The sequence below is a fragment of the Streptomyces sp. NBC_01176 genome, from assembly GCF_045039825.1.
Lineage (GTDB): Bacteria > Actinomycetota > Actinomycetes > Streptomycetales > Streptomycetaceae > Streptomyces.
In genome coordinates this window covers 631,046-743,662 of record NZ_CP108600.1, presented here as the reverse complement: position 1 = coordinate 743,662, position 112,617 = coordinate 631,046, and the positions used below count along the sequence as shown (strand labels likewise).

106 protein-coding genes and 1 pseudogene (2 of these 107 only partly in view) are annotated in these 112,617 nt (G+C 71.6%); 56 read left to right on the top strand and 51 right to left on the bottom strand.

Translation table 11 applies throughout. The features are described 5' to 3' along the window. The 8 genes from OG199_RS02910 to OG199_RS02875 all read left to right on the top strand — a co-directional run. Window positions 1-1,694 carry the 3' portion of a cytochrome c biogenesis protein CcdA gene (locus OG199_RS02910; protein ID WP_405827728.1) on the top strand. It extends 121 nt beyond the left edge of the window, so 1,694 of the gene's 1,815 nt are visible here — the last part of the coding sequence; its start codon lies beyond the left edge, outside the window; its stop codon occupies window positions 1,692-1,694. Between the two features lie 111 nt (window positions 1,695-1,805). Beyond that, window positions 1,806-2,495, top strand: a complete 690-nt coding sequence (locus OG199_RS02905; RefSeq protein ID WP_405827726.1) for a M24 family metallopeptidase — start codon at window positions 1,806-1,808, stop codon at window positions 2,493-2,495. A gap of 260 nt (window positions 2,496-2,755) precedes the next feature. Further along, complete coding sequence (locus OG199_RS02900; RefSeq protein ID WP_405827725.1) at window positions 2,756-3,496, top strand: DUF1684 domain-containing protein; 741 nt, start codon at window positions 2,756-2,758, stop codon at window positions 3,494-3,496. A 46-nt stretch (window positions 3,497-3,542) separates the two neighbouring features. Further along, window positions 3,543-5,063, top strand: coding sequence for an ABC transporter substrate-binding protein (locus tag OG199_RS02895; protein WP_405827723.1), 1,521 nt, complete (start codon window positions 3,543-3,545; stop codon window positions 5,061-5,063). After that, complete coding sequence (locus OG199_RS02890) at window positions 5,063-6,028, top strand: ABC transporter permease (RefSeq protein WP_405827721.1); 966 nt, start codon at window positions 5,063-5,065, stop codon at window positions 6,026-6,028. Before OG199_RS02895 ends, OG199_RS02890 begins: the two co-directional genes overlap by 1 nt. After that, window positions 6,025-6,903 (top strand): ABC transporter permease, encoded by an 879-nt coding sequence (locus tag OG199_RS02885; protein WP_405827719.1) that lies wholly within the window; start codon window positions 6,025-6,027, stop codon window positions 6,901-6,903. The genes OG199_RS02890 and OG199_RS02885 overlap by 4 nt, the downstream gene beginning before the upstream one ends. After that, entirely contained in the window at window positions 6,900-7,700 is an 801-nt protein-coding gene (locus OG199_RS02880; protein ID WP_356807130.1) for an ABC transporter ATP-binding protein, read from the top strand. The genes OG199_RS02885 and OG199_RS02880 overlap by 4 nt, the downstream gene beginning before the upstream one ends. Beyond that, window positions 7,697-8,461 carry an ABC transporter ATP-binding protein gene (locus tag OG199_RS02875; protein WP_405827717.1) on the top strand — a complete coding sequence of 255 codons (765 nt, stop codon included), beginning with the start codon at window positions 7,697-7,699 and terminating at the stop codon, window positions 8,459-8,461. The genes OG199_RS02880 and OG199_RS02875 overlap by 4 nt, the downstream gene beginning before the upstream one ends. Window positions 8,462-8,492: 31 nt before the next feature. Here OG199_RS02875 and OG199_RS02870 read toward each other — a convergent pair whose 3' ends face one another. Then, entirely contained in the window at window positions 8,493-9,440 is a 948-nt protein-coding gene (locus OG199_RS02870) for a helix-turn-helix domain-containing protein (protein WP_405827715.1), read from the bottom strand. Between the two features lie 144 nt (window positions 9,441-9,584). Here OG199_RS02870 and OG199_RS02865 point away from each other — a divergent pair, with 144 nt between their 5' ends. Continuing rightward, window positions 9,585-10,310, top strand: coding sequence for an alpha/beta fold hydrolase (locus tag OG199_RS02865; protein ID WP_405827713.1), 726 nt, complete (start codon window positions 9,585-9,587; stop codon window positions 10,308-10,310). Between the two features lie 60 nt (window positions 10,311-10,370). Here OG199_RS02865 and OG199_RS02860 read toward each other — a convergent pair whose 3' ends face one another. Then, window positions 10,371-10,910: an AAA family ATPase gene (locus OG199_RS02860; protein ID WP_356807855.1), complete on the bottom strand. Its 540-nt coding sequence runs from the start codon at window positions 10,908-10,910 to the stop codon at window positions 10,371-10,373. Between the two features lie 232 nt (window positions 10,911-11,142). Here OG199_RS02860 and OG199_RS02855 point away from each other — a divergent pair, with 232 nt between their 5' ends. Further along, window positions 11,143-11,328: a CsbD family protein gene (locus OG199_RS02855; protein ID WP_187285469.1), complete on the top strand. Its 186-nt coding sequence runs from the start codon at window positions 11,143-11,145 to the stop codon at window positions 11,326-11,328. 675 nt (window positions 11,329-12,003) lie between these two features. Next, the gene (locus OG199_RS02850; protein WP_405827711.1) at window positions 12,004-13,557 is read left to right on the top strand and encodes a carboxylesterase/lipase family protein; all 1,554 of its coding nucleotides are present in this window, start codon (window positions 12,004-12,006) and stop codon (window positions 13,555-13,557) included. Window positions 13,558-13,797: 240 nt separating this feature from the next. Here the strand turns inward: OG199_RS02850 and OG199_RS02845 are convergent, their stop codons facing one another. Then, entirely contained in the window at window positions 13,798-14,568 is a 771-nt protein-coding gene (locus OG199_RS02845) for an SDR family oxidoreductase (RefSeq protein ID WP_356807851.1), read from the bottom strand. 195 nt (window positions 14,569-14,763) lie between these two features. Continuing rightward, on the bottom strand, window positions 14,764-15,312 hold the full coding sequence (locus OG199_RS02840) for a hypothetical protein (RefSeq protein ID WP_356807849.1): 549 nt from the start codon (window positions 15,310-15,312) through the stop codon (window positions 14,764-14,766). A gap of 455 nt (window positions 15,313-15,767) precedes the next feature. Between OG199_RS02840 and OG199_RS02835 the strand changes: the two genes are divergently transcribed. Next, window positions 15,768-16,418 carry a DUF4360 domain-containing protein gene (locus OG199_RS02835; protein WP_401804493.1) on the top strand — a complete coding sequence of 217 codons (651 nt, stop codon included), beginning with the start codon at window positions 15,768-15,770 and terminating at the stop codon, window positions 16,416-16,418. A 100-nt stretch (window positions 16,419-16,518) separates the two neighbouring features. On the opposite strand, the gene OG199_RS02830 is transcribed toward OG199_RS02835, so the two are convergent. Then, window positions 16,519-16,725 (bottom strand): hypothetical protein, encoded by a 207-nt coding sequence (locus OG199_RS02830; RefSeq protein WP_266707412.1) that lies wholly within the window; start codon window positions 16,723-16,725, stop codon window positions 16,519-16,521. A gap of 236 nt (window positions 16,726-16,961) precedes the next feature. Here OG199_RS02830 and OG199_RS02825 point away from each other — a divergent pair, with 236 nt between their 5' ends. From OG199_RS02825 to OG199_RS02810, 4 genes are all read left to right on the top strand, one after another. After that, entirely contained in the window at window positions 16,962-17,198 is a 237-nt protein-coding gene (locus OG199_RS02825) for a chaplin (RefSeq protein ID WP_356807846.1), read from the top strand. A gap of 1,306 nt (window positions 17,199-18,504) precedes the next feature. Next, on the top strand, window positions 18,505-19,383 hold the full coding sequence (locus OG199_RS02820; protein WP_405827708.1) for a hypothetical protein: 879 nt from the start codon (window positions 18,505-18,507) through the stop codon (window positions 19,381-19,383). 104 nt (window positions 19,384-19,487) lie between these two features. Then, window positions 19,488-19,739: a hypothetical protein gene (locus OG199_RS02815; protein ID WP_351724305.1), complete on the top strand. Its 252-nt coding sequence runs from the start codon at window positions 19,488-19,490 to the stop codon at window positions 19,737-19,739. Between the two features lie 11 nt (window positions 19,740-19,750). After that, window positions 19,751-20,950, top strand: coding sequence for an SPFH domain-containing protein (locus OG199_RS02810; RefSeq protein WP_356805312.1), 1,200 nt, complete (start codon window positions 19,751-19,753; stop codon window positions 20,948-20,950). A 216-nt stretch (window positions 20,951-21,166) separates the two neighbouring features. On the opposite strand, the gene OG199_RS02805 is transcribed toward OG199_RS02810, so the two are convergent. From OG199_RS02805 to OG199_RS02745, 13 genes are all read right to left on the bottom strand, one after another. Then, a complete protein-coding gene (locus OG199_RS02805; RefSeq protein ID WP_266707404.1) occupies window positions 21,167-21,406 on the bottom strand; it encodes a hypothetical protein in 240 nt (79 codons plus the stop codon). 197 nt (window positions 21,407-21,603) lie between these two features. Then, window positions 21,604-23,211, bottom strand: a complete 1,608-nt coding sequence (locus OG199_RS02800; protein ID WP_405827705.1) for an NADase-type glycan-binding domain-containing protein — start codon at window positions 23,209-23,211, stop codon at window positions 21,604-21,606. Then, window positions 23,208-23,765: a phage tail protein gene (locus OG199_RS02795; RefSeq protein ID WP_405827703.1), complete on the bottom strand. Its 558-nt coding sequence runs from the start codon at window positions 23,763-23,765 to the stop codon at window positions 23,208-23,210. The genes OG199_RS02800 and OG199_RS02795 overlap by 4 nt, the downstream gene beginning before the upstream one ends. After that, entirely contained in the window at window positions 23,762-25,720 is a 1,959-nt protein-coding gene (locus OG199_RS02790) for a putative baseplate assembly protein (protein WP_356805318.1), read from the bottom strand. Before OG199_RS02790 ends, OG199_RS02795 begins: the two co-directional genes overlap by 4 nt. After that, window positions 25,720-26,160: a GPW/gp25 family protein gene (locus OG199_RS02785; RefSeq protein WP_266707396.1), complete on the bottom strand. Its 441-nt coding sequence runs from the start codon at window positions 26,158-26,160 to the stop codon at window positions 25,720-25,722. Before OG199_RS02785 ends, OG199_RS02790 begins: the two co-directional genes overlap by 1 nt. A 40-nt stretch (window positions 26,161-26,200) precedes the next feature. Further along, window positions 26,201-28,108, bottom strand: coding sequence for a VgrG-related protein (locus tag OG199_RS02780; protein ID WP_405827700.1), 1,908 nt, complete (start codon window positions 28,106-28,108; stop codon window positions 26,201-26,203). Continuing rightward, on the bottom strand, window positions 28,108-28,845 hold the full coding sequence (locus tag OG199_RS02775) for a LysM peptidoglycan-binding domain-containing protein (protein ID WP_266707392.1): 738 nt from the start codon (window positions 28,843-28,845) through the stop codon (window positions 28,108-28,110). Before OG199_RS02775 ends, OG199_RS02780 begins: the two co-directional genes overlap by 1 nt. Window positions 28,846-28,905: 60 nt before the next feature. Next, window positions 28,906-29,331 (bottom strand): phage tail protein, encoded by a 426-nt coding sequence (locus tag OG199_RS02770; RefSeq protein WP_153286961.1) that lies wholly within the window; start codon window positions 29,329-29,331, stop codon window positions 28,906-28,908. A 44-nt stretch (window positions 29,332-29,375) separates the two neighbouring features. Next, window positions 29,376-29,555 (bottom strand): hypothetical protein, encoded by a 180-nt coding sequence (locus OG199_RS02765; protein ID WP_356805321.1) that lies wholly within the window; start codon window positions 29,553-29,555, stop codon window positions 29,376-29,378. 3,486 nt (window positions 29,556-33,041) lie between these two features. Next, window positions 33,042-33,200: a DUF6760 family protein gene (locus OG199_RS02760; RefSeq protein ID WP_194280490.1), complete on the bottom strand. Its 159-nt coding sequence runs from the start codon at window positions 33,198-33,200 to the stop codon at window positions 33,042-33,044. Then, window positions 33,197-33,694 (bottom strand): hypothetical protein, encoded by a 498-nt coding sequence (locus OG199_RS02755; RefSeq protein WP_405827697.1) that lies wholly within the window; start codon window positions 33,692-33,694, stop codon window positions 33,197-33,199. Before OG199_RS02755 ends, OG199_RS02760 begins: the two co-directional genes overlap by 4 nt. Next, complete coding sequence (locus tag OG199_RS02750; RefSeq protein ID WP_153286958.1) at window positions 33,694-34,137, bottom strand: phage tail protein; 444 nt, start codon at window positions 34,135-34,137, stop codon at window positions 33,694-33,696. The genes OG199_RS02755 and OG199_RS02750 overlap by 1 nt, the downstream gene beginning before the upstream one ends. Before the next feature lie 93 nt (window positions 34,138-34,230). After that, window positions 34,231-35,811: a phage tail sheath subtilisin-like domain-containing protein gene (locus OG199_RS02745; protein WP_356805327.1), complete on the bottom strand. Its 1,581-nt coding sequence runs from the start codon at window positions 35,809-35,811 to the stop codon at window positions 34,231-34,233. A gap of 230 nt (window positions 35,812-36,041) precedes the next feature. On the opposite strand from OG199_RS02745, the gene OG199_RS02740 reads away from it, so the two are divergent. The 3 genes from OG199_RS02740 to OG199_RS02730 all read left to right on the top strand — a co-directional run bounded on the left by OG199_RS02740 (window position 36,042) and on the right by OG199_RS02730 (window position 40,761). Beyond that, entirely contained in the window at window positions 36,042-37,688 is a 1,647-nt protein-coding gene (locus OG199_RS02740) for a DUF4157 domain-containing protein (protein ID WP_405827694.1), read from the top strand. A 113-nt stretch (window positions 37,689-37,801) separates the two neighbouring features. Then, the gene (locus OG199_RS02735; RefSeq protein ID WP_405827693.1) at window positions 37,802-39,223 is read left to right on the top strand and encodes an RICIN domain-containing protein; all 1,422 of its coding nucleotides are present in this window, start codon (window positions 37,802-37,804) and stop codon (window positions 39,221-39,223) included. Window positions 39,224-39,360: 137 nt separating this feature from the next. After that, entirely contained in the window at window positions 39,361-40,761 is a 1,401-nt protein-coding gene (locus tag OG199_RS02730; RefSeq protein ID WP_401804525.1) for a hydrolase, read from the top strand. Window positions 40,762-40,872: 111 nt separating this feature from the next. Here OG199_RS02730 and OG199_RS02725 read toward each other — a convergent pair whose 3' ends face one another. The 3 genes from OG199_RS02725 to OG199_RS02715 form a co-directional block, all read right to left on the bottom strand. Further along, window positions 40,873-43,011, bottom strand: a complete 2,139-nt coding sequence (locus tag OG199_RS02725; RefSeq protein WP_405827691.1) for an ATP-binding protein — start codon at window positions 43,009-43,011, stop codon at window positions 40,873-40,875. After that, window positions 43,008-43,775 carry a DUF4255 domain-containing protein gene (locus OG199_RS02720; RefSeq protein ID WP_405827689.1) on the bottom strand — a complete coding sequence of 256 codons (768 nt, stop codon included), beginning with the start codon at window positions 43,773-43,775 and terminating at the stop codon, window positions 43,008-43,010. Before OG199_RS02720 ends, OG199_RS02725 begins: the two co-directional genes overlap by 4 nt. A gap of 112 nt (window positions 43,776-43,887) precedes the next feature. After that, the gene (locus tag OG199_RS02715; RefSeq protein WP_405827688.1) at window positions 43,888-44,550 is read right to left on the bottom strand and encodes a LuxR C-terminal-related transcriptional regulator; all 663 of its coding nucleotides are present in this window, start codon (window positions 44,548-44,550) and stop codon (window positions 43,888-43,890) included. A gap of 189 nt (window positions 44,551-44,739) precedes the next feature. Here OG199_RS02715 and OG199_RS02710 point away from each other — a divergent pair, with 189 nt between their 5' ends. Continuing rightward, window positions 44,740-47,568 (top strand): AAA family ATPase, encoded by a 2,829-nt coding sequence (locus OG199_RS02710; protein WP_405827686.1) that lies wholly within the window; start codon window positions 44,740-44,742, stop codon window positions 47,566-47,568. A 59-nt stretch (window positions 47,569-47,627) separates the two neighbouring features. On the opposite strand, the gene OG199_RS02705 is transcribed toward OG199_RS02710, so the two are convergent. Continuing rightward, the gene (locus OG199_RS02705; RefSeq protein WP_405827684.1) at window positions 47,628-47,867 is read right to left on the bottom strand and encodes a hypothetical protein; all 240 of its coding nucleotides are present in this window, start codon (window positions 47,865-47,867) and stop codon (window positions 47,628-47,630) included. A gap of 475 nt (window positions 47,868-48,342) precedes the next feature. Here OG199_RS02705 and OG199_RS02700 point away from each other — a divergent pair, with 475 nt between their 5' ends. Together OG199_RS02700 and OG199_RS02695 are read left to right on the top strand one after the other, a co-directional pair. Beyond that, a complete protein-coding gene (locus OG199_RS02700) occupies window positions 48,343-48,684 on the top strand; it encodes an SH3 domain-containing protein (protein WP_405827682.1) in 342 nt (113 codons plus the stop codon). Window positions 48,685-48,698: 14 nt separating this feature from the next. Further along, window positions 48,699-49,121, top strand: a complete 423-nt coding sequence (locus tag OG199_RS02695; protein ID WP_405827680.1) for a hypothetical protein — start codon at window positions 48,699-48,701, stop codon at window positions 49,119-49,121. A 56-nt stretch (window positions 49,122-49,177) separates the two neighbouring features. Here OG199_RS02695 and OG199_RS02690 read toward each other — a convergent pair whose 3' ends face one another. The 3 genes from OG199_RS02690 to OG199_RS02680 all read right to left on the bottom strand — a co-directional run bounded on the left by OG199_RS02690 (window position 49,178) and on the right by OG199_RS02680 (window position 50,794). Continuing rightward, a complete protein-coding gene (locus OG199_RS02690; protein ID WP_405827678.1) occupies window positions 49,178-49,645 on the bottom strand; it encodes a peroxiredoxin in 468 nt (155 codons plus the stop codon). Further along, entirely contained in the window at window positions 49,642-50,022 is a 381-nt protein-coding gene (locus OG199_RS02685; protein ID WP_405827676.1) for a DoxX family protein, read from the bottom strand. The genes OG199_RS02690 and OG199_RS02685 overlap by 4 nt, the downstream gene beginning before the upstream one ends. Window positions 50,023-50,215: 193 nt before the next feature. Next, window positions 50,216-50,794 (bottom strand): TetR/AcrR family transcriptional regulator, encoded by a 579-nt coding sequence (locus OG199_RS02680; protein WP_405827675.1) that lies wholly within the window; start codon window positions 50,792-50,794, stop codon window positions 50,216-50,218. Between the two features lie 303 nt (window positions 50,795-51,097). Between OG199_RS02680 and OG199_RS02675 the strand changes: the two genes are divergently transcribed. Next, complete coding sequence (locus OG199_RS02675; protein WP_405827673.1) at window positions 51,098-52,546, top strand: MFS transporter; 1,449 nt, start codon at window positions 51,098-51,100, stop codon at window positions 52,544-52,546. Window positions 52,547-52,829: 283 nt separating this feature from the next. Continuing rightward, window positions 52,830-53,291, top strand: coding sequence for a hypothetical protein (locus OG199_RS02670; protein WP_405827671.1), 462 nt, complete (start codon window positions 52,830-52,832; stop codon window positions 53,289-53,291). 22 nt (window positions 53,292-53,313) lie between these two features. Here the strand turns inward: OG199_RS02670 and OG199_RS02665 are convergent, their stop codons facing one another. Next, window positions 53,314-53,781 carry a hypothetical protein gene (locus tag OG199_RS02665; protein ID WP_351725930.1) on the bottom strand — a complete coding sequence of 156 codons (468 nt, stop codon included), beginning with the start codon at window positions 53,779-53,781 and terminating at the stop codon, window positions 53,314-53,316. Between the two features lie 319 nt (window positions 53,782-54,100). After that, window positions 54,101-55,015 carry an EamA family transporter gene (locus OG199_RS02660; RefSeq protein ID WP_405827668.1) on the bottom strand — a complete coding sequence of 305 codons (915 nt, stop codon included), beginning with the start codon at window positions 55,013-55,015 and terminating at the stop codon, window positions 54,101-54,103. 68 nt (window positions 55,016-55,083) lie between these two features. On the opposite strand from OG199_RS02660, the gene OG199_RS02655 reads away from it, so the two are divergent. The 8 genes from OG199_RS02655 (at window position 55,084) to OG199_RS02620 (ending at window position 61,132) form a co-directional block, all read left to right on the top strand. Beyond that, a complete protein-coding gene (locus tag OG199_RS02655) occupies window positions 55,084-55,938 on the top strand; it encodes a LysR family transcriptional regulator (protein ID WP_356808949.1) in 855 nt (284 codons plus the stop codon). Between the two features lie 113 nt (window positions 55,939-56,051). After that, window positions 56,052-57,371: a hypothetical protein gene (locus OG199_RS02650; protein WP_405827666.1), complete on the top strand. Its 1,320-nt coding sequence runs from the start codon at window positions 56,052-56,054 to the stop codon at window positions 57,369-57,371. A gap of 122 nt (window positions 57,372-57,493) precedes the next feature. Then, the gene (rpmG, locus tag OG199_RS02645) at window positions 57,494-57,658 is read left to right on the top strand and encodes a 50S ribosomal protein L33 (protein ID WP_153286939.1); all 165 of its coding nucleotides are present in this window, start codon (window positions 57,494-57,496) and stop codon (window positions 57,656-57,658) included. A 47-nt stretch (window positions 57,659-57,705) separates the two neighbouring features. Then, a complete protein-coding gene (locus OG199_RS02640) occupies window positions 57,706-57,966 on the top strand; it encodes a type B 50S ribosomal protein L31 (protein ID WP_266707348.1) in 261 nt (86 codons plus the stop codon). A gap of 38 nt (window positions 57,967-58,004) precedes the next feature. After that, window positions 58,005-58,127: a type B 50S ribosomal protein L36 gene (gene ykgO / locus OG199_RS02635; RefSeq protein WP_148014371.1), complete on the top strand. Its 123-nt coding sequence runs from the start codon at window positions 58,005-58,007 to the stop codon at window positions 58,125-58,127. 494 nt (window positions 58,128-58,621) lie between these two features. After that, window positions 58,622-60,187 carry a hypothetical protein gene (locus tag OG199_RS02630; RefSeq protein ID WP_405827663.1) on the top strand — a complete coding sequence of 522 codons (1,566 nt, stop codon included), beginning with the start codon at window positions 58,622-58,624 and terminating at the stop codon, window positions 60,185-60,187. 52 nt (window positions 60,188-60,239) lie between these two features. Continuing rightward, entirely contained in the window at window positions 60,240-60,605 is a 366-nt protein-coding gene (locus tag OG199_RS02625) for a winged helix-turn-helix domain-containing protein (RefSeq protein WP_405827661.1), read from the top strand. Then, window positions 60,602-61,132: a transposase gene (locus OG199_RS02620; RefSeq protein WP_405827659.1), complete on the top strand. Its 531-nt coding sequence runs from the start codon at window positions 60,602-60,604 to the stop codon at window positions 61,130-61,132. The genes OG199_RS02625 and OG199_RS02620 overlap by 4 nt, the downstream gene beginning before the upstream one ends. A gap of 24 nt (window positions 61,133-61,156) precedes the next feature. On the opposite strand, the gene OG199_RS02615 is transcribed toward OG199_RS02620, so the two are convergent. Both OG199_RS02615 and OG199_RS02610 read right to left on the bottom strand, forming a co-directional pair. After that, the gene (locus tag OG199_RS02615; RefSeq protein ID WP_405834404.1) at window positions 61,157-61,600 is read right to left on the bottom strand and encodes a DUF4279 domain-containing protein; all 444 of its coding nucleotides are present in this window, start codon (window positions 61,598-61,600) and stop codon (window positions 61,157-61,159) included. A gap of 224 nt (window positions 61,601-61,824) precedes the next feature. Then, entirely contained in the window at window positions 61,825-62,694 is an 870-nt protein-coding gene (locus tag OG199_RS02610) for a bacteriocin fulvocin C-related protein (RefSeq protein WP_405827657.1), read from the bottom strand. A gap of 264 nt (window positions 62,695-62,958) precedes the next feature. Here OG199_RS02610 and OG199_RS02605 point away from each other — a divergent pair, with 264 nt between their 5' ends. After that, the gene (locus tag OG199_RS02605; RefSeq protein WP_356808930.1) at window positions 62,959-63,111 is read left to right on the top strand and encodes a hypothetical protein; all 153 of its coding nucleotides are present in this window, start codon (window positions 62,959-62,961) and stop codon (window positions 63,109-63,111) included. A gap of 15 nt (window positions 63,112-63,126) precedes the next feature. Here OG199_RS02605 and OG199_RS02600 read toward each other — a convergent pair whose 3' ends face one another. The 4 genes from OG199_RS02600 to OG199_RS02585 all read right to left on the bottom strand — a co-directional run bounded on the left by OG199_RS02600 (window position 63,127) and on the right by OG199_RS02585 (window position 66,375). Next, window positions 63,127-63,348: a helix-turn-helix transcriptional regulator gene (locus OG199_RS02600; protein ID WP_356808931.1), complete on the bottom strand. Its 222-nt coding sequence runs from the start codon at window positions 63,346-63,348 to the stop codon at window positions 63,127-63,129. Next, on the bottom strand, window positions 63,348-63,839 hold the full coding sequence (locus OG199_RS02595) for a DUF2975 domain-containing protein (protein WP_356808932.1): 492 nt from the start codon (window positions 63,837-63,839) through the stop codon (window positions 63,348-63,350). The genes OG199_RS02600 and OG199_RS02595 overlap by 1 nt, the downstream gene beginning before the upstream one ends. A gap of 160 nt (window positions 63,840-63,999) precedes the next feature. Next, window positions 64,000-65,646: a peptidoglycan-binding protein gene (locus OG199_RS02590; protein WP_405827654.1), complete on the bottom strand. Its 1,647-nt coding sequence runs from the start codon at window positions 65,644-65,646 to the stop codon at window positions 64,000-64,002. 282 nt (window positions 65,647-65,928) lie between these two features. Further along, window positions 65,929-66,375, bottom strand: coding sequence for a peptidoglycan-binding domain-containing protein (locus tag OG199_RS02585; protein WP_356808934.1), 447 nt, complete (start codon window positions 66,373-66,375; stop codon window positions 65,929-65,931). Window positions 66,376-66,637: 262 nt separating this feature from the next. On the opposite strand from OG199_RS02585, the gene OG199_RS02580 reads away from it, so the two are divergent. From OG199_RS02580 to OG199_RS02545, 8 genes are all read left to right on the top strand, one after another. After that, window positions 66,638-67,522: a peptidoglycan-binding protein gene (locus OG199_RS02580; protein WP_401804559.1), complete on the top strand. Its 885-nt coding sequence runs from the start codon at window positions 66,638-66,640 to the stop codon at window positions 67,520-67,522. Next, on the top strand, window positions 67,519-68,556 hold the full coding sequence (locus OG199_RS02575) for a helix-turn-helix domain-containing protein (RefSeq protein WP_405827652.1): 1,038 nt from the start codon (window positions 67,519-67,521) through the stop codon (window positions 68,554-68,556). Before OG199_RS02580 ends, OG199_RS02575 begins: the two co-directional genes overlap by 4 nt. Before the next feature lie 192 nt (window positions 68,557-68,748). Continuing rightward, on the top strand, window positions 68,749-69,228 hold the full coding sequence (locus OG199_RS02570; protein ID WP_405827650.1) for a DUF5707 domain-containing protein: 480 nt from the start codon (window positions 68,749-68,751) through the stop codon (window positions 69,226-69,228). A 444-nt stretch (window positions 69,229-69,672) separates the two neighbouring features. Further along, window positions 69,673-70,323, top strand: coding sequence for a GntR family transcriptional regulator (locus OG199_RS02565; protein WP_356805647.1), 651 nt, complete (start codon window positions 69,673-69,675; stop codon window positions 70,321-70,323). A 48-nt stretch (window positions 70,324-70,371) separates the two neighbouring features. Further along, complete coding sequence (locus OG199_RS02560) at window positions 70,372-71,121, top strand: PIG-L deacetylase family protein (protein WP_356805646.1); 750 nt, start codon at window positions 70,372-70,374, stop codon at window positions 71,119-71,121. Beyond that, window positions 71,118-71,837 (top strand): 4-carboxy-4-hydroxy-2-oxoadipate aldolase/oxaloacetate decarboxylase, encoded by a 720-nt coding sequence (locus OG199_RS02555; protein ID WP_405827648.1) that lies wholly within the window; start codon window positions 71,118-71,120, stop codon window positions 71,835-71,837. The genes OG199_RS02560 and OG199_RS02555 overlap by 4 nt, the downstream gene beginning before the upstream one ends. After that, complete coding sequence (locus OG199_RS02550; RefSeq protein WP_405827646.1) at window positions 71,834-72,919, top strand: 4-oxalomesaconate tautomerase; 1,086 nt, start codon at window positions 71,834-71,836, stop codon at window positions 72,917-72,919. The genes OG199_RS02555 and OG199_RS02550 overlap by 4 nt, the downstream gene beginning before the upstream one ends. Before the next feature lie 10 nt (window positions 72,920-72,929). After that, window positions 72,930-73,895 (top strand): catechol 2,3-dioxygenase, encoded by a 966-nt coding sequence (locus OG199_RS02545; protein WP_356805641.1) that lies wholly within the window; start codon window positions 72,930-72,932, stop codon window positions 73,893-73,895. Between the two features lie 86 nt (window positions 73,896-73,981). On the opposite strand, the gene sthA is transcribed toward OG199_RS02545, so the two are convergent. The 3 genes from sthA to OG199_RS02530 form a co-directional block, all read right to left on the bottom strand. Further along, window positions 73,982-75,385 (bottom strand): Si-specific NAD(P)(+) transhydrogenase, encoded by a 1,404-nt coding sequence (gene sthA, locus OG199_RS02540; protein ID WP_351725137.1) that lies wholly within the window; start codon window positions 75,383-75,385, stop codon window positions 73,982-73,984. Between the two features lie 170 nt (window positions 75,386-75,555). Then, a complete protein-coding gene (locus tag OG199_RS02535; RefSeq protein ID WP_405834402.1) occupies window positions 75,556-76,884 on the bottom strand; it encodes an enolase C-terminal domain-like protein in 1,329 nt (442 codons plus the stop codon). Between the two features lie 77 nt (window positions 76,885-76,961). Further along, on the bottom strand, window positions 76,962-77,921 hold the full coding sequence (locus tag OG199_RS02530; RefSeq protein WP_401805042.1) for a 5-dehydro-4-deoxyglucarate dehydratase: 960 nt from the start codon (window positions 77,919-77,921) through the stop codon (window positions 76,962-76,964). 106 nt (window positions 77,922-78,027) lie between these two features. Between OG199_RS02530 and OG199_RS02525 the strand changes: the two genes are divergently transcribed. Then, window positions 78,028-78,816, top strand: a complete 789-nt coding sequence (locus OG199_RS02525) for an IclR family transcriptional regulator (protein WP_356805639.1) — start codon at window positions 78,028-78,030, stop codon at window positions 78,814-78,816. Window positions 78,817-78,848: 32 nt separating this feature from the next. Here OG199_RS02525 and OG199_RS02520 read toward each other — a convergent pair whose 3' ends face one another. The 7 genes from OG199_RS02520 to dnaK are packed head-to-tail and all read right to left on the bottom strand — an operon-like array spanning window position 78,849 to window position 86,040. Further along, complete coding sequence (locus OG199_RS02520; protein ID WP_356805637.1) at window positions 78,849-79,115, bottom strand: UBP-type zinc finger domain-containing protein; 267 nt, start codon at window positions 79,113-79,115, stop codon at window positions 78,849-78,851. Window positions 79,116-79,152: 37 nt separating this feature from the next. Further along, window positions 79,153-79,596: a thioredoxin gene (trxA, locus tag OG199_RS02515; RefSeq protein WP_356805636.1), complete on the bottom strand. Its 444-nt coding sequence runs from the start codon at window positions 79,594-79,596 to the stop codon at window positions 79,153-79,155. Window positions 79,597-79,601: 5 nt separating this feature from the next. After that, entirely contained in the window at window positions 79,602-82,244 is a 2,643-nt protein-coding gene (gene clpB, locus OG199_RS02510; RefSeq protein ID WP_405827643.1) for an ATP-dependent chaperone ClpB, read from the bottom strand. Further along, complete coding sequence (locus OG199_RS02505) at window positions 82,235-82,630, bottom strand: chaperone modulator CbpM (RefSeq protein WP_356805633.1); 396 nt, start codon at window positions 82,628-82,630, stop codon at window positions 82,235-82,237. Before OG199_RS02505 ends, clpB begins: the two co-directional genes overlap by 10 nt. Then, window positions 82,627-83,586, bottom strand: a complete 960-nt coding sequence (locus OG199_RS02500; protein WP_356805631.1) for a DnaJ C-terminal domain-containing protein — start codon at window positions 83,584-83,586, stop codon at window positions 82,627-82,629. The genes OG199_RS02505 and OG199_RS02500 overlap by 4 nt, the downstream gene beginning before the upstream one ends. Before the next feature lie 6 nt (window positions 83,587-83,592). Then, a complete protein-coding gene (locus OG199_RS02495) occupies window positions 83,593-84,135 on the bottom strand; it encodes a nucleotide exchange factor GrpE (RefSeq protein WP_356805629.1) in 543 nt (180 codons plus the stop codon). Between the two features lie 9 nt (window positions 84,136-84,144). After that, window positions 84,145-86,040, bottom strand: coding sequence for a molecular chaperone DnaK (dnaK, locus tag OG199_RS02490; RefSeq protein WP_401804576.1), 1,896 nt, complete (start codon window positions 86,038-86,040; stop codon window positions 84,145-84,147). Window positions 86,041-86,309: 269 nt separating this feature from the next. On the opposite strand from dnaK, the gene OG199_RS02485 reads away from it, so the two are divergent. Further along, window positions 86,310-88,136, top strand: coding sequence for a PucR family transcriptional regulator (locus tag OG199_RS02485; protein ID WP_405827640.1), 1,827 nt, complete (start codon window positions 86,310-86,312; stop codon window positions 88,134-88,136). 113 nt (window positions 88,137-88,249) lie between these two features. Here the strand turns inward: OG199_RS02485 and OG199_RS02480 are convergent, their stop codons facing one another. Together OG199_RS02480 and OG199_RS02475 are read right to left on the bottom strand one after the other, a co-directional pair. After that, a complete protein-coding gene (locus OG199_RS02480) occupies window positions 88,250-88,870 on the bottom strand; it encodes an L-threonylcarbamoyladenylate synthase (protein WP_356805693.1) in 621 nt (206 codons plus the stop codon). Window positions 88,871-89,071: 201 nt separating this feature from the next. After that, window positions 89,072-89,974, bottom strand: a complete 903-nt coding sequence (locus tag OG199_RS02475; protein ID WP_405827638.1) for an endonuclease/exonuclease/phosphatase family protein — start codon at window positions 89,972-89,974, stop codon at window positions 89,072-89,074. Window positions 89,975-90,448: 474 nt separating this feature from the next. On the opposite strand from OG199_RS02475, the gene OG199_RS02470 reads away from it, so the two are divergent. After that, complete coding sequence (locus OG199_RS02470) at window positions 90,449-92,719, top strand: M4 family metallopeptidase (protein WP_405827636.1); 2,271 nt, start codon at window positions 90,449-90,451, stop codon at window positions 92,717-92,719. 102 nt (window positions 92,720-92,821) lie between these two features. On the opposite strand, the gene OG199_RS02465 is transcribed toward OG199_RS02470, so the two are convergent. Next, complete coding sequence (locus OG199_RS02465; RefSeq protein ID WP_356805689.1) at window positions 92,822-93,928, bottom strand: PP2C family protein-serine/threonine phosphatase; 1,107 nt, start codon at window positions 93,926-93,928, stop codon at window positions 92,822-92,824. Between the two features lie 291 nt (window positions 93,929-94,219). Between OG199_RS02465 and OG199_RS02460 the strand changes: the two genes are divergently transcribed. Further along, window positions 94,220-94,567: a PRC-barrel domain containing protein gene (locus tag OG199_RS02460; RefSeq protein WP_168532607.1), complete on the top strand. Its 348-nt coding sequence runs from the start codon at window positions 94,220-94,222 to the stop codon at window positions 94,565-94,567. 237 nt (window positions 94,568-94,804) lie between these two features. Then, window positions 94,805-96,046, top strand: a complete 1,242-nt coding sequence (locus tag OG199_RS02455; protein WP_401804584.1) for an NAD(P)/FAD-dependent oxidoreductase — start codon at window positions 94,805-94,807, stop codon at window positions 96,044-96,046. A 283-nt stretch (window positions 96,047-96,329) separates the two neighbouring features. On the opposite strand, the gene ligA is transcribed toward OG199_RS02455, so the two are convergent. After that, window positions 96,330-98,444 carry an NAD-dependent DNA ligase LigA gene (gene ligA / locus OG199_RS02450; RefSeq protein ID WP_356805697.1) on the bottom strand — a complete coding sequence of 705 codons (2,115 nt, stop codon included), beginning with the start codon at window positions 98,442-98,444 and terminating at the stop codon, window positions 96,330-96,332. A 317-nt stretch (window positions 98,445-98,761) separates the two neighbouring features. Between ligA and OG199_RS02445 the strand changes: the two genes are divergently transcribed. Continuing rightward, complete coding sequence (locus OG199_RS02445) at window positions 98,762-99,502, top strand: alpha/beta hydrolase (protein ID WP_405827633.1); 741 nt, start codon at window positions 98,762-98,764, stop codon at window positions 99,500-99,502. Window positions 99,503-100,084: 582 nt separating this feature from the next. Continuing rightward, the gene (gene fusA, locus OG199_RS02440; RefSeq protein WP_405834399.1) at window positions 100,085-102,196 is read left to right on the top strand and encodes an elongation factor G; all 2,112 of its coding nucleotides are present in this window, start codon (window positions 100,085-100,087) and stop codon (window positions 102,194-102,196) included. Between the two features lie 421 nt (window positions 102,197-102,617). Here fusA and OG199_RS02435 read toward each other — a convergent pair whose 3' ends face one another. The 3 genes and pseudogenes from OG199_RS02435 to OG199_RS02425 all read right to left on the bottom strand — a co-directional run bounded on the left by OG199_RS02435 (window position 102,618) and on the right by OG199_RS02425 (window position 104,827). Continuing rightward, window positions 102,618-103,499: an RNA polymerase sigma factor SigF gene (locus OG199_RS02435; protein WP_401804592.1), complete on the bottom strand. Its 882-nt coding sequence runs from the start codon at window positions 103,497-103,499 to the stop codon at window positions 102,618-102,620. Window positions 103,500-104,014: 515 nt separating this feature from the next. Beyond that, the gene (locus tag OG199_RS02430) at window positions 104,015-104,590 is read right to left on the bottom strand and encodes a DNA starvation/stationary phase protection protein (RefSeq protein WP_356807457.1); all 576 of its coding nucleotides are present in this window, start codon (window positions 104,588-104,590) and stop codon (window positions 104,015-104,017) included. A 67-nt stretch (window positions 104,591-104,657) separates the two neighbouring features. Continuing rightward, a pseudogene (locus OG199_RS02425) lies at window positions 104,658-104,827 on the bottom strand (hydrophobic protein). 471 nt (window positions 104,828-105,298) lie between these two features. Here OG199_RS02425 and OG199_RS02420 point away from each other — a divergent pair. The 8 genes from OG199_RS02420 to OG199_RS02385 all read left to right on the top strand — a co-directional run bounded on the left by OG199_RS02420 (window position 105,299) and on the right by OG199_RS02385 (window position 111,628). Continuing rightward, entirely contained in the window at window positions 105,299-105,871 is a 573-nt protein-coding gene (locus OG199_RS02420; protein ID WP_356807458.1) for a hypothetical protein, read from the top strand. A 212-nt stretch (window positions 105,872-106,083) separates the two neighbouring features. Further along, window positions 106,084-106,260, top strand: coding sequence for a hypothetical protein (locus OG199_RS02415; RefSeq protein ID WP_148014566.1), 177 nt, complete (start codon window positions 106,084-106,086; stop codon window positions 106,258-106,260). A gap of 168 nt (window positions 106,261-106,428) precedes the next feature. Beyond that, a complete protein-coding gene (locus OG199_RS02410) occupies window positions 106,429-108,105 on the top strand; it encodes a PP2C family protein-serine/threonine phosphatase (RefSeq protein ID WP_405827631.1) in 1,677 nt (558 codons plus the stop codon). 195 nt (window positions 108,106-108,300) lie between these two features. Further along, window positions 108,301-108,477, top strand: a complete 177-nt coding sequence (locus OG199_RS02405) for a hypothetical protein (RefSeq protein ID WP_356807461.1) — start codon at window positions 108,301-108,303, stop codon at window positions 108,475-108,477. Between the two features lie 208 nt (window positions 108,478-108,685). Continuing rightward, window positions 108,686-109,051, top strand: a complete 366-nt coding sequence (locus tag OG199_RS02400; RefSeq protein ID WP_405827629.1) for a PRC-barrel domain containing protein — start codon at window positions 108,686-108,688, stop codon at window positions 109,049-109,051. A gap of 210 nt (window positions 109,052-109,261) precedes the next feature. Beyond that, window positions 109,262-109,633: an STAS domain-containing protein gene (locus tag OG199_RS02395; protein ID WP_405827627.1), complete on the top strand. Its 372-nt coding sequence runs from the start codon at window positions 109,262-109,264 to the stop codon at window positions 109,631-109,633. 49 nt (window positions 109,634-109,682) lie between these two features. Further along, a complete protein-coding gene (locus tag OG199_RS02390) occupies window positions 109,683-110,201 on the top strand; it encodes an ATP-binding protein (protein WP_356807466.1) in 519 nt (172 codons plus the stop codon). A gap of 221 nt (window positions 110,202-110,422) precedes the next feature. Beyond that, entirely contained in the window at window positions 110,423-111,628 is a 1,206-nt protein-coding gene (locus OG199_RS02385) for a cysteine desulfurase-like protein (protein WP_405827625.1), read from the top strand. 102 nt (window positions 111,629-111,730) lie between these two features. On the opposite strand, the gene OG199_RS02380 is transcribed toward OG199_RS02385, so the two are convergent. After that, window positions 111,731-112,617, bottom strand: the 3' portion of a protein-coding gene (locus OG199_RS02380; RefSeq protein ID WP_405827623.1) for a MerR family transcriptional regulator. The gene runs 145 nt beyond the window's last position; 887 of the gene's 1,032 nt are visible here — the last part of the coding sequence; its start codon lies off the right edge, out of view; it ends in the stop codon at window positions 111,731-111,733.

Sequence of the window (112,617 nt, the reverse complement as noted above, 5' to 3'; positions counted from 1 at the left end):
CGCGGCCGGGCAGAGCCGCTTCGGCCGATGCGGCCGCGTCGGCGGAAGGCGGCGCCGAAGCCGCCACCCTCGGCACCTCCGAGGACGGCGACGTCCTCCTGCAGACGCGGCCCGCACCCCGGTCCTCGCGCAACCGCAGGCCCTACGCCGTGGTCGCCGGCCTGGTGCTGAGCTTCAGCTTCTTCACGCTGCTGGGCGTCACCATCATCTCCGCGCTGGGCCTGCCGGAGGACATCCTGCGCTACGTCGGTCTGGTCCTTCTGGTGCTCATCGGTCTCGGTCTGGTCTTCCCGGCCGTGGAGCGTGTCCTGGAGAAGCCGTTCGCGCGGATCCCGCAACGACAGGTCAACAAGGACGGCAGCGCCTTCGTCCTGGGCCTGGGCCTGGGGCTGCTGTACGTGCCGTGCGCCGGTCCCGTGCTCGCGGCCATCACCGTGGCCGGCGCGCGCGGCCGACTCAGCCTCGACGTCGTCGCGTTGACGGTCTCCTTCGCTCTCGGTACGGCCCTTCCGCTGTTGGTGTTCGCGCTGGCCGGGCGCCGGGTCGCCGAACGGGTCGGTGCCTTCCGCAAGCGGGCCCGCGCCCTGCGGTTCGGCGCGGGGTGCCTGATGATCGTGCTCGCGTTCGGCCTGGCCTTCAACGTCACCGACGCCATCCAGCGGGCGCTGCCCGACTACACCTCCGCCGCACAGAAGAAGATCGAGGACAGTGACACCGCCCGTCAGAAGCTGTCCGGCCTGTACGACAACTCCAACAAGGAGCTCTCACGCTGCGAGGACGGTGTCGACGAACTGCGTTCCTGCGGACAGGCGCCGCCCATCGGGGGCATCACGAAGTGGCTCAACACACCCGGTGGCAAGCCGGTCGACCTCAGGGCGGAGCGCGGCAAGGTCGTCCTGATCGACTTCTGGACCTATTCGTGCATCAACTGCCAGCGCAGCCTGCCCCACATCAAGGCCTGGGAACGCGCCTACGCCTCCTCGGGACTTCAGGTGATCGGGGTCCACTCTCCCGAGTTCGCCTTCGAGAAGAAGCCGGGCAACGTCGCCGACCAGGCCAGGAAGCTGGGCGTGACCTATCCGGTCGCCCTCGACAACAAGCTGACGACCTGGAACAACTACCGCAACCGGTACTGGCCCGCCAAGTACCTGATCGACTCGCACGGCACCGTGCGCTACTTCAAGTTCGGTGAGGGGCAGTACGCGCAGACCGAGGACCTGATCCGTACCCTCCTCGAGCAGGCGAACCCCTCCGTCCGGCTGCCCGCGAAGACCGGTCAGCAGGATGCCGCGCCGACCCGCGACCGTACTCCCGAGACGTACCTCAGCAACCTGCGCATCAGCGGATACGTGGGCGACCCGCTCCTCGACGACCGGCCCAAGACCTACCATTTCCCGGCAGCACTCCCGCTCGGCAGGCTCTCCCTCGACGGCACCTGGACCGCGGGGTACGACCACTTCACCGCCGGCGCCGACGCGCGCCTCGCCTTCACCTACAGGGCCAGGAACGTCAACCTGGTCCTCGCGGGCAACGGACCCGTCACCGTCCTCGTCGACGGCAAGGCCGTCAGGACCCTCCACATCGACGGCACCCCCACCCTGCACCGGCTCGTCGACGAGGACACCCCGCGCCAGGCCCGGCTCGAACTCCGCCTCGCGCCCGGGATCCAGGCCTACGCGTTCACCTTCGGATAGACCTGCCGCGCCCGCTCGGCCGACATCGCGCGGCCGGCGCCGGGTACGGTCAAGATCGGTCCCGGCGGTGACCGGGGCCACGCACGCGGGACACACGACGATGGGGGACATGTGACCGACGAGACCACCCGTGCCGCACGACTGCTGGACGCCCAGGACAAGGCCGCCCAGCTCTTCGCCGAGATCGAGGCGAGGGGGCTGGTCGCACCCGGAGAGGGCGAGCGAGCGGTCAGCGACCGGATCCGCGACCTGGCGAACGACCTGTTCGGTCCGACGCGCCACTGGCACAAGCGCATCGTCCGCTCCGGACCGAACACCCTCCACCCGTACCGGGAGAATCCCCCGGACCGGGTCATCGGCCGGGACGACATCGCCTTCGCGGACTTCGGACCGATCTTCGAGGAGTGGGAGGCCGACTTCGGCCGCACCTTCGTGCTCGGCGACGACCCCGTCAAGCACCGGCTGCGCGACGACCTGCCCGAGATCTTCGCCGCGGGCCGCCGCGCCTTCGAGGCGGACCCGGACATCACCGGCGCCCGCCTGCACGCCGAGATCGGGCGGCTGGCCACCGAACGCGGCTGGGAACTGGGCGGCTGGCACGCCGGACATCCGGTGGGCGAGTTCCCGCACGAGAAGATCGACGGCGCCGACATCGAGTCGTACATCGCCCCGGGGAACGACACCCCGCTCCGGCGTCCCGACCGGGCCGGACGCGTCTGCCACTGGATCCTGGAGATCCACCTCGTCGACCGCGAGCGCGGCTTCGGCGGCTTCTACGAGGAACTCCTCGACCTGGGCTGAGCTGGGCCCGGCCAGGGCCGAAGCGGTCGCGGGGGCGTGCCGGCCGCGTGTCGGCGCCGGCCGGCGAGCACGCCCCCGCGGTGCGTCGCGGGGGCGGCGCCGCGCCGTCAGCCCCACGGGAACCACCGCACCGGGTCGTCTCAACATGTGACTCAGGCATTTGACATTAGATCCTCTTATGGATGATAAAGAAGTTGCTTTGGCCATTCATATGCGCGGCGGGACCCTCGCGGCGTGAGGCCGGCGCCCCGTCCAAGTGAATGAGTCCCTCCGTGTCCCACTCCATCGCTGACCAGCCCGTCTCCGACGCCGTCGGGCAGTGGCACGCGTGGCGCGCCGAGCGTCACCGGGCCCTCACCTCCCCGGCCGGGAACCTCGCCCTCGTCGAGACCCGCTGGCTCCCCGCCGGCGCGGACCCGGACCCCGAGAAGGCCCGGGCCGGTCAGCCGGAGACCATGACGGTCACCGCGCTGCGGCGCACCGACCTCGTCACCGGCGGGTCCGAGGACGGCCTGCGCTTCTGGGACGCGGACGCGCCCGCCATCCGCCACTTCGACCGGGTCGACGCCTTCCCCTACGACCCCGCCTGGGTGCTTCACGCGACCTACACCCCGGTGTCCGACGCCCGGCGTGTGTCCTTCGAGCACCTCAGGGACAACGGTGGCACCCGCGACCTGGTCGTCCCCGGCGACATCACCCTCACCGTCGACGGCCGCGACTACACGCTCAGCGCCTTCGACGACGACGGCACCCTCCTGCTCGTCTTCGGCGATCCCACCAACGGGGACACCACGTACGGCGCCGGCCGCTTCCTCTTCGTACAGCGCACGGAGGACGACCACCGCGTCCTCCTCGACTTCAACCGCGCCTTCGTACCGCCCTGCGGGTTCTCGGATCAGTACAACTGTCCGATGCCGCCGCGGCAGAACCGCTTCCACCTGCCCGTCGAGGCGGGCGAGAAGCTCCCCGTCTTCCGCGCCGGCTTCGACGCACAGCACTGACCGTCCCGCAGCCTCCCGCACCGCAGCACGAAAGCGCCCCTTCACCATGAGCATCAAGAAGACCTCCCTGTACGGCACCACGACGGCGGCCACCCTCGCCCTGGCCCTGACCGCCTGTGGCGGCTCCGGCTCGGGCGGCGGTGCCACGGGCGGCTCCTACGACAAGAACGCCACCGTCAACATCGGCTCCCTGTACGAGCCGCAGAACCTCGACAACACCGCGGGCGGCGGCCAGGGCGTCACCGAGGCCCTCAACGGCAACGTCTACGAAGGACTGTTCAAGCTCACCGACGACGGCAAGGTGGAGAAGCTCCTCGCCCAGGACTACAAGGTCAGCGGCGACGGACTCACGTACACCTTCACCCTGCGCGACGGCGTGAAGTTCCACAGCGGCAAGGCACTCACCAGCCAGGACGTCAAGTACAGCCTGCAGAAGGTTCTCGCGGACGACTCCCAGTCCGCCCGCAAGAGCAACCTCGAGGTCGTCAAGGACATCGCCACCCCCGACCAGCGGACCGTCAAGGTCACGCTGTCGAAGAAGTCGATCTCCTTCGTCTACAACCTCTCCTACGTCTGGATCATCAACTCCCAGGCCAAGAACCTGAAGACGACCGAGGACGGCACCGGCCCGTACAAGCTGGACAAGTGGACGCGCGGCTCCGCCCTCGGCCTGGACCGGTACGCCGGCTACTGGGGCCGCGCCGCCGGCAACCAGAAGGTCGTCTTCCACTACTACAAGGACGCCACGGCACTCAACAACGCCCTGCTGACCAACGCCGTCGACGTGGTCACCAGCGAGCAGTCGCCCGACGCCCTGGATCAGTTCAAGAGCAACCAGAACTACAAGGTCAACGACGGCGACTCCACCACCAAGCTGCTGCTCGCCTTCAACGACAAGGCCAAGCCCTTCACGAACGTCAAGGTGCGCCAGGCCGTGTCGTCCGCCATCGACGACAAGAAGCTCCTGGAGTCGGTCTGGGCGGGCTACGGCAAGCTCATCGGCTCGATGGTGCCGCCCACCGACCCCTGGTACGAGGACCTCACCAAGGTCAACGCCTACGACCCGACGCACGCCAAGCAGCTGCTCGCCGAGGCCGGGTACGCCAAGGGCTTCACCTTCACCCTCGACACCCCGAACTACGACCCGCACCCCACCGCCGCGACCTTCATCAAGTCCCAGCTCGCCAAGGTCGGCATCACCGTCAAGATCAACACGATCACGCCCGACGAGTGGTACACGAAGGTCTACAAGAACCACGACTTCACGGCCACGCTCCAGGAGCACGTCAACGACCGTGACCTCGTCTGGTACGGCAACCCCGACTTCTACTGGGGCTACGACAACAAGCAGGTCACGCAGTGGGTCGAGCAGGCCGAAGAGGCCTCCACCACCGCCGAGCAGACCGCACTGCTGAAGAAGGTCAACGAGAAGACCGCCGAGGACGCGGCCAGCGACTGGCTCTACCTCTACCCGCAGATCGTCGTCGCGAGCAGCAAGCTCTCGGGCTACCCGCTCAACGGCCTCAACTCGCAGTTCTACGCCTACGACATCAAGAAGAAGGGCTGATGGCGCGCTACCTCCTGCGCCGACTGGCCTTCCTCGTGGTGTCGCTGGCCCTGGCGAGCGTCGTGCTGTTCGTCCTGCTGCGCATGCTCCCGGGCGACCCGGCCAACGCACTCACCTCGGTGGGCGCCAGCCCGGAACAGATCGCCGCGGCACGGCACTCCATCGGGTCCGACAGGCCACTGCCCGAACAGTTCACGCACTGGCTCGGGCAGCTGGCGCACGGCGACCTCGGCACCTCCTTCGTCAGCTCACTGCCCGTCGGCCCCGAGGTCACCTCCCGGCTGGACGTCACCGTCCCGCTGACCCTCGCCGCCTTCGTCCTCGCCGTTCTCATCGCGGTGCCGGCCGGGTTCGTCGCCGCCTACAAGCGGCGCACCTGGTACGGGGCGTTGCTCAGTGGCGTGTCCCAACTGGGCATCGCCATCCCGGTGTTCTGGCTCGGCATGATCCTCGTCGCCGTCTTCGCGCTGAACGCGGGCTGGCTCCCGGCAGGCGGCTTCCCCCCGGACGGCTGGTCCGAGCCCGCCGAAGCGATCCGTTCCCTCGTGCTGCCCGTCGTCACCATCGCCCTGGTGATGAGCGCGTCCATGATCCGCTACGTCCGCTCCGCCACCCTCGACGTCCTCGGCAGCGACTACCTGCGTACCGCCCGCGCCCTGGGTTCGTCCTTCGGGCGGGCCATGTGGCGGCACGGCCTGCGCAACAGCTCCGTGCCGGTGATCTCCGTCCTCGCCATCGAGCTCGCCTCCACCCTGCTCGGCGCGGTCGTCGTGGAGTCCGTGTACGCGCTGCCGGGCCTCGGCTCGATGCTCGCCACCGGCATCGCCCAGCACGACTACCCCGTCATCCAGGCCGTCCTGTTCGTCTCCACCCTCGCCGTCCTGCTCATCGGCTTCGTCGCCGACCTCGTCCAGCGATTCGTCGACCCACGGCTGCGCGGACGACTCTCCGGAGGTGCCCGATGACCGCGCCCGAGGCGCTCGTACCGGTGCTGTCCGAGAAGGCACCGCCGGGCGGCCGGCGAATCGGCCGTTCCGCCACGCTCGTCGTCGGCTGTGTCCTCGCCGGACTCATCGCTCTGCTCGCCCTGGTCTCCCTGTTCTGGCTGCCCTACTCCGCGGACGACACCTCCGGCGGACGGCTCGCCGGACCCGGCGGGGGACATCTGCTGGGCACCGACAAACTCGGGCGCGACCTGTTCACCCAGGTCATGACCGGCTCGCGGATCGCCGTCGAGGCCGGGCTCGGATCGGTGCTCCTCGCCGCCGCCATCGGCGTCACCCTGGGGGTGCTCGCGGCGTTCGCGCAGGGCTGGCTCGACGACACGCTGTCCGCGTTCCTCGACATCCTGATCGCCTTTCCCACGCTGCTGCTCGCGATGCTCATCGTCGCCGCGCGCTCGGCGACCCTCGGCTCCGCGATCCTCGCGATCGGACTGGCGCAGAGCGCCGTCGTCGCCAGACTGGTGCGCATCCTGGTCAAGCGGGTCCTGGCGCAGGACTACATCACCGCCGCCCGCACGTCCGGCACCTCCTGGCCGCGTACGGTGCTCGGCCACGTCCTGCCCAACATCTGGCCCACCCTTGTGGTCAACCTCGCGCTGCAGTTCGGGCTCGCCGTGCTGGCCGAGGCCGGCCTGTCCTACCTGGGCCTGGGTGCGCCGCCGCCCAACGCCTCGTGGGGCCGCATGCTCCAGGAGGCGCAGGCCACCTTCACCACGGCTCCCGCCGGGGCGCTCGCCCCGGGCATCCTGCTCGTCCTGCTCGTGATCGGCGTCAACCTCATCGCCGACGGCGTGCGGGAGGCCCTCGACCCGGCGACCCGCCGGAGGCGCACATGACCCTCCTCGACGTACGGGGCCTGACCGTCGCCACCTCGGACGGCCGGACACTGGTCGACGACCTCTCCTTCACCGTCGCGAGCGGCGAACGGCTGGGACTCATCGGCGAGTCCGGTTCCGGCAAGTCGCTCACCACCCTCGCCGTGCTCGGCCTGCTGCCCGACGGCATGACCGCCACCGGCAGCATCGACCTCGGTGGCACCCAGATCGTCGGCGCCACCGAGAAGAGACTCACCTCCGTCCGCGGCCGGGACGCCGCCGTCGTCTTCCAGGAGCCGCTCACCGCGCTCGACCCGCTGATGCGCGTGGGCCGGCAGATCGCCGAACCCCTCCGCAGACACACCGGTCTGAAGGGAGCCGGCCTGCGCGACGCCGTACGCGACGCGCTGGCACAGGTACGGCTGCCGGAACCCGAACGGATCGCCCGCGCCTTTCCGCACGAGATCTCCGGCGGACAGCGACAGCGCGTCGCCCTGGCCATGGCTCTGGCGTGCGCACCCAGACTGCTGATCGCCGACGAACCGACCACCGCGCTGGACGTGTCCGTGCAGGCGGAGATGCTCGACCTCCTCGACACCCTCGTCCGGGAACGGGAGATGGCGGTGCTCTTCGTCAGCCACGACCTCGCCGTCGTGGCCAGGGTGACCGACCGCGCCCTGGTGATGAAGGAAGGCCGGGCCGTCGAGGAAGGTCCCGTCCACACCCTCATCCGCTCGCCGCGCGAGGAGTACACGGAAGCGCTCGTGGCCAGCGCCCGCAGACTGCAGTCGGCCCTGGACCTGAGGAGCGCGCGGTGACGCCCGTACTGGAACTGAAGGACGTGGCGCTGCGCCATCGGGGCAGCGCGGCCAACGTGGTCGAGGACGTCTCGCTCACCGTCGAGGCCGGACACAGCCTCGCCCTTGTCGGCGAGTCCGGGGCCGGCAAGACGACGCTGCTGCGCCTGCTGCTGGGCCTGACCCGCCCCACCGCGGGCAGTGTCCGCTTCGACGGAGCCGACCTGTCGCTGCGCGACCGGCGGCAGCTGCGCCGCTTCCGGAGCAGCGTGCAGTGCGTCTTCCAGGATCCCTACTCCTCACTCGACCCCCGCCGTCGCGTGGGCGCCATCGTGGCGGAGCCGCTTCGCTCCCTCGGCATCGACACCAGGGCCGGCGCGGCCCCGAAGGCGGCGGCGGCACTTGAGCGGGTCGGCCTGCCCGCCGACGCGGCGGACCGCTACCCGCACGAGTTCTCCGGGGGACAGCGGCAGCGGATCGCCATCGCCCGCGCCACGGTGTGCCATCCGCGGGTGCTGCTGGCCGACGAACCCGTCAGCGCACTCGACGTCACCACCCGGGTCAAGGTCGTCGACCTGCTCGCCGACCTCAAGCAGGAGCAGGGACTCACGATCGTGATGGTCTCCCACGACCTGTCGGTCGTCGCGTCCCTGTGCGAGCGCACCGCCGTGCTGGAACACGGCCACGTCGTCGAGCAGGGCGACACCGACCAGGTGCTGGGCGACCCTGCGCACCCCTACACCCGCCGTCTGCTCGACAGCGTGCCGCGACTGCCCGTCTGAACCACCCCCGGATCAGGCCGGATTCGCTGGATCAGGCCGAACCCGTACACCATTGGTCGTCGGCCGCCGGGCGGCGGCCGGCCCGGTCCGCGGCGCGCGCGCCGCGTTCGGTGCCCGCCCGCCCCTGCTCGTCGGCGGTGGTGTCCCGAGGGGCGGCCGGCGCCTGCGCGGCGGAGGCGAGAAGGGCGAGCCGGTCGGCGCTGTCGGTGCCGGGATCGGGGTGGTAGACGACCAGCGTCTGCCCGCCCGTGCCGCCGATGCCGAGCCGCTCCCTGTTCAGCCACAGGCCACCGACCTGGGGATGGTCGATGTGCTTGGACGCGCCTTCGCACGCCGCCACGTCGTGGCGCGCCCACAGCCGGCTGAAGCGGGGGCTGGCGAGGCAGAGCTCGCCGACGAGCTCGATGAACCGGGGGTCGTCGATGTCGGTGCCGACGGACTCGCGGAAGCCCGCCACCATGCCCACGGTGGCGCTCTCCCAGTCCGCGTACAGAGCCCGTTCGGCGGGGTCGAGGAACACGTCTCGCAGCCGGTTGGCTCCCGTCACGAGTCGCGGTGAGAGAGCGGTCGCCAGGGCGTTGGCGGCGAGCACGTCGAAGTAGCGGCCCTCGACCAGTGCGGGCAGCGGGAGTGTGGCGACGAGCTTGGCGATGCCCGGAGGAACGGTCTCCCTCCGGCGCCGGTGCCTGTGCCGCCGGGGTCTTCCGGCGCCCAGACGCAACAGGTAGGCCGTAGCGTCGTCGTCGAGTCGCAGCACGCGGGCGAGCGACTCGAGGATCTGTACGGATGGGTTGCGGTCGCGGCCCTGCTCCAGGCGCAGGTAGTAGTCGGCACTGATGCCGGCGAGCATCGCGACCTCCTCCCGGCGCAGACCCGGAACGCGCCGTTTCCCCACGACCGGGATCCCCACCTGTTCGGGAGTGACGAGCTCACGGCGGGCGCGCACGTAATCGCCCAGCAGGTTCGTTTCGTCGCGCATCGCCCCACTGTAATTCGCCCCCCTGCGCGGGTGCCTGGCCCTGTCACCCCCAGGATCGAGGGGGCCCTGGCCCGGCCCGAGGGCGGGCGGCAGCATGATCAGCGACCCGCCGAGCGGGGACGGACACAGCGAGGAGCGGAACCCATGTCGACCTATCTGTTGGTACACGGCGCGTGGCACAGCGGAGAGTGCTGGGAACGGGTGGTGCCGTTGCTCGAGTCGGCCGGACACCGGGCGCTCACACCGTCACTGACCGGCCACGGCGACAAGGCGCGTCTGCTCGGCCCCGAAGTAGGGCTCGACACGCATGTCGACGACATCGTCGAGCTGATCACCGAGGAGGACCTCACCGAGGTGGTCCTGGTGGGCCACAGCTACGCCGGGCTGGTCATCTCGGCGGCGGCCGACCGGCTCCCGGACCGGATCGCCCATCTGGTCTACCTCGACGCGATGGTCCCCGAGGACGGCGAGAGCGCGGCCGACATCATGCCCGTGACCCAGGCACTGATCGACCTCGCCCTGAAGTCCGACAACGGCTGGCGGGTCCCGCCGCTCCCCGGGCTGCCGCCGCCCTCAGGTCTGTTCGGGGTCACCGACCCGGCGGACGTCGCCTGGCTGCGCACGACGCTGTCGGACCTTTCGGTGCGCTGCCTGCAACAGCCGGTCCGACTCGACAATCCGGCGGCGAACTCCATCCCGCGGACGCACATCCACTGCACCGAGGGCAGGCCCGAGGGCTTTGACCGGCGCCCCGTCCCCGCGACACAGCCCAACGGCAGCCCGGCACGGGTGCGGGAACTGGCGACCGGCCACGACTGCATGGTGACCATGCCGGCCGAACTCACCGACCTGCTGCTCGAGCTCGGCTGATCCGCCGACCCTCGTCACGCTGCCCGGCAAGGACACGGCATCGTGCGTGCCGTCACCCGGTCAGGCTTCGGAACCGGCCTCACGCAGGGTTCGCAGCCATTGGTCCGCTCGTCGCGGTGAGCGGAAACGGATGACGTGGAGCGGCGCGAAGCGGGGATCCTGGGTGCGTCGGGCGATCTCCGACCGCCGGGCGCCGTGCTGGGACCAGGCCCACCATGCCGGGTGGTCACTGCTGAACCAGCCCGAAAGGGTCTCCACGTTGCCGCCGAATATCCGCTCGCGCAGCAGCGTCCGGCGCAACGACCTGCGCAGGATGCGGGGCATGATCACGGACTTCGGGTAGTCGAGCCAGACCACCGTGTCGGCATGCGTCCACAGCAGATCCCGGACTTCCGGGTAGCCGAAGGAGTCGAAGATCCACCCCGGGGTGGCCGCGATCGTGGCCACCTGCTCGCGCAGATCGGGGTTGGACGCCCATCGCGGGCCGGTGAACTTCAGGGCGTCCATCTCGTGGAAAGGCAGCTCGAGCCGTACGGCGAGGGCCTGCGCCATGGTGGTCTTTCCGGCCCCGGTGATGCCGGCGACGAGGATGCGTTTCACCGGGGCAGGCTACTCGCCGCGTCGCCGTGCGGTCGGAGAGGGAGGTCCCCCGCGAGACACGCGACGGACCGAGCGCCCTGGAAGGCAACGGGGTTCTCCGCTCCTGCCGGTCGGCACGGACCCGGGGCGCGGTGAGTGCACGGGGCCGGTGAGGGCGGCCACGCGCTCCGGATGCGGGAGCCGCCGACCGCCCCTAGCGTGGCAGGCGTATCCCCCCAACCAAGGAGTGATCATGGGCAAGAGTTCCATGGACAAGGCCAAGGGCAAGGCCAAGGAGATGGCCGGCAAGGCCACCGGCAACGAGCGTATGGAAGCCGAGGGCAAGACCGACCAGGCCAAGGCCAACGTCCGCGAAGCCGCGGAGAAGGCCCGTGGCAAGGCCGCAGGTGCTCGCGACTCACTCCGCGACAAGCACTGACCGCTTCACCCCGCACGAAGGACGCCCCTCGACCCCGGTCGAGGGGCGTCCCTCTGCCGTCAGGAGCCACCACCCGTACGCGGCTCAGACGTCCCCGGGACGCCGGTCACGCGGTTCGGGCCGAGCGTCGCCGTGCCGCGGCGGCTCCAGCGTTCACCTGAACGGCCGTGCCCGGGGCTGGGTGAGGGGCGAGTGACGCTGTCCGGAGCCCGTGCACCGGGTGTCGGCCGGGTCATGCGCGACAGGCCTCGCCGCGGAGCCGCCGGCGAAGCCGATCGGTGACGACCGCGTGCGGTGCACGAAGTCCCCCGGATGGCGGCAACAGCGGCCAGGAAACCCGGAACAGGAGATTCCTGACCGCCGACGACGCACACGGTCTCCCACGGCCCCGGACCGGTCAACCATGTCGTTCCGTACGGTGAGTTGCTCGCCCCAGGCTCGTAAACTGGCCGCCGCGAGCGGTGACCGGCTCAGTGCTCGCCCGCGTCCACGGCACCACCGTCGGCTCCTCGACGCCGCCGCCCGCGATGCCGCCGCCCGCCTCGTCGGGGACGCACGGGGACGCACGGCCGAGACCCGGTGACCGTGGACGGGTGCGGCTGCCCGCCGGTGTGCCGAGGTCACGGCGCGGGGCCGCTCGCAGAACCGGTCCCGACGGCACGACAAGAGGACGGCATGACGGGGACGCCACGGGCCGGCGCGGGCGCCACGGCGTACGTCGTGGACACCGCCGCCGGCAGGGTGCGCGGCGCCGAGATCCGCGAGGGAGTCCTCGGCTGGCGCGGCATTCCCTACGCGGCCCCTCCCGTGGGTTCGCTGCGCCTGCGCCCGCCGAGGCGACCCGAGGCCTGGAGCGGTGTGCGCGAGGCCACGGAATACGGGGCCCCCGCCCCGCAGCCGCCCATGTTCCTGCCCGCCGTGACGGCGGACCCCCTGTCGGCCGACGCGCCCGCGCTGCCCGAACCGTCGGAGGACTGTCTCTACCTCAACGTGACGGCACCGGCGGGTGCCGAGGGCCGTCCCGTGCTGCTGTGGATCCACGGTGGCGGCTACCAGGTCGGTACCGGCACCGACATCGCCGGGGACGGCGCGGTCTTCGCACGCGCCCACGGTGTGGTCGTGGTGACGTTCAACTACCGTTTGGGCGCGCTGGGGTTCCTCGCGCTGGACGGGGAGGAGCACACCGGTTCCTACGGTCTGCACGACCAAGTCGCCGCGCTGCGCTGGGTCCGCGAGAACATCGCCGGCTTCGGCGGCGACCCGGACCGGATCACGCTCTACGGTCTGTCCGCCGGCGCCAAGTCCGTCGCCAACCTGCTCGCCTCGCCCCTCACCCGAGGCATGATCCACCGGGCGGTCTCGTCGAGCGGCGGAGCCGACCACGTCGCCGCCCGGTCCCAGGACGCCGCCCTGACGCGGCGGTTCCTGCGCGTGCTGGGAGCCGGGGCCGCGGACGGCATCCGCAGCGTGCCCGCGGAGGAGATCCTCGGCGCGCAGAACGCGGTCGGCGAGGGAGTGCGGGCCTCCTGGCTGTGGCGCCCCTCCATCGACGGACTCGCCCTGACCCGCAGGCCCCTGGACGCCCTCGCGGCGGGCGTCGCCGCGGGTGTCCCACTGCTGGCCCAGACGTGCGTCAACGAATGCGCGCTCTACCAACTCCTCGCTCCCGACGCGGCCGAGCGGGCGGACCGCGTCCTGGAGGAGTACTTCGGCGCCGCCGCGCGCGACCGCATCCTCGCCGTCTACGCGGAACACCCGTCCGAACCGGCCCGCGATCCGCTCCGGTTGCGGATCGACCTGATGACCGACGAGCGGTACGGAATCCCCACGACGCGCCTCGCCGACGCCCAGTGCGCCCACGCGCCCGTCTGGCGTTCCCGGTACGACATGCCGTTGACCGGGCTCCCGCCGGAAGTCGCGCCCGACGGGAAGTTGCCCGCGATCCACGGTACGGACGGCACCGCCATGTGGCTCGGCGGTCCGGGCGTCAACGGGCTGCTCCACGAGGCCTTCGGGGCCTTCGTCACCGCTGGCGTCCCCACCGCCGAGGGGCTGCCGGACTGGCCCGAGTACACCACAGGCCGACGCGCCACCATGGTCTTCGGTCCCACCGGGCCCCGCTCGGTCGACGACCCTCGCGGTGCCCGCCGTGCCGCCTGGCACGGCCGCGAGTGGCAGTCGGGGACCTGGTGGTCCCTCGACGACCTCGCGACCGGGCCGCACGGCTGACCGTCGGCCCGCCGCGCCCGCGCCGACGTGTGACGGCGAGCGAGTGGCGGCGCGTCACCGCTGGACCGACCGTGGAGCCGAGCGGCCTTCTCGTACGAGGGCCCCGGCCTCCCGGGGAGGTTCCCTCGTGGTGCCCGGCAGCACGGCCGGTACGGGGGCGAGCGACGGCCGGCGCGGTGCGTGCCGGGCGGGGAGACCGGTTCCACCGCACCCGCGGACAGTGCCGGGGGCCGGCCGGTGCTACACGCTGTAGCCGCCGTCGACCCCCAGCGCCTGCCCCGTGATGAAACCGGCGCGGTCCGAGGCGAGGAACGCCACCGCCTCCGCGATGTCCGCCGCCTCGCCGAAACGGCGCAGCGGGATGTTGCGGCGGGCGGTCCGCAGGGCCGTCTCGTCGAGTTCACCGGAGGTGATCAGCCGGGCGGCGATGCCGTCGGTCAGCATGCCCGGGGCGACGCAGTTCACCCGGACCCCGTACCGGCCCTCCTCGGCCGCCAGAGCCCGGGCGACCGCCTCGACCGCCCCCTTCGTGCCCGAGGAGAGCCCGTCGCGGACCGGGAACCTGCGGGTGGCCACGGTGGTGACGGCGACGATGCTGCCCCGGCTCTCCCGCAGCCTCGGCAGCGCGGGATGGACGAGATGGAAGAACGCCAGCGCGTCCGCGTCGAGCTGAGCCCGGAACTGACGTGGCGTCACCTGGCTGAGGTGCACCATCGGTACGTGCGGGCCGGCCGCGTACACCACCGTGTGGAGGCCGCCGAAGGTGTCGGTGGCCTCGGAGACCGCTTCCGCCGTGGCCACCTCGTCGGTCAGATCGAGCCGCAGCGCGAGGACCTGACGCCCGTGCTCGCGCACCTCGGCGGCGAGCGCGTCGGCCCCGGCCCGGCTGGTGCGGTACGTGAACGCCACGTCACTGCCGCGCTCGGCCAGCGTACGGACGACGGCCGCGCCGATACCACCGGTGCCGCCCGCGACGAACGCGGCACCCGACCTGCTGGAGAAGTCCGCCATGGTCCTCACGTTTCCAGGGAGTTGGCGACGATGAAGTACCTGACCTCGCTGGTCCCACGGTGCGACCCGCGCCGTACGGCACCCCGCCGCGTTGTCGGTTCACCTGAGTACACCCCGTAGGGCGGGATGTTCCCCGTCGTGCCAAGCGCCGCACCGGTCACGGCCGTTGATCCGAGCGCGGGGGCCGGGCGTGACCTAGCGGTCCGCGGCCGGGTTGCCCTCGACCCACTGGATCAGCAGATTCCGTACGTAGGGATTGCCCTCCTGCGCCGCGTGCGCCAGCCGCTCCGCGCTCGCGCGTGCGGCCCGCCAGGCCACCGGGGTGTCCTCGGCGTGTGCGGCGTCGGCCGCGGCCAGCGCGTCGGCCGCCAGGCGCCGGAGTTCCTCGGAGAGATCGTCGTGTGCCGCGGCCCGATAGGCCTCCAGGCGCAGTGCCGCCAGATCGGGGGCCTCGGGGGAGGGGGACGCGTGCGCCGGGGGCTGGGCGTAGCCACTGACCGCTATGACCACGCAGAAGGTCGCCACGTCCCGGCGGCTCTCCCGCTGCCCCCGTTCCACGGCGGGCCCGAGCCACGAGGCGGCCTTCCAGTGCGAGACCGAGGTGGCCGCGGTGAGCGCCACGATCAGTGCCGCCAGGGGAATCCAGCCGCCGAGCGCGTAACCGACCGGGCCGAGCACGAGGAAGCAGGCTCCGCTGAGCATCCATATGCGACGGCGGCCGATTCGCAGGTGTCGGGACTCCATGACGTTCAGTGTCGCAGGAGCGGGTGCGGAGCCGTGCGGCGGCGGGGGGATTCGAGGAGAGTCCCAGGACGGGTACTCCGGGGCGGCGGTCCGCGGGCGTCCGGTCGAGCCGGAAGGAGCGACCCGGTCGGGCCGGCCGAGGCGCCCGGCGTCCTCGTCGGCCGCGGCAGGCGTGCTCCGTGAACGGGCGTACGCGGTGAATGGCCGGAGATCGCCCTGACCCCCGGGCGCCGGGGTACATACGATGCGGTCGGTCCCGGACTTCACGGCTTCTTCACATTCCCGGGTCACCCATGCGCATGACCTTGTCATGTACATGGTTCAACAGTTCACGCTTGATCCAACGCACTGGTCTGCGACGGCCCCTCCCGTACGCGGGAGGAGCCGCACCCCCCAATTCGCGGCGGCACACGATTCGTGCCGCCGGAAACGCCAACGCAATGGATGGGAGCACCATGGCTGGTGGGCTTCTTCTGGGTGGCGCGATAGCCGCCCTGTTCGCCACCGCACTACCCGGACCGGACCCGTCCTCCGGGATCGTCGACCCGCCTCCGGACAAGATCGTCATCAAGGTCGCCACGGTGAACGGTTCCGGCTGCCCGCAGGGCACCGCCGCGGTCGCGGTGTCGCCGGACAACACGGCCTTCACCGTCACCTACAGTGAATACCTCGCCCAGGTGGGCGGCACCTCGGGGCCCACCGCGTTCCGCAAGAACTGCCAGCTCAACCTGATCGTCCACGTGCCGCAGGGCTTCACGTACGCCATCGCCAGCGCCGACTACCGCGGCTTCGCGTCGCTGCAGCCCGGTGCCAGCAGCACCGAGAAGGCCTCGTACTACTTCCAGGGCTCCTCGAGCACGGCGGCCATCACGCACCCCTTCGGTGGCCCGTACAACGACAACTGGCAGGCCACCGACGTCACGGACTGGGCCCAACTGGTCTGGGCCCCCTGTGGTGTTCAGCGGAACTTCAACATCAACACCGAGCTGCGCGTCAACGCGGGCACGTCCGCGCCGGGCAGCACCAGCTTCATGACCATGGACTCGACGGACGGCGACATCAGCACCGTCTACCACCTGGCCTGGAAGGAGTGCCCCGGATCATGACCCGGGATCGCTGACCCGGCGACCCCGGCCCCTCGGGCCCTTGACCGGCTCCGCCGCATCGGAGCCGGTCAAGGGCCGCGGCACCGGGGCGGCGACTTGACTAGGGCAGCAACTTGTCGAGGGCGGCGGGCCCCTCCTGCGCCAGCTTGCGTTCGGCCCAGGCGAGGTTCTCCGGGGTGATGTCGCGACCTGCGGCGAGCACCAGGTCCTCGGCGGTGACCTCGCCGCCGGCGCCGGTGTGCAGCAGCGCGTCGGGGGTCGCCCTCTCGTCGGACGGCACGGGCGAATCCGATTGGCTCGTTGACATGATCTCTCCCTGTTCCACCAGACCTGTTCTCACGCTACGGGCAATCCGGGCACCCCGCGCGACGCGTCCCGGGCGCGTCCGGGACGCCCCGCCCGTGACCGGACACGGGTCGGGAGCCGGAGCAGGAGGCGGTCCTCGGGGTCCGGGCGACCCGTTCGGACGTACAACGATGTCGGGCCGCGGTCCCGCAGGTGAAGGTGGAGGCACCGCACTCCTGCGAATGATCGGAGCATGTAATGCGTATTCGTCTGATGGCTGCCGCCGGGCTGGCGAGCGTGGCCCTCGTGGCCACCGCCGGGACCGCCTCCGCCGCCGACCCCGACCCGGTCGGCGTCGCCGTGGGCAGCCCCGGTCTCCTGTCCGGCAACGTCATTCAGATCCCCGTCGACCTCGGCCTGAACCTCTGTGGCGACTCGGTCGACGTGGTGGGCCTGCTGAACCCGGCGAGCGGGAACACCTGCGCGAACAGCTGACCCGCCAGGGCTGCCGGGCAGGGTTGCCTGCCCGGCGGTGCGCGGCCGGGCACGGGATTCCGGCCGGCCGCGCTCCTGGTCGTCCCGTCCGCCGAGCGCGTCGTTCGACCACGGCGATCCGGCCGGTACGGACACTTCCGACCCGCAGGACTACCTCGGCCCCTGCGTCACGCTCCCTCGCCGGACCGCATGCATGCACGTTCCCCGTCGTGGCCAGTGGTCCGGCGTGCCGGTCGTCCACCTCCGCACCGGCCGTGACCGTGACGCCCGTGCCGACCGCCCGCGCCGATGCCCGCGCGCGGACGCCCGCGCTTTCGCGCCGACGATAGTGGCCGGTTCCCGCCCCGAGGTGTGGAGGCCGGCCGGACCCGGCGTCGTCGCCAACTCCGCACGGGCGAGGACCCGTTCCAGCCGTCACGTGACCTTTCCGACCCCGCCCGCCGTCGGACGGTCGCCGGTGACGCCCTAGTACGGGTGGGACCCGAAGGACGCGACGAGCGTCCCGTCGGCGCACTCGTCCGGTGAACCGGTGGGAGCGACGCGGGCGACATCGCGCCGCGCCTCCCAGAACCTTCGGGTCGGGCATTTCGGCCCCCTCGGCCTGCTCGGCCCCCTCGGCCCCCTTGGCTTGCTCGGCCCCCTCGGGCACGCGGCCTGCTCGGCGTCCACGTACCCCGGTACCCTCCGCGACGGCGGACTCGCGAGCCCCGCTGACGCCGACCACGGCGCGGTGGCGCGGCTCGTCCGCCATGGCGTACCCGACCCGGATCGCTGCGTTGCGGTCATCCCGTCGCTCGCCCCGACACCGCCGACCGTCGCGCGTGGCTCCCGCGCGCGGGCTCCACACGCGTGGCGGTCCGTCCACCGGCCGGCGGCACCGGCGCCGGCATCCACGCCTGCACCTGATGAGACGCGCCGTCGGTGAGCAGGGCCCACCGGGGGCCGCTCCGTCCGCTCCGGCGCCTCCCTGTGGCCTGCGCGCGGAGCCGTCGGGCCGCGAGTGAGATCGCCCGGCCTGCTCGAACCGTCGATTCCGGCCGCGCTCCCCGTCGGGCCGCCCGTCGGCGGGCGTCAGGTCCGGGGTGTCCGGGCCCCGCTCGGGAGTACGGGCGTGACGACCGGTGTCGCGTCACGGGCGCGCGTACGGAACCCGGCGTGGCCCCCGGTGCAGGGGGATGCGGGGGCAACTGCCGTGGTCCGGAAGGTGAGTGGACGGCCAATGATTCTCCATTGGCCTGTACATGCCCAATTACACCGGCCAGACTGTGCGCCGAAACCAGCACCCCCCACCCGAGGAGCACCCCTCATGCGCATGCCCGCCCGGCAACGTTGTCACGCCGTTCTGGCCGGTCTTGTCACCCTCGCCACGGCCGCCGCCCTCTCGGTCGCCGCCACCGCTCCCGCCGCGGCCGCGGACACCTGGAACGAGGTCGGTTCCGACCGCGCCGATCCGCTGACCGAGAGCCAGGGACTCGCCTCGGTCGAGGTCCCGGCCGGCAGCCCCAACCGGTACACGGGGATCGGCACGGTCCCGTTCGACCTCACCGTCCGCGGCTGGAACCACGTGGGCGACCCCGACGCCTCGTACAACGGCTACTACGTGGAGCCGTACCAGGCGGACTCCGGCAGCGCCAAGATGTTCCGCGTGCAGGCACCGGGCGGTGCCTGGTCGGAGTACGTCCACGCCCTGAGTCCCGGGGAGGCGCTGAACAACTCCTTCGACACCATCTCGCCGAACGGCTCCTGGATGGTGTCCGGCGAGTGGGGCACGATGAACCGCCTGCTGGTCTTCCCGACCCCCGGCGTGAACCCCGCCACCTCCTCCTCCGCGAACCTCCCGCAGGCCTCCACCATCAACCTCGACCACGCCGTACGCGACGTACAGGGCTGCGACTTCGCCACGTCGACGCAGCTGTTGTGCTCCTCCGACGACCCGGAGGGAGCGCTCTTCGGCATCACCAAGCCGCTGCTGCAGATCGACCTGTCGGCCGAGCCCGGCTCCGCCGACGTGACCGGTCATGTCACGGCCCTGCGCCAGCTCCCGCTGCGCAGCTCCTGCTCGGGCAGCTTCGAGTCGGAGGGCATCGACTACGACCGGCGCACCGGCACCCTGCGCGTGATCGTCGTGTCGCCGGGCTTCTGCGTACTCACCGACAGCAAGACCTACAGGTTCACCAGGAGCTGAGCGCACCCCGGGCCACGACACGGGGGACCGGCCGAAGCGTATGCGTCCGACGCGGGGAGGTCTAAGGTCGGAAGCAGAACGACAATGATTGGGGGCGGCCGGTAGTGGTGCAGGACGAGGCCGTGGTCGGCTGTATCGGGGAGCTCCTCGTCGGCACGCGGGGAGCCGCCGGTCCCGGCGAGATCCTGGTGCGGGTGAGAGGCGGATCGGAGACCTTCCTCGCCTGGTCGCAGGAGCCCCTCCCGATCGGGGCCATCGTGCTTGTGATCGAATCCCGTGGATGCCGTGAGGTCGACGTCATCGAGTGGGCCGATCCGTTGGACGCGTTGGGCGGGGATCCCGCCGACGCCGGTTAAGGAGTAGAGCGATGTTCGGTTACCGCGTTCCCGCACCCGACGAGGCGATGTTGATCTCGGGCGGCAGGCGGGGACTGGGGGGCGCGCCGTTCCGCGTGGTGACGGGTCACGGCAAGTTCGTGCTCCCGGTTTTTCGCAAGACCCGTTTCCTCACCCTCTCGATGTGTGAGGCGGAGGTCACCGAGACCTGTGTGACCAAGCAGGGAATCGCGCTGCACGTCCGCGCCGTGATCGCGTTCAAGGTCGGCAACGACCACGAGAGCATCATCAACGCGGGTCAGCGGTTCCTGTCCGACCAGGACCAGATGTCGGTGCTGACCGGCCGGATCTTCGCCGGTCATCTGCGCGCCATCATCGGCTCGATGACGGTCGAGGAGATCGTCACCGAACGGCAGAAGCTCGCCGCGGAGGTCCTGGACACGTCGAAGATCGAGATGGCCAAGATCGGTCTGATCGTGGACTCGCTGCAGATCCAGTCGATCGACGACGGCGACACCGGATACATCGAGGCCATGTCCGCACCGCACAAGGCCGCCATCCAGCGCCAGGCGCAGATCGCGCAGGCCCAGGCCACCCAGGCCTCGGTCGAGGCCGAGCAGGTGGCCGCGCGCAACCAGGCCGAGTACGCCCGGCAGACCGCGATAGTGAGGGCGGAGTACTCGGCCGAGGTGGACCGCGCGCAGGCCCAGGCGGCCCAGGCCGGACCGCTGGCGCAGGCCCACGCGCAGCAGGAGGTGCTCGCGGCACAGACCGAACTGGCCCAGAAGGCGGCCCAGTTGCGTCAGCAGCAGCTGGTGGCCGAGATCGTGAAGCCCGCCGAGGCGGAGGCCGAGCGGATCAAGGTGCTCGCCATCGCCGACGCGGAGCGCATGAAGATCCAGGCCGAGGCGGCGGCTTCGCACGACCGGGTGGCGCTGGACCGGATGCTGATCGACCAGCTGCCGCTGATCGTGAAGGAGGCCGCGGGCGGTCTCGCGGGTGCCAACGTCAACGTGCTGAACGGTGCGGACGGCCTCGGTGAGATCGCCGCCGGCCTGGTCGCCCAGGGCCTGACGATCCTGGACTCGGTCCGTCAGAACCTGAACGGCAACAACTCCGACGGCCGCTCGGAGAAGACGGAGGCACTGCTGGAGCTGCCGGGGTACCTGCGGACGCCGGAGAAGGGCGCCGACGGGAACGAGTCGCAGGACGGCTCGTCTTCGAAGGGCTGACCGCGAAGTACCGCCCCGGGAACGTGACTTGGGCTGCGTGACGTTGACGAGCCGAGGCATCGTCGGCGTCACGCGTCGAGTGCCGTCACTGTGGCACGGCTCCCGGGGCGCCGACCCCCGAATCCTTCGACGCGGCCGCCGCCACGGATGTCCGCGCCGGGGGAGCGCCGGGCGCCGAGGGCGTCGGCGCGCGCTTCCGCGTGATGCGGCGGAGCGTCAGCTGAGCCAGCCGGTCGCGCTGTTGCCCGGGGGAAGCGAAGGCGGAAGGGACGGAGGCAGCGGGCGCGCGTTCGGGACCGAAGCGCCGGGAGGCCTCGGGAGGAGACCGCCCGACGAGGGATCCGTGTTGAGGATCCATTCGAGTTCGCGTTGGATCCTGCGGGCCTCGTTGCGGACCTGAAGCGGTATGTCGCCGCGTTCGGAGATCAGTTGGGCGTAGATCGGTGCTTCGTGCACGGGTGGCGCTTCTCCTCGTGTCTGGTGCCGTGCCTCTACGGTAAGGCCGCGGCGACTTCACGGGAGTCATCCTCCCAGTTCGGCCAGAACCGGAAGAACTCGACCACGGAGTGGCACGTTCAGGGGGACGGTCCCCGGCTTGAAGGCCGGGGACCGTCCCCCTCGTACTTGGTCCGGAGGCCCCTTTCGGGGCGCCCCTAGGAGCCGTTGGAGCTCGACGGGCCGAAGAACTCGATCTCGGCTATGGAGACCTGCTTGGAGGCGGCGGCGCCGTAGGCCGAGCGGATGATGAAGCGGACCGCGGTGACATCACCCGCGCGGAACTTGCGGCTCTGGCCGCCCGCGCCCTGGTCGAGGGTGAGGAAGCGGGTGCTGGTCCTGCCGTTCGCGGTGGTGACGCGCGCTTCGATGCGGTGCGGCAGCGCCGACTGGGAGAGCTGGTCCGCGCGGGTGGAGACGCCCGGTGTGATGACCAGGTCCAGGAGCCTGGTCGGCTGCGCGAAGCGGGCCTCCAGCCACTCGCCGTCCCCGGACTGCGAGACACCCGGTCCCCACCAGGTGTTGTTGAGTTTGTCGAAGGCGAGCCCGGCGCCGTGACCGGGGAAGGAACGGGACGCCTTGTAGCTGTCGGGGCCGATCGGGGCCCGCTTGGCGAAGTGGTCCTTCACCGCCTGCACCGCCGTACCGGTGTTCATCGCGGCGACCACCACCAGAGTGAGCACGACCGCGCCGACCACCCAGTTCATGACGCGTCCGAAGCCGCGCCGCAGCCGCGGCCGGTCGCCGGCCCACGGCGTCTGCCCGTTACGGGAGTTGAGCAGCCGCCGCCACCAGGGCAGCCGCCCCGGGGCCTGCCGCTCGCCGGCCATGGGCAGGGCACACCGGCCGCAGAAGTGCCGGTCCGGACGGTTGGGAGTGGCACACCAGGGACAGGGCACACCCCCTTCCGCTCCGTGCTCGCCACCCGGGGCGCGGACCTGCGGGCGGTTCGCGACGGGGAGGCCCGGGAGCACGGGCGCCACCGAAGGCGCCGCGGGGCGCTCCTCCGGATCCGCCACCGGCACCAGCAGCGACCTGGCCCGCTCGGCCGCGGAGTCCCGGGTGACCGCGGGGGCGGCGGACGGCAGTGGCTCGGTGTCCGCGGCGTCCTCGTGCTCTGCCACGGCCGCCGTCGGGGACGCCTCGGGAAGCGTGGGGTGGGCGCGCGGGACGTCGTCGTCCGTCCCACCCGGGCCGCCGTGGACCGAGGTCGCCGCGGCCCGCGCTCCGACCGTCGCGTCCGAGGCCCCGTCGCCGCGGTTCACGTTCTCGCTGTTGCTGTTGCTGTTGCTGTTGCTGTTGCTGTTGCCGGCGTCGGCCTTGTCCGCGTCCACGGCGTCCGGGCCGCCCGTGCCCGCCTGCCGCCCGCCGGTTCTGGCGTCCGTGTCATGGGAGGTACGCGCCGTCCCCGTACCGGCGCCCGGGACGGGGAACGCGTCCCACCCCGGCTCGTCCTGGGCGGCCCTGGCACCGCCTGCCGCCGTCCCGGAGGCTCCGGACGCGTCGGAAGCCGAGGGCCGTCCGCCCCGGGCGCCCCCGGCCGGTGGTGCCTCGTCGGTGGCCACGGCGCCGGGGTGCCGGGGCTCCGCCGCGGCCCCCGCCCGGGAACCGGTCGCCCGGGCGGCGGCCGTCACGGCCGGATTCCCGGCCCAGTCGAGCACCGCGCCGCAGGCGTCGCAGAAGGACTGACCGGGCTCCGCCCGAGTGCCGCATTCGGCACAGGCGGGGGCACGCCCGGGTTCGGTGCCTGGGGTCTGGGTGGTCATCTCTCGGGGATCCTTTCGGCGGCGGTCACCTGGACCGTGTAGGGCATGTGGGCGGGGCGGGCGGCCGCCACGAGGCTCTCCAGCCGGTACTCGTCCGCCGGTGTCGGATCGGGCAGCCGCAGAGTGACGTGCAGCCGGGGGCGGCGGTCGCCGGGGACCGGGCCGAGCGGGCGGGGATCCCAGGCGGCGGCGCCGCTCTCGGTGATCTCCGGCTCGGCGCCGAAGGCGAGCCGGACCGCTTCGGTCAGACCGCGACGGGTGCCGCGTACCCGGTGCAGATACGCGGCGGCGGCGACGGCCGCGCGCAGCCGGGCGTCCGGCTCCGAGCCGTCGATCTCGGCGCCGACCCAACTGCCGAGCCAGCGGGCGAAGTCGGCCGGCGCGAGCGCCGGGTCGAAGTAGCTGTGCAGACAGTCGAGAGCGAGCAGGATCGGTGCCACGACCTCGTCGAGGCCCGCGACGAAACGCAGCGCGAGGTCGTCGTCGGCGAAGACCGCGGGGAGCATCGCGCCGATCGGCGCCGAGGACTCCAGGCCGTCGATGGAGCCCCTCATGAACCGTCGCCTATGACGCGCACCCGGTGGTCGAACGAGAAGACCAGGGAAGGGGCTTCGAGATCGATCCGGTCGGTCGGGTCGCCGCGCTTGCCCGTCAGCGGGTCGGCGGGGTGGAGTTGCACCGCGTCGACGAGTTCGACGCCGGGGACGCGCTGCAGCACCGCGAACACCTCGCCCGACTGCACGGGGCGGCCGAAGGGCCAGCCGGTGCCGTTCGCGCCGCCGGTGAGCGGATCGAGGTGGCGGTAGAGCGCGTCGTGCGCCTGGCGGCGGACCCGATCGGTGTCGACGCCGCGGAAGGCGTGCACGGTGGCCACCACGGTGACGCCCTGGTAGAAGGGCGGGCCGACCGCGAGGCGGGTGCCGATCAGCCGCCGTTCGTCGAGATAGCGGGTGATGCGCTGCAACAGGGCGTCGCCCGGCACGAGTTGCTCGAAGCGCAGTCGTCCGCCGGGGTCCGGCACCGCCTGCGGGACGACCAGGACACGGACCGCGTAGGCGCCGTGCTCGCCCTCGTCGCCCTCCAGACAGGTGATACGGGCGGTCTCGGGCGCGGCGCGCCGGGCGAGTTCCTCGTAGTCGCGCAGGGTCACGGCCCGCTCCTGGGCCCGCAGGGTGATCGGCGCCCGGGTCTTCGCCTCGGCGACGGTCTCGCCGTCGACGCCCCCGCGCGCCGCCTCCCGGTTGACGACCTCCGCGACGTACGGCACCGAGCTGCGCAGCACCTGGACCGCACCGCGGGCCACGTTGCCGGCCCGGCCGCCGCCGGTCCGGTAGCGGCGGGCGCGGATCACGGCGCCCTTGGGCGCCACCGACCCGTACTGGCGGAGTGTGCCGTCGGGCTCGCGGACGGCGGGTCCGAAGGAGATCTCTCCAGTGGCCGCGTCCAGGGCGATGTGCCGGTCGTCGGGGCCGGACGCGGCGAAGTGCGGGACGACGTCCCAGTCGGCCCAGCCGTCACGCTCGGCCGTCTGCAGCAGGACCGGCGGGGTGTCCCCGACGACGGGGAAGTGGACGAGCCGCAGCCGCTGTCCGGGCAGCCCGGTGGACTCGCCGAGCGCCTCGTCCCGGACCGTCTCGGCGTGGATCGCCGAGGTGGTGCCGCCGAGTGTGAACGCCTCCGCGGCCTGGACGGTCGGCGAGGTGGTGTAGAAGGGCTGGCCGGGCAGGGGCTCGGTCACCCGGCAGCGCAGCCAGCCCGCCTCCTGCCCGCCGGTGCGGGAGAGCGTGTGGCCGCCGGGGACGTGCAGCACGACGTCACCGGGCCGGTTCAGACCGCCGGTGCCGTCGCGGTCGACCTCGCAGGCGGTCCAGCCGTCCTCGGTCCACGCCTCCCAGACCAGGGGCGGCTGGCGCGGGTCGACACCGACACCGTCGACCCGGCTGTCGAGCTCCAGGGCCACCGCGCAGTGCGGTACGGCCGTGGTGAGGCCGAAGAGCATGCAGTCACCGGGACCGGGTGCCTCCGCGAAGCACAGCACGTCCTTGCCCTCGGTGAGGTCGGCCGTCCGGTCGGTGACCGGAAGTCCACTGTGCTGCACCACGAGATGACGCAACGCGGTCGGTACGAGGGTGAGTTCACGCTCGGTCGCGAAGACGACGGCCTCCTCGCTCTCGGTGCGCAGCGTCGCGGCCTCGGTGCCGACGGGCAGCACGATCGGCTCCTCCTGCGGCGCGGACAGCCAGAAGGTGACGTCGGTGCGGGCGGCCGAGGGCGGGAAGAGCGTGATGCCCACGAGATCCAGGAAGGCCAGATGGTTCTTCTCCGGGACCCGGTTGAGCCGGTAGACGATCTGGTCGGCCATGTGGGCGACCGTCTCCACGAGGGTGACGCCGGGGTCCGACACGTTGTGGTCGGTCCATTCGGGGGCGCGCTGCTGGATGTAGCGCTTGGCGTCGTCGACGAACTGCTGGAAGCGGCGGTCGTCGAGATTCGGGGAAGGCAGTGCCATCAGCGGTCGCTTTCAAGGGAGTTGCCCGAGCCCGTGGCGTCGGGATCCTCGTGGGAGGGAATGACGTAGAACGGAAAGACCAGACTGCGGGGGTTGTTGGTGCCACGGATCGAATAGCGCACGTCGATGAAGAGCACGCCCTGGTCCGCGCCGGCCGTCACCTCGACGTCGTTGACCTCGATCCGCGGCTCCCAGCGGTCCAGGGTGGTGTACACCTCGTGCTGGATGCGCCCCGCCGTCGCCTCGTTGACCGGGGAGAACACCAGGTCGTGGATGGCGCAGCCGAACTCGGGCCGCATCGGGCGCTCGCCCGGCGCCGTGGCCAGCACCAGCCGGATGGCCTCCTCGATCTCCCGCTCCCCGCTGACCAGCGCGATGCCTCCGGTGGGGCCGATGCGCATGGGGAACGCCCAGCCGGATCCGACGAACTGCTCGGCCATCAGAGGGACACCCGCCTTTTCCTGACGAACTTCTCGGCCATCACGGCAGTGGATAGGGCTTGTTGTTGACCATCACCAGGCCTTGCAACGGGATGGTGACGGCCCGGATACCGACGGCGGCGACCGAGTTGACCTGGACCGTGCCGCCCGCGCTGAGCATCGCGGCGCCGACCGCCTTGAGGTTGAGCGCCCCCATCGCGTCGACCGTCACCGCCCCGCCCAGGGACTTCAGGTTGACCAGTCCGCGGCCCTCGATGTTGAGGAGCCCACCGCTCTTGATCGTGAGACTCCGGCGCGCGCTGAGGGTGAGGTCCGTTCCCGCCTCCACCGACACCGCCCTGCTGCCCTTGATGGTGACGGACCCCTTGCTGTCCACCGTGATCTCGGTCTTCGTGCGGTCGAGGTTGATGGTCAGCTTGTCGTTGCCGGAGGCGATGCGCACGCCCTGCTTACGGGCACCGGTCTGCTGGCTCAGCAGGTCGACGCGATTGCCCTTCCGGTCGGACAGGGTGTGGCGGATCGCCTGCTTCTTGAGCCCGTCGTGCAGCGGAACGTCACTGACGACGGTCGGTCTGTCCTTGCCGTTGTAGAGGCCGCCGATGACGAAAGGGTGATCCAGGGCGCCGCGGTCGAAGGCCACCAGCACCTCGTCACCGACGTCGTACGGGAACACCCCGCCGCCGCCCTTCCCGCCCAGCTGCACGGTGCGCGTCCAGTCGCTCTCGTACAGGTCGTCGAGCCAGGGGAACTGCAGCTTGACCCGGCCCTGCTTGAGCGGATCCTGGACGTTCGTCACCAGGGCGTTGGCCACGCTCGGCAGCTTCGGCGTGGTGGCCGTACCGCCTCCCGAGGTCAGGCCGTACAAGGAGCGCCACTGCCGGCCGCTGACGGTCACCCACGTCCGGTAGGGCTCGTCGTTGCCGAACTCGTGCCGTACGGAGGTGACCGTGTACTGGCCCTCGAAGGGCTTGCCCACGTCGGTGAGCGCGATCGGGACGCCGGGGCGCAGTTTGGGGTTGCCCCAGACCACGACCTCCAGCTCGGCGAAGGACGACGTCACGTCGTCGGCCAGGGCCTCGGCGGCGAACTTGACCTCGGGCTGGCGGTCGTAGGGCGTGTCGGTCTCGACCTGTTTGGCGGGCTTGAACTTCTTCGCGGTGTCTTTCGGCGTGATGCCGATGGCGAACCCGGCGTTGGCCGTGGCGGGCGCCGTCGCGGTGAGCTTCTTCTTGGTCCCGACGTCCCAGCCGCGGGCCTCGGTCTTGGCGACCTGGTCGGCGGAGGTCACCGCGGCCCGGCAGCGCAGCACGTCGACGCCGCCCTGGAGCACGAAGGGACTCTTCTCACCGGGTGTGCTCGTCGAGGGCGCTCCGGACGCCGGGTCGGGCTTGACGAACTGGAACCTCCCCTGGGAGTCCAGCGACATCACCATCTCGTTCTCGTCGGCGAGCCGGGCCAGGAAGTCCCAGTCGGTGACGTTGGCCTGGCTGATGAACTCGTACACCGTCCGGGTCGGCCTGACCTTGGCGCCGACCGGGATGCCGTTCATGGCGACGAGCTTGCGCACGATGTCGGAGGCCGTCTGGTTGCGGTAGGCGGCCACCCTGCGCTGGCGCATCAGACGGTGGCCCAGGTCGTAACCGCGCACGACGGTGAAGGTCCCGGTGCCGTCGTAGTCGGTCTCCATACCGGTCACCTCGCCGGTCAGCAGCGGGGAGGAGGCCCCCTGGCCGTCGGCCACCGGCGCGAGGACCACCTCGGTGCCGCACTGGATGCCGAGGTCGCCGAGGACCAGTCGGTCCGGGTCGCGGAAGGTGAGCCGGAACGCGCCGGGCACCCCGGCCCCGAGGTCGACCCAGCAGCCGACCAGATCGGAGGCGATCTTGTCCGGGAGCGGGCTGCCGCCCACCGTGACGTGGACGACGCTGGAGTACGAGGCCTGCACCATCAGAGACCGACCTCCTCGGCGGCCGGAAGCACGAGCTCCGTACCGTTCGACAGCCGGGACGGGTCGTCGATGCCGTTGACCTCGGCGATCGCACGCCAGGCGGCCGCGTTCCCGTACTCCCGCCAGGCCAGCGACTGCAGTGAGTCGCCGGCCACGACCCGGTGCACGCGCTGCGCGGTGAGCGCGCCCGACGTCGGGTTCTGGCCCTTGGTCTTGCTGGGGATCTCGTGCAGGTGCACCTGGCAGGTGGCACGGATCGGCACACCCGTCGTGCCGAAGAGCGAGTAACTGGCCTCCACGGAACCGACGTACGCGGTGAAGCGCGCGGTCGAGAACGACCCCCACTGGAAGACCACCCACGGTGTGGACGGCTGCTTGGCGGCGATGCTCTTCGTCGTCACCTCGCAGCAGGAGAACAGCGACTCGACCTTCTTCAGCACCGTGTTGCTGGTCGGGTCGTCGGAGGAGTCGAGGAAGATCTCGACGGTCAGTTCACGCGGCTCGGGACCCATGAACTCCGGGAGGGAGCCGTCGCGCACGGCCGCGGTCGGAGTGGTCTTCCACCGGGCGCGGCGGCTCAGGGAGAGCGTGGAGGGATTGAAGTCGAAGTTGAACGTCTTGATCAACGCGCCCGGTGTCGTGCTGTGGCCGATGGGCGGCTCGTGGATGGCCAGCGTGGCACGGACGAGACTCTTGCCCGCACCGCCCTTGCTGCCCTTTCCTGCCTTGCCTGCCATGTTCTTCGCCGTCCCCTAGTCCCTGAAGTCCCCGAGTTCCTGACCTTCCCCGGTCCGCCCCTAGTCCGTGAAACCGTGGTGGGTGATCTCCAGGACCTCCGTGGCCACGCCCGGACTGGCCGGGTCCAGGGACGGCCCCTGCCAGCTCACCGGCAGCACGTCGATCAGCCCCCAGCGCGCCACCTCCGAACCGTCCGCGCGCAACGCCGCGATCTGCGCGGTGGGTCGTTCGACGCCCGTCGTCACCGACGAGATCCAGGCGGCGACCTTGGAGGTGTCCGGGGTGAGCGGCCGGGTCAGGCGGATGTTGGAGAAGGTCACGCGGGACGGAAGCTGCCACACGAACCCGTTGTTGCCGCCCTCCTGGCGCTGCTCGATCTCCACCTGCGACGAGAGTCCCTCACACCCGTTGAAGTAGCCGAGGCTCTCGCCGTCGATCGTCAGGGTGAAGAAGATGGTGGATCCCGGGTCGAGATCGGTGGGCATCGGGGGTGGGCCTTTCTCGGAACGGACGTGCGGGGTGGGGGAGATCAGCGGCGCGGATCACGCAGCCTGCCGATCCGCTCGCGCTCGAGGCGGAGTTCGGTCCGCAGCAGGCGGGTGATCGGACCGGCCAGCTTGTGAGTCAGCTCGTCGATCTGACCTGGGGTCAGAGCTCGCGGGTTGAAGTCGACGGGGGTGTACGCGGGTGGGGCCTGCTCACTCTCCATGCCTCTGTTTCCCGAGGACGAGGGCGAGGACGGGGGTTCGCTCGCGGAGTACGCGGGCGGGGGACCGGACGGAGGGGGTGGCGGGGGCGGCGACGTCGCGTTGACGACCCGCTGGACATGCGGAGTGGCGAGAGGTGTTGCGGGGTTCGGGGCGGGCGGAGTGGGCGCAGCCGCGGAGGCCCGCTGCACAGGGAGCGCGAGGGGCGCAACGGCGGGAACGACGGCGAGGGGTACGACCGTTCGGGGCCTTGACCCCGTGGTGGCGCGCGAACTCGTGCTGCCGGGAGCGCTGTTCGGGCTCGACGGCCGCCGGACCGGAGTATTGGCGTGGCCCCCGTACGGCGTAGGCGCCGCCGCCGGCTGTGTGGACGGGTCGGCCGAGGCGTACCGCCCCACGGGTGTGGGGCGTGCGGCGGCCGGCGGGAGCGGCGTGGGCGTGCCCGGAGCGGTGAGGCGCTGCACGACGGGGTTGTCGCTCCGGCCCGCGGTACCGGCGACGGCGACGGGCAGGCCGTCGGCGGGCAGCGCGCGCGACGGAGAGGTGTGAGCCGTCGAGTGCTGAACCGCCCCGCGACCGCGGGCGGTTGTGCCGGAGGTCGGCGCCGGAACCGGTGTGCCGGCCGCTCGCTCCGGAGCGCCGTGCTGTGTTCCCGAGAGCGGGAGCGACAGGACGCCACCGGACGCCTCGGGCGCGGTGGCGAGTGGCTGTACGACGGGGGCACCCAGGCCGAGCCGCTGTACGGGTGTGCCGTGCGGACGGGGGCTCGAACCGGGACGGGGAGCGGTGTGCTGCGACGTCGCCGCCCCCGAAGGCGCGGGTGCGGAGGCTTCGGGCTGCTGCCGGGTGGAGGACTGCCCGGCCGACGCGGACGGAGCCGCGCCCAGCCGCAGGTCCGCACTCAACGGTGCGACGGACGACGCCTGTTGACTCCGGGGCGCCGGACCACCGCCGGGCTCCGCGGGCGTGGCGTCGACCGACCGTTGCACGGCAGGTGCGGCGGGACCGACGGAACGGACCGGGGCGGGAGGAGCGCCGGTAGGACGCGGGTCGCCGGCCGCTGTGGGGTTCGTACGCCCGGCGCCGGGACGTCCCGCCGCAGGGACAGGGGCGCCGGGCGCGGGGGCACCCGGAACGGCCGACGTCGGCGCACCGGGCGCCGGGGAGGCCGTCGTCCGTTCGACCCTGGGTCGCGGCGACGATGGGGCGCCGGATGCGGGGCCGGGGGCCGAGGCAGGCGCGGCAAGGCGCTGGACGGCGGGGGTACCGGCTACCGCCGCTCCGGCACCGGGTGCGGACGCGCGGCCGACGGGCGTGGCGGGGCCTCCCGGACGGGTGCCGGTCACCGAGGGGCCGGGCGGCTGGACGACTGAGGGCACGGTGCCCGCGGTCGGTGACCCCGGGATCGTCGCGTCAAGAGCGGGGGAGCGTAGGGGAGTTCCGGCCGTCGCCCGGCCCCGCACCGAAGGAACACTGACAGGCGATCGATCCGCAGCGGGGGTCGGTGAGTTGAGCCGCTGGACGACAGGAGCGCCGGGCCCCGCCGAGCCGGCCACGGGGGCGAGTGCACCGGCGGCCGAGGGCGGCCGGGAGCCGGCCCGTGTGGCCGGATCACTCCCACCGCCCGTCCCTCGATCGGGCACCGCTGACCGGACCGTGGCACCGGTGGTGCCGGGCAGCCCCGCACCGGCCGTGGAAGGCACCGGCCCCGAAGTGCTGGGACGCCGGAGCACCGGCCCGCCGCCGGGTGCGGTGCCCCCGGTCGCCGGGAAGCGCTGAACGGCCGGAGCCGTCGCGGTCACGGCACCACCGGGCAGCGGCGCGGCCCCGGTGATGCCGCCCTGCGGCCCCGGCGCGGCGCCCCCGGAGCGTTCCGCGCGCGGGGCGGCCGGCCCGCTTGACGAACCGCCGCCGCCCGGACGCCCGTTGGCGGGTGTGGTGCGGCGCAGGGGTACGGCCGCGGGGGCGGTCCTGCGCTGGACCGCGGTGGCCGGTGGCGCGGCGGGCAGGGCCGAGGTCAACGCGCGTGCGGGGGCGAGCGCGCGTACCGGCGGACGCGACGGCACCGTCGGGGCGGACGACTGCTCGGAGCCGTTCCGTGCGGGAACACCCTGTCGGTCACGGTCCGCACCCGGGGCGTCGGACGAAGCCGGGATCGAGGCGGCGGAGGCGACGGCGCGTTGCACCGGCAGGTCGTCACCGGAAAGTCCGGACCGGGGACCCGGCGCCCCGGCCGAGGGCGTGACGGAGGAGGTTCCACCACCGGGCGCTCCGGGTCGCACCGCCGGGGTTCCCGTTCCGCGTACCGGCGCGGGACGCCCCGAATCCGGCCCCGCTGCGGGCGAGTCGAGCCGCACGGGCGGAGCCGCATGCGATGCCGGGGAGGACAGGGGCGCGCCCAGGGCGGAGCGCCGCCGCGGCGTGCCCGCGGCCGGGACGTCGGCCGGTGGCTTCGGCGGGGCGGACTCCGGGGGCGGGCCGCCGGCCGGCGGCGCGCCGGGCACCGTACGCCGTGTTCCGCCGGACGTACGACGCTGGACCGGCAGGCCGGATCCCGTGGTGGCGCCACCGTCCGAGGGCCGTGGGACGGACGCGGAAGAGGCGGCCTGTCCCGCGTCCGCCGAGGACCCGCCCGGCGCCGGGTCCGCGGAGCCCGCGACCGCGGGAACCGGTTCGGTGGAGAAGGGGGCCGGTCCGGTGGACATGGCCGGCGGGCCGGACACCGGAGAGACCATGGTGGGCCCGTCCGGGGAGGAGTCGTGCGGGGAGAGGGAGCCGGACCCGGTCCCGCCCGCGGCCGACGAAGCGGACGCACCCACCCGCTGCGCCGAGGGGCCGGTCGCCGTACGTTGCTGCACGGACGGTGTCACCACCGGCAGCGCCCGCCGCTGTACCGAGGGCCCCGCCGGTGCCCTGGTGAGCCCGGTCGGCGCCGGAAGCGGGGTGGCCGCGGGCGGTACGGCGGTCACCCTCGGGCCCACGGGCCCGGTCGCGGTGCCCGGGAGGCTCGCGTGCCGCACGGACGGCGCGCCGACGCGGTCGGCCGTCTCCGCGGGTGTCGCCACCGGCAAGGAGAGCGAGGGGAGTTCGAGGCCGGAGGCGGGCAGCGCCGGAGTGGCGAGCACGCCGCGCACCAGCCCGCCGGGCGCGCCGTCCAGCACGGCGTGCGAGAGCGTGCCGGTGAAGGACGGGTTCTGCCAGGTCGTCAGCCGGCCGCCGAACCCGGAGTCGGCGACGGAGCCCCGGCCGGCGGTGGCGCGCTGGATGGGGGGCAGCGAGGGCCAGGCGGCAGCCCGTACCACGCGGGCTCCGGCTCCTTCGCCGACATCGCTCGACCCGGGTCCCGTACTCGCAGACGCACTGCCGGCCGCCCTCGGAGCCGTGCTCTCACCCGGAGCCGGAGCACCGGCCGGGCCTGTGACGGACGCGCCGCTGGTGCCCCGGTTTCGCCCGCCGCCCCGAAGCCGATCAAAGACGCCCACGTCGCGTCACCTCTCCCCGGCGCCGCGATGGACGAGTGCCGCGATCTGTTCCGTGTAGCGGCGCCGGTCGCGGTGTTCGAGGTCCAGGATGGTCTCCAGGCTCCAGTGGAAGTGGTAGGCGATGTACGCGATCTCCTCGTGGATGCGGTCGGTCGCGTACGTCACGATTCCCCCAGGCGGCTCCCGCCGAGTTCGACCTCGAACGGCTCCTCGCAGTGCGGGCAGGTGACGGCGGCACGGGTGTGGCCCTCGGCGTTGACCTGGCGGTAGAAGTCCTGAAGGAACGCGAGGTCGGAGGCGAACATGTTCTCCACCACCCCGTCGTGCACCAGGGGCAGTGTGCCGAGCCGGGTGATGACCCGGCCGAGGAGTACGACGGACAGGTACGCCGGGTTCTCCTGTACACGCATGTCCCTCAGCGGGATCAGCTCGTCCCGTGCGGTGGCGAGCCGCATCACGCCGAGGCGGTGCACGGTGCCGGAGTCGTCGACGTACCCGCGCGGCAGCTCGAACTCGAACTCGGTGCGCAGGGGTTGGGGTGTCGCGGCCGCGGCCGGGGCCGGAGCAGCGGTCTGCTCCGGCCCCGCCCAGGCTTCCGCCTCCGGCACCGGGTCGGCGACGGCCGCGGACGCGGCCGTCCTGGAAGCCGTACGGCGCATTACTCGATGACCAGTTCTTCGAAGGTGATCGTGACGGTCTCGGTGAGCGCGGCGGCCTCGCCGGCCTTGACGGTGCTGGTGTCGATCTTGCTGCACCAGGCGTTGCGCATGTTGTACCGCTTGACCGGGTTGTTCTGATAGTCCATCACCATGATGGTCGCGTTCTTGCGGGCGGTGCTCATCTGACCGGCCACCGACTCGGTGATCCACTGGTTGAAGGCGGCCGACTGGGTCATACCGCGCACCACCGTGCACGTGCCGGCCTTCTTCACACCCGGCAGCTTCTTGGTGACGGGGATGCCCTGGGACGAGACCTGCTGGTACTCGATGACGTCCTGCTCGATGCTGAGGCCGCTGACCTCCGCGAGGTACTCGACCATGACACCGTCGATCTGCAGGCCGAAATTGTGCGATGTGAGGGCGTCACCCGGCTGGAGACTCATCTGTTCTCTGTCCTTCTGAGGGTTCTGGTACGTACGGGAAGCGGCGGGCGACCGCCGGGACGGTCACGTGGGTGCGGGCCGCCGGCGCGTGAACTACTCCTCCAACTCGCCGTTCCCGCTGGAGAACTGGGCGAGCCGGAAGATCACGAATTCGGCGGGCTTGACGGGCGCGATGCCGATCTCGCAGATGACCCGGCCGAGGTCGACCGACTCCGGCGTGTTGGTCTCCTCGTCGCACTTGACGTAGTACGCCTCCTCCGGCCGTGAGCCGAAGAGGGCACCGCTGCGCCACTCGTTGACCAGGAAGGCGGACACGTTGCGCCGGATCCGGGCCCACAGCGCGTGGTCGTTCGGCTCGAACACCACCCACTGGGTGCCGATCAGGATCGACTCCTCCAGGTAGTTGAAGTACCGGCGGATGTTGAGGTAGCGCCAGGCCGGGTCGGAGGACATGGTGCGGGCGCCCCAGACGCGGATGCCGCGGCCCGGGAAGGCGCGGATGCAGTTGACACCGATGGGGTTGAGCAGGTCCTGCTCGCCGCGGGTGATCTGCAGCTCCAGGTCCACCGCTCCGCGTACGACCTCGTTGGCGGGAGCCTTGTGCACGCCGCGCTCGGAGTCGTTGCGGGCCCAGATGCCGGCGACGTGACCGCTCGGCGGGATCATCCTGGTCTGGCCGGTCGCCGGGTCGAAGGCCTTGATCCAGGGGTAGTAGAGGGCGGCGTACTTGGAGTCGTAGCCGGCCGTCTCCTGACGCCAGACGCGGATCTGGCGGGCGTTGAGACCCGGCGGCGGGTCGATGACCGCGACCCGGTCGCCCATCAGCTCGCAGTGCGCGATCAGGCCGAGCTGGACGGCCTTGACGGCCTCCAGGTCGATCGCGCCGCGCTGGTAGGCGGCCATCAGGTCGGGCACGGCGACCATCGACACCTCGTCCACGGCCTCCAGGCCGCCGAAGCCGGTGCGGTCGGCCGAGTCGCCGAGGTACTGCGCGGGGCCGGGGTGGCCGTCGCGCTCCTCGGCCGGGACGGCCGGTGCCGAGGGCGACGGGGCGGCGAGCGCCACCGTCTGGTTGTCGGGACGGACCAGCTGCGCGGCGGGCGCGGCCTCCTGCACGGCGATGAGCTTGGAGCGCTCCTTCACCTGCGTGACCACGTAGTTGCGGCCACCCTTCTTGGCGGTCACGTCAAAGGTCTCGACGGCCTTCTCGCCGTCCTTGACGATCAGCCTGAACCGCTCGGCGGGGCCCTCGCCCTCGGGGTCGGCGACCTCGACGCTGAGCGAACCGCCCGCGACGGCGCTGACCGTGAAGGTGCCGAGCTGCTTCGGCTCGCCGGGCGGCAGCGCGGCCTGTGGCGCGGACCCCGTCACCGCGGCCGGAGCCGTCGCGTCGCCGTTCACGCCACCGGGTGTCCCGCCGACCCTGACGACATAGGCGGCGGAGCCACCGTTGTTGAAGAAGCCGTAGACGGAGTGCGCGAGGTAGTACCCGTCGGTGAACTCACCGAAGGCCGCCACGTACTGCGTCCAGTTGGTCACCAGCGTCGGCTCGTTGAGCGGCCCCGACGGGGCGAGCCCCACGAAGGCCGCCACCGAGGTGCCCACACCCTCGATCGGACGAGAGCCGCTGGCCACCTCCTCGACGTAGACGCCCGGCGACAGGTAGGACGGCATGCTCTGCTCTCCTCGGGGTACGAGATGGGACGTCATCACCCTCACGCGCGAAGCGCGTCTCCCGAAACGTCCTGGGGTACCTGTCCGGGGGCAGTTCTGTTGCCCGCAGGGGCACCCCGACGTGCCGTCCGCGCCGTTGCCCTCACCGTTGCCCCCGAGTGCGTTCCCCGCGGCCCGCTTCATCCGGTAGGTCTTGGAGGCTGCTGCACCCGCGTTCGAGGGGAGTCCCAGTGCACGCACAGGACAAGGACACCGACAAGACCCGTGGCAGGGCGGGTGCGGCCGGTCCTGCCGCACGGGCTGCCGCCCCGGGGCCGGCCGGCCGGCTCCAGGTGCTGCAGCGCGCCGCGGGCAACGCGGCGGTGGCCCGCGCCGTCGCGGAGCAGCGCCACGAGCACGACGCGAACTGCGGCCACGGGCCCGCCGTACAGCGCTCCGCGGTGCACGAGGTGCTGCGCTCTCCCGGCCGGCCGCTGGACGCACCGCTGCAGGCCGAGATGGAAGGCCGCTACGGCGGCGAGGACTTCAGCGGCGTACGTGTCCACACCGACGCGGCGTCCCAGCAGGCGGCGGCGGAGATCGGCGCGAAGGCGTTCACCTCCGGGGCCGACGTGGTCTGGGACGGCCAGGACAAGCACGTCCTCGCCCATGAACTGGACCACTACCGCCAGCAGAGCCGTGGTCCCGTCCCCGGCACCGACAACGGCTCAGGCCTGATGATGTCCGACCGCGGGGACTGGGCCGAGGTCCAGGCGGAGGAGAACGCCCGGCGGGTGATGAGCGGGGCGCCGCCGGTGCAGCGCGCGGTCACCGACGGCACGGGCGGGAACGGGTCGGGAGCGGCGTCCGCGGCACCGGCGATCCAGCGCACGGTCTGGACGTACAACGGCAGCACCCGGACCCACGACGGCATGGGCGGGCGGCAGTCGGGCGTCTGGCAGGACGAGGCCGACCCGGACCGCACCGCCACCTCGGCGCAGCTGGGTGCCGGGACCGGTGCGCATCACGGGGACAAGTACGACGACGCCACCGGGCGTCACTTCGGCAGCGGCAACGTCGCCTTCTCGCAGCGCGGCACCATCCCCGACACGCCACAGGCGCACCGGGACGGCACCGCGTACAGGGAGCGCGAGGCCCATGTACGCAGAGCGCTGGTGGAGACCAAGAGGCGGCTGGCCGCGGCCATCACCATGGTGAGCGCGAGCGCCGCCCCCAGCGGCCGGGTCCTCGACGCACTCCGGTCCGGCTTCCCCGCCTTCCAGCGGGCCACACCGCAGCAGATCCAGCCGGTCCTGTCCCATGTCGCCGAGGTGCTCCGCCGGATCCAGACGGGTCTGGACGCGGAGGGCGCACAGATCGCGCTGGCCGGGGAGACCGCCTGGTACGACCTCGGAGCGCTCGGGTCCAACCAGGCCAACGTGGCCGGATGGGTCGCCCCCACCGTCGGCGAACGCCTCAGCCCGCACGACATGAAGAGCGAGCAACTGCCGACCATGGACGCGGGGCGCGAGGGCCCGATCAACCTGCGGCCCGTCGGCGAGAACGTCTGGTACATCATCCACGAGGCCACGCACCGGTTCGCCGGCACGCTCGACTACCAGTACAGCCCGTACGAGCACGAGCTCAACGAGGACCGGGCCGACGTGGGAACGGCCCAGACGCTGGGATGGAGTCAGCAGGAGCTCGCGGAGTACTCGGCGGACCGGCTGGGCAAGCGGGCCGCCCGGGACGCGGACCAGTACACCGGCCAGGACGAGTCGGCCCATCCCGCGAAGCAGCTGAACTGGTACGCCATGGGCCGGCGGGCCCTGATGAACGCCGACTCCTACGCGCAGTTCGTCTTCGTGGCGACCGGGGGGACGCTGCCCCGGCGCTGACGTCCGCGGTACGGGCGCGGTTGTCCGCAAGGGCACCCCACCTGCCTGTTCGTCCGGCGACGGTACCCCTGTGACTCCTGACCGCCGCCATCACCGCGGCTAGCGTTCCGACGGTGAGTATGTGGACCTCTCTGGAACCCGCGTCCGCGACCGTGGACCCGGGCGCCAGCACGCGTGTACGGCTGCGCCTGCGCAACACCGGCGACATCGTCGACGAGTACCGGTTCGAGCCGGTGGGTGATGTGGCGCCCTGGACGACGGTGGAGCCGCAGACGCTGCGGCTCTATCCGGGGACGACGGGGACGGTGGAGCTGACGTTCGCGCCGCCCCGGACCCCGGACGCGGTGGCGGGCCCGAACCGGTACGCGGTGCGGATCACGCCGACCGAGCACCCGGAGGCGACGACGGTTCCCGAGGGGAATCTGACGATCACTCCGTTCTCCGAGGTGCGGGCGGAGTTGGTGCCGCCGACCGTCAAGGGGCGCTTCCGTGGGCGGCCCAGGCTGGCGATCGACAACCTGGGCAATACGAAGCTGACGGCGTCGGTGAGCGGGAGTGACAACGGGGATCATCTGTCGTACGACATCCATCCGAGCAACGTCCAGATCGAGCCGGGTCGGGCCGCTTTCGTCAGGGCGACGCTGCGGCCGCGGCAGATCATCTGGTTCGGGTCGAAGGAGCAGCGGCCGTACTCCCTCGCCGTGCAGCGGTCCGGGATCAAGGCTCAGCCGGTCGAGGGGACTTATGTGCAGCGCGGCTTCCTGCCCCGCTGGCTCGCCACCTTCCTGGGCGTCTTCATGGCCCTCGCCCTCACCTTCGTGATGCTGTGGCTGGCGTACAAGCCCCAGGTCCGCAGCGCCGCCACCGAGAAACTCCAGGAAGCCGGGATCAGTACCCTTCCCGCGCCCACCCCGAGCCTCCAGGCCGCACCCAGTTCGGCTCCGGCTCAGGAGCCGACTCAGCCCCGGGCCCAGCAGACGCCGGAAAACGGCGGCGGTGGGGGAGACGGCGGTGCGGCCGCCAGTCCCAGGGCGACGCAGAAGAAGGCGACGGGGCCGCTGCCCGCGTCCGGCGTCGTCCTGCGGAACGTCACGACGAAGAAGTGCGCCGACATCCCCGGTTACGACAAGGGGCAGTCGACCGGGCCGGTGCGGGAGTTCGTGTGCGACGGCACCGACCACGACAACCAGCGCTGGAACCTCGAAGTGCGGGAGAAGGGCGGCGGTCCCGAGAAGTCGGACCTGTTCCAGATCCGCAACGTCAAGGACCAACTGTGCATGGACCTGCCCGACTTCGGTGCCAAGCCGCCGCGGACAGGAGTGTTCGAGTTCCAGTGCGACGGCACGACCGCCGACAACCAGCTGTGGTGGCTCGACAAGCAGAAGAGCGGCCACTACTGGATCCGTAACTACGCCAGCAACCACCTGTGTCTGGACGTCTCCGGGTACAGCACCGGCGGCGACGACACGCCGCTGACGATCTTCTACTGCAGCAACACCGACGACCAGGAATGGGACATCGTCCACCCCTCCTGACCTCGCGTACGTCGACCTCGTTGCCACGGAGGGCCGTTCGGGCCGTCGGTAGAGGGCAGCCGGCCGCAGCCCTTCGGGCACCTACCGTGCCCCGGCGCCTGCTGACGGGAGACCGTCCGCGGCCATAGCGTCGACAGGTGAGCCTTTGGACTTCGCTGGAGCCTGCCTCCAGCACTGTGGATCCCGGTGGCAGTACCAAGGTGCGGCTGCGCCTGCGCAACACCGGTGACGTGGTGGACGAGTACCGGTTCGAGCCGGTGGGTGATGTGGCGCCCTGGACGACGGTGGAGCCGCAGACGCTGCGGCTCTATCCGGGGACGACGGGGACGGTGGAGCTGACGTTCGCGCCGCCCCGGACCCCGGACGCGGTGGCGGGCCCGAACCGGTACGCGGTGCGGATCACGCCGACCGAGCACCCGGAGGCGACGACGGTTCCCGAGGGGAATCTGACGATCACTCCGTTCTCCGAGGTGCGGGCGGAGTTGGTGCCGCCGACCGTCAAGGGGCGCTTCCGTGGGCGGCCCAGGCTGGCGATCGACAACCTGGGCAATACGAAGCTGACGGCGTCGGTGAGCGGGAGTGACAACGGGGATCATCTGTCGTACGACATCCATCCGAGCAACGTCCAGATCGAGCCGGGTCGGGCCGCTTTCGTCAGGGCGACGCTGCGGCCGCGGCAGATCATCTGGTTCGGGTCGAAGGAGCAGCGGCCGTACTCCCTCGCCGTGCAGCGGTCCGGGATCAAGGCTCAGCCGGTCGAGGGGACTTATGTGCAGCGCGGCTTCCTGCCCCGCTGGCTCGCCACCTTCCTGGGCGTCTTCATGGCCCTCGCCCTCACCTTCGTGATGCTGTGGCTGGCGTACAAGCCCCAGGTCCGCAGCGCCGCCACCGAGAAACTCCAGGAAGCCGGCGTCAGCACGCTGCCGCCCAGCCCCTCGGCGTCCCTCCCGCTTCCGCCGCCCTCGATTCCCCCGCAGGCCCCCACCCAGGAGGCGGCCCCTTCTCCGACCGAGAAGTCGGCCGGTGGAGGCGACGGGGGCGGCGGCTCCGGGAAGAAGAAGGAGACCAAGCCCACCGAGGTGACCGCGGCGACCGCGGTCACGCGGCTGGCCGCGGACGACCCGGGCGTGCGGCACATCTGCTACCGGGCCTACGAGACGGGCGAGGGCTGGCAGAAACCGGTCTGCGACGGCGCCATGGCGGGCACGGTGGGGCAGAACCGCCCGATCAAGTCCCTCAACCTCGCCGTGTCCGGCACCAAGGGCATGAACGGCAACGAGTTCGTCCACGAGAAGGAGTGGCTGAACCCCTGGACGGGCGTGGCCGACGGTGTCGACCTGTACCTCGGAAGCACCAAGGCGGACGACCCGTACATGCTGGCCTTCGGTGTGAACGTGACCGAGGGCGGCATCTGCCAGAACGCGCACGTCCATGACCAGTCGTGGCTCGGTCTGCAGTGCAGCACGCCCCCGAAGTACATCCTCGGCGGGACCTTCGACCAGTCGCTCTGGCTCGAAGCCGTCAAGTTCACCGTGTGACACGTCCAGTGTGTGACATGTCGGCGCCCGGCCGGTTCACGAGGAACCGGCCGGGCAGCCGGGCGTTTCGCGACGGGCCGGACGACCGGCGCCGGGGTCCGCGGTACGGAGCTACCAGGTGCCCTCGCCCGGCACCAGCCGGCCCGCCTTGCGGTACTCGCGCCGTGCGCCCTCCAGCAGGTCGGCCGTGGTGACCTCCGCACCACGGCCCGCGGCCGTGTAGGCGGCCGTGACGACGGCACTGCGGATCGAACCACCGGCGAGCTCGAACTCGCGGGCGACACCGCGCGGGTCGATGTCGTCGGCGCGCGGCACATGGGTCAGGGCGTGCCGCCACAGAGCCAGTCGCTGGTCCGCGTCGGGGAACGGGAAGTCCACCACGAGGTCGAGGCGCCGGGTGAACGCCTCGTCGATGTTGGCGCGCAGGTTGGTCGTGAGCAGCGCGATGCCGTCGAAGGACTCGAGGCGCTGGAGCAGATAGGAACTCTCCATGTTGGCGTAACGGTCGTGCGCGTCCTTGACCTCGGACCGTTTGCCGAACACGGAGTCGGCCTCGTCGAAAAGGAGGACGGCATCGGTGCGGTCGGCCTCGGTGAAGATGCGTTCCAGGTTCTTCTCCGTCTCGCCGACGTACTTGTCGACGATGGAGGAGAGCTGCACGACGTAGAGGTCGAGGCCGAGTTCGGCGGCGACGACCTCGGCGGACAGGGTCTTGCCGGTGCCGGAGTCGCCGGCGAACAGACCGAGCACGCCTCGGCCGCGCCCGCCGCCCGCGCTGAGCCGCCACTCCCCGAGCACGCGGTCGCGGTGGCGGGCACGCAGGGCCAACTCGTGCAGTTGCAGGAGCGGTTTGTCGGGCAGGACGAGGTCGTCCCAGCCCACGTCGGGACGGATCCGGCGAGCGTGCCGCTCAAGGCCGGAGGCGGACTGCTGGCGGGCGGCCAGGCGCAGATGGGCCGCGGTGAGCGCGCCTCCGTCGAACGCGGCGAGGTTCCGCGCGGCGTGGGCGGCGCGCACGATGCGGTCGCCGCCGAGCCGGTACGGCGCGACGACCGGCGCGAGGTCGAACCCGGGTGCGGGGTCGAACCCGGTCGGTCGATCCGGAAGAGTCGCGGTGTCCGTGGTCCGCTCCGGTGCGGGCGCCGCGTCGTCGGCCGGTGCTTCCCAGGGCCCGGCCTCGGATCCGGACTCCACGCCGAGGGCCGTCGCCCACGCCTCCACGGCGCCGGCCCGCAACCGGGGCGCGTCGAGGACGAGCGGATCACGGTGATCGCACCAGTGCGGATCGTAGGGGCGGGGATCGGTGAACAGGACGGACACGTCCTCCACCGCCAGTGCCCGCATCAGCGGCGCGGGGTCCTCCGGCAGCGGGGACACGACGATCGCGCAGTCCCGCAGCCGCGCCTCGCGCAGGAGTTCGGCGATCGGCTCCTGTGCGGCGGTCCCGCCGGGGGTGAAGTGGAGCGACTCGCGTCCGGACCGGCGCAGGGCGGCCGCCGCGCAGGCGAGACCGTCTCCGGCCCGGTGCTCGCGCAGGTACACGGGGAGCCGGACACGGTTCAGCCGGTCGGCGAGCCGGAGGAGGAAGCCCTCGTCGTACCGCTCGCCCCGCACCGGAGCCCGCAGCCTGCGGACGTGGCCGCTCAGCGCGGCGTCGAGGGTCTCGTCGCCGAGCAGATGTGCGATCAGTCGGTCGGGGACACGCAACGACCGGCTGAGGAAGGGGCGTTCGGGTTCCTCGACCACGACGAGTCCCAGCGCGGACAGCGGAGCCGAGGGATGGAACCGGGCCCGTGCCGCGGGCTGGTGCGCGGGAAGTCCGCACAGGTCGAGGGCGAGTCCTGTGGTGGCCCGACGGCGGCCGACGTCGTCGTTGAGGTAGCCGTACAGCGGCTCGAAGGTGCGCTCGAGGTCCGGTGCGAGAGCGATGAGCAGGATACGGACGTCCAGTTCCGTCAGCCCGAGGCGCGCGGCGAGCAGGTCCAGCCGATCACCCCGCTCGGGTCCCCATTCCTGGGCCACGGGTCCCTGCCCGGCCGCCTCCAGGAGATGCCGTACCGCCTCCTCGGACAAATAGAGGCCGCGCAGCGGGTCGGCCGCGGTGGGGTCGGTGGCGCTGCGCTGCTCGACCAGCAGGGCGACGCGCTCGCGCAGCAGGGACAGGCGCGGGAGGAGCGCGTCGGCCGGATCCCCGGGCCCCTCGGTCGGAGCGGGGGAGGTAGCGACGGCCTCCGGGACACGCGGGGTCACTTGGTCCGCTTCTCTCCGTCGCGACGGCCCGCGGCCGGGGGATCCGAGTCCGGCACGGTGCCGGACGCCCGAGTGCCGGACGTCGGAGTGCCGGCCGTCGCAGTGGTGCCCCGCGCGGTGCCGTCCGGTGCCGGTGCGCTCGTCAAGTGCCGTGCCCGGTGGTGCCGTTCGGGCGAGCCCTCCAGCGTGCCGTCCATGCCGCGGACGCGTACCGCGGCGCCCTCCGTGACCGGCGGCCCGGCGTCGTACTCCGGGAACGCCGGGAACGGCGCGGTGACCACCAGGTCGAGCGAGGGCTTCAGTTCGCCCCCGAGCGCGGACCAGATCTCGGCCAGGGACCGTGACTCGGTGTGCAGGCCCGCCACCGTCAGCGGTACGGACAGGCCCAGCGCGCCGAGCGCGCCCGGGAGTTGCTCGGGGGGCAGGACTTCATGGGGGAGCAGCGTCGCCAGCACGGCGGACAGCAACCGGTGTTCGTCCTGCGGCTGCTTGGTCCAGGCCGTCACCAGATAGGACAGCCGGAACCATCGGGGCGGCTGGCGGCGGCGCAGCACGACACCGCGCTCGTCACGCACGGCCATGGCACCGCGTTCACGGCGTCTGACGTCCTCACGGATGTCGTACAGATACGTGTTGATGGCGGGCGCGTTGCGCCGGGCCGCCCACTCGCGGGTCGGCGCGTCGAAGGAGACGTCGATGCCGGAACCGGCCAGGGCACCGCTGTTGAGCAGTCGCCTGAGGACCTCGTCGACCTCGTGAATCACCGTCGTGCTCCCGCCGCGCCGTGCTGTGCCGTGTTGTGCCGTGTTGTGCCGTGTGCCCGCCGTGCACCAGCGTGTTCCCGTTCGGCAGGCCCCGTGTGAGGGACCGTCGGGCTCAGATGTAGCCTTCCCGAAGGGCATAGGCGACGGCGTGCGCGCGATTGCGCAGATGGAGCCGGGTGGTCAGCCCGTGCATGACGTTCTTGACGGTCCGTTCGGAGTAGGAGAGTTTGCTCGCTATCTCTCCGGTGTCCATTCCTTCGGCGACGAGCCTCAGGACGTCGATCTCACGCGGTACCAGGCCGGCCAGCGGTGCACCGGGCCGGCCGGCCGCGGTCCGCTGGAGCGAGCCCACCTGAGTGATGAGGCGTCCCAACAGATCCGCGGGCAGGTCACCGTCACCTCGCGAAGCCGCGAGCACGGCCTGCACCAGACGGTGCGCGCTGGCCTCGTGGCGCCAGACGATGGCTGCGACACCGCACTCGATGACATCCAGGAGTTCGGCCTCGCGGATCGCGCCCACCACCAGCACGGCGCGAGCCCCCTCGCTGCGCACCAGTCGGCGCAGCTGCGAGAGCGTCGTCTCGTCCGGGCTCTCGTTGACCAGAACGGCCACCGCGCCGGGGCCGGCCTCCGTGCCGTCGAGGAGATCGATCGCCGGGTGCCGACCCAACTGGCTGCGGACCCCCGCCTGGGAGATCGGATCGGGTGCCTGGACCACCACCGGGATGCGGTTTCCGGAGTCCACCGCGCGGGGCTCGGCCTGCCGGTGTGACACGCCCGCGTCGGTGGTCCGTAATGAACTGCGCAACCGCTTCTCCCAAATCAACGTACTGGTCGCCCCTGTGCCGCCAGTGGCCGAAGGGCTTGTCCCAGACTTCTGCGCCTGGTGTGCCTCGCGCAATCGTGGAGGACCACGAGACGTACCACGAGATCGATCATGAAAATGTCACGACAGGAGGCAGCGATGGGTGGCGAACTCGAAACGCTGCGGGAACGCCGGGAGGCCCTGGAACTGGTGGCCGCCGAGGCGGACCGTGCCCGCGCCGGGTCCGGTCGCCTGGTCCTGCTCAGAGGCGCCACCGGAACGGGGCGTACCGCCCTCCTGGAGGCCGTCGCCGGACAGGCGGCGGCACGCGGCACCCGGGTGCTGCGCGCCCGCTGCTCGTCCGACGGGGACACCGCCGCCTTCGCCCCGGTCCGGCAACTGCTCGCGTCCGGAGCCGAGTTCGAGAGCGGGGTCAAACCCTGTCCGGACCCCGCCGACGCCCCGCACCCATGGACCCGCGCGGAACACCTGTGGGACCAACTGCGCGCGTACGCCGTGCACTCGCCCCTGCTGGTCGCCGTGGACGACGTCCACCGCGCCGACGAGTCCTCGCGCCGCTGGTTCGCCGAGGCCGCCCGCCGGATCGACCGGCTCCCCGTCCTGCTGGTGGCCACCGAGCGGAGCCAGTACGACCTCGACCCGCCCCCGGCAGGCCTGGCGCACGCGCTCTCGCCCACCCTCGTCCGTACCCACACCGTCGCCCCGCTGAGCGCCGACGCCGCCGCGCAGCTGGTGCGTTCGGAGTTCACCGCCGCCCCGCCCGGCTGGGTGGACGACTGCGTACGGGCCGGCGCGGGCAGCCCCCTGCTGCTGCGCGCCCTGCTCGACGACCTCCGCGCGCGGGAGCCGGACGGCGACCGGAGCACGACCCTGCCCGAGACCTGCGCGGCGCTGTACCCGGGCGCGTATCCGGCCGCCGTGACCTGGTGGCTGGACAGTGCCGGACCGGCGACGGCGGGTGTGGCCCGCGCCCTCGCGATGCTCGACGACGACGCGCTGGAGGACGAACACCCACGGGAGGCGGCCGAACTGCTCGCCCGGATGGCGGACGCCGACCCCGCCCGGGTGCCCGGCTGGCTGACCGCCATGACCCGCCTCGGCTTACTGCGCCAGGGACCCGGGGGACGACCGGGCTTCGCCCACCCCCTCTTACAGGACGCGGTGCTGAGCGGCTGGCCCACCGCCCGGCGGCAGACCGCCCACCGTACGGCCGCCGAGGTGATGCTGCGCCGCGGCGATCGCGCCGAAACGGTCGCAGGACAGCTCCTGCGGGCACCGACCGTCGGGGCACCCTGGGCCGCGACCGCGCTGCTGGACGCCGCCGATCTGGCGGTGCGCGACGCCAGACCCGACGACGCCGTGGCGTTCCTGCGCCGGGTGCTCGACGAGCCGCTCACGCCGGCCCGCCGCACCATGGCGCTCACCGAGCTGGGCTCCCTCGAGTTCGCCGTCTCCCGCTCGTCGGCCGGGATACCGCGGCTGACCGAGGCGACCCGGATGCCGGGCATGCCGCAGGACCGGGTACGGGCGGCGGTGGCGCTCGGCACGGTACTGGCACGGCGCGGCAAGGCGCGTGCGGCGATGGACGTGCTGCGCGCCCTGGACGAGCAACTGGCGGACCACCCTGACCTGGTGAGGCTGCTGCAGACCGCCTCCGCGCTCCTGTCCGACCACGACCAGGGAATCCGCGAGGAGGCCTACCGCTGGCTGTACGGAGCCGCCGAACGGTCTCCGGATCTGGTCGGCACAGCCGGCCGGGCGCTGCTGGTGCGCTACGACGCGACGGCCGGTCTGATCTCCGCCGCCACGGCCATGGAACGGATCCGCGCCCTGCTCGACGAACCGGTCGACGCGCTCGCCGAGCCCTTCCTGCTCGGTACGGCGGCCGCCGTCGCACAGTGGGCCGACGAACTGGAGGAGGCCGAGGGGCTGGTGCGCCGGGGGCTCGCCCGGCAGCGGCCCTCGCTGCTGCATCCGATGCACGAGGCACTGCTCAACGTACGGGCGGACATCGCCGCCGTCCGTGGGCGCTACCCGGACCTGCTCGTCGACCAGGAGGTCCGGCGGCCCGGCGAGCGGGCCCGTCGGGATCCGGTCAACGCGCACGCGCACGCCCTGATCGCGCTCGTCGAGACGGGCCGCACCCAGGAGGCGTCCCGGTTCGCCGACAGCTTCGATCTCCGGGACGCCAACGACTCCTGGGAACTCAACCGGTTCCTGTACGCGCGAGGCGTGTTGCGGTCGGCGACGGGTGATCCGGCGGGCGCCCTCGACGACTTCCTGGAGTGCGGGCGACGGCAGACGGCGCGGGACGTGGTGAGCCCTGTCGTCACGCCCTGGCGCACCGCCGCCGCCACGTGCCGTACCGCTCTCGGCGCTCCGCAGGACGCCCTCGCCCTGGCCCGGGAGGAGTTGCGGCTCGCCCAGGTCTGGGACACTCCCCGGCTGGTGGGCCGGGCCCTGTCCGGACTCGGCACGGCCACCGGGGGACGCCGTGGTCTCGAACTCGCCGATCGCGCCGTCCGTATGCTGCGGGACGCGCCCGCGGAGACCGAGCTGATTCCCGCCCTGATCGCGCAGGGGCGCCAGTTCGTCGCGGCGGGGGACCGCGCACGGGCCCGTGACGCCCTGCGCGAGGCGGCCGAACGCGCCGAACGGCTGGGCGCGGTGCGCCTGCGGGTGCGGGCCGAGGAGGCCCTGCCGGAAGGCCGCTCCCGCGGCACGACGACGGCGCTCACCGGATGGGAGGCGCTGACCGGCAGCGAACGCCGGATCGCCGCGCTCGCGGCCGGCGGTCGCACGAACGTCGAGATCGCGGAGCTCCTGCACCTGGCCCGGCGTACCGTCGAGACCCATCTGACCAGTGCGTACCGCAAGCTCGGCATCCGCCGCAGGGCGGAACTCACCGCCGTGATCGGAGGGCGGACGCCGGACGCGGGTGAACCGGCGGAGGCACCGGGCGCCTGAACGGGCTCGCGCCCAGGGCTGTACGGGCCGCGCCCCGCCGGCAGCGCGGACGACGCGGGTCAGGAGGATGCGAGCCGCCCGTCCGGGTCGTGGAGCCCGCCGTGCCGGGACGGGTCCCGATGGATGTGGCGCACCAGGGGCGCCGGCATCCGCACCACCACCGGGACGGGGAGAGTGAGGTCCCGAACGACGACGGACGCGGCGCCGGACCGCCCCCGGCCGCTCCCCCGGGCCACCACCCGCACGTCCAGGGCGAATTGGACGAGCGTCGACTCGGCCTTCGGCTTGTGCAACGGCATCGAGCCGGACCCGTGGGCAGCCGCGTCCGTGGAGCGTCCTTGTCCGTGCGGACGGGTCCTCGCACCGATCGGCGCCCGGCCGCGATCGCCCGTACCGCGGTCGCCCGCACCGCCGTTGCCGCCCGCCGTCTGCCGCCGTCTGCCGCCGTCTGCCGCCGTCTGCCGCCGTCTGCCGCCGTCTACCGCCGTCTACGCACGGTGAGCCGTCCCCGTCGCGGGGTGGCAACCCAGCCCCATCGGATCCATCCGCTCGGGAGCGCAACCACTGCGGCGGCCACCCAGGGAGCAAGATCACGGACCCGGACGGATGGACGTCCGCCGACCACCGAGGGGTCGACGGCAGTACACCCGGGCTCCGTGTACGGCGTCCGCGGGGTCACTTCGACCAGGGTGGAAAGTCGTTGCCGCCCGATGGCCGCGGCGCCCACTGTGGCGGTGTTCGACAACGAACCACCACCCACAGGGGGAACCTCTCATGCGCCGTATCCCGGCCGCCGTCGCCACCTGCGCCGCGACACTCGCCTTCCTCGCTCCGGCGGGCATAGCCGCCGCGCAGGGCGCGCCCGCCGAGCAGTCGTACACCGTCGTGCCGTACGAGAACGTCAACGTCCGCCAGCTGCCGACCAAGGACAGCGCCTATCTGGCCACCCTGACCGCGGGCCAGTCCTACCAGGCGTACTGCTGGACGCACGGCCAGACCGTCACGGACCACGGGTACACGAACGACATCTGGATCGGGTTCGCCGACGGCTACAGCAGCGCGGTCTACTTCAAGGGCGACCAGTACGCCAACCTGCCCGCCTCCGCCGAGTGCTGAGCCGGGAGTCCCGCATGCCGACCGGTCGACTCACGACCCGTGCCGCCGTCGCCGGTGCCGCTCTCGCCGGTACCGCTCTCGCCGGTACCGCTCTCGTCCTCGGACTGCTGACCGCCCCGGCCGCCTCGGCCGCCCCGGCGGCGCGGGCCGGGGCCATCAGGACCGCTGCCTCCGACACGTACACGGTCACAGCGCGCACGACCACGTACGTCTACGCCGGTCCCAGTCTCTCGTATCCGCGCCGGGGCTCGCTGCGCGTCGGCCAGTCGTACCGCGCCGACTGCTGGCTCATGAGCGACGTCGTGGCCGGCAACGGGCAGTCGAGCGGCGTCTGGATCCACGTCCTGGGCGACCAGGACGTCGGCCCCGGCTTCGTCAACGTGGTGTTCCTCCAGGGAGACGACCACGCCGGCCTGCCCGCCTCGGCCCGGTGCTGACCCCATCCGAACGGGCCGGCGCGAACGGCCCCTGAAGCGGGGCGCCCGCGCGCGGCTCAGCCCTTGTCGGCGCGCAGCGCGGCCAGGGCCCGGTCGGCGTGGGCGCTCATGCGCAGTTCGCTGCGGACGACCTCCAGGACGGTGCGGTCCCGGCCGATGACGAAGGTGACGCGCTTGGTGGGGGCCAGCGAGAAGCCGCGCTTGACGCCGAACTGTTCGCGGACCGTCCCGTCGACATCGGACAGCAGCGGGAAGCCCAGACTGTTGCGCCCGGCGAACTCCTGCTGCCGGTCGACGGTGTCACCGCTGATGCCCACCGGCCGCGCGCCGGCGGCGGCGAACTCGGCGGCCAGATCACGGAAATGGCACGCCTCGGCGGTGCAGCCCGCGGTGAGGGCGGCGGGATAGAAGAACACCACCACCGGTCCCTCGCCGAGGAGTTCGGACAGGCGCCGGTCCGTGCCCGTCTCGTCCGGGAGGACGAAGTCCTCCACCTTGTCGCCCACTTCGACCGCACGGGTCATGACCGGCCCTTCCCACTCTTGGCGACGCCGCGTGCCCACAGCACCAGCGGTACCTGCAACGGAAGCCGGGCGAGGGCCGCGGCCTTGAGCGGCGCGGGACGGTGACGCCAGTCCACGGCCATCTGCACATTGGCGGGGAACACCCCGACGAAGAACGCGGCCGTGGCGAGCGCGGCGGTACGTCGCGTACGGGGCAGCGCCACCCCGGCGGCCAGGGCCAGTTCGGCGGCCCCGCTCACATACGTCCAGGTGCGGGGCGATCCCGGCAGCGCGCGCGGAATCGTCGCGTCGAACTGCTTGGGCGTCACGAAGTGACCGACCCCCGCGGTCGCCAGCAGACCGGCGAGCAACAGGGCTGAACGTTCCGACCGTGGCACGGTTCCTCCTCCAGGGGCCTCCGCGAGATATTACTGGACGGTAGGAGGAAGCGTGGCGGGCGGTTCCGCATCCGTCGCGGTGAAGGAGACGGTGGCCGTCCTGGGCGGAGGCTGCGTCGCCGCTGGGGGCGTAGAGGTTGAGCAGCCGGGTGCGGGCCGGGCGGGGGCCGGGTGAACGGACCTGTCGCCCGCGTCAGTGCGGGGCGCGGACGCCGTCGAGGGCGACGGTGAGGACGCGGTCGCGCTGGGCGTCGTCGAGGAAGATCGTCGAGGTGATCCCGGCGACCATGCGCAGGAGGTCGTCGAAGTCCATGTCCGTGCGGGCCTCGCCGGCCTTCTGGGCCCGCTCGAACAGCGGTCCGCCCGCCTGGTACATCGAGTCCCTGCAGGCCAGGAAGATCTCCGACTCGTTGTTGAGGGCCTCACGGATGGCCCGCTTGGTCACGGTGTAGTCCACGAACCGACGCAGCCACGAGGTCAGCGCCGCCCAGGGTTCCTGGGCGGCGACGTCCTGCGCCACCCGGCACAGGGCGTCCACCTCGTCCGCGTAGACGCTCTCGAAGAGATGGCGGCGGGTGGGGAAATTCCGGTAGAGCGTGCCGATCCCGACGCCCGCACGACGGGCGATGTCCTCCAGGGACGCCTCCGCGCCGTTCTCCGCGAACGCCTCGCGCGCGGCGGACAGCAGGGCGTCGTAGTTGCGTGCGGCGTCCTTCCGGTGCGGACGCTGGGACGCCACGATCCCGCTGATGGAGAGCGGCTGGGCCGTCACGAGTGCCTCCCGGCAGCGAAGAGGTTGAACCGGAGGTGAGCCTCCGGTACAGTGGAGGTATACCTCCACTTTAGCAGTCGGGGCTACGTTCCCGTCGTTGCGTGCGGCCGCACGCAACGACGACGTGCCCGTGCCCCCTGCTGACGGGCAGCGGGCCCTGTGCCGCCCGCGCCGCCCGCCTCCCTCTGCCCCCGGTGACCGCTCCGTGCGGTCGCCCCACGCTCACGGCCGCCCGTCGGCCCGCCCTGTCGTACGACCACGGCCGGATGATCCCGGCCGCATCCTGTTCCGAGAGGCTTTTCCATGCCCAGGAAGTCCACCCGCCTCACCTTCGCGGTCCTCGCGACCGGCGCGGGGGTGTTCTCCATGCTCCAGTCGCTGATCGCGCCGGCCCTGCCGACCGTCCAACACGCCATGCACACCTCGCAGTCCACCGTGACCTGGGTGATGACGGCGTACCTGCTGTCCGCGTCGGTCTTCACCCCCATCCTCGGCCGGGTCGGGGACCTCGTCGGCAAGAAGCGCACCCTCGTCGCCGTCCTCGTGACCGTGACACTCGGCTGTCTGCTCGCCGCACTCGCGCCCACCATCGGCGTACTGATCGTCGCCCGGGTCGTCCAGGGCATAGGCGGGGCGCTGTTCCCGCTGTCCTTCGGCATCATCCGGGACGAGTTCGCCGCGGCCGAGGTCGGCCCGAGCATCAGCAACCTGTCCGCCGTGATCGCGGCGGGCGGCGGCGTCGGCCTGGTGGCGGCCGGCCCCATCGTGTCGGCCCTCGACTACAAGTGGCTGTTCTGGCTGCCGGTCGGCGTGGTCGCGGTGACCACCATGATCGCGCTGCGCTGTGTTCCCGAGTCCCCGAAGCGCGCCGAGGGGCGCGTCAGCTGGCTCGGCGCCGTACTGCTCTCGGGCTGGCTGGTGGCCCTGCTGCTGCCGCTGAGCCAGGCGACCCACTGGGGCTGGGGATCGGACCGGGTGATCGGCCTGTTCGTCGCCGCCGTGGTGCTCTTCGCGCTGTGGCTGTACGCCGAGGCCCGCTCCAGCAGCCCGCTGATCGACCTCGACGTCATGCGGCTGCCCGCGGTGTGGACCACCAACGCCGCCGCCCTGCTGTTCGGCGCCGGCATGTACGCGATCTGGTCCTTCCTCCCCGGCTTCGTGCAGACCCCCCGCTCCGCGGGCTACGGCTTCGGGGCCAGCGTCACCGGGGCCGGACTGCTCATGCTGCCGATGCTGATCGCGATGTTCTGCTCGGGCGTGCTGAGCGGCCGGCTGGAGCCGGTGCTGGGCGCCAAGCGACTGCTCACGACCGGTGCCGCGCTCGGCGCCGTGGCCTGCGGCTTCCTCGCCGCGTGGCACGATCAGCAGTGGCAGGTGGCCTTCGCCGCGGGTGTCTTCGGCCTCGGCATCGGACTGGCCTTCGCCTCGATGGCCAACCTGATCGTCGGTAGCGTCCCGGCCGAGCAGACCGGCGCCGCGACCGGTATGAACGCCAACATCCGTACGATCGGCGGATCGATCGGCGCGGCCGTGACCAGCGTCCTGGTGACCGGCCGTCTCCAGCCCTCGGGCCTGCCCTACGGTTCCGGCTACACCCACGGGTTCAGCCTGCTCGCCCTGCTCTGCCTCGGCGCAGCACTGGCCGCCCTCCTCGTGCCGGCCCGGCGGACGGGCCGTATGCCCGGCGCCCGCGCCGTCGCCGACCTGCCGAGCACGGAGGCGGAGGCCGTCGGGTCCGGCGTCCGGAACTGAGGCGGACGGACGACGGGACCGGTGCGGTACGGCCGGTCGCACGGCTGGGTCGTGCTGGTGGGGCCGGGCTGTACGGCCGGGTCGTGCCGGTCGGGCCGGGCTGTACGACGGGGTCGAACCGCTGGGACCGGGGCTGTACGACCGCGTCGCACCGGTCGGGCGGCGCACGCACCACTCCGCCGGTACGGACGGCGTTCCGGCGGGTGACAGGGGGCGGGCGGTGTCTCGGCGTCGGGACGGCCCCTCGGCGGTGCGGGAAGACGCTTGTCCTACTGTGCTACCGGTGCATGACTCCGAACGGGCGGCGCCCTCACCCGACCCGGTGAGCGGCCGCACGGGCGCGTACCACCGGCGCACGCGCAGCCGTTGCTCCGTCATGGACAGCACACACCCGGCCCGGCGACGCCGTCCGGAGGAGGACTTCGCGGGCCGGCCCCACGCCGAGCCGGCGGCCGGCCACCAGGCGCACCCGCCGATCTACGCCCAACTGGTCGCGGAATGGCGGGCGAAGGGCCGTACGGTCCCGGAGCGCCGCGAGGTCTTCGAGGTGCTGTGGGCCTCCTTCTCCGCCCCCAACCCGTTGGAGAGCGAACTGCGGCCGGCCGGCTCCCGGGCGGACCGCCGGCCGGTGGGACCGCCGCCCCAGCCGTCGAACACCTCGACGGAGCGGGCCCCGGGGAAGGAGCCGGAAGAGGGCGAACAGGTACCCGCCGTCCCCGTACCGCGCGGCCTTCCGGGCGGCTGACCCCCGCTGTTCCGCCGGTGTCTCAGCACTCCTGCGAGGGTGCCAGAACGGCGAGGGTTCCGTTGGCCTGCTGCAGGGCCAGTTCCAGGGAGGCGGCGGAATGGAGTTCCCCGGTTCCGTCCGGCGGGATGAGCCACTCCAGGAACCGTGCGGAGCGATAGGGCGGGGGGACGGCGACCCACGATCCCTTGCCGGCGTAACGGATACCGGATCCGACCCAGCGGCTTTCGGGGTCCGGTGCCAGGAAGAAGCCCACGCGGCGGGCCGCGGTGTCCACCAGCGTCGGGCCCGGCGCGTGCAGGGGGTCCTGCCACAGGATGTCCAGGGCGAGCAGGCCGAGTTGCTCGGGAACGCTGAGGACGTCCCAGAACCGTCCGGCCTCCATCAGCGCGGTTCCGGGCTCCTGATCCCACTGCCGCTTGCAGGCCCGGGGGTCCGAGGCCGCCGCCGCGAGCCACTCGACAGCTTGTCTCCACGCTGCATCCGGCATGACCAACTCCCGCGTCCTCACAGGCTGTTCGAGCAGGTGCGGACCGACGTTCGGATGCGGGCCCGCACCCGGGCGTCGACCCGGCGTGTTCATGCTGGTAGATATTTCTATTCTTTGGAAGGGGTGGCGCGGTCTGGCGTTTACCGCCGGTCCGCTCGAGTGTCATCCGAAGGGTCAAGGGAGGACGGCCGCGAGGCCCAGGCGGACGACTGCGAGGGCCTCCCGGGAGGGCGGCGAGGGTCCGGTGTACAGCCGCGACCGGCGCACGCGGCAACCACGGTGCGCCCGCAAGGGGCAGCCTTGACGCAGCTGCCCATGGTCAGCTGCGCGACACGAGGATGCTGAGCGCGTTGGCGGCGACGACGGCCCCGATGCCGGCCCACTCCGGCCACCCCAGCCCCTGGCCGAGCACGAGCCACCCGACCAGCCCGGCGAGAACGGGATTGACACTCATGAAGAGCCCGAAGGCCGGGGCCGCCACACGGCGCAGGGTGAACAGGTCCGCGAGGCAGGGCACCGCCGAGGACAGCACGCCCGCGACGACGGCGTACCCCACGGCCGCCGGTGTCGGCGGATGCCGCACCACGACGGCGAGCCCGACGGGCAGGAACACCAGGGCGGAGAGCGCGGCGGCGACAGCCGGTCCCGCGGCTCCGGGGACACGGCGCCCCACCGTACGGTTCAGCAGGATGTACGCCGCCCAGCAGACGGCGGCCAGCAGCGCCAGGCCCATGCCCAGGAAGTCGGCGGAGGGCCGCGGACGCATCAGCGTGACGACGCCCGCCACCGCGACCGCCGCACAGCACGCGTCCAGCCGACGGCGCGAGGCGGCCAGCGCGATCCCCAGCGGACCGAGGAACTCGAGGGTCACCGCGAGCCCCAGTCCGACACGGTCGACGGCGGTGTACAACGACAGGTTCATCGTCCCGAACACCAGCGCCAGCAGCAGGACAGGCCACCACTGACGCCGGGTGAAGGTCCGCAGCCGGGGCCGGCCGACGGCGACGAGCACGATCGCGGCGACGTACTGGCGTACCGCGACCACGCCGACGGGACCGAGAACGGGGAACGCCAGGGAACCGACCGCCGCACCCGTCTGGTTGGACAGGCCGCTGCCGACCATGGTGGCCACGCCGGAGAGTCGCGTGCCACCGGACGGTACGGCGGAGGGAGCCAGGGGCGCCGGGGGAGTGTGCCGGGCGGTCGCTGTCGGGTGTGCGGAGGGTACGCGCATGCCCTGATCGTGGAACCGGACCACCCTTGCACAAAATGCATCCGCCGATTCATCCATACGCTTGAGTCATGGATGTGGAACTGCGGCAGTTGCGCTGTCTCGTCGCGATCGTCGACGAGGGCACCTTCACCGACGCCGCCCTCGCGCTCGGTGTCTCCCAGGCGGCGGTCTCCCGCACCCTGGCCTCGCTCGAACGCGCCCTGGGAGTAAGGCTGTTGCGGCGAACCTCGCGCGAGGTCACGCCCACGGCGACCGGGCTGCGCGTACTCGCGCACGCCCGGCGGGTGCTCGGCGAGGTGGCCGAGCTGGTGCAGGAGGCCGGCACGGGCCGCGCCTCGCTGCGGATCGGGTACGCATGGTCGGCGCTGGGCCGCCACACGCTCGCCTTCCAACGCGACTGGGCGCGCTCGCACCCCGGCACGGAGCTGCGGCTCGTCCGGGTCAACTCCCCGACCGCCGGGCTCGCCGAGGGAGCCTGCGACGTCGCCGTGCTGCGCAGGGCGCCGGACGAGCGCCGCTTCGACACGGCCATCGTGGGACTGGAACGGCGGCTGTGCGCCATGGCCGCCGACGATCCGCTGGCCCGGCGCCGCTCGGTGCGGCTCGCCGACATCGCCACACGCGTCCTGCTCGTCGACCGCAGGACCGGGACGACCACGACGGAGCTGTTTCCCCCCGACTCCCGCCCGGCCACCAAGGAGACCCACGATGTCGACGAATGGCTCACCGCCATCTCCACGGGCCGGTGCGTGGGCATGACGGCCGAGTCGACCGCGCACCAGTACCCGCGGCCCGGCGTCGTCTACCGTCCCGTGCGCGACGCCGAACCTCTCGCCGTACGCCTCGCCTGGTGGCGCGACGACCCGCACCCCTCGACCCGGACCGCGATCGAACTGCTCTCGCAGCTGTATCGCGACGACTGAACCCGCGCGGGGCCCTGAGGACCACCGCGCCGGACGTCGAGGAACCCGGCGGGACAGGGGTGTCGGGATAAAGGTGTTGAGAACACCGGGCCCGCCCGGAGATGATCTCCCCCATGTTTTCTCGCAGGAACCGCCGTCCGAAGTCCGCCGACCTGTTGAAGGCCTGGGAGTGCCTGGACGCCGGAGACATACCCGGCGCCCTGAGGCTGGTGAAGCCGGGCGCGGAGACCCTGCCCCTCGCGGAGACGGCCCTCGTGGTCGGCCGGGCCGCGGGAATGGCCGGCTTCGACGATCTCCGGAAGGCCGCCGCGGCGCTCGCCGCGGATCCCGGGAAGGGACAGGCGCTCTACGACTTCGGGTACGCCTGCGTCGAACGCGGGCTCTCCGCCCTCGCGATACCCGCCCTGCGTGAGGCGCTGCTCGGAAACCCGGGCGCGCTGATGGTGATGCGTGAGCTCGTGTCCGCGTACGAACGCGAGGGCCGGCACGGCGAGGCCGTGGAGGTGCTGACCCGGCACGAGAACGACTTCGCACAGTGGCCGGACCGCTACCTCCTCGTCTACAACGCGATCATGATGGGTGACCTCCGGCTGGCGAGGCGCCAGCACGCGCTGCTGCCGGACCCGACGGACCCGCAGTGGGTGCCCACGCGTGACCGGCAGCGCCGGATGCTGGAGCGGGCCGCGAGCGCGGAGCCCGTGAGCCCACTCGACCGGACCGATCTGCGCGGATGGCAGTTCGTGATGGGCGGCACGGTCCTCGGCACGCTCTCGCCGTTCGGCTTCGGCGCCGGGATGACCGGCCGGTACGCGTGGCTGCAGGACTCCAACGGCCAGTGCCTGGAGGGTCTGCTGCGGCTGCGGGCGCTGCTGGACGCCGCCGGGATGCGTCCCCGGTCGGTGTCGCTCCTGCCCGACCGCGACAGCCGGATCCTCGGCCTGGCCGCCGCCGAGGTGCTCGGCCTTTCCACGCAGCCCTTCGCCCCCGATCGGGAGGACACCGTCGTGGTCGCGTACGACCTGAACGGGCTGGCCGAGGCCGACGGGGGCCCCGAGATCCTGGGGCAGCTCTTCGACCGCGCGCCGGGACAGGTGCTGCACGAACACGCGAGCAACTGGACCGACGTCCCGGTGATCACCGCCGACAGCGTCACGCTGCTGCACCAGTCGGTCGTGGCTCCCTGGGGCGAGCAGCTGCGCGAAGGGGACGACGGCGACGTGGAGCGTGGACCGGCCGACGACCGGCCGGCGGAACTGATCGCCGCCGAGATCGTGGGAGCCGACCCGTCGCCGGGGGAGGGCGACGGCGAAACACCCGCGGACCCGTTCGGAGCCTTCACCGACTTCGTGGCGGCGGTCCACGGCTCCTGGCTCCAGGGCGACCGTGCCCGGCTGACCTCGACCGGCCCGGTCCCCAGCGCCCGTTTCGCCTGATCGGGACCGGGTCCAGGTGCGCCCGTCACGGCGGGAATGCGATGAGGGGGGTCGCTGTTACACCACTCGTAGCTGGCATGCGCGAGTCAAGATCCTCGCGATGCGGGCGGAAGGAGGACCTCATGGCACGCAGCAGTGCGCGTCCCGTCGTCACGCTGAGGTCGACGGCCGGGACCGGCGTCACCTACGTGACGCGCAAGAACCGTCTCAGCGACCCCGACCGGCTCGTCCTGCGCAAGTACGACCGGGTGGCGGGTGAGCACGTTCCGTTCCGGGAGGAACGCTGAATCGATCCCGGCGTGACCGGGTGCGCAGTGGCAAGGAGGGAACACGCATGAGGCCCCGTATTCATCCCGAATCCAGGCCGGTCGTCTTCCGTGACCGGGCCGCGGACGTCGCGTTTCTGACGCGTTCGACGGCGCGCTCGTCGAGGACGATCGAGTGGGAAGACGGCAACACCTACCCGCTGATCGACGTCGAGATCTCGTCGGCCAGCCATCCGTTCCACACCGGGAACTCGCGGGTCGTGGACACCGCCGGCCGGGTGGAGCGCTTCGAGCGCCGCTACGGCCGCGCGACCTCGCCGCGGCACTGACCGCGGGCCTGCCGGCCCAGCAGAAGGAGAGCAGAGCTGTGAAGGTACGTAATTCCCTGCGCTCGATGAAGTCGAAGCCCGGCGCCCAGGTGGTTCGCCGGCGTGGTGTGACCTTCGTCGTGAACAAGAAGAACCCGCGTTTCAAGGCCCGCCAGGGCTGACGAAGCGCCCGGGGGTGCAGAAACACGGCCGGCCCGGTCCTCGCACGTGCGAGGACCGGGCCGGCCGCTTGTCGAGGGGCCGCGACGGCCGCGAGGCGCGGAACATGGAGCACCTGTAACGCATCTGACCCTCTGTCGAGGCCGGCCTTCCGCGTCTCGGGGGAACTCGTCCGGGGTGAGTCGACAAGGCGCTGCGTCGCGCCGGGCCGCGTGTTGGCTTCGATGGCCCAGCCGCGTGTGGTTATGTCGTGCCAGCGAAAGTGATGGCGATGGCAATCAGCCCGCCGTCACCTGCTGGCTTGCGGCACGTGCGCAAGGTCGTATCGGCGCTGTGAACCCCCGTATCTCGAGCAGACCCTTTTTGGGGGAGACGTGGTAGCAGGCCGATCGGACGCCGGTCCTCAGCGACAGTGCACTCACCTGGTCCTCACCTTCTCTTTCAGCCGATGCCGGGTGATGGCGGACACCTACTCCACAGAGGGTGAAGACGTTTCATGAAAGATGGCAACGAAGATTCGCGGGCGGGACGATCGCGCGGGAACCTGAGCAGGCGACGCCTTATTCAAGGGACAGCGGGCACTTTCGGTGCGGCTCTGGCATCCGCCGGCATCTATGAGATGATCGACACCATTGTAAAACCCCCGTACCGGGCCGCTGCCGTCGACAGCACGCCCGTCGAGGAACAGTACATCCTGCAGAACGAGCAAGTGGTCATGGTCGATGGCTCGGGCGTGAAGAGCAGCCATGGAAAGATTGCGGTCCGGGTGCCGGCCCTGCACGATCATGTCATTACCGCAAAGCTGAATGTGTCGGCGAATGCGAAGGCGTTGCAGGAGGCGCAGCACCACCTCGAGTCCGTCCTCATGGGTCTGGAGCGCGAGTTTCCGCCCACCCCCACAGGAGTGGCCGCCACGGTGGCCTGGGGACTTCCCTATTTCCACCATTACATCCCGACCCTGGGCAAGACATCGAGCTTCTTCAGGGCGGGAACATCCTACCCAGCGTATCTGCCGGTCGATTTGACGACCTCCAAGAAGGAGGGTCATACCGTGTATGCGCTGCAGGAGGCCAGGACGTTCCCCAGCGACCAGTCGCCGCCTGGCTTCGGGCCGGTCCGCATGGAACAGAATGACGTGGCCGTGCTGCTCCGCAGTGACTCGCTCGCCAATATCAAGGCAGCCAGCAACGCTCTCTTCGGGTCCGGCAGCAGCCGGGCAGGCAGCCTGTTCAAGGTGACGAGTATCCGCCAGGGATTCTCCGGTGGCGGCTTCTACGGGAAACAGGGTCTGCCGAGCAAGTTGGCGCTGGCAGCCGATATCCCCGGTGCGAAGTCCATTCCTCGGGAGGCGCAGGGCTTCCTGGGCTTCGCCACCACCCTGGATTCGAATATGGGACCAGGCGTCATCGCCAATCTGGAGACCCTGCCCGGCCTCACCGATCAGTGGCCCAATGGTTACTTCAAACAGGGGACCACGATGCATCTCTCGCATCTGTTCCAAGATCTGGTGACCTGGTACGAAAAGAACTTCCCTCAGTACGCGGATCGCGTCCAGGCGATGCTCCATCCCGGCCTCTCACCCGCGCCCTCGCCGGGCACGCTTGCCCTCCAACCGCCAGGTCAAAGTGAGGCCGAAGTGGCGCAAGGGGTCAAGCGATACCATTCGTACGGCCACACGGGAAGTATGTCGGAGGTGGACAGCACCACATCGCCGAAGACCAGCAACTACGGGAAGGCCTACCCGACGGGGACGACCATCCCGGTGCGCGGCGATTTCGATACGCTGGACAATCCATTCCACTACACATCCGATCCGACGGCGGACCACTACAGCAAGAAGCCGGCGGCCGGGCTGCACTTCATTCAGTTCCAGCCGACGACGGCGATCTTCAATATCGTTCGGCTCTCGATGGACGGCCACTATCCCGACAGGACACTCCCTGTCGAGCCGCGCAGCGCCCACGCAGGCATCAACTCGGTCCTGCACACGACTCACCGGCAGAACTATCTGGTGCCACCCCGTCGCCATCGCTCCTTCCCCCTTGCCGAGTTCCTTGCCTGACACGAGTCGCGCGCCGGGCCCTCTGCCCGCCACGTCACCGGACCGCCCCGTCATGCGGCTTGGGCCGGTGCCTACGCGGCCGGTGCGAGGGAGGGCCCTGACGCGCGTGGTGCGTCGCGGAACGTCCGCGTCTGCAAGCAGTGGTAGAGGGGCATGCCCGTCGGTCCGGAGGAGGTTCGCCAGCGTGCGCGCGTCGGTGGCATCGGACTTCGCTCGGGCGACTGTCTCCTACACGGTCGAGGGCACTTGGCGGCTGAAGCGGCATGGCTGGAGCCGGCAGCAACCCACTCGGCGGGCCATCGAGCGTGATGACGACGCGGTCGAGGTGTGGAAGAAGGAGACCTGGCCGCGGGTAAGAGCATCGCGGCGGAGCGCGGCACCTGGACTGTCTTCGAGGACGAGGCCGGGCAGTCGATGACTCCGCCGCGGGCCAGGACCTGGGGTCGGATCGGCCAGACCCTGGTTGTGCGGGTGCGGGTGCGGGGCCGGGGCTCCGGGCGGATGTCGAAGGCGGGGATGTCCTGCTCCAAGCCGGGCGAGCAGTCCCGGCTGATCTACGCGATCCGCGAGTACCGCGGTCGCAAGGACGAGCCGAAGGGCTTCGGCTGGCGCGACTTCCGCGACCTGATCGTCCGCGCCCGCATCCAGCTCGGCGGACCGATCGTGCTGGTCTGGGACAACGTCCGCCTGCACCTGACGGCGGGCATGCGAGAGTTCATCGACGCGAACGCCGAGTGGCTCACCGTGTTCCAGCTGCCCACGTATGCCCCTGACCTCAACCCGCAGGAGGGTGTGTGGTCGTTGGTCAAGCGCGACATCGGCAACCTTGCCGCGGCCGATCTCGGCCAGATCACCCGAGCCGTGAAGCGCCGCCTCAAGAGGATCCAGTACCGCCCAGAACTCGTTGACGGCTGCCTTACCGGAACGGGGATCACCCTCGCCTGACGGCCCGAGATGGTTTTCTCGTCCTTACGGGGAAACGACAATCGCGGCTGGTTCGGGCGGATAGAGGTCGAGCACGATGTCCAGTCCCAGGGCACCGACCTCGGCGAGCAGGTGAGCGGGCAGAACACAGCCTCCCTGACCGCTTTCGCTGCCGAATCCGAGAAGCAGCTCCAGGACGCAGTCGACGGACAGGCCGGCCAGCTCCTCGCGACGCCCGTCAAGAAGTTCGACTAGCGCTCGTACATGGTCCGTGAGGTCGGTGTCCTCAGGCAGTCCGCTCCGCCTGATCCAGACGCTGGTCTCCCGCCGAGCACTGGTTGGATTGCGGGGACTCATCAGGCTGTCCCGCTCGAACTGCTGGTCCGCCGTGATCCCCAGGCGCCCTGAGATCTCGTGGACGCTGACCGTTCGGCTTGTGATCCGGATCGACCCGGCCGACCACGTCGTGACCGGCCCGGCCGACTGCATCCTTAGGTCCTCTGGCACGTCCTCACGATCGCAGGACACCGGACGGGACGCGAGCACATTTTTCCCAGGTCTCAGGCGAGGGTGGAGGCAGACGGGACCGACATCACGAGCTCAGATTCAGTATCGCCGCCTCCTCGGATCAACCGCCGCCTGGACCGCCTTCGCCACCCACCTCGAGCACCCCAGCCGCTCACAGGAAGACGCGCACTCCGCGGGGGGTGGCTTCAGGGGGCGCAGACCCCGCTGCACGGTCCCAGCCACAGTGGACCGCAGCCGTAATCGGTCCAGTTGCACCACCACGGTGAGGCGTAGCACACCATGTCGCAGCTTCCGGTCCCCGCGCACTGGGAATTGCAGTCCATGACCTGGGCGCTCTGATCGCTCCGGGGCGCCGCGCCTTGCGTGTCGGCGGGTCCCAGCGTCATGAGGATCGTCCGCGCCTCGCTCTCGCCGAACGCCGCCACAGTCGCTGTCTCCAGCCCTTCGACGGCTGTTCCCTGCTTGCGCCCCGCGATGATCTGTGGTGCCAGCCGCGTCGCGTCGTCCAGGACGGCGGACTGCTCGGCCGACAGACCGGGGTGTGTCTTCCGGTAGTGCGCGAAGTGCGCCACCCACAGATCACTCCGGGCCGAAGCGGACAGCGCGCCGTAAATGGCGCGCCGGTAGTCCGCGGGGTGGGAGGCGAACTCGGAGTAGGCGGAGGGCAGTCGGTCGAGGTTGGCCTTCACCCATCGCGACGCCTTACTGCCCCTGGCGCGGGTCACGGCCTGTGCGGGTGACGCCGCGAGACCGCCGGTGACCAGAAACGTTCCGAGGGCCAGCCCCGGCACGGCCTTGAGGATTCCTCGACGGCTCGGGGGCCGCAGTGCGTCGAGGTCGCGGAGCGCACGCACCACCCGCAGCGAGTCCGCCGGCCCCAACAGCCGCGCCAGGCGGAGGGACAGCGCGGTTCCGGTCCAGGCCCGCACGCGGTCCCCGTCGACCGCCAGGAGGGTCGGGGCCCACGCAGCCCCGTCCCCCAGGGCGCGTGTGCGCAGGCCGCGAATACGGGGTTCCGTGAGGCCAGCGGTGGTCAAGGTGCCGTCGACGGACACGCGAACCCGATCCACCACCTCTTCGCAGAATCGGCAGTCGGCGTCGAATGCCAATATCCACTCGGTCATAAGGTTCTCCCCACGTTTTGCGACGACCCGTCCCATGGGTGCGCGGGTTCATGCCGACCCGTAGCGTGTCGTTCCGCACTCCGGCGGCCTTCGGGTCCACCTGAAGAGAAATCATTTGCCGAGGTATCTGGCAGCGTCCATGATTTCGACGAGGATCAAAACGTTTTGCATTCACGGGCCGTGGTTACGGGACGCATGCGTGACGACCAGAGCGTGCCGTACGCCGTACGGATCGCGAGGGTCGGGGCACCTCACCTCGGCCGGACGCTCCGGCAGGCCCGGGATCTCCCCGGGTACGGCACCGGGCTGCTCGCGGAGTTGATCACAGGCGAGGGGGACCGGCGTTGACACCGCAGGCACGGTTCATTCGCCCGCGGCTTCCCCGGCCTCCCAGCGAAGCAGGTCGCCTGGCTGGCACTCGAGCACCTCGCAGAGCGCGGCGAGCGTCGCAAAGCGCACCGCCTTGGCGCGGCCGTTCTTGAGTACCGCCAGGTTGGCGGGCGTGATCCCTATGCGGTCTGCGAGTTCGCCCACGGACATCTTCCGCCTGGCCAGCATCACGTCGATGTCGACGGCGATCGGCATCAGATCACCTCGTCCAACTCGGCCTGCATCTCCGCCGCTTCCACGTCGCGGGCGACGGCCTGGGCGAGCAGCATCCGCAGCACGAGCACGATGAGCGCGACCCCCAGGATGGCCACGCCGATCCCGCCCATGATGAGGGTGACGCCCGGGTCGTCCCGCTGGCCGGGCGCGTTCAGGGCCGCGACCGCGAACCACACGAGGGCAGCCGCGACGATCGCGCCGATGATGACGTCCACGTAGCGGAAGGCGGCGTGGGAGAACACGGTTCCGCGTCGCACCATCGTCACCAGTCGCCATACGCAGACCAGGGCCACCTGGGCCGCCCCGATGCCCAGGATCGTGATCACGCGCAGCGGGGTCAGCGGGAGCGCCCCGTCCTCCGGGTCATTCCCGCTGACCAACGCCCACACCATCAATGCCTGTACGAACACGGTGCCGGTGAGCACCACCACGAGCACGACGCGCAGCGCGCGCACTGTCAGCTTTCCCATGACCCAACCTTCCATCGAGATGCGATGGGAATCTATCGAATCTCGATAGGTGAAGCAAGGGCTGGGTCGGAGGGCGGGCGGCGCCTTCGCGTCATGGCCGGAGTTCCGGGGAGTCCGCCGTGTCCGAGCGCGAGCAGCCGAGAACAGCCGGCAGAGCCGCTCAGCGGACCCGGATGAACACCACGTCGTAACCGCTGTTCGTGGCACGGGACTTGACGTAGACCCCGTCGCTGCCGCCGTTGGGGTTGCCCGTATTGCCCTCGACAGTGGTGAAGGACGACCCGGACACCGTCCGCACGATGCCTATGTGCTCGTTGCCACCGGTGAAGTCACTTCCGCCGTCCCAGTCGAAGGCCACGATGTCACCCGGCTGCGGGCTGGTCGTCACCGACAGGTGGTAGTTGCCCGCCCGCGCCTGCTTGACCCAGCCCGAGACATAGGAGTTGCGGTAGGAGCTCGCCCCGGTCTGCTTGGCCACCCAGCTCACGAAGGTCGCGCACCAGGCGTAGTTGCTCGTGGACAGCGAGAGGCCCACAGCCGAGCCGTAGCTGTTCGCGCGGGCGCTGCCCTCGACGGTACCGACCTCGGCCTCGGCCACGTCGAGGATCTTGCCGTAGCCACCGCCGGGCGGGGGCGACGACGGCGGGGTGACCGCGCCGTACAGCGCGGCCTTGGTGTTCGGTCCCACATGGCCGTCGACCGAGAGACCCTTCTCGGCCTGGAAGTCCCTGACAGCGCTGTCGGTGAGCGGACCGAAGTCGCCGTCGACGGCGACGTCGGCACCGTGGTGGTTGAGCAGGCTCTGCAGTTCCGTGACGCAGCCGCTGCGCTGCCCCTTGACGATCTCGCTCGGGCACGAGGCGGAGTTCAGGTTGATCGGCGCGGGCGCGCCGTTGCCACCCCCGCCCCCGATGTTCGAGTACAGGGCGGCCTTGGTGTTCGGGCCGACCTCGCCGTCGGCGGTGAGGCCGCTCGCGGACTGGAACGCCTTCACGGCCGCCAGGGTCTGGGGGCCGAAGCTGCTGTCGACGTCGAGGCTCTGGCCCTTGCCGTTCAGCAGGGCCTGCAGCGTGGCGACACAACCGCCGCTCTGCCCCTCCACGATGTTGTCCGGGCAGGACGACGACCTCAGGTCCAGGCTCGTCGACGGTGACTCGTCGGTGTCGTACAGCGCCCGCTTGGTGTTGGTGCCGACCTGGCCGTCGGCCGCGAGGCCGTAGGAGGTCTGGAAGCTGCGGACGGCACTCGCGGTTCCGGCGCCGAAGTCGCCGTCCACGTCGACCGCGTAGCCGTGGTGGCGCAGCAGCCGCTGGAGCTCCGTGACGCATCCGCCCTTGTCGCCCTGGACGATGTTCGCGGGGCACGAGGAGGACTGGAGGTTGACGGGGGCGGGCGCCGAACCGCCGGTCGCGTACAGCTTGCTCTTGGTCGCGGGGCCCACCCGCCCGTCCACGGCGATCGCGGTGGCGGCCTGGTACTCACGGACCGCGTAGAGCGTGCTCGGCCCGAACTGACCGTCCACCACCAGACCGGCGCCGTGCGCGTTCAGCAGGTTCTGCAACTCCGTGACGCAGCCGCTCGCCTGGCCCTGCACGATCTCGTTGGGGCAGGACGAGGAGGTCAGCTTGATCGCGGGCGGCGCCGCCGCTGCCGCCGGACCGGCACCGAGTACGATGCCGGCCGAGACCATCGCCGCGGTGGCGGCGAACGTCCCGATTCGGATCCGCCACCCCGTGCCGGTGCGGTGCGTGTCCCGATGCCGTGAGCCCTCGTCTTCGGCGCGAACGAGGAATGCGAGTCTTCCCATGGCGGCGAGGTTCTCCTTCGGTTGCTGGAGCGTCGTCTGACGCATCGTCGGTGAGGGGCGGTCGTGCACGTCCGGGGTCTTCCGACCCGGCCCGCGTGTTCGAGCGGTCGGGGAGGACCGCGGGGACGAGAACGTGACGGGAGCGAGCGCACGCGTCCGCGGCCCGTCCTCGCCGGGCAAGGACGGGCCGGGTCGGTCATGCAACGGTCCGACCGGTCTGACCGGCCACTCCACGGCCTCCGACGGTCAGACCGGTCGGACCGGTCGGGAGGGTCGGACCCGTCAGGCGGCGAAGCGCTTGAACGCCGCGCGGGTGCCCGAACCGGCGATGCCGTCGATCGCGCCCGTGTAGCCGTAGTCGTCCGCCAGCAGACGCTGCAGCGCCTTGATGGTGTTGGTGCCGGGGTCCCCGTCGATGGCGCCCGTGTAGCCCCAGTACGTCGCGAGGCAGCGCTGGAAGGCCTTCCAGCTGTTGGTGCCCAGCTGACCGTCGATGGAGTCCGTGTATCCCCAGTAGTCCGCGAGGAACTCCTGGACGTTCTTGGCCTCGGCCGTGGTCAGACCGAAGTTCTGCGTCGCCGCCGCGGTGGCGGGGTGTGCGACCGCCGCCGTCCGCGTGGTGGTCGCGGTCGCCGCGTAGCTGGTGCCCGCGGTCGCCACACTGCCGGCCGCGAGGCCGGCAACGGCGATGAGGCCGGCGATGGTCCTGCCCAGAGCGTTCGGTCGCATGCGTTCCTCTTTCGGTCGTGGGTCGGCACCTGTCCCGCCTGGCGGGGAGGTGGCGAGACCAAAGGTGAAGGGCGCCCGGGCGCGGCGGCTACGGCTGTGGCGCAGGTGGCGGTGTTGCGGGACGACAACCCTTCTGACCTGCGACGACAGTATCCGGTGGGACGGCTGTGTGGGACACCTGTGACAGATGTGGCGGGCTCATGCAGAATGCGCAGCAGCGGAGGGGGCCGCTGTTCACGCTGATGACCGCATTGGGGGAAACATGCCGCGCTCCAAGGCGCTGCCCGATGAACTCGACCCTTGCGCAAGGCAGTTGGCGGAACGGTTACGCCGGCTGAAGGACCACGGCGAGCTGACCATGCGGCAGCTCGCCGCCAAGACCGACTACAGCGCCAAGTCGTGGGAGCGGTACCTGGGAGGTACGACGCTGCCGCCCCGGGCGGCGGTGGAGGCACTGGCCCGGATCACCGGCGCCGACCCCGTCCCCCTGCTCGCGTTGCACGAGATCGCCGCCGACATCCGGGACAGTCGCCGCGCCAGGCCCGTCGCACCGCCACGGCCCCCCGGACAGAAGGAGCAAGGGCAGCAGGAGCGGGACGCGGAGGGGGAGGGAGAGGGGGAGGAGAGACGGGAACAGGAGCAGTCGACGGGGCCGAAGGGGCCGGATCCCGGGGCACCGGCCGCACCGGTCGTGCTCACGGCGCCACCCGTCAACGGACCGCCCCCCGGCCGCTTCCCGCACGTCGCCCTCACGACAGGCGTCGTCGCCCTGACCGTGGCCCTCCTGGCGGCGCTGCTGCTCATGCTGCGCCTCGACGAGGACGGCACCCCGGCGGCGGTCGCCGCCCCGTCCGACACCACCGCGGCTTCGCCGCCGCCCTCCTACACATGCCGCATCACCCGCGTCGACGGCCGCTGGTCGGCAGGCATCAACAACGCCCGGAACACCGAGATCTCCTACGGCGCCACAGGTGCCGATGTCGCGGAGGCGCAGTGTCTGCTGCGCCGGGCAGGCATCTCGCCCGGCGGGATCGACGGCATGTTCGGCCCACTGACGCTGCGAGCGGTCAAGGCATTCCAGCAACGTGCGGGTCTGGATGTCGACGGCATGCTGGGGCCCCGCTCCTGGAAGGCCTTGCGCGGATGACGCCGAGCGCACCCTCACCGTCGGGCGCCCGACTGGCCGTGGCACTACGGCAGTTGAAGCAGCGCACCGGTCTGAGCCTGGCGCAGCTCGCGAACGCGACCACCTTCAGCAAGTCGTCCTGGGAGCGCTACCTCAACGGCAAGAGCTTGCCACCCCGCAGCGCGGTCAAGGAGTTGTGCCGTCTCGCCGGCGAACCCGCCGATCACCCGTTGGCGCTCTTGGACATCGCCCGGACGGAACGGACGGAACCGACGGAACGGACGGAATCGACGGAGCGGACGGAGGACGGTGGGGCGACGCGGGGGACGCCGGGTCGACAGCGCACGGGCACCCGAACGGACACACCGACTTCGGCCCTCGTCACCGCGCCGGCCGACACCGCCCAAGGTGAGACAGTCCCGCCCGACACCGGCCGAGGCGAGACAGTCCCGCCCGACACCGGCCAGGGCGAGACAGCACCGAGCGACGCGGGCCACACCCGCACCGGCCCGACCGGGCACCGGCGCGTAACCGTCCTCACCACCCTCGCGTCGGTCTGCGCCGTGGTGTTGGGGATGCTCGTGCTCATTTACCTTCCCCCGTCCTCGCGCGAGCAGGCGTCACCGTCCCCCACGCCCCCTCCGGCCACCGGGGCGCTCTGTCGGTACACCGCCTGTCAGAACAAGGACCCGATCGCGACGAAATGCGCCGCCGAGCCGTTGACCCTCGCCGAGCACGAGACCGGGTCGGGCGCCTGGATCCAGATTCGCTTCAGCCAGGAATGCGGCGCGACCTGGGTTCGGATGTGGGGCGCGGTCGTGGACGACCGTGTCGAGATGCGGGTGGGCGGTCGGGACGGCTCCCTCCGCGGCGCCCGGGTCACCAGCGACAACGAGGCCGACACCTACGTCCACACCACCATGAGCGTGGTCAGCCCCGGGACGTCCGTGCAAGCCTGCTTCAGCCCCGCGGCGGGCGGCGGCAATGAATGCTTCGAGACCCGCACGGACCAGGCCGTCTTCGCCCCTCTGGCAGAACGTACCGAGACGGGTTGAGTAGCCGTACTCATGCCCGGCGACCCCGGTGGCACGCACCATGGACCTCACACGGCACGACGCACGCCGAACACCGCACGCTGATGGACCGTCAGCGTCGTTTCAGGCCGCACGGCCTGGTCCGCATCGTGCCCAACCGGCCCCGCGTGTGCGGTGGTCGGTCTGCCGATCTTCTCGTCATGGGGGAATCACATGTCCAAGCGCCTCTTCGTGTCCGCGCTCGCCGGTGCCGTCGTCCTGGGTGGCGGCGCCGCTGCCACCGTCGCCCTCGTCGGAACCGCCGACGCGGCAGGTCCGACGGGAGATCCGGTGATCGGGAAGTCCTCCTCCGCACCGGTGGTCCTGGGGGACGGCGGCACCGACGCCCTCACGTTCACCACGTCCGTGTCCGACGACTCGGGCATCAGGAGCGTGAAGGTCCTTGCCTGGCCCAGGAGTTCGCGCCTGGCGCCCAAGGCGTCGGAGATGGCGTCCGTGGAGAGCGCCACGTGCCGGGCGTCCTCGGCGACCACGTCGGTGTGCACCTACCGGGCGCCGGCCGACGGGCGGAAGGACGCCGCCGGCATCCCGACCGGGACGTGGTACGTGGCGGTCCTCGTCACCGCCGAGGACCACGGCACGACGTTCTCCGCGAAGGCGTCGACCTTCACCGTCACGCGGCACGCGGACTGAGCGGCACACGATCGGCGTGGAACCGGCGACCGGCCCGCGAGGAAACGGGCCGTCACCGCCGCGTTGTGCCCCGTGGCGCTTCTCCGCTATAGTCGATCTTGAGCACGCCACCGGATCTCCGGTAGCGGGCCCGGCGTTGGTGGTCCAAGGAAAGACATCCCGCTTCCTGCGGGGAGATGCAGGTGCAAGGCCTGCCCGGCGCTCCACACAGCCCCGTCCTCCGATTCGGAGAGCGGGGCTCACGTGTTTTCCGAAACCCTTGCGCGCCGCTGGGCCGTCCGCACGGCAGGGTGGAACCGTCGCTCTCGTACCCCGGCCGGCAGTCGGAGGCGGCAGGCGCGCCCCGCCCGTGGCGGCGCGTGTCGGCAACATACCGGACAAAATTGTTGACAATCTTCTCGGCCTGGATTTACGTTCGACAGGCACTCACTCAGGGAGGGCACGATGCCGAAGGAAGCCCGTCCGGGCACCGGCGAGCAGGCCAGGAAGCACGCACTGGCACAGCTGCGGCAGGCGATCCTGCTGGGCGAGATGGCGCCGGCCCAACGGCTCGTGGAGAACGAACTCGCCGAGCGGTTCGGCGTCACCCGGGCCAGCGTCCGGGCGGCGCTGATCGAACTGGAGGCGGAGGGTCTGGTCGAGCGGATCCGCAACCGCGGCTCGCGGGTGCGGGTGGTGACGGTCGAGGAAGCGGTGGCCATCACCGAATGCCGCATGGCCCTCGAAGGCCTGTGCGCGGCCAAGGCGGCCGTCGCGGCCACCGAGGCCCAGCTCACCGAACTGGCCGACCTCGGAACGGCGATGTCGAAGGCGGTCGCCGACGGCGAGCCGTTGGTCTACTCCGGGCTCAACCACGAACTGCACGGCCGGATCAGGGAGTTCTCCGGCCAGCCGGTCGCCGTGGAGCTGCTCGAGCGGCTCAACGGACAACTGGTGCGCCATCGGTTCCAGCTCGCACTGAGGCCCGGACGTCCCCAGCAGTCCCTGAGCGAACACCTGGCCATGATCGAGGCGATCAGGGCCCGCGACCCGCAGGCGGCCGAGGCGGCCGTCCGCGGCCACCTCGCGGGAGTCATCGACGCACTGCGCCAATGACGTCTCGGAGGTGGGCCGACCGGCCCGTCCACCAAGGAGATGTGTGCCATGACGCACGGCAAGGCGCCCACCACCCCACGATCGACGCTCGTCATCACCGCGCACGCCGGGGACTTCGTCTGGCGGGCCGGGGGAGCCGTCGCCCTGGCGGCCTCCCGCGGAGAGAAGGTGACCATCGCGTGCCTCACCTACGGGGAACGCGGTGAGTCCGCCAAAGCCTGGCGCGAGGGCAGGAAACTGGCGGAGATCAAGGAGATACGCCGTACCGAGGCCGAGGCGGCGGCCGCGGCGCTGGGTGCCGAGGTGCGCTTCCTCGACGCCGGCGACTACCCCCTGCCGGTGACCCAGGACCTGACCGACCGTCTCGTACGGATCTATCGGGGCACCCGGCCCGACGTGGTGTTGACCCACCCTCTGGACGACCCCTACAACGGCGACCACCCGGCCGCCGCTCGGATGGCGATGGACGCGCGCGTCCTGGCCCAGGCCATCGGATATCCGTCCGACGGCGAGGTCATCGGCGCACCTCCGGTGTTCTTCTTCGAGCCGCACCAGCCGGAGATGTGCGGCTTCAAGCCGCAGGTCCTCCTCGACATCACCCCGGTGTGGGAGGCCAAGCGCACGGCCATGGAGTGCCTGGCCACCCAACAGCACCTGTGGGAGTACTACACCGACCTGGGAAAACGACGCGGTGTGCAGCTCAGGCGCAACGCGGGTCCCCACCTCGGCCTGCCCCGCACCACCTACGGCGAGGCCTACATGCGCCCCTACCCGCAGGTCACGGAGGAACTGGCGTGAGCGGTCTCATCATCACCGGTCCGCCGCGCGCGCACGCCGAGGACGTCGAGGCACTCACCGGCTACGGAGTGGCCACGGTGCACGAGGGCATGGGCCGCCGCGGAAGCCTCGGCCCCGGGTTCAGGCCCATCCAGCAGGACGTACGCATCGCGGGCACCGCGGTCACCGCCCTGTGTCCGCCCGGCGACAACCTCATGATCCACGCGGCGGTCGAGCAGTGCGCGCAGGGCGACATCCTTGTCGTCGCCACCACCTCGCCCTCCACCGACGGCATGGTCGGCGACCTGTTCGCCACCGCGCTCCGCCACCGCGGCGTGCGCGGTCTGGTCATCGACGCCGGGGTACGCGACACGGCCGACCTGCGCGCCATGGGCTTCCCGGTGTGGTCGACGGCGGTGTGCGCCCGGGGCACGGTCAAGGCCACGGCCGGCTCGGTGAACGTCCCCGTCGTGCTGGGCGGCCAGATCGTCCGGCCCGGGGATGTGATCGTCGCCGACGACGACGGCGTGGTGTGCGTGCCCCGCGAGCAGGCCGGCACGGCCGTCAGGGCGGCCGAGGCACGTGCCGCCAAGGAGGACGCCACCCGAACCGCCTTCGCCGAGGGCCAGTTGGGCCTGGACCGCTACGGCCTGCGCGAGACCCTCGTACAACTGGGCGTACGGTACCGGTCCTACGAGGAGTGCACCCCCGACGTCCGCGACGGAACCGTGTCATGAGCGCGGGCGAGGAAGTGCGCTGCATGCTCGTGCGCGGGGGTACCTCGAAGGGTGCCTACTTCCTGGCGGACGACCTCCCGCCCGTTCCCGGCGCACGCGACGACCTGCTGCTGCGGGTCATGGGCAGCCCCGACCCCCGACAGATCGACGGCCTCGGTGGAGCGCACCCGCTGACCAGCAAGGTGGCGGTGATCTCCGCGGCGGCCGGCCCCGAGGCGGACGTCGACTACCTGTTCCTCCAGGTCGGCGTCGACCGGCCCGAGGTTTCCGACCGGCAGAACTGCGGCAACCTGCTGGCCGGGGTCGGCCCGTTCGCCGTCGAACGCGGACTGGTCGTGGCGGGGGAGGAGCGGACCTCCGTACGGATCCGCATGGTCAACTCCGGGGACCTCGCCGTCGCCACCTTCGACACGCCCGGCGGCCGCGTCGACTACACCGGCACGGCCGAGATCTCCGGCGTGCCGGGGACCGCCGCCCCGGTGGTGGTCGAGTTCCCGCCGGGCACCCGCGCGCTGCTCCCCACCGGACACGCCCGCGACACCGCGGCCGACACCCCGGTCACCTGCGTCGACAACGGGATGCCGACCGTACTGATCGCCGCGTCCGCGCTGCACGTCACCGGCTACGAGGAACCCGGGGACCTGGAGGAGGACCGCGCGCTCACCGACCGGCTGCGCGCCATCCGGCTGGAGGCCGGGAGGATGATGGGCCTCGGTGACGTGGAAGCCGCCACCGTTCCCAAACTCAGCCTGCTCGCCCCGCCGTTGCACGGGGGCGCGGTCATGACCCGTACCTTCATCCCGGTGCGCTGTCACCCCACCATCGGTGTGCTCGGCGCCGCCGGAGTCGCCGCGGGGCTGCGCGTCGGGGGCGGTGTGGGCGAGGGCATCGCCCGGCTGCCCGCGCACGGGGACCTGCTGCGGATCGAGCACCCCGCGGGATTCCTCGACATCGAATCCGCCGTCGACCACCGCGCCGGCGCCGCCCCCGTGGCCAGGCGCACCGCGGTCGTCCGCACGGCACGAAAGATCTTCGACGGCACGGTCTTCCCCCGGCCGGCCGCAGCCGCACCTCACCCGTGAGGAGACCTGGATGGCCCCGCCCCTCGGCGACATCGCCCACCTCGGGCACGTCGAACTGCTCACCCCGGACCTGGACGGAAGTCTCCGGTTCTTCACCGACTACCTCGGCCTGACGGTCAACGGCAGGCGCGGTGACTCGGTCTATCTGCGGACCTGGGAGGACTACGAGCACCACAGCCTGGTCCTCACCGCGCACGAGACCTCGGGGCTGCGCCGCACCGCGCTGCGCGCCTCCAGCGAGGAGGCCCTGCGGCGCAGGGTCGAGGAGTTGGAGGCCGCGGGCCACGAGGGCCGCTGGGCCGAGGACGAGCCGGGCCTCGGCCCGCTGTACGTGACCACCGACCCCGACGGCCACGAGATCGCCCTGTACTGGGAGTCGGAGTGGTACCGGGCCCCGGACGAGCTCAGGCCGGGCCTGAAGAACCAGCCCCAGGCCAAGCCGGGTCACGGCGTGGGCGTACGGCGTCTGGACCACGTCAACTACCTCGCCGCCGACGTCGCCGCCAACGCCGACTTCCACCAGCGTCTGCTCGGCGCCCGGCCGACCGAGCAGATCCGGCTCGACGTCGGCAGGATCGCCGCGAAGTGGCTGACGTTCACGAACAAGTCGTACGACGTCGTCTATACCGAGGACCGGACCCGTGCGCGCGGGCGGCTGCACCACATCGCGTTCGCGACCGACACCCGTGAGGACATCCTGCGCGCCGCCGACCTCGCCCTCGACACCGGCGTGTTCATCGAGACCGGCCCGCACAAGCACGCCATCCAGCAGACGTTCTTCCTGTACGTCTACGAGCCGGGCGGCAACCGGGTCGAACTGTGCAACCCGCTCACCCGTCTCGTCCTGGCCCCCGACTGGCCGCTGATCACCTGGACCGAGGCCGAGCGGGCCAGGGGACAGGCGTGGGGCCTGAAGACCATCGAGTCCTTCCACACCCATGGCACCCCGCCCCTCGACCAGGTCCAGGACACCTGACGGGAGGCGGGGAGGCGAGAAGTGCACGGCGAGGCGACGGCGGGGCGCGACGTTTCCGCCCCGCCCCGCCGCCCGGCCGCGGCCGGTCAGTCCTTGAGCCGGTCGATCTGACGGATCTTGTTGGTGGCGTCCAGGGCGGCGACCTTGTAGGACTCCGCGAGCGTCGGGTAGTTGAACACCGCGTCGACCAGGTAGTCGACGGTGCCGCCGCATCCCATCACCGACTGGCCGATGTGGATCAGCTCGGTGGCGCCGGTGCCGAAGCAGTGCACGCCGAGCAGTTTGCGGTCGTCCGGGGAGACCAGCAGCTTGAGCATGCCGTGCGAGTCGCCGATGATCTGGCCCCGGGCCAGTTCGCGGTAGCGGGAGACACCGACCTCGAAGGGCACGCAGTCCTCGGTGAGCTGGTCCTCCGTGCGCCCGATGAAACTGATCTCCGGGATGGTGTAGATACCGATCGGCTGGAGGTCGTGCATCGGGTGCACCGGTTCGCCGAAGGCGTGGTACGCCGCCGTGCGTCCCTGCTCCATCGAGGTCGCGGCCAGGGCCGGGAAGCCGATGACGTCGCCGACGGCGTAGATGTGCGGCACCTCGGTGCGGTAGTTCTCGTCGACCTTGATCCGGCCGCGCGGGTCGGCGGACAGACCCGCCTTGTCCAGGTCGAGTTCGTCGGTGAGGCCCTGCCGGCCGGCGGAGTACATCACGGTGTCCGCGGGGATCTTCTTGCCGCTCTCCAGGACGGTGAGCGTGCCGCGTGGATGACGCTCGACCGCGGCGACCGTCTCCCCGAAGCGGAACGTGACGGCCAGGTCCCGCAGGTGGTACTTCAGGGACTCGATGACCTCGACATCGCAGAAGTCGAGCATCGAGGACCGCTTCTCGACCACCGTGATCTTGCTGCCGAGGGCGGCGAACATGGAGGCGTACTCCATGCCGATCACACCGGCCCCGACGATGACCATGGAGCGCGGTACCCGCTCCAGGTTGAGGACGTTGTCCGAGTCCATGATCGTGCGCCCGTCGAACTCGACGGAGGCGGGCCGGGCCGGGCGGGTGCCGGTGGCGATCACGATGTGCTCGGCGGTCAACAGCTGGTCGTTGCCGTTCGCCTCGGTCACGGCGACGGTGTGGTCGTCCACGAAGCGGCCGGTGCCGGCGAAGAGGGAGACGTGGTTGCGGGAGAGCTGATTGCGGATGACGTCGACCTCGCGGCTGACCACGTGCTGGGTGCGCGCGGTCAGGTCGGCGACGGTGATGTCCTCCTTGAGCCGGTAGCTCTGGCCGTACATGTCGCGCTGGGTGAGGCCGGTGAGGTAGAGGACCGCCTCGCGCAGGGTCTTGGAGGGGATGGTCCCGGTGTGGATGGACACCCCGCCGACCATGTCGGGCCGGTCGACGACGGCGACCCGGCGGCCGAGCTTGGCCGCTGCGATGGCGGCCTTCTGCCCACCGGGGCCGGATCCTATGACAAGCATGTCGAAGTCGCGCACTCTCCGGAGTCTGTCAGGCCGAAGTCCATCCCCGGAAGGGTGAATGGGCAACGGACCACCTCGCGGGGGAAAAATCCGGTGGTCAACGCACCCGGCGCCGCCGGTGGACGCGTCGCACACCAGTGGCCGGGGCACCTGACGCCGGTGGCCGGCGCACCGGACGCCGGGGGTCAACGCACCAGACACGGACGCTTCGCGTCGAATTCCCAGCCGGGGACCAGGAAGCGCATCCCGACCGCGTCGTCACGCGCCCCCAGTGCCTTCTCCCGGTAGAGGTCGTGGGCCGCGAGGAGCCGGTCCATGTCGATGCGGACCCCTAGCCCGGGGGCGTCCGGTACGGCGATCTCACCGCCGACGATGCGAGGCGGCTCGACGGTGAGCCGCTCCAGTCCCTCCTGCCAGATCCAGTGCGTGTCCAGGGCGTTGTACGCGCCAGGCGCCGCGGCTCCGCAGTGGGTGACCATCGCGAGCGAGATGTCGAAGGAGTTGTTGGAGTGGCAGCCCCAGGTCAGTCCCGTCGCGTGGCACAGCTGGGCCACCCGCACGGAGCCCCGCATGGTCCAGAAGTGCGGGTCGGCCAGCGGGATGGAGACCGACTGCAGGGCCAGGGCGTGGGTCAGCTGCCGCCAGTCGGTGGCGATCATGTTGGTCGCCGTGGGCAGACCGGTGGCACGCCGGAACTCGGCCAGGATCTCCCGCCCCGAGTAGCCGTCCTCGGCCCCGCAGGGGTCCTCGGCGTAGGCGAGGGTGCCCACCAGGGGCGTGCACAGCTCGACCGCCTCGCGCAGCGACCACGCTCCGTTCGGATCGAGGGTGATCCGCGCCTCGGGGAAGCGGTTCTTCAGGGCCCGTACGGCCTCCACCTCCTCGGCGCCCCGCAGGACACCGCCCTTGAGCTTGAAGTCCCGGAAGCCGTAGAGGTCGTACGCGGCCTCGGCCTGGCGGACGATCGCTGCGGGGGACAGGGCCTCCTCGTGGCGGATCCGGTACCAGTCCTCGGTGGCGTCGGGTTCGCGGACGTACTCCAGGTCGGTGCGGTCGGGGTCACCGACGTAGAACAGATAGCCGAGGACCCGTACGGAAGAACGCTGCTGCCCGTCGCCGAGCAGAGCCGCCACGGGTACGTCGAGGTGCTGCCCGAGGAGGTCGAGCAGCGCCGACTCGACCGCGGTGACGGCGTGGACGGTGGTCCGCAGATCGAAGGTCTGGGCGCCGCGTCCGCCGGAGTCCCGGTCGGCGAACCGGGCCCCGATCTCCCGCAGGACGCGCTGGTAGTCACCCACCTTCGCCCCGACGACCAGCGGCCCGGCGTCGCGCAGGGTCCGTGTGATCTTCTCCCCGCCCGGGACCTCGCCGAGCCCCGTGCGGCCCTCGGAGTCCGTCAGGACGACCACGTTGCGGGTGAAGTAGGGGCCGTGCGCACCGGAGAGGTTCAGCTCCATGGAGTCCCGTCCCGCGACCGGATAGACGGAGAACGCGGTGACGGTCGGCCGGCTGATGCCCATGTCTTCGGAGTCCTTGCGTACGGGGTGAGGTGGGGGAGGTGCAGGTGGCGGAGGCGGAGTGCCGGGGCCGGTCAGACGGGTCGGGGCGCGGCTTCGGCCAGGAGCTGCCCGGCGTCGAGGATCTTCGCGAGAACGGCGAGGTCGTCCGGGCCCGGGTCGGTGAGCGGTGCCCGGACCGGACCGACGGGCAGGCCGCGCAGCCGGGCGGCGGCCTTGACCAGCGAGACGGCGTAGCCCGGCACCCGGTCGCGCAGCTCGACCAGAGGGACGTAGAAGTCCCGCAGCAACGCGGTCGTCCGCTCGTCGTCGTTGTCCCGCAGAGCGGTGAAGAAGGCGTTCGCGATGTCCGGTGCGAAGGCGTGGACCGCGGAGGAGTACGAGGGCACACCCACGGTGGCGTAGGCACGGGCCTGGATCTCGGCGGTCGAGGCGCCGTTGAAGAACAGGAAGCCGTCGGGCGCGGCGAGCGTGAGGCGCTGGAGCCGGTCGAGGTCGCTGTGGCCGTCCTTGAGACCGATGACCGTGGGGATGTCCGCGATCCGGCGCAGGCTCTCGGCGCTGAAGGCGACCTGTCCCCGCTGGTAGGCGATGAGCGGCAAGGAGGTGCCGGCGGCGATCCGGCGCAGCTGCTCCACCAGACCGTCCTGCGGGGCGGCGACCAGGTAGTGCGGCAGCACCAGCGCGGCGTCCGCGCCCGCCTCCTCCGCGATCCGGGCGAACCGCAGCGCCTGCGCCCAGCCGTAGCCGATGCCCGCGACCACCGGCAGCCGCCCGTCGGCGATCTCGACCGTGGCCGTGACGACCGCGCGGTACTCGTCCTCGTCCAGGGAGAAGAACTCACCGGTTCCGCAGGCGGGGAAGACCGCGCCCGGCGCGGTCGCGAGCTGGGCGGTCAGATAGGCGCGGTACGACTCCGGATCGAGGCTGCCGTCGTCCCGGAAGCTCGTGACGGGGAAGGACAGCACCCCGCCCGCCATGCCGTCCCGCAGCCGCCGTGCCACATCCTCGGCCGTCGTGCTGAACCGTGCCATCATTCTCATCCTCATATGCAGATGACGTTTATGTATGCAGATGAAGGTTAGGTGGGTGAACTATGGCGGGTCAATGGGGCGGCGTGGCGGTTTTACGATGGGGCCCATGTCCGAGAGCAGAGGTGTCCGCGCCGTGAAGTCGGCGTCCCGCACGGTCGCCCTGCTGGAACTGCTCGCAGGGCGGGGGGACGAGCCTGCCCGCCTGGACGAACTCGCGGCGGAACTGAAGGTGCCGCGCAGCAGCATGTACCAACTGCTGCAGACCCTCGTCGACTGCGGCTGGGTGCGTTCCGACACCACCGGCTCCCTCTACGGCATCGGGATCCGCGCCCTGCTCACCGGTACCGGCTATCTCGACGGTGACGCGCATGTGCGGGTGGTGCGCCCCTGCCTCGACGAGGCCTCGGACACGCTCGGCGAGACCATCCACCTGGCGCGGCTCGACGGCCCGGACGTCGTCTACCTCGCCACCCGCGAGTCGCACGAGTACCCGCGCACCCTCAGCCGGGTCGGCCGCCGGGTACCGGCCCACGCCGGCGCCCTCGGCAAGGCGCTGCTCGCCGAACGCCCCGACGCGGAACTCCCGCTCCCCGCAGGTCCGTTGGGGGCGCTGACCGAGAACACGCACACGGACAGGGCCGCACTGGTCGCGGACCTCGCCCGGGTGCGTGAGCGCGGCTACTCCGTCGAACGCGAGGAGACGGTGCCAGGTATCGCCGGTTTCGGCTTCGCCCTGCGCTACGACACACCGGCCGTGGACGCCGTCAGCTGCTCGGTTCCCGTCACCCGGCTCACGGACGAGCACGAGGCGCGCATCGTCTCCGTCATGCGCGAACTGCGGACGAGGATCGAAACCCTCGCCACCCCGGCATCGGGCGCTCCCGACTGGCGCTGACCGGGGGAGCGTGGGCCCGGTGCCGGCGCACCTCAGACCATGGCTTCGTCGATGTAGCACCAGCGCCAGTCCTCGCCCGGCTCGAACGACCGCACGATGGGGTGACCGGCCGTGGCGGCGTGCGCCCGCGCGTGCTGGAGCGTCGAGGAGTCGCAGCATCCGACGTGTCCGCAGGTCAGGCACATCCTGAGGTGCAGCCAGGTGGAGCCGACGTGCATGCACTCGTCGCAGCCGTCCGGGGTACGCGGGGTCACGGAGCGGATGTACGACAGATGCGGGTCGGGCCGCACGGTGGCCATGGTGAGCCTCCTTCCTCCACCCTTCGCCCAGGTCGGTTCACGTGCGGACGGCCAGGCTGTCCTCGACCCACTGCCTCAGCTCCGGCGCGGGAGCCGCTCCCGTCATGCGGGAGATCACCTCACCCTTGTCGAGCAGCAGCAGGGTCGGCACGGCCTGCACCTGGAACCGCTGGGAGAGCCGCGGACTCCGGTCGATGTCGACCTTGACCAGCTTGACCCGGCCGGCGAGCTGGTGGGCCACCTGTTCCAGCGCGGGGCTGACCATCCGGCAGGGCCCGCACCAGGTGGCCCACAGGTCGACGAGCACGTACGGCTTCGCCTGCTCGGCGACCTCCGCGAAGTCCGCGTCACCGGCCTCGGTGATCCACGCCAGCGGGGCGTGACAGTTCCCGCAGCGCGGTGTGCCCGCGGCCGCCGCGGGCACCCGGTTGCCGCGGCCGCACCGGTCACAGGTGACGGTCCCACTCGGACTCGTGCCCATCGCGCTCACGCGGCCTTCCGGACGTCCGGCACCGCCGGTTCGCCGTAGGTGACGACCAGTTCGCCGTTCTGCGCGTCGACCCGGATCGTCGAACCGTCCTGCACGTCACCGCGGATCAGCGCGCGGCCCACGAGCGTCTCGACCTCGTGCGAGATGTACCGGCGCAGCGGGCGGGCTCCGTACACGGGGTCGAAGCCCTGCCGGGCGATGAGTTCGCGCGCCGCGTGGGTGAGCTCGACGGTGATCTGCCGTTCGGCCAGGCGCCTGCGCAGGTCGGTGAACTGGAGCTCCACGATGCGCTCGATCTGGGCCAGGCCCAGCGGCTTGAACAGCACGATGTCGTCGATCCGGTTGAGGAACTCGGGCCGGAAGTGGCTCTGCAGCTCGCTCAGTACCAGGGCCCGCGCCTCGGGCTTGATCTCACCGTCGGCGGTCACCCCGTCCAGCAGGTGCGCCGATCCGATGTTGGACGTCATGATCACCACGGTGTTGCGGAAGTCGACCGTGCGGCCCTGCGAGTCGGTGATGCGGCCGTCGTCGAGGACCTGCAGGAAGGTGTTGAACACATCCGCGTGGGCCTTCTCCACCTCGTCGAACAGGACCACGGAGTACGGCTTGCGGCGCACCGCCTCGGTGAGCTGGCCACCCTCCTCGTAACCGACGTATCCGGGAGGCGCTCCGACCAGCCTGCTGACGGTGTGCCGCTCCTGGTACTCGCTCATGTCCAGGCGGACGATGTTCTCCTCGGAGTCGAAGAGCGCCGCGGCGAGCGTCTTGGCGAGTTCGGTCTTCCCGACGCCGGTGGGGCCGAGGAAGAGGAACGAGCCGATGGGCCGGCGCGGGTCACGGATGCCGGAGCGGGCCCGGATGATGGCGTCGGCGACCAGCTTGACCGCCTCGTCCTGGCCGATCACCCGCTCGGTGAGGATCTCGTCCAGCCGCAGCAGCTTCTCGCGCTCGCCCTCCTGCAGCCGGGTGACCGGGATGCCCGTCCAGGCCGCCACGATCTCCGCGATCTCGTCCTCGGTCACCACCTCGCGCAGCAACCGGTTGTCGCCCTGCTTGGAGTCGAGCCGCTCCTCCTCGGCGGCCAGCCGGCGTTCCAGCTCGGTGAGTCTGCCGTAGCGCAGTTCCGCGGCGCGGTCGAGGTCGTAGCTGCGTTCGGCCTCCTCGGCCTCCTGCCGTACCTGCTCCAGTTCCTGGCGCAGTTCCTGCACCCGGCGGATGGCCTGGCGTTCGGCGTCCCACTGGGCGTGCATCGCGTCGGACTCGGCACGCAGGTCGGACAGTTCGCGGCGCAGCTCCTCCAGACGCTTGGCGCTGGCCGGGTCGCTCTCCTTGGCGAGCGCCGCCTCCTCGATCTCCAGCCGGGTCACCCGGCGGGTGATCTCGTCCAGTTCGGCGGGCATGGAGTCGATCTCGGTCCGCAGCCGTGCGCACGCCTCGTCGACCAGGTCGATGGCCTTGTCGGGCAGGAACCGGTCGGTGATGTACCGGTGGCTGAGCGTGGCCGCCGCGACCAGCGCGGTGTCCTGGATCTTCACACCGTGGAAGACCTCCAGACGCTCGCGCAGCCCGCGCAGGATGGACACGGTGTCCTCGACGCTCGGCTCGTCCACCAGCACCTGCTGGAATCGGCGTTCGAGCGCCGCGTCGGACTCGACGTACTTGCGGTACTCCTCCAGGGTCGTCGCACCGATCATGTGCAGTTCGCCGCGGGCCAGCATCGGCTTCAGCATGTTCCCGGCGTCCATGGCGCCCTCGGCACCACCGCCCGCGCCGACGACCGTGTGCAGTTCGTCGACGAAGAGCAGGATGCGCCCCTCGGCCGCCTTGACCTCGCTCAGGACGGCCTGCAGCCGTTCCTCGAACTCGCCGCGGTACTTGGCGCCCGCCACCAGGGAACTCATGTCGAGCGAGAAGATCGTCCTGTCCCGCAGGCCGTCGGGCACGTCACCCCGCACGATGCGCTGCGCCAGACCCTCCACGATGGCCGTCTTGCCCACGCCCGGGTCGCCGATGAGCACCGGGTTGTTCTTGGTCTTGCGGCTCAGGATCTGGATCACCCGGCGGATCTCCGCGTCCCGGCCGATCACCGGGTCCATCCTGCCGCCGCGGGCCTCGGCCACCAGATCACGCCCGTACTTCTCCAGGGCCTCGTACGACGCCTCGGGGGTCGCCGAGGTGACGCGCTGGTTGCCGCGGATCCGGGTCAGCGCGGCCAGGAACGCGTCCTCGGTGATGCCGAACTTCTTGAGCAGGCGTCCCGCGGCCGTCTGGGAACCCTCGTGCGCCAGCGCCAGCAGGAGGTGTTCGACCGACACGTACTCGTCCTTGAGCCGCTTGGCCTCCTGCTCGGCCGAGTCCAGCACCCGGGCCAGGCGTTGCGTGACATAGACCTGACCGGGTGTGGCACCGGGCCCGGTGACCTTCGGCCTGCGCGCCAGTTCGTCCGAGAGGGCGGAACGCAGAGCCTGGGTGTCGGCACCGGTCTGCTCGGCCAGGCGCGCTATCAGGCCGTCCGGCTGATCGAGGAGGGCGAGCAGCAGATGCTCACCGTCGACCTCGGTCTGGTGCAGCCGGCCGGCGATCGTCTGTGCTTCCTGCACCGCCTGCTGGGACTTCTGGGTGAGCCGGTTCATATCCACGATTCATCACTCCTGGAGCCGGCATTGCTGCGCCTCAGCGCGTCCTCCAGCTCACTGATCCGGTCGAGCAGATCGACCACCAGACCCAGGGAGGCGTAGTTGAGGGGGAGCGCGGCCCGTAGACGTTGGATGCGGGCGAGGGCGACGGGAGCGGACGGTGCGAACCACAGCCGCCCTGTCGCGTCCCGGGTGGCGTCGACGAGGCCGAGGGCGACGAACCGCCGTACGAGATCAGGGTGGATGCCGGTGCGGCGGGCGACGGCGTCGAGACCGAGCCTCAGGGGCGGACCGAGGGTGGCGGTCCGTACCCGGACGTTGAGGACCGGCGGGGGGGCCGGAGTGGCGGTACGGCGGCTCGCGCCGCCGGGACGGGGGGCGGTGGTCATCGGGGCCTCCTCGGGTCGAAGGCGGACACCGCGGCCAGCTCCTCGAAGAGCTCGCGTTCGCGGGCGGTGGGTTCGGGCGGCACCATGATGCGGATCTCCGCGTAGAGGTCACCGTCCTGGCCGCGCGGGTTGGGCATGCCCTCGCCGCGCAGCCGGAGCCGGCGGCCGCTGGAGGAGTTCGCGGGGATGGTGACCTTGGCCGTGCCGCCGGGGGTGGGCACCGGCACGGTCGCGCCGAGCACCGCCTCCCACGGCGTCACCGGGGCGACCACGTGGATGTCCCGCCCCTCCAGACGGAATCGTCCGTCGGGCTTGATGCGCACCCGGAGATACAGGTCGCCCGGCGGGGCGTCGCCGCTGCCGTGGCCGCCCTCTCCGGCGAGCCGGATGCGCTGACCGTCCACCACACCGCGCGGGATGGTGACGTCGTAACTGCGCTGTCCGTTCGGGCCGCCCAGCGTGATGCTGCGCCTGCCGCCCCGGTACGCCTCCTCGACACCGAGCTGGATCTCGGCCTCCTGGTCGGCGCCGGGCACCGGACCCCAGCCGCCGCCTCCGCCGCCCCGTCCGAACATCCCGCCGAACAGGTCCTCGAAGTCGACGCCCGAGCCGTCGAAGCCCGCGCCGTCCGCGGTCCGGAAGCGGACCCCGCCGCCTCCGCCGCCGCCGGCCCACCCGGCCCGGCCGCCACGGGCGCCCGCCGCCGCGGCCACCCGCTCGTCGTAGTCCTCCGGGATCTGCCGGAAGTCGTCGCCGAAGCGGTCGTAGCGCTGCCGGGTCTTGGGGTCGGAGAGCACGCTGTAGGCGTCGTTGAGCTCCTTGAAGCGTTCCTCGGCACCCGGGTCCTTGTTGACGTCGGGGTGGTGCTTGCGCGCCAGCGTGCGGAAGGCCTGCTGGATCTCCTCGGGACTCGCGGTGCGCGGCACCCCGAGCACGTCGTAGTAGTCGCGTGCCATGAGGCGTCACTCCTGCCGCTTGCTGACCATGACGAACGCGGGCCGCAACTGGTTGCCGTCCGCCCCGTAGCCCGGACTCACCACCTGGGCCACGGTGTTCGGCTCGGCGCCGGGGTCGTCGACGACCCCGACGACCTCGTGTCTGGTCGGGTCGAAGGGCACTCCGGTCTCCTCGTGACGCGGGTATCCGAGGCCGCGCAGCACCTCGACCGCCTGGTCGCGCACGGTCTCGATGCCCTTCAGTACGGCGGAGGGGTCGGCGTCGGCGTGTGCCAGGGCCCGTTCCAGGTTGTCGAGGACCGGCAGCCAGGCCGCCGCGGTGCGGGCACGTTCCTCACCGCGCACGCGTTCCAGTTCCTTCGCGTGGCGCTTGCGCAGGTTGTCCAGGTCGGCGAGCGCGCGGCGCCAGCGGTCCCTGAGCTCGTCGAGCTCCGCGGCCTGGTCCTCCGCCTCCGGCCCCGCCGGGGCGGCCGGGGTCGCGGGCGCGGCGTCGTCCTCGACGCGCTGTTCGCGTTCGGGGGGCGTCACAGGCTCCTGTCCTGTGGCCATGACCGCACCTCAGCTCTTGTCGAATTCGGCGTCGATGACGTCGTCGGAACCCGTCGGGGCGCCCGTGGTGTCCTGCGCGCCCGGCGCGGCCTCCGCGGCCTGGCCCGCGCCCGTCTGATGGGCGGCGAGGGACGCCAGGACCTGCTGCAACTCGGAGGTCATCGGCCGGACCTTGTCAGGCGACGCGTCTTGCTGGACGGCCTCGCGGGCCTCGGAGACGAGCATCTCCGCGCGGGCCCGCTCGTGTTCCGGCACGGCCTCGCCCAGCTCGGTGAGGCGGCGCTCGACCTGGTAGGCGACGGCGTCCAGTTCGTTGCGCGCGTCGACACCGTCACGCAGTGCCTGGTCCTCGCCGCGGTGCTGTTCGGCCTCCTGGACCATCCGCTCGACCTCGCCCTGGTCGAGGTTGGAACCCTCGCTGATGGTGATGCTCTGTTCCTTGCTGGTGTCCTTGTCCCGCGCGGTCACGTTCAGGATGCCGTTGGCGTCGATGTCGAAGGTGACCTCGACCTGCGGCTCGCCGCGCGGTGCCGGACGGATGTCCTTGAGCTGGAAGCGGCCCAGGACCCGGTTGTCCGCGGCGAGTTCGCGTTCGCCCTGCAGCACGACGACGTCGACCGCCTCCTGGCTGTCCTCCGCCGTGGAGAAGGTCTCGGAGCGGCGTACCGGGATCGTGGTGTTCCGCTCGATGAGCTTCGTCATGACCCCACCACGGGTCTCCACACCCAGCGACAGCGGCGTGACGTCGAGCAGCAGGACGTCCTTGACCTCGCCCTTGAGCACGCCGGCCTGGATCGCCGCGCCCAGCGCCACGACCTCGTCCGGGTTCACGCTCATGTTCGGGTCCTTGCCGCCGGTCAGCCGGCGGACCAGGTTCTGCACGGCCGGGATACGCGTCGAGCCGCCCACGAGAATGACCTCGTCGATGTCGTTCTCGCTCACCTTGGCGTCGGTCATCGCCTGCTTGACCGGCTCCAGGGTGCGCTCCACCAGGTCGGCGGTGATCTGGTCGAACTTGGACCTCATGATCGTCTCGGTCAGGTGCTTGGGCCCGGAGGCGTCCGCGGTGATGAACGGCAGGCTGACCTGCGTCTGGGTGACCGAACTCAGCTCGGTCTTGGCCTTCTCGGCCGCTTCGAACAGCCGCTGCAGGGCCTGCGGATCCTTGCGCAGGTCGATGCCGTTCTCCTGCTGGAAGGTGTCGGCGAGCAGGTCGACGATCCGACGGTCGAAGTCGTCGCCGCCGAGGTGACTGTCCCCCGCCGTCGAGCGCACCTCCACCACGCCGTCGCCGACGTCCAGAATGCTCACGTCGAAGGTGCCGCCGCCGAGGTCGAAGACGAGCACGGTCTCGTGCTGCTTCTTCTCCATCCCGTACGCCAGCGCCGCAGCCGTCGGCTCGTTGATGATCCGCAGCACCTCGAGGCCCGCGATGCGGCCGGCGTCCTTGGTCGCCTGGCGCTGCGCGTCGTTGAAGTACGCCGGCACGGTGATGACCGCTTCGGTCACTCGCTCGCCCAGCTGCTTGCCCGCGTCGTCGGCGAGCTTGCGCAGCACCTGCGCGCTGATCTCCTCGGGCGAGTACAGCTTGTCGCGCACCTTGAAGCGGGCGACCCCGCCCTCGCCCTCGACGACGTCGTACGCCACCGCCTTGGCCTCGGCGGACACCTCGTCGTAGTGCCGGCCGATGAACCGCTTGGCCGAGTAGATGGTGCCCTTGGGATTGAGGATCGCCTGGCGCCTGGCGAGCTGACCCACCAGACGTTCGCCCCCTTCGGCGAAGGCGACGATGGAGGGCGTCGTACGCGAGCCCTCGGCGTTCGGTATGACAGTGGGCTCACCGCCCTCCCACACGGCGATCACCGAGTTGGTGGTGCCCAGATCGATTCCGACTGCCTTGCCCATGAGGAACTCCTTCGCCTGCCGCCCCGGCATCCGCCGCTGTCCGGTGACGGCGGTCGTGTTCAGGTCGGGTCCGTGCGAGCGCGGGCGCGCGCGTCGGGCGCCCGAAGCGCACCCGCGTCGTGGCTCGCGTCCCTGCCAGACTGTTACGGGGCGCGGAGCGGCGCCTGCGCCCGGCGGGGTGAAATTCGGGCCCGGCCTCGACCTGGCAGGACAGGGGACGCCGCCCGGTGCGACAGGCGACGAAAAGGTGCAAACGGTACTATTGCCTCATGCCTGGCATGGCCGACGACGCCTCCGGTGCGGGGCACCAGCGCATTGGGCCGCGCGGCTCTCCCCGCCAGGTGCCCTCCACCGCCCCGGCCTCCTGGGGCCGGAAACAGCTGGCGAGCCTGTACGACGTGTTCGTGCTGGGCGTGACGATGCTGGACGCCCCTGGAGCGCAGGAGATCCTGCGCCTGGCCATGGACGCGGTGCCACGCCTCACGGGCTGCCGGCCCGTGGGCTGCTACCTGCTCAGGGACGGACGCTTCGAACTCGACGCCACACCGAGCGCACTCTCCCTCGGCGGCCGGGCCCCGAAGGAGCTCCCCGCGGCGATCCGACAGCTGAGCGCACTGGACGGGGAGGACGGCATCCTCCGCTTCCGGGAAGGCGGCTGGGGGTGGGCGGCGGGCCTGCGCAGTTCCGGCGGACTCCTCGGCTACCTCGTCGTCAGCGCCCCCGAGCCGCCGTCCGACGACGAGCGCTTCCTCCTGTACGCCCTCGCGCGGCCGACCGCAGCCGCGCTCTGCAACGCCGACGCCCGAAGCCGTGACCGCGAGTACGCCCGGCAGTTGTTCCGGGCGATCGAGGAGCGGGACGCGGTCAACGAACGGCTGACCACGCTGGTCGCGGAGCTGGAGGCGCAGCACACCGTGCACGACGTCCTCGCCCGCGCCCACGACGGCGACGCGGGAGAGGACGGCATCGCCGAGGCCGTGTACGAGCTGACCGGCCTCGCCACCTGCATCGAGGACCGCTTCGGCAACCCGCTCGCCCGGGCGGGACCCGGTGTGGACGGAGCCCACGAGAAGCCCGATCCGACGCTGCGCGAACAACTCCTGCACCGTGCGATGCGGACCCCGGACCCGGTACGCCACGAGGGCCGCCTCATCGGGGTGGCCCGCCACCACGGCGAGATCCTCGGCACGATCGAACTCGTCGACCCCGGGGGCGCGGCCGGTGACGCCGAGGTGTTCGCGCTCGGCCACGCGTGCACCGCGCTGGCCCTGGAGCTCGCCCACCGCCGCAGCCTGGCGGAGACCGAACTGCGCATGAGCCGGGATCTCGTGGAGGACCTGCTCACCGGAGCCGACGTGGGCGGCACCTGCGCCCGGGCCGAGGCCGTCGGTCACGATCTGCACGGACCGCACCACGTCGTGGTCGCCCAGTGGCAGGCCACGGCCGCCGACGACCGGTTCCTGGACGCGGTCGGCCGCTCCGCGCGCGGACTGGGACTGCGGTCGCTGATCGCCCGGCGCTCGGACATGGCGGTGCTGGTCGTCCAGGGCGGGCCACGCGACCCCGGACTGTACGGCGCCGTCGCCGGCGAGGTGGGCTCGTGGCGCGGCGCGGTGGGTGTCGGGAGCCTGTGCGAGACGACGGCCGGCCTTCCCCACTCCTACGAACAGGCCGTCAGCGCGCTGCACGTACGCCGGCAGTCACAACCGCCGTACGGCACCGCGGTCTACGAGGAACTCGGCCTCTACCGCATCCTGGCCAGGGGCAACGACGCACGGGACGTCACGTTCTTCGTCCGTGAGTGGCTCGGCCCCCTGCTCGACTACGACGCCACCCACGGCACGGATCTGGTGCACACCCTCACCCGGTACTTCGACCACGGCGGCAACTACGACGAGACGGCGCGGGCCCTCGCCGTCCACCGCAGCACGCTGCGGTACCGGTTGCAGCGCATCCGGGAGGTCAGCGGCCGGCGACTCGACGACGTGGACAGCCGCTTCAACCTCCAAGTGGCCACACGGATCTGGAAGGTGAGCGGTCCGGCGGCCGAGGGCAACGCGCACTCCGACTCGCTGCCCGGCGGGGAATCCCGGTGACGGGCCGTACGTACGGGGTGTGAACGCGTCACAACACCCGTGTCCGGCGGGTGAATTCGCCCGCGACACGCTTGACCGGCGGCGCCGCGGCCGCCGTCGGCGGGCCGGGCCCTCTACTCGAACCGTGACGGATCGCCCGCCCCGCGGCGTACGACCTCGGGCTCTCCCTGCGAGAAGTCGATGACGGTGGTCGGCTCGACGCCACAGTCACCGGAGTCGAGGACCGCGTCCACCACGTGGTCGAGCTCGTCCTTGATCTCCCAGCCCTGGGTCAGCGGCTTGTCCTGGTCGGGCAGGAGCAGGGTGCTCGACAGCAGTGGTTCGCCGAGCTCGGCGAGGAGCGCCTGCGCGACGGCGTGGTCGGGAATCCGGACGCCGACGGTCTTCTTCTTCGGGTGCAGCAGCCTGCGCGGGGCCTCCTTCGTCGCCGGAAGGATGAAGGTGTAACTGCCCGGGGTCGAGGCCTTGACCGTGCGGAACACCGAGTTGTCGATGTGCACGAAATGGCCCAGCTGCGCGAAGTCCTGACACATGAGGGTGAAGTGATGCCGGTCGTCGAGCCGGCGGATGGAGCGGATGCGATCGAGCCCTTCCCGGTTCCCGAGCTGGCAGCCCAGCGCGAAGCAGGAGTCGGTCGGGTAGATGACGAGACCGCCGCCGCGGATGATCTCGGCCACCTGGCCGATGATCCGCGGCTGGGGGTTCTCCGGATGCACGTCGAAGTACTTGGCCATACGCCGAGCTTAGATCGCCCGGCGGTCACGCCGAGGAACGTGGCGAGGGGCTGCCGCCGCTCGATCGGTCCACGGGGCGCGGCGCCCGGGGTCCGAGGTCAGGGATCAGGGGTTCGAGGTCCGGGACCGGGGTCAGGGGTTCGAGGTCCGGGACCGGGCCGGCCCGGTGGCCGCACCGCCGCCGTGCGCGCCGGAGAGGTCTCACAGCGCCAGCTCGACCACCAGCGGGCGGTGGTCCGAGACCGCCGTCGCCGCCGTGCCCGCGGCGCCGACCGCCTCCGCGCCGATCCCGGCCGTGAGCACGTGGTCGAACTGCACGACCGGGCGGTGCGCGGGATAGGTCGGCGTGCGGGCCGTGTCCCGCCAGCGGCGCGGCGGCGTGGAGCGTGCGGTCCGGGGCGCGTTCAGTACGGCCCTGGGCACGGCGCCGACCAGGTTGAAGTCGCCCAGCAGGACGTGCGGCAGGGGCAGATCGGCGATCCAGTCGCGGACGGCGAGCAATTGACGGATGTTCCACCCCGGCACGAACGTCAGGTGCACTACCACGGCCGTGAACGGCCCCTGCGGTCCCTCGAGTACGGCGGCGAGCGCCGCGCGCGGTCGGTCCCGGACCAGGGTGAGGCCGGGCCGGCCGGGCACGAGCAGGGGCATGCCGATCGGCGCCGGGGCGAGCCGTCTGACCCGCCATTCCCGCGCCGGCAGCCGGGTGAGCAGCGCGAGCCCGTGCGAGGGGACACCGGCGTCCGTCCCGGTGTCCCGGGGGCCGTACATCCGCGGCCCCGGCTCCGTCGGGTCGAGGTCCCACCCCCGGTCCCCGGTGGCACGACCGTGCAGCGCCGTCGCGTAGCGCCACTCGTCCAGGCCCGCCGCCCGGGCCGCGGCGCGGGCCTGGTCGACCCCGCCCGACCGCTCCTGGAGCCGGTCCACCTCCTGCAGCGCGAGGACGTCGGCGTCCAAAGACATGACGGCACGGGAGAGCGGTTCCGCGGGCTCGTCCCCGGCCGCCGGGGACGCGGGGCGGCCGTCCAGCATCGGGCGGCCGTGCAGCACGTTGAAGGTCGCGAACCGCAGCCGATCGCGGGAGGAGGGCGCAGGGGAGTCCATGAAGAAAGTAGTACTTGGCGGGACGGGTGAACGGCGTAAGCGTCGGCGGAGTGTCCCCGGGTACCGACTCCACCGCGTCCGGCGGCGGTGACCGGCCGGCCCGCGCCCTGCACATGGTGCGCGTCGGCACGGGCACCGGCACCGATCCCGACCCGCTTCCCCGCGTACGCGCCGTCCGTCGGCGGCCGAAAAGGGCCCGGGGAGGCGGCGAACGTCCAGCAAGCAATAGTCAGTTTCAGCCTTAACTTTGTCACCGCCATGACAAGACGCCACGCTGGATGCCAGTCTGCTCATGAACGTTCACCGTTCCTTCACCTCCCCCCACCTCTCGCGCGCCGCCGAGTTCGGACACGCCCCCGTGCGTCGCCTCGTGCAGCGCCCTTTCCTGCTCAGCGCGTTGCCCGCCGGCTCCACCGCGCCGGCCCGCTCTCTCGGCCTCGACCACAGGCCGATCGTCGCCAGAAGGAGAAGCCCTTGTCACGGCCACGCCACTCCTCGCACCGCCGCAGATACACGGCGGTGTTGGCGCTCACCACCGCGAGCACCCTGCTCGCCGCCGGATTCCAGGCCGGCATCGCGTCCGCGGCGCCGCACGGCAGCGGTCATGCGAAGATCGTCGCTACCCCCCAGGCCGGTGCGGCCCCGGCGAAGCTGTCTCCCGCCCAGCACGCCTCGCTGCTGAAGAGCGCGACCGCCGCGGTCGGCGACACCGCGAGGATCCTCGACCTCGGCTCCAAGGAGAAGCTGGTCGTCAAGGACGTCGCGAAGGACGCCGACGGCACCACGCACACCCGCTACGAGCGCACCTACGCCGGCCTGCCGGTCCTCGGCGGCGACCTCGTCGTGCACACCAAGGACGGCCGCAGCACCGTGTCCGAGGCCACCAAGGCCACCATCAAGGTGCCCGCGCTCACCGCCCGGGTCACGTCCGCCACCGCGGCCCACCAGGCACTCACGGTCGCCAAGAAGGCCGACGCCACGCGTCCGAAGGTCGACGGCACGCCCCGGCTGGTCGTCTGGGCCGCCGGAGCCAAGCCGGCGCTGGCCTGGGAGTCGGTGGTCGAGGGCACCCAGGACGACGGCACCCCGAGCGAGCTCCACGTCATCACCGACGCCACCTCGGGCAAGGCCGTCTTCGACTACGAGGCCGTGGAGACCGGAACGGGCACGGGCCAGTACAGCGGGACGGTGCCGGTCGGCTCCACGCTCTCCGGCTCCACGTACCAGCTGGTCGACGGCGACCGTGCGGGCCACCGCACCTACGACCTGAACCAGGGCACCTCCGGCACCGGCACCCTGTTCACGGATGACAACGATGTCTGGGGAGACGGGAACCAGAGCAACCGGCAGACGGCCGCGGTGGACGTCGCCTTCGGCGCCGCCGCCACCTGGGACTACTACAAGGACGTCTTCGGCCGCAACGGCATCCGCAACGACGGGGTGGCCGCCTACAGCCGGGCGCACTACGGCAACGGGTACGTCAACGCCTTCTGGTCCGACAGCTGCTTCTGCATGACGTACGGGGACGGCGCGAGCAACGCCCATCCGCTGACCGCCCTCGACGTCGCCGCGCACGAGATGAGCCACGGCGTCACCGCCGCCACCGCCAACCTCACCTACTCGGGCGAGTCCGGTGGCCTCAACGAAGCCACCTCGGACATCTTCGCCGCCGCGGTGGAGTTCCACGCCGACCTGGCCTCCGACGTCCCCGACTACCTCGTCGGCGAGAAGATCGACATCAACGGCGACGGCACCCCGCTGCGATACATGGACAAGCCGTCCAAGGACGGGGCGTCCCGCGACTACTGGGACTCCTCGCTGGGCGGCGTCGACGTCCACTACTCGTCGGGACCGGCCAACCACTTCTTCTACCTGCTGTCCGAGGGCAGCGGCGCCAAGACCGTCAACGGCGTCTCGTACGACAGCCCGACGTACGACGGCGTACCCGTGACCGGCATCGGCATCGAGAACGCCCAGCGGATCTGGTACCGGGCCCTCAGCACCTACATGACCTCCAGCACCGACTACGCCGGCGCCCGCGTCGCGACCCTGCAGGCCGCGGCCGACCTCTTCGGCGCCTACAGCGACACCTACCTCGCCGTCGCGGCCGCCTGGGCCGGGATCCACGTCGGCGACCGGATAGCGCTCGGCGTCAACGTCTCCCCGATCGACGACCAGACCAGCGGCGTCGGCCAGCAGGTCTCCCTGCAGACCAGCGCCTACACCACCAACACGGGCGCCGCTCTGACGTACGAGGCCACCGGTCTGCCGGACGGTCTGACCATCAGCGACACCGGGCTGATCTCCGGCGTCCCGACCACGACCGGAACCAGCGCCGTCACCCTGACGGTCACCGACAGCACGGGTGCGTCCGTCTCCACCGACTTCAACTGGCGGATCGCGAACATCTACGTCAACGGGACACGCGTCGACATCCCCGACGTCGGACCTGCGGTCGACTCGCCGATCACCGTCACCGGCCGGACGGGCAACGCCTCGGCCACCACCCAGGTCTACGTCAAGATCATCCACACCTATCGCGGCGACCTGACGGTGGACCTCGTCGGCCCGAACGGCACCGTCTACTCGCTGTTGAACCACAGCGGCGGTTCCGCCGACAACGTCGACCAGACCTTCACGGTCGACGCGTCCGCCCAGCCCGTCGACGGCACCTGGATCCTCAGGGTCCGGGACACCGCCGCGATCGACGTCGGCTACATCCAGCAGTGGCAGCTCACGCCCTGACACCGGCCGGACCGACCCGGTCCCGTCCTCGCTGAGCCGACTCGCCCGTCCGGACCGCCTCGCGCGGACCGGGCGGGCGAGCCCGTCGTCCGTCGAGCCCGTTCACCCCGTGACGTGCTCCGTCCGGGGAGTGAGGACGAGCATCGTGACATCGTCACGCACCGCGCCGCAGAACTGCAGAAGGTCCTCCCAGAGGCGGGTGGTGAGCTCGGACGGAGACTCCTGCGCGAACTCGGTCAGGCGCTCGGTCAGGGGATAGAACGCCCCCGTCGTGTCCCGGCTCTCGGTCACGCCGTCGGACCCGAGGAACAGTCGGTCCCCGGGTTCGAGCAGCACCGTACGGACATGCGGCGGAGAGAGCTTGAAGAATCCGAGACCGAGCGGAGCCCCGGGTTCCAGGACCAGTTCGACAGCTTTTCCGCCGCGCAGCAAATACGGATGCGGGTGCCCGCACGAGGTCAGCCGTACGGTGTCGGCGGTGGCGGAGAATTCCAGCAGCAGGGCGGTGGCGAACAACTCGGCGTGCTCGGTCTGGGCCGAGTCGACGATCAGCCGGCGGTCCAGGCGGGATGCCACCGAGGTCAGGTCACGCTGGTCGAGCACCGACTCGTGGAACGCCCCGAGGAGCGAGGCGACCGTTCCGACGGCGGACAGACCGTGCCCCTGGACGTCTCCCATCACGGCTCGTACGCCGTAGGGCCCGTCGCGCACGTCGAAGAAGTCACCGCCGACCAGGGTCTCGCGTTGCGCCGCACGGTAGAGGCCCATGCATCGCACGGGTCCGACGGACTCGGGAAGCGGCGGCAGCACGGCGAGCTGGGCCGCCTCGGCGACGGTGCGCACCGTGACCAGGTCGGCGTCGCGGCGGCTGCGTACCAGGGACAGGATCACGCTGAGCGCCGCGATGAAGGCGATGGTCAGCAGGTCGGTGTTGCCCGGATGGTTGAGCTGGAACGCCGGAACGACCAGCAGGGCGATGACGATGCCACCGTAGAGCGCCGTCCCCAGCGGCCCGTAGGAGAGCACGGCCAGGGACGGGATGACGCCCAGCAGGAAACCGATGTCCACCGGCCGCTGGCTCGCCAGTTCCGTGCCGCAGACCACCACCAGCAGAACCGGCGGCAGCACCCGCGCCCAACGCGGGGGCGGTGCTCCGCGCAGCCAGCCACGCTTCTTGTTCACTCCGAGCCGTGGGACGGCCGCGCCCATAGCACTCCTCCCTCCTCCACCACGCTCCTACGTCCGGGGCCGGGGCGCATCACGGTGGGGAATTCCATGGGCCGAACGGAGAGGGTCCGGAGCGGTGGTTGAAATTCGGATTTCCCGGCCGGGATTTGACTCCCGCGGAATATGTGTCGGAGTCGGAGAAGAGGACACCCGGACCTTCGAACGCGCACCCGCGCAGAACACGGAACACGCACCCGCACAGAACACGCAGCCGCACGGAACGCGGACCCGGAGAGAACACGGATCCGCGCGGACAAGTGGAAGGATTTCTTCGTGAACGAGAACCTGTGGGCCTACGCTCCGACCGCCGGTCACACCCCGGACGCCGATCTGACCGGATACCGGGTGGACGCGAGCGACGGCCACATCGGCAAGGTCGACAAGCACTCCGATGAGGTCGGTTCTCAGTACATCGTCGTCGACACCGGCATCTGGATCTTCGGCAAGGAAGTGCTGCTGCCGGCCGGGACGATCACCGCGATCAGCCACGAAGACAAGACCGTCCATGTCTCCCGGACCAAGGACGAGATCAAGTCGGCGCCGGAGTTCGACAAGGAGAAGCACCTCGGCGACCCGCACTACCGCGACCAGCTGGGCGGCCACTACGGGTCCGGTCACTGACACCGCTCCCACGCGGACACTCCAACGCCGGTGCCGCCTCCTCCTCGGGGGCGGCACCGGCGTCCGCGTCGTCCCGGAGTGCCTCGGACGGCCGGGCGAAGGAGTGATCCACGTCCTTCCGCATCCGGACGGGCGGCGCGACGGGTAGACCGGTTCAGGAGAGCGCGGGGCCGAGCCACCAGGGCCGTGTGGCCGGGCACCCCGCGCCGACGCAGCCGCCCAGCGAAGGAGAGTCCCATGGCCGCCACCCGCGGTGTGCCCGATGTGCTGGTGGTCGGCGCCGGTCTCGCCGGTCTGGCCTGTGCGCACGACCTCGTCCGTGCCGGATTCGGCGTCCGTGTCCTGGAGGCGTCGGACGGCGTCGGTGGACGCATGCGCTCGGACCGCCATGAGGGGTTCGTGCTCGACCGCGGTTTCCAGGTGTTCAACACCTCCTATCCACAGGTCCGCCGCCGCCTTCCCCTGCGCGAGCTGCGGCTGCGGCCCTTCACCCCCGGATTCCTCGTGCACACCGACGACGGTGTCCTGCGCTGCGGCGACCCGACCCGGAAACCGCACCGGCTCGGCGATCTGCGCCCCGGGCGGTTCGCGGGGAGCCGGGACCTGCTCGCCCTGGGCGTCCTGTCGGCCCGCGCGATGGTCGCTCCGGTCCGTTCGCCGGCCCGCGGCGACGACCGCACGACGCGTACCGCGCTGGCGGATGCCGGGTTCTCCGAGGAGTTCGTCGAGACGTTCTTCCGTCCGTTCCTCTCCGGGGTGTTCCTGGAGGACGAGCTGGAGACCTCCAGCAGGGTCTTCCACCTGGTCTGGCGCAGCATGCTGCGCGGCACCCTGTGCCTGCCGTCCGAGGGCATCGGGGCCGTGCCGCGGCTGCTCGCCGCCGCGCTGCCGCCGGAGGCCGTGAGCCTCGACACCCCGGTGGCCCGGCTCACGGACACCGGGGTCGCCCTGGCCACGGGCGGCGAAATGCCCGCGCGGGCGGTGGTGGTCGCGACCGGGCCGGGTCCGGCGACCACGCTGCTGCCGGGGCTGGACGTACCCGCCTGCCGGGTGGTGACGACGTACTACCACGCCGCGACGCACTCCCCGCTGGCCGAACCCACCCTCCTGACGGACGTGCGCCGGAGGTTCCTCAACACCTGCGTTCTCAGCGAGGTGGTGCCCGGCTACGCGCCCGCCGGCAGGGCGCTGATCGCCACGTCCGTGCTCGGCGAGGACCACGAGGGCCGCGAGAACGAGGTGCGCGCGGCGCTCTCCGAGGTGTACGGGACCGACGCGGGAGTCTGGCAGCTCCTGAGCGCTCGCACCGTGCCCGACGCGCTCCCCGCCATGCCGCCACCGCACCCGCTGAGCCGCACCGCCCGGTTCGCTCCGGGCCGGTACGTGTGCGGCGACCACCGCGCCACCGGGTCCGTCCAGGGGGCACTGGCCTCGGGCGCGCGCGCGGCCCGCGCGGTGGCGCGGGACCTGGCGTCGTAGCCCCGCGGCAGGCCGCCGGGCCGCGGCTTCGCATGAGAGAGCCCCGGCTGGACGGGGGAGACCAGCCGGGGCCGTGTGCGGTGGCCGGCGGAGGGCGGTCGCCTCTCGGCGGAGGGCTCCATGGGGCTTCAGCCGGACGATCGTCCCCATGGGCTTCGGTCAGGGCCCGGGGACACTGTCCCCTCCGCAGCCACACGCGAACCAACGGCCGGACGGCGCGCGTTGTTCCCGGCCCGTCGCCGCCACCGCTGTGAGGTGCGGAACACGAGCGGCCGCGGCCTCCTCAGGCGAGGAAGTCGGCGACGAGCGATGCGAACTCCTCGGGGGCGGCCAGACGGATGCCGAGATCCTCTGCCTTGGCACGCTTGGACCCGGCGTTGGCCCCCGCGACGACCAGGGTGGTCTTCTTGGAGACGCTGGAGGACGAGCGGCCACCGGCGCGTTCGATGAGCTCGTTCATCTGGTTGCGGCTGAGCTTTTCGAGGGCGCCGGTCATCGCGCCGGTGACGACGACCGTCATCCCGGCCAGTGGACCGCCGGCCGGCGTGCCCTCCTCGTCGGCGGTCGCGTTTGCGCCGGAGGCGTCGCCGGCGTCGGTCGCGGGGACCGGCGGAGTGGCGCCCGGTTCGGTCATGTTGACCCCGGCGGCGCCGAGTCTGTCGATGAGCGGGGCCAGTTCGGCGAGCTCGGCGACGATGGACGGCGCCTTCTCGGTGCCGATGCCCTCGACCTGCTGCAACGTCTCGGCGTCGGCGGCGCGGATGAGGTCCATGGTGGCGAAGTACCGTGCGATACGGCGGGACATGGAGCGTCCGGTGCCACGGACACCGAGCGCGCACAGCACCCGTGACAACGGCTGTCCCTTGGCCGCGGCGATCGCGGCGAGGAGATTGTCGGTACTGGTCTCGCCCATCCGCTCCAGGCCCAGGAGCTGTTCGCGGGTGAGAGCGAACAGATCGGCGAGGTCGGCGACCAGGCCGGCTTCGACGAGCTGCACGACGCGGGTGGCGCCGAGGCCCTCGATGTCGAGCTGGTCGCGTCCGGCGGCGTAGGAGAGGGCGGCGACCAGGTGGCAGTTGCGGCCGTTCGCACAGCGCCAGCGCTGCTCGCCGGTGTCGATGGCGGACCCGCACCGCGGACACGCCTCGGGGAAGACGATCGGCTCCTCCTCGCCGGTGCGCAGATGGGCGACCGGGGCTTCGACACGGGGGATGACGTCACCGGCGCGGTGCACCATGACGTGGTCGCCCAGGCGCAGATCCCGGCGGGTGATGTCCGCCGGATTGTGGAGTGTGGCGTACGTGATGGTGGAACCGTCGATCTCGACCGGCTCCAGGACGGCGCGCGGGGCGATGATGCCGGTGCGGCCCACGTTCCACTCCACCCCCAGCAGCCGGGTGATCTTCTCGACCGCGGGCAGCTTGTAGGCGATGGCCCAGCGCGGGGCACGCGAACCCGACCCGGCGGCCCGCTGGTCGGCGGCCAGGTCGGCCTTGATCACGATTCCGTCGATCCCGAAGGGCAACTCGGCTCGCAGCGCCGCGATCTCCTTGACGCGGGCGAGGACCTGCTCGGCGGTCTCGGCGGTGGTACCGGGCACGGCGGTGGTGGCGGTGGTGCTCACCCCGTACGCGCCGGTCTGCGCCATGAGGTCGCTGTGCGCCAGCTCCGCCAGACGCTCCGCGAGGGCGCTGTCGGTGCCGGGCAGCGGCAGCAGACCGTATGCGAAGAAGCTCATCGGCACGGTGTAGGCGCGGTCCTTGGCACGCAGGGTGCCCGCCGCGGCGTTGCGCGGGTTCGCGAACGGCTGCCCGCCGTGCTGGGTGCGCACCTCGTTGGCGTACTCGAACTGGGCGGTGGACATCAGGACTTCACCGCGCACCTCCACCGTGACCGGCTCGGTGAGTTGCCGCGGCAGGCCCTCGACGGTGCCGATGGCGTGCGAGACGTCCTCCCCGGCCGTCCCGTCGCCCCGGGTGACGAGTCTCTCCAGACGGCCGCGGGTGTAGCGGGCGGCGATCGCGAGTCCGTCGAGCTTCGGTTCCACGCTGAAACGAGTGGCGTCGTGGCCGATCCGCCGGGCCAGCGACGCGGTCCACGCGGTGAACTCCTCGGCCGAGAAGACGTTGTCCAGGCTCAGCATCGCCACCGTGTGCGGGACATCGCCTTCCACGGCGCCGCCGGCGACCTTGCCCGACGGTGAGTCGGGCAGCACCTCCTCGGGGTGCTCGGCCTCCCACGCCGCGATGCCGCGCACCAGCCGGTCGTAGGCGTCGTCGTCCAGTACCGACGTGCCGCCCGTGTAGTAGGCGGCCGACGCCCGCACCGCGTCCTCGACCGCCTGCGCGTAGGCGACGGCGTCCACGATCACTGCAGCTGGTGTTGTCATACCCGCCATCCTGCACGCCACCACTGACAACGCCTTCGTGCGAGCGTCGTCCGCCGGGCGCTCGGCGGAGAGCCCCCGCGGAGCGCCCGGCGGGCCGACGCGACGACTCGCCGCCCGGCACGATCTCGAGCGTTCGGAAGCCGGTCTGGACAACCGATCCCACGTCGGCCCCTTCCTCAGGCGGCCCCGCGCGAGGACCGTTGCCGCAGGGACGAGCGGGACGTTCAGGCGGGGGTGACCAATCCGCGCGGCGCCCGGCGACGGATGATGCGGGGGCGGCGGGACACCGTGCCCGCCGGCGGAGCCGGGCCCCAGGAAGAGGTGCGATGGACAGCCGTACACAGAGGACGCCCGTGGGCGCGCCGGGCCGACGGCCGGCCGGGGACCGTCCGGCCCTGGTGCCGCTCCGGCACCGGGGTCCGGCGAGCGCGGCCGTGCTCGTCCTGCACGGAGGCAGGGCCGACAGCCTCGCGCCCTCACGGCCCTGGCACGTGGCGGCGCTGCGCATGCGGCCCGTCGCCCGGGCCGTCGCCGCGGCGGTGCCGGACGGCGAGGTGTTCCTCGGCAGGGTCCGCTACCGCCACCGGGGATGGAACGGTTCCCGGGCCGACCCGGTCCAGGACGCCCGGCAGGCCCTGACCGACCTCACCCGGCTCGTCGGGGAGGTGCCCGTGATCCTCGTGGGCCATTCCATGGGAGGCCGCACCGCACTGCGGGTCGCCGACGCGCCTCAGGTCAGGGGAGTGGTGGCGCTCGCCCCCTGGTGCCCGGAGGACGAACCGGTGGCCCACCTGCGGGACCGGGAGGTGATCGTGTTCCACGGCGACCGGGACCGGGTCACCGATCCACACGCGTCCGTCTCGTTCGTACGCCGTGCCCGGGACGCCGGTTCGCACGCCGGTGTCCTCCTGGTGAAGGCGGGGGACCACGCTATGCTCCGGCGGTGCGGAACCTGGCACCGGGCCACAGGGGCGGCGGTCGCCGAACTGTTGACGTCCGGTGGGCCGGCCGGACCGGCCGACGGACTGCTGGCCACGGCGCTCTCGTCCGGCGCGGGCGTGCTCTGACGCGAGCCGTGAGCCGTGAACCGTAGGGTCTCGATCGGCGCGGTGCGGGCGGCGCCCGGCGGGCCCCGCGCCGTGCGCCGCCGCGACCTGTCGAGCCGCGGCAGCCGACGTACCCGGTGAAGTACCCAGTGATGTGCTGGGGTTGAGGCGGCGGGCGAAAAACCCGATGCCCCGACCCCAGCGGATTCCCTACACTCGCCACACATCGCGCGCCGGAAGCGGAGCCGCGAGCACAGCCGCCGGCAGCTCTGCCGGTCCGGCCGCTGCTCCGCGGGACGTCGCGGCGCGCGCCGTCACGAACCGAGGGGAGCCGAGCCATGCGTCACCGCATCGCTGTCGTCGTTCCCCCCGCGCGGTACGAGGTGATCCTCGTGTCCACGTGGACCCGGTGCCGGCCGCGCGGCCCGCACCGGTCGTCCGCGACGAACTCCTGACCTCTGCCTGTCCGTTGTCGGATCGGCCGGCTCCGTACGCCCTGATGCGTGGGTGCCGTCCGCTCCGCCCTGCCAGGGGTCCTCCCACGGGCCGTTTCGTCCGGCAATCGCGCCGTTCCGTTCCGGATCGTCCCGAAAGGCCGTGGCCGTGCGCACCGACCTGCACCGTCATCCCGAGAATCCACCGACCGCCGTCCGCAACCTGGGCATCCTCGCCCACGTCGACGCCGGCAAGACCACCCTCACCGAGCGGATCCTGTACGTCACCGGGACCACGCACAAGCGCGGTGAGGTCCACGACGGCACGACCGTCACCGACTTCGATCCACAGGAGCGCGACCGTGGCATCACCATCTTCGCCGCGGCCGTCAGCTGCGCCTGGGACGGCCACCGCATCAACCTGATCGACACCCCGGGCCATGTCGACTTCTCCGACGAGGTGGCGCGTTCGCTGCGGGTCCTCGACGGGGCCGTCGCGGTGTTCGACGCCGTCGCCGGAGTGGAGCCGCAGAGCGAGTCGGTGTGGCGGCAGGCCGACCGGTACGGCGTGCCGAGGATCGCCTTCGTCAACAAGCTGGACCGTGCCGGTGCCGACCTCGACGCGGCCGTCGAGTCGATCCGGGAGCGGCTGCATCCGGCTCCGCTGGTCGTCCAGTTGCCGATCGGTAAGGAGTCCGGCTTCACCGGCGTGGTGGACCTGACGCGCATGCGGTCGCTCGTCTGGACCGACGGCCGCGACACGGCCGAGGAAGGTCCGGTGCCGGAGACACTGCGCGCCGAGGCGGACCGCCGTCGACGACTCCTGGAGGAAGCGGTGGCGGAACTCCATCCCGCCGCGCTGGAGGAGTTCTGCGCCGAGGGGAGCGTCTCCGCACCGACCCTGGTCGCCGCGTTGCGCGACCTGACCCGGTCCGGTGACGGCGTCGTGGTGCTGTGCGGCTCGGCCTACCGCAATCGCGGCATCGAGCCGCTGCTCGACGCGGTCGTGGCCTACCTGCCCTCGCCGCTGGACGTGCCCGCGGTACGCGGCACCCGAGGCGGCGTGGAACAGGAACGGGCAGCCGACCCGCAAGCGCCGTTCGCGGCCCTGGTGTTCAAGGTGAACGCCACCGGCACCGGGCGGCTGACGTACCTGCGTGTCTATTCGGGAACGATCGGGAAGGGAGAGACGGTATGGGAGTCGGGCGCCCGGCGCGTCGAGCGGATCGGCCGGATCCTGCGGGTCCAGGCCGACCGTCACGCCCCACTGGAACGCGCGGTCGCCGGTGACATCGTCGCGGTGGTCGGGCTGAAGTCGGCCCGCGCGGGGTCGACACTGACCGCACCCGGGGCCCCCTTGGTGCTCGAACCGCCGGCCGTCGCCGAACCGGTCGTCTCCGTGGCGGTCGAGGCCGGCGGGGACACCGATGCGGACCGCCTGGTGTCGGCGTTGGCGCGACTGGCCGAGGAGGATCCCTCGCTGGTCGTCCGTACCGACCCCGAGACCGGTCAGACGGTGCTGTCGGGCATGGGAGAACTGCATCTGGAGGTGGCGGTGGAGAAGATCCGGCGCGCGCACGGGTTGGACGTCCATGTCGGCAGGCCGAGGGTGGCCTACCGGGAGACCGTCGTCCGCGGGGTCTCCGGGCTGGTCTTCCGGCACGTCAAACAGGACGGCGGCGCGGGCCAGTTCGCCCATGTCGTCATCGACGTGGAGCCGCTGGAGGCCTCCCGGGGTGCTCTCGTCGACCTCGCGGACGACGGCGCCACACGGTTCGGGTTCCGCTCGGCCGTGGTCGGCGGCCGGGTACCGCAGGAGTACGTCCGCGCGGTGGAGGCCGGCTGCCGGGACGCGCTGGCCGAGGGGCCCCTCGGCGGCAATCCGGTGACCGGGGTGCGGGTCGTCCTGACCGACGGAGCGACCCATCCGAAGGACTCCTCGGAGATGGCGTTCCGCACGGCCGGTCGGCTCGCGCTGCGGGAGGCGTTGCGGGCCTGCGCGATGGTGCTGCTGGAACCGGTGGTCGACCTCACGGTCACCGTGCCCGACGACGCCGTGGGCGGGGTGCTCGGCGACCTCGCGGCACGCCGCGGACAGGTCTCGGGCTCCGTCACGCGTGCGGGTGCCGTGGTGATCAGTGCCGTCGTGCCGCTGGCCGAACTGTTCGGCTACGCGACGCGGCTGCGCAGCCGGACCCGGGGCCGCGGAGTCTTCACCACCCGGCCCGCCGGCTACGCCCCGGCGCCGAGCACGGCGTCCCACGGGACACCGACCCGGTGACCCACGGGACACCGACCCGGTGACCTGTACGCGGATCCGTTCGCATCCGGACCGGTCCCGCACATGCCGGTCCCGCCCCCACCCGGGCGGGGCCGGTGACAGGATCGCCGAGCAAGGGGGTGCGTGCCCGAAGTCCTGTGCATGCTCCGACCGAAAGTTTTGTGCATGCTCCGATTCGACCGGGGCACACGGAACCACAGACCGCTCGAGGAAGCCCACCCCCCCCTGGTGACCTCGAGCGCCACGGCCCCGCCCGCAGTCACCCCCCGACTGCGGGCGGGGCCGCGTTCTGTGCGGCAGCGAGGTCGCCGAGTGCGAGGGGCCCGGAGACGCGTCATGGCGGGGGCCGCTTCCCTGACCGGAACTCCGGTTCGGGAAGCGGCCCCCGCCATGACGGACCCAGGTCGGTGTCCGGGGCGTGTCAGGCGACCGACGGATCGAGCAGTCCGCTGCGCAGACGCTTCAGGATGCGGGTGATCAGACGCGAGACGTGCATCTGCGAGATGCCGAGCTCCTCGCCGATCTGGGCCTGGGTGCGCTCCTCGACGAAACGCATGTGGATGATGCGGCGCTGACGGTCGTCGAGGCCGGCGATCAGTGGAGCCAGGGAGTTGAAGTCCTCGACCAGTTCGAGCGCGGGGTCGTCCTCGCCGATGAAGTCCGCCAGGACACTCTCCCCGTCCGCGCCGTTGTCGGCCGTGAGCGCGGCGTCCAGGGACGAGGAGTTGTAGCCGTTGGAGGCCTTGCGGGCCTCGATGACCTCTTCCTCGGAGAGGGACATCAGCGCGGACAGCTCGCGCGTGGTCGGGGTCCGGCCCAGGCGGGTACGCAGCTCCTCGGTCGCCTTGGCCAGCTCGATACGGGCCTCCTGCAGACGCCGGGGCACGTGGACGGCCCAGCTGGTGTCGCGGAAGAAGCGCTTGATCTCACCGACGATGTACGGGACGGCGAAGGACGTGAACTCGACCTCGCGGGTCAGCTCGAAGCGGTCGATCGCCTTGATGAGACCGATCGTGCCGACCTGGACGATGTCCTCCATCTCGTCCTGGTTGCGGCTGCGGAAGCGGGCCGCCGCGTACCGAACGAGGGAGAGGTTCATCTCTATGAGGGTGTTGCGCGCGTACTGGTACTCGTGGGTGCCTTCCTCCAGCACGGCGAGCCGGTCGAAGAACTGACGCGACAGGGTGCGCGCGTCCTTCGGGCTGACCTTCAGAGGCTCGTTGATCAGAGGGAGTGCCTCCCCCTCGGCCGTCACCGCATGCCGTGCCGCGTCCGTTGCCATCGCTGCCGTCACGGCTGCCATGCGGTCCACCCCAAATCGTCCGAAGGAACTGAAGACAGGGCTCGTCTGCCCTGCCTCATGCGGGTCATGCCGGCAACACCCCGATATTTTTGGAACTTGTTCGCCCCGGGGTGCGTCTACGCCGGCTCACGCGTTCCTTCTCGCCGGACAGGCCTTCCGGATGCACCCTGTTTCGGCGGGTGGCCGGTGGCGGGCCGGGAGCAACAGTGCTTGCGTGACACTGCCTCCGGAGTGACGAGTGGACACTGACCGGCCCACTGGCCGGCCGGCATCCGGTGCGCCCCGGCCGGCATCCGGTGCGCCCCGGCCGGCGCGGCGGTCGCGGTCCGTTCCTGGTCCCCTTCGTGTCGGACCTCGTCCGCGGCCGCACCGGCGCGTTCGGCCCCACCGTACGCAGCTACGTCGCCCTGTGTGAGCGGGCCGCCGCGCGCCCGCCTCCAGGCATGGGGCATGGGCGAAGGCCCGGACCCGTTGCGCGGGTCCGGGCCTTCGCCCGGAGGAGTGTCCGCCGGCGGTTACCGCTGCTTCTCGCCGCTCCGCTGAGCCAGCTGCGCCGCCTGACGTTCCGTCTGCGCGGTGGCGTTCGCCAGAGTTCCGCCAGAGGTTTCGAGGTGGGCGCGCACGAACCACTGGAACTGCTCCAGAGACCGCAGCTGTCCGATGAGGAGGTCCTCGGTCACCGGATCGATCTTGCCGATCTCGGCGACGGCCGCGCGGTGCTCCTCGATGATCCCGGTGTAGACCAGGTCGAGGGCGCCGAGATGGGCGATGGCGTCCGCCCGTCCGACGCTGTAGTCGTCCCAGGTGCGCTCGGCCACGAGGGCTCCGGGCGTGCCCTGGGGCACCCCGCCGAGGGCGGAGACGCGCTCGGCGGCGTCATCGGCCATGCCCCGTACCGACTCCACCTGCGGGTCGAGCATTTCGTGCACGGCGATGAAATGCGGGCCCACGACGTTCCAGTGAATGTGCTTCAGGGTGAGGGAAAGGTCGTTGAGGGCGTGCAGCCGTGTACGGAGCAGATCGATGATCCTGCCGCCGTCGCTCGTGCTGATTCCGGGAATCGTGTAGTTCGGGGTTGTCGAAGATGCCATGATTTTATTCTTTCCTTCGCGTCGTATTTCCTGCGGGAGTTCTTTGGATGCCGCGTCGACGGCGTGGCTACCAGCGATACCGACGGCCACGGCGGCCCGCTGTCGCCCCGGGGCGCACCACGGAACCGAGCAGCCGGACGGCCGGCACAATGACAGCGATCCACCACGGGCCCTGGACGGCAAAGCCGGCGCCGAAAAGCAGCAGGGCGAGCAGAGAACCACGGTCAGGGGAACCATCGGTATCGGCCTCCAGGACCTCAGGTGCCCCGGTTCCCTTGGGTCACACATTCCCCTATGGCTCACTCGCCCCGATTGCGCCAATACCAGATCGCGCCGGCGGCGAGCGCGACGAACGAGGCGAGGGGCAGGATCAGGCCCGGGATGCGGGCCGCGATCACGACGCGACTCCGACCGGGAGACCGTCCTGAGCGGCCGGGGTGTGTGCCATGGGCGTCTGCTTTCGATGAGCTGCGGGCCGGTGCGGCGCGTACGGCGAAGGGACGGGGCCGAACGGTAGGCGCGGGCCGGGATGGCGGGGGCTCAATGATGGCCTCGGGACGCGCCGTCGGGACCCGTCCGGAAGGGCCGGACTTGCGTGCGGCGACCCCTCGAGACCCGGCCCAGACGTCATTCGAACGGCTGAACGACTTTCTGGTGACTGGCTCGTTGTCCTGTCGTGAGCATCGTCGATGCGGAGAAGAGGAACCGATGAGCCGACACCGCAAGGGGCGCAGGCACCGCACGGTGAACATGACGCCGCGTCCGGTCGGACGGGCCGGGGCGCCGCGTGCCGTGCCGCCGGCGACCGCCGGTCGTGAGGAAGTGGCGGCCGGTCGTGGGACGCCGCCGACCGACCGCGGGGCGCGGGTGGCCGGTCGTGAGGAACCGGCAGCAGGTCGCGAGGAACCGAACACCGGTCGCGAGGCACCCGCGACCGGGGACCAGGGCATGCCGACGGCCGCCCGTGCCCCGCTTCCCGAACAGAACCAGGGGGACGACGAGGACCACCCCGCAGTCCTGCGCAGGGTGCGGGAGAGCGGACTGAGCCGTCATGCGGTGCGTACGTGGGAGCAGTTGGCGAGCGCCGGCGTGCAGGGGTCCGGCCTGGACGAACTCTGCGCGGCCGTCGGCTTCCAGGAGGCCACCGTCCTGCGGCATCTGAAGGGACTGGCCGACCAGGGGCTCGTCGTGCGGGAGGAGTCTCTCTGGCGGGCGGCCGGTGCCGGCCGCGAGCCGGGAGCGCCGGAGCGCGAAGAGCTGCCCGAGCCCGTCGTCTCCTAGCGATTCGTCAAGGCGCGCTCGGCGAAGGTGCCGTCTTCGCCGAGCGTGCCCCGCGGTTCGCCGAGCGCGCCCGCGTCTCGCCGAACGCGTCCTCTCGCCGCCCGAGATGCTCGTATTCCTCCCGGGCGGCTGAGGTGGCTGGCTTCGAGGTTGTGTCGGCAGGCGACTTGGGGGCATCCGGAGGTCATCATCACTTCGGAAGAGGAGACACCATGCTCGGCATCGTCGCGGCGGTCCTGCTGTTCATCGCGTTCCTGATCAATGCCGCGGACATCTCGACGAATGACGTGTTCACGTCAACCAACGTCATGCTCATAGGACTGGCCCTGCTCGCTCTGCACGTGGCCGGGATCGGCAGCGGCTGGGCGGCCCGAGGTCGCAGGCGCTGACACGGGGCGGGCGGAGGATACGCGAACTGGGTTCGTCCGTGGGGCTTGACGGCACCTGTGGTGGGCAACTTGCAGTGGTGCGGGCCCACGCGAGATGGTTGCCTGAAGGAAACTGTGTTCTCGTCCTCGGAAAGAAGGTTGTGGGCACGCCGTCACGCGCCCTTGCTCGTGGACACTTCCCAGCAGCCTCCCGCCGGCCCGCGCGGTATCGATTCCGGTACGACGTGGGGCGCCGCCCCCTACCCCGTCCTGGTCGCCGATGCGTCCGGTGATGTCGTCGAGGTGAACGCGGCGGCGGCCGCCCTGTTCCCGAGCGCCGTTCCCGGCGCGTGGCTGCGCTGTGTGGTCCCGGCATGGATCGCGGACGCGCACGCACGAACCGGTTCCCCCGCCGTGGAGACCGGGGACGCCGCCTCCGGGTCTCCCTCATCTCCCGTCCACGGCCGGGTCGGTGACCGGACCTTCGAAGCTCACCCCACCCGCACGGACGACGGTGACGTGATGTGGTGGCTCGTCGACGACACCGATCGGCGACTCGCCGAGGACGCGCTCGCGAGCGAGCGCAAGCGCACCGCGTTCCTGGCCGGCGCCTCCAGTGCGCTGCTGACGTCACTGAACGTCGAGCGCTGTATGGAGGTCACCGCCCGCCTGGCCGCCGAGCACCTCGCCGACGCCGCCGTGATCGTCGCTCCGCCGCGCGGGCGGAAGGTGCCACTGACGTACTGCGGCCCCGACGGCGACGTCGTGCACCGGCAGATCCAGGCCGACGTGGAGCAACTGCCCGGCCTGAGTGACGCCCTGCGCGGGGTCCCGCCCGTACCGCCGCGCCGGATCGACCCTGCCGCCGTTCCCGAGTGGGCCGTCCCCGACCGGTTCACGGATCCGGTCGGCTCCGCCGTCGTGACGCCCCTGCCCGGCCACGGCGTCCCGGCGGGCGCGCTCGTGCTGCTGCGCTCCGGCCGGCAGCCGTCCTTCACCGAGAGCGAGGAGATCTTCGCCGGTCTCTTCGCCTCCCGTGCGGGAGCCGCGATGTCGGCGGCCCGCCTGTACGCGGAGCAGGCGGCCATCACGACCACCCTGATGCGCGAACTGCTGCCGCCCCGGCTCCACGGCGTGCACGGTGTGGAGTTCGCCGGGAAGTACCTCCCCTCGGGCCAGGCGGACCGCGTGGGGGGCGACTTCTACGACGTCCACCCGGGCACCGACGAGGGACAGGAGTCCCTGGTCGTCCTCGGGGACGTGTGCGGCAAGGGTTTGGACGCCGCGGTGCTCACGGGCAAGGTCCGCAACACGGTGCAGGCGCTCCTGCCGTTGGCCGAGGACCACCAGCGGCTGCTGGGACTCCTCAACGGGGCACTGATGAACTCCCACCACACCCGCTTCGTCACCCTGGCCCTGGCCTCCGTCGTCCGCAGCGGAGGATCGGTCCGTCTGCGGGTCACCAGTGCCGGACATCCCGCTCCGCTGATCGTCCGGGCCGACGGTCTGGTCGAGACGGTCGAGACGCGGGGGACACTGGTCGGCGCCTTCTGGGACATCACTTCCACCACCGCCCATGTCGAACTGGCCCCGGGGGAGACCTGCCTGTTCTTCACCGACGGCATCACCGAGGGCCGGGGCGGACCGCACGGGAACGAGTTGTTCGGCGCTCCGCGACTGGAGTCCGCGCTGGCCCGGTGCGCGGGCCTGCCCGCCGAGGCCGTGGTCGAGCACATCCAGATGCTCGCCGCACAGTGGGTCGGGCATGGCGGCCACGACGACATGGCGACCGTCGCGGTCACGGCACCGCACCATGCGCATCTGAGCGCGGTGAACGGCCGCACCCGGGGCAGGTACACCGCATGACGAGTCCGCCCCTCCGCCGCGACGACCACGACGGTGCCGCGCCCGAACGGGCCCGCGCCCGCCGATGACCGGCGGTCCGTGCGAGCGACGGGCTTCGTGCCGGCGCCGCGGCCTTCGCGCCCGGGGACCCGCCACCGACGCCGCGACGGTTCACCCCGACGTGATCGCCCCTCCGGGCTCGACAGCAGCGACTCCGTGGGCCGGTCCACGCTGCTGATGATCCGTCGGCTGGCGGACCTTGCGGGTGTCCGCCTCCATCGGGACGAGCGCCCCCTCGCCCTGGAACGGCTCCTGGACAGCACCGGCACGCTGCACCACCTCACAGCGCCCCGTGCGGAGGGCAGCGGTGGGCAACGGCCCCGCGCGGGCTGACCTTTCGAACGGTCGTACGCGACTGTCGTGCGCGATGGCGAATACGCCGACGCGCTGGAATTTCCGCCGAATGCGATCCGGATAGCAGGGTATTTGCTGCTCTGGAGCACGCTGGAGTCGGTTTCCCCCTCCCGCGTACTCCCTCCACCGGGTCTCACCACGGGTGACTTCCCGGCGGAGCGAACCGGCCACGCAGGAGGAAGAGAAGATGACGATCGAGAGAATCTGGTCGTACGCGCCGCATTTCCGCAGCCCGGAGGCGCAGGACCTCACGGGGTACGCCGTCGAGGCGACCGACGGGACGATAGGCCATGTGGACCGGCAGGCCGACGATTCCGGGATGCGTCATCTCGTCGTCGACACCGGCGTGTGGGTGTTCGGAAAGAGCGTCCTGGTGCCCGTGGGTGTGGTCGCAGACATCGACTCGCAGGCGCAGAAAGTGACGATGGCATGCACCAGGGACGAGATCAAGTCGGCGCCGCGCTTCCGGACCGACAGCGAGACCCTGGATCCCGAATACCTCGCCCAGGTCGGCAGCTACTACCGGAGCCTGCCGCCGAGGCAGCCCGCCTGATGGCGGCCCCAGAGAACAATCCCCGGGCCCGGAGCCGTCGACTGTACGCGGCGCGGCCGCCGCACGGCCCGGTCCCACGGAGTGGACGTCGTATCCGCAGGCGTGCATCCGGCAACTCTTCTCGTGCCGAAACGCACATGGGACACGTGATGCCCGTGATGCCCGGCCGACAGGGTGTCCTTGCACCACCAGACCAGAAAGAGTGTTCAAATGCCCGACGAGTTGGAGGGCACCGTCACGTACGCGGGGGCCCAAGACGCGTTCGTGGTGCGAGTCGGCGGCGACATCGACCACGAGAGCGCGCCCCAACTGGAGGAAGCACTTGATCTCGCACGACGGGTGGGTGCCGCGCGCACGGTCGTCGACCTGTCGGGGACCGTCTTCGCGGACTCGTCGATCCTGCACGTCCTCCTGGAAGCGCAGCGCGCCCATCGGGCCTGTGGCACGTTCATGGTGGTGTGCGGGCCCTTCAGAGACATCGTCCGGAGGCTGTTCGACGTGACGGGCACGGAGGGATTCTTCGTCCTCACCGACAGCGTTCGGGCGGCGATGACCGTATCGGACCCGGCGGTCGGGCGCTGAGCGCGGCCGGCCTCTCGTGGCAGGGTGCAACAACGCGCGAGGAAACTGTATGAGAGCAGCAGAACGCAGGGACATCACCATCACGGACCAGAACGACGCACTCCAGCGCGCCTCTCTCACCGCGCCGTCCGCCCGGCCGCCGACGACCTCGTCATCGGCGGCTCAGGCGGCTCAGGCGGCTCGGACGGCCGAGGTGACGAGCCCCGCGTCGGCACGTCGGTACGTGGGGTCCCTCGTACGCGAACACTGGAATCCCGCCGGCGGGGTGCGTCAGGAGGCCGTCGTCGACCTGCTTCTGGTGGTCTCGGAGCTCGTCACGAACGCCATCCGCCACGGTGGGGGACTGGCCGGATTCCGGGCGACGCTGACCGTGGAGGGCGTCCGGCTCCACGTGCGCGACAACAGCGACGTCGTGCCGGCCGGCGCCTTCGGCTTCGCGTCGATTCCCGAGGGGTACCGGCCGAACGGGTACGGATGGCCCCTGATCAACCGCCTCGTCCGCGAGGTCACCGTCGAACCGTCCCTGGGCGGCGGCAAGACGATCCGGGTCCTCGTCCCGCTGACGTGACAGCCCGTCGGCGGCCGTCCCCGTGCCGCGGCGCCCTGCGCGACGGCGCCCCGCGGCCGGACGGGTTCCCGGAGGCCGGGGCGGACGCCCCGTCTTCCCCGACACGCGACCGCCTGCGATGATCGTCCGCGGACCGTGTCCACGCCCGAGGGCGGTTGTCCGCCCGGGCGTGTCCGGGCCGGACAGGGGCAGGATCCGACGTCGCCTATGAGGAGCCCGAGTTGACCTTTGACGTCGGCGCGTTGCGCGCCCAGATCCCCGCCCTGCGGGCCGGCCTCGCGCACTTCGACGGTCCGGGCGGAACGCAGACGCCCGCCCCGGTCGTCGCGGCGATCGCCGACGCGCTCGAAGGCCCCCTCTCGATCCGGGGCAGTGTCGCCCCGGGAGAGGCGAACGCGGAGGCGCTCGTCCGGGAGTTCCGGCAGGCCATGGCCGACCTGCTGGGCGTGCACCCCTCCGGAGTCGTCTTCGGCCGCAGTGCGACCCAGCTCACGTACGACTTCTCCCGGACGCTCGCGAAGGACTGGGCGCCCGGCGACGAGATCGTGGTCAGCCGTCTCGACCACGACGCCAACATCCGCCCTTGGACGCAGGCCGCGGAGTGGGCCGGCGCCGTGGTCCGGTGGGCCGACTTCGATCCGGCGACGGGCGAACTCCCGCCGTCGGCCGTGGGTGAACTCCTCACCGAGCGGACCCGGCTGGTCGCCGTGACCGCCGCCTCCAACCTCATCGGCACGATCCCCGACATCCCGGCGATCGCCCGGCTGGTCCACCGCACGGGCGCCCTCCTCCACGTCGACGGCGTGCACTACGCGGCACACGCCTTCGTGGACCTCGCGGAGCTCGGCGCCGACCTCTTCGTGTGTTCGCCCTACAAGTTCCTCGGCCCGCACCACGGTGTCCTCGCGGCGTCCGCGGACCTGCTGGAGACGCTGCGGCCGGACAAGCTGCTGCCGTCCACCGACGCCGTCCCGGAGCGCTTCGAGCTCGGGACGCTGCCCTACGAACTCCTCGCCGGCACCCGCGCCGCCGTCGACCTGCTCGCCGGTCTCGGCACCGACCCGGCGGGGGGACGCCGGGCCCGCCTCGGATCCGCGCTCCGGTCGATCGAGCGGCACGAGAGGCAGCTGCGGGACCGCACGGAATCCGGACTGGCCGCGCTGGACGGCGTCACGGTCCACTCACGGGCCGCCGAACGCACCCCCACCCTGCTCCTGACCTTCGACGACCGCGACGCGGTGGACGCCTATCACTTCCTGGCGGAGCGGGGCGTCCACGCGCCCGCGGGTTCCTTCTACGCGCTGGAGGCGTCGCGGTACCTCGGACTGGGCGACACCGGGGGCCTGCGGGTCGGGCTCGCGCCGTACAACGACGAGGCCGACGTGGAGCGGCTCCTGGAGGGCCTGGCCGCGTTCCTGAAGTCGTGACCAGGCTGGGGAGGGGCGGGGGACACTCCTGCGCGACGCCGTCCGCCACCAAAACCGTAAGTCCCCGATACCGGTAAGCCTCCGATACCGGTATGTCCCCGGTTAGTTCCCGATACCGAGAGCGGTAGGCCCCGAGCCGTCCGCGGTGGTGCCGCGGCCCGGGCACTCCGGCACGCCCAGCATCCGCAGCGCGTCGTCCAGTCGGCGCGGCCGCAGCAGTCCAGGATGTCCGGGATCCGAGTCCCCGTCCCAGCCGGGGCCGCCGAGGAGGACCGGGCTCTGCGTCCGCGCTCCCCGTACGCCCCACCGTGTCCCGGCGACGTGCCGGGCGAGGGGCAGGTTCGCCGTGGAGCGCGACTGCGACCACAGGACCACTGCCGAGGGGCCGACTCGTCGTACGGCCGCGGCCAGCGCCTCGGCGGGCACGGCGCCGCCGAGCGTCAGAGCCGGTACCCCTCGCTCCGTCAGCACGGCGCCGAGCGCCTCCAGCGGCAGCGTGTGCGGCTCGCCCGGAAGGCAGGCCAGCAGCACGGGCGGCTCGCCCGCGACCGCCTTCCGTACCGAACGCACGTACACATATCGGAGAGTGGCCGAGATGTGCCAGGACAGCAGGTGTTCGACCTCGACGTACCGGTCGTCCGAGGACTCCCACTTGCGCCCGACCGCGCGGAGCGTGGGCACCATCACCTCGGCCCAGGCCGTCGCGAGTCCATGCGTCTCGACCGCGGTCGTCAGCAGGCTCTGCACGGCCGCCGCGTCCAGTCGTACGGCCGCTCGCGCCAGGCCCCGGCACTCCTGTCGTACGTCCCCGAGCGGCAGACCGGTACTCGGCCGGGGGGCCGGCGCGCCCGGGGACCGCGTGAGGGTGAGCGCGGGGGACCGGGTGCGGTCGCGGGCCCGTTCCTTCGCCGCACGGGCGGCCTCGGCGGGAGGCAGGCCCTCGGCCGTGAATCGGCACATCTCCTGGAGCATCGCCACGTCCTCGGGTG

Excerpts from the sequence above, each read along its gene's own strand:
- OG199_RS02900 (WP_405827725.1), top strand. The coding sequence starts at position 2,756 with ATGAGTCCCTCCGTGTCCCACTCCATCGCTGACCAGCCCGTCTCCGAC.
- OG199_RS02895 (WP_405827723.1), top strand. The coding sequence starts at position 3,543 with ATGAGCATCAAGAAGACCTCCCTGTACGGCACCACGACGGCGGCCACC.
- OG199_RS02890 (WP_405827721.1), top strand. The coding sequence starts at position 5,063 with ATGGCGCGCTACCTCCTGCGCCGACTGGCCTTCCTCGTGGTGTCGCTG.
- OG199_RS02885 (WP_405827719.1), top strand. The coding sequence starts at position 6,025 with ATGACCGCGCCCGAGGCGCTCGTACCGGTGCTGTCCGAGAAGGCACCG.
- OG199_RS02880 (WP_356807130.1), top strand. The coding sequence starts at position 6,900 with ATGACCCTCCTCGACGTACGGGGCCTGACCGTCGCCACCTCGGACGGC.
- OG199_RS02870 (WP_405827715.1), bottom strand. The coding sequence starts at position 9,440 with ATGCGCGACGAAACGAACCTGCTGGGCGATTACGTGCGCGCCCGCCGT.
- OG199_RS02865 (WP_405827713.1), top strand. The coding sequence starts at position 9,585 with ATGTCGACCTATCTGTTGGTACACGGCGCGTGGCACAGCGGAGAGTGC.
- OG199_RS02855 (WP_187285469.1), top strand. The coding sequence starts at position 11,143 with ATGGGCAAGAGTTCCATGGACAAGGCCAAGGGCAAGGCCAAGGAGATG.
- OG199_RS02850 (WP_405827711.1), top strand. The coding sequence starts at position 12,004 with ATGACGGGGACGCCACGGGCCGGCGCGGGCGCCACGGCGTACGTCGTG.
- OG199_RS02845 (WP_356807851.1), bottom strand. The coding sequence starts at position 14,568 with ATGGCGGACTTCTCCAGCAGGTCGGGTGCCGCGTTCGTCGCGGGCGGC.
- OG199_RS02840 (WP_356807849.1), bottom strand. The coding sequence starts at position 15,312 with ATGGAGTCCCGACACCTGCGAATCGGCCGCCGTCGCATATGGATGCTC.
- OG199_RS02835 (WP_401804493.1), top strand. The coding sequence starts at position 15,768 with ATGGCTGGTGGGCTTCTTCTGGGTGGCGCGATAGCCGCCCTGTTCGCC.
- OG199_RS02830 (WP_266707412.1), bottom strand. The coding sequence starts at position 16,725 with ATGTCAACGAGCCAATCGGATTCGCCCGTGCCGTCCGACGAGAGGGCG.
- OG199_RS02825 (WP_356807846.1), top strand. The coding sequence starts at position 16,962 with ATGCGTATTCGTCTGATGGCTGCCGCCGGGCTGGCGAGCGTGGCCCTC.
- OG199_RS02820 (WP_405827708.1), top strand. The coding sequence starts at position 18,505 with ATGCGCATGCCCGCCCGGCAACGTTGTCACGCCGTTCTGGCCGGTCTT.
- OG199_RS02810 (WP_356805312.1), top strand. The coding sequence starts at position 19,751 with ATGTTCGGTTACCGCGTTCCCGCACCCGACGAGGCGATGTTGATCTCG.
- OG199_RS02800 (WP_405827705.1), bottom strand. The coding sequence starts at position 23,211 with ATGACCACCCAGACCCCAGGCACCGAACCCGGGCGTGCCCCCGCCTGT.
- OG199_RS02795 (WP_405827703.1), bottom strand. The coding sequence starts at position 23,765 with ATGAGGGGCTCCATCGACGGCCTGGAGTCCTCGGCGCCGATCGGCGCG.
- OG199_RS02790 (WP_356805318.1), bottom strand. The coding sequence starts at position 25,720 with ATGGCACTGCCTTCCCCGAATCTCGACGACCGCCGCTTCCAGCAGTTC.
- OG199_RS02785 (WP_266707396.1), bottom strand. The coding sequence starts at position 26,160 with ATGGCCGAGCAGTTCGTCGGATCCGGCTGGGCGTTCCCCATGCGCATC.
- OG199_RS02780 (WP_405827700.1), bottom strand. The coding sequence starts at position 28,108 with ATGGTGCAGGCCTCGTACTCCAGCGTCGTCCACGTCACGGTGGGCGGC.
- OG199_RS02775 (WP_266707392.1), bottom strand. The coding sequence starts at position 28,845 with ATGGCAGGCAAGGCAGGAAAGGGCAGCAAGGGCGGTGCGGGCAAGAGT.
- OG199_RS02770 (WP_153286961.1), bottom strand. The coding sequence starts at position 29,331 with ATGCCCACCGATCTCGACCCGGGATCCACCATCTTCTTCACCCTGACG.
- OG199_RS02765 (WP_356805321.1), bottom strand. The coding sequence starts at position 29,555 with ATGGAGAGTGAGCAGGCCCCACCCGCGTACACCCCCGTCGACTTCAAC.
- OG199_RS02755 (WP_405827697.1), bottom strand. The coding sequence starts at position 33,694 with ATGCGCCGTACGGCTTCCAGGACGGCCGCGTCCGCGGCCGTCGCCGAC.
- OG199_RS02750 (WP_153286958.1), bottom strand. The coding sequence starts at position 34,137 with ATGAGTCTCCAGCCGGGTGACGCCCTCACATCGCACAATTTCGGCCTG.
- OG199_RS02745 (WP_356805327.1), bottom strand. The coding sequence starts at position 35,811 with ATGCCGTCCTACCTGTCGCCGGGCGTCTACGTCGAGGAGGTGGCCAGC.
- OG199_RS02710 (WP_405827686.1), top strand. The coding sequence starts at position 44,740 with ATGGGTGGCGAACTCGAAACGCTGCGGGAACGCCGGGAGGCCCTGGAA.
- OG199_RS02705 (WP_405827684.1), bottom strand. The coding sequence starts at position 47,867 with ATGCCGTTGCACAAGCCGAAGGCCGAGTCGACGCTCGTCCAATTCGCC.
- OG199_RS02700 (WP_405827682.1), top strand. The coding sequence starts at position 48,343 with ATGCGCCGTATCCCGGCCGCCGTCGCCACCTGCGCCGCGACACTCGCC.
- OG199_RS02695 (WP_405827680.1), top strand. The coding sequence starts at position 48,699 with ATGCCGACCGGTCGACTCACGACCCGTGCCGCCGTCGCCGGTGCCGCT.
- OG199_RS02690 (WP_405827678.1), bottom strand. The coding sequence starts at position 49,645 with ATGACCCGTGCGGTCGAAGTGGGCGACAAGGTGGAGGACTTCGTCCTC.
- OG199_RS02675 (WP_405827673.1), top strand. The coding sequence starts at position 51,098 with ATGCCCAGGAAGTCCACCCGCCTCACCTTCGCGGTCCTCGCGACCGGC.
- OG199_RS02665 (WP_351725930.1), bottom strand. The coding sequence starts at position 53,781 with ATGCCGGATGCAGCGTGGAGACAAGCTGTCGAGTGGCTCGCGGCGGCG.
- OG199_RS02660 (WP_405827668.1), bottom strand. The coding sequence starts at position 55,015 with ATGCGCGTACCCTCCGCACACCCGACAGCGACCGCCCGGCACACTCCC.
- OG199_RS02655 (WP_356808949.1), top strand. The coding sequence starts at position 55,084 with ATGGATGTGGAACTGCGGCAGTTGCGCTGTCTCGTCGCGATCGTCGAC.
- OG199_RS02650 (WP_405827666.1), top strand. The coding sequence starts at position 56,052 with ATGTTTTCTCGCAGGAACCGCCGTCCGAAGTCCGCCGACCTGTTGAAG.
- rpmG (WP_153286939.1), top strand. The coding sequence starts at position 57,494 with ATGGCACGCAGCAGTGCGCGTCCCGTCGTCACGCTGAGGTCGACGGCC.
- OG199_RS02640 (WP_266707348.1), top strand. The coding sequence starts at position 57,706 with ATGAGGCCCCGTATTCATCCCGAATCCAGGCCGGTCGTCTTCCGTGAC.
- OG199_RS02630 (WP_405827663.1), top strand. The coding sequence starts at position 58,622 with ATGAAAGATGGCAACGAAGATTCGCGGGCGGGACGATCGCGCGGGAAC.
- OG199_RS02625 (WP_405827661.1), top strand. The coding sequence starts at position 60,240 with ATGCGGCTTGGGCCGGTGCCTACGCGGCCGGTGCGAGGGAGGGCCCTG.
- OG199_RS02620 (WP_405827659.1), top strand. The coding sequence starts at position 60,602 with ATGACTCCGCCGCGGGCCAGGACCTGGGGTCGGATCGGCCAGACCCTG.
- OG199_RS02615 (WP_405834404.1), bottom strand. The coding sequence starts at position 61,600 with ATGCAGTCGGCCGGGCCGGTCACGACGTGGTCGGCCGGGTCGATCCGG.
- OG199_RS02605 (WP_356808930.1), top strand. The coding sequence starts at position 62,959 with ATGCGTGACGACCAGAGCGTGCCGTACGCCGTACGGATCGCGAGGGTC.
- OG199_RS02600 (WP_356808931.1), bottom strand. The coding sequence starts at position 63,348 with ATGCCGATCGCCGTCGACATCGACGTGATGCTGGCCAGGCGGAAGATG.
- OG199_RS02595 (WP_356808932.1), bottom strand. The coding sequence starts at position 63,839 with ATGGGAAAGCTGACAGTGCGCGCGCTGCGCGTCGTGCTCGTGGTGGTG.
- OG199_RS02590 (WP_405827654.1), bottom strand. The coding sequence starts at position 65,646 with ATGGGAAGACTCGCATTCCTCGTTCGCGCCGAAGACGAGGGCTCACGG.
- OG199_RS02585 (WP_356808934.1), bottom strand. The coding sequence starts at position 66,375 with ATGCGACCGAACGCTCTGGGCAGGACCATCGCCGGCCTCATCGCCGTT.
- OG199_RS02580 (WP_401804559.1), top strand. The coding sequence starts at position 66,638 with ATGCCGCGCTCCAAGGCGCTGCCCGATGAACTCGACCCTTGCGCAAGG.
- OG199_RS02575 (WP_405827652.1), top strand. The coding sequence starts at position 67,519 with ATGACGCCGAGCGCACCCTCACCGTCGGGCGCCCGACTGGCCGTGGCA.
- OG199_RS02570 (WP_405827650.1), top strand. The coding sequence starts at position 68,749 with ATGTCCAAGCGCCTCTTCGTGTCCGCGCTCGCCGGTGCCGTCGTCCTG.
- OG199_RS02565 (WP_356805647.1), top strand. The coding sequence starts at position 69,673 with ATGCCGAAGGAAGCCCGTCCGGGCACCGGCGAGCAGGCCAGGAAGCAC.
- OG199_RS02560 (WP_356805646.1), top strand. The coding sequence starts at position 70,372 with ATGACGCACGGCAAGGCGCCCACCACCCCACGATCGACGCTCGTCATC.
- OG199_RS02550 (WP_405827646.1), top strand. The coding sequence starts at position 71,834 with ATGAGCGCGGGCGAGGAAGTGCGCTGCATGCTCGTGCGCGGGGGTACC.
- OG199_RS02545 (WP_356805641.1), top strand. The coding sequence starts at position 72,930 with ATGGCCCCGCCCCTCGGCGACATCGCCCACCTCGGGCACGTCGAACTG.
- OG199_RS02530 (WP_401805042.1), bottom strand. The coding sequence starts at position 77,921 with ATGGCACGGTTCAGCACGACGGCCGAGGATGTGGCACGGCGGCTGCGG.
- OG199_RS02525 (WP_356805639.1), top strand. The coding sequence starts at position 78,028 with ATGTCCGAGAGCAGAGGTGTCCGCGCCGTGAAGTCGGCGTCCCGCACG.
- OG199_RS02520 (WP_356805637.1), bottom strand. The coding sequence starts at position 79,115 with ATGGCCACCGTGCGGCCCGACCCGCATCTGTCGTACATCCGCTCCGTG.
- trxA (WP_356805636.1), bottom strand. The coding sequence starts at position 79,596 with ATGGGCACGAGTCCGAGTGGGACCGTCACCTGTGACCGGTGCGGCCGC.
- OG199_RS02505 (WP_356805633.1), bottom strand. The coding sequence starts at position 82,630 with ATGACCACCGCCCCCCGTCCCGGCGGCGCGAGCCGCCGTACCGCCACT.
- OG199_RS02500 (WP_356805631.1), bottom strand. The coding sequence starts at position 83,586 with ATGGCACGCGACTACTACGACGTGCTCGGGGTGCCGCGCACCGCGAGT.
- OG199_RS02495 (WP_356805629.1), bottom strand. The coding sequence starts at position 84,135 with ATGGCCACAGGACAGGAGCCTGTGACGCCCCCCGAACGCGAACAGCGC.
- dnaK (WP_401804576.1), bottom strand. The coding sequence starts at position 86,040 with ATGGGCAAGGCAGTCGGAATCGATCTGGGCACCACCAACTCGGTGATC.
- OG199_RS02485 (WP_405827640.1), top strand. The coding sequence starts at position 86,310 with ATGCCTGGCATGGCCGACGACGCCTCCGGTGCGGGGCACCAGCGCATT.
- OG199_RS02480 (WP_356805693.1), bottom strand. The coding sequence starts at position 88,870 with ATGGCCAAGTACTTCGACGTGCATCCGGAGAACCCCCAGCCGCGGATC.
- OG199_RS02475 (WP_405827638.1), bottom strand. The coding sequence starts at position 89,974 with ATGGACTCCCCTGCGCCCTCCTCCCGCGATCGGCTGCGGTTCGCGACC.
- OG199_RS02465 (WP_356805689.1), bottom strand. The coding sequence starts at position 93,928 with ATGGGCGCGGCCGTCCCACGGCTCGGAGTGAACAAGAAGCGTGGCTGG.
- OG199_RS02455 (WP_401804584.1), top strand. The coding sequence starts at position 94,805 with ATGGCCGCCACCCGCGGTGTGCCCGATGTGCTGGTGGTCGGCGCCGGT.
- ligA (WP_356805697.1), bottom strand. The coding sequence starts at position 98,444 with ATGGCGGGTATGACAACACCAGCTGCAGTGATCGTGGACGCCGTCGCC.
- OG199_RS02445 (WP_405827633.1), top strand. The coding sequence starts at position 98,762 with ATGGACAGCCGTACACAGAGGACGCCCGTGGGCGCGCCGGGCCGACGG.
- OG199_RS02435 (WP_401804592.1), bottom strand. The coding sequence starts at position 103,499 with ATGGCAGCCGTGACGGCAGCGATGGCAACGGACGCGGCACGGCATGCG.
- OG199_RS02430 (WP_356807457.1), bottom strand. The coding sequence starts at position 104,590 with ATGGCATCTTCGACAACCCCGAACTACACGATTCCCGGAATCAGCACG.
- OG199_RS02420 (WP_356807458.1), top strand. The coding sequence starts at position 105,299 with ATGAGCCGACACCGCAAGGGGCGCAGGCACCGCACGGTGAACATGACG.
- OG199_RS02415 (WP_148014566.1), top strand. The coding sequence starts at position 106,084 with ATGCTCGGCATCGTCGCGGCGGTCCTGCTGTTCATCGCGTTCCTGATC.
- OG199_RS02400 (WP_405827629.1), top strand. The coding sequence starts at position 108,686 with ATGACGATCGAGAGAATCTGGTCGTACGCGCCGCATTTCCGCAGCCCG.
- OG199_RS02395 (WP_405827627.1), top strand. The coding sequence starts at position 109,262 with ATGCCCGACGAGTTGGAGGGCACCGTCACGTACGCGGGGGCCCAAGAC.
- OG199_RS02390 (WP_356807466.1), top strand. The coding sequence starts at position 109,683 with ATGAGAGCAGCAGAACGCAGGGACATCACCATCACGGACCAGAACGAC.